Origin of the sequence: Kitasatospora sp. NPDC096077 (assembly GCF_040303245.1) — a bacterium.
Lineage (GTDB): Bacteria > Actinomycetota > Actinomycetes > Streptomycetales > Streptomycetaceae > Kitasatospora.
Window position 1 is genome coordinate 1 of record NZ_JBEOSV010000007.1, and the last position, 114,118, is coordinate 114,118.

At 71.5% G+C, this 114,118-nt stretch carries 98 protein-coding genes, 1 tRNA gene and 6 pseudogenes (1 of these 105 cut by a window edge); 51 read left to right on the top strand and 54 right to left on the bottom strand.

Features of this window, described 5'->3' with window-relative positions:
• Positions 1-88 precede the first annotated feature (88 nt).
• Complete coding sequence (locus tag ABTZ03_RS09245; protein WP_350512264.1) at positions 89-700, bottom strand: class I SAM-dependent methyltransferase; 612 nt, start codon at positions 698-700, stop codon at positions 89-91.
• 84 nt (positions 701-784) lie between these two features.
• A complete protein-coding gene (locus ABTZ03_RS09250) occupies positions 785-1,204 on the bottom strand; it encodes a hypothetical protein (RefSeq protein ID WP_350512265.1) in 420 nt (139 codons plus the stop codon).
• Between the two features lie 303 nt (positions 1,205-1,507).
• Here ABTZ03_RS09250 and ABTZ03_RS09255 point away from each other — a divergent pair, with 303 nt between their 5' ends.
• The 3 genes from ABTZ03_RS09255 (at position 1,508) to ABTZ03_RS09265 (ending at position 2,671) form a co-directional block, all read left to right on the top strand.
• Entirely contained in the window at positions 1,508-1,867 is a 360-nt protein-coding gene (locus ABTZ03_RS09255; RefSeq protein ID WP_350512266.1) for a hypothetical protein, read from the top strand.
• Positions 1,868-1,996: 129 nt separating this feature from the next.
• Positions 1,997-2,257 (top strand): ribosomal protein L7/L12, encoded by a 261-nt coding sequence (locus ABTZ03_RS09260; RefSeq protein ID WP_350512267.1) that lies wholly within the window; start codon positions 1,997-1,999, stop codon positions 2,255-2,257.
• A 3-nt stretch (positions 2,258-2,260) separates the two neighbouring features.
• Positions 2,261-2,671, top strand: coding sequence for an NUDIX hydrolase (locus ABTZ03_RS09265; protein ID WP_350512268.1), 411 nt, complete (start codon positions 2,261-2,263; stop codon positions 2,669-2,671).
• A 64-nt stretch (positions 2,672-2,735) separates the two neighbouring features.
• Here the strand turns inward: ABTZ03_RS09265 and ABTZ03_RS09270 are convergent, their stop codons facing one another.
• Positions 2,736-4,835, bottom strand: coding sequence for an ArnT family glycosyltransferase (locus ABTZ03_RS09270; protein ID WP_350512269.1), 2,100 nt, complete (start codon positions 4,833-4,835; stop codon positions 2,736-2,738).
• Positions 4,836-5,502: 667 nt separating this feature from the next.
• Between ABTZ03_RS09270 and ABTZ03_RS09275 the strand changes: the two genes are divergently transcribed.
• Positions 5,503-7,284, top strand: coding sequence for an ABC transporter transmembrane domain-containing protein (locus ABTZ03_RS09275; protein WP_350512270.1), 1,782 nt, complete (start codon positions 5,503-5,505; stop codon positions 7,282-7,284).
• Positions 7,281-9,038: an ABC transporter ATP-binding protein gene (locus ABTZ03_RS09280; RefSeq protein ID WP_350512271.1), complete on the top strand. Its 1,758-nt coding sequence runs from the start codon at positions 7,281-7,283 to the stop codon at positions 9,036-9,038. The genes ABTZ03_RS09275 and ABTZ03_RS09280 overlap by 4 nt, the downstream gene beginning before the upstream one ends.
• A 120-nt stretch (positions 9,039-9,158) precedes the next feature.
• On the opposite strand, the gene ABTZ03_RS09285 is transcribed toward ABTZ03_RS09280, so the two are convergent.
• The 4 genes from ABTZ03_RS09285 to ABTZ03_RS09300 form a co-directional block, all read right to left on the bottom strand.
• Complete coding sequence (locus ABTZ03_RS09285) at positions 9,159-10,262, bottom strand: ricin-type beta-trefoil lectin domain protein (protein ID WP_350512272.1); 1,104 nt, start codon at positions 10,260-10,262, stop codon at positions 9,159-9,161.
• Between the two features lie 85 nt (positions 10,263-10,347).
• Positions 10,348-16,164 (bottom strand): PA14 domain-containing protein, encoded by a 5,817-nt coding sequence (locus tag ABTZ03_RS09290; protein ID WP_350512273.1) that lies wholly within the window; start codon positions 16,162-16,164, stop codon positions 10,348-10,350.
• Positions 16,165-16,596: 432 nt separating this feature from the next.
• Positions 16,597-17,478, bottom strand: a complete 882-nt coding sequence (locus ABTZ03_RS09295) for a serine hydrolase (protein ID WP_350512467.1) — start codon at positions 17,476-17,478, stop codon at positions 16,597-16,599.
• A gap of 71 nt (positions 17,479-17,549) precedes the next feature.
• Complete coding sequence (locus ABTZ03_RS09300; protein ID WP_350512274.1) at positions 17,550-18,497, bottom strand: LysR family transcriptional regulator; 948 nt, start codon at positions 18,495-18,497, stop codon at positions 17,550-17,552.
• A gap of 141 nt (positions 18,498-18,638) precedes the next feature.
• Here ABTZ03_RS09300 and bla point away from each other — a divergent pair, with 141 nt between their 5' ends.
• The 5 genes from bla to ABTZ03_RS09325 all read left to right on the top strand — a co-directional run bounded on the left by bla (position 18,639) and on the right by ABTZ03_RS09325 (position 25,417).
• The gene (gene bla / locus ABTZ03_RS09305; RefSeq protein ID WP_350512275.1) at positions 18,639-19,616 is read left to right on the top strand and encodes a class A beta-lactamase; all 978 of its coding nucleotides are present in this window, start codon (positions 18,639-18,641) and stop codon (positions 19,614-19,616) included.
• Positions 19,617-19,680: 64 nt separating this feature from the next.
• Positions 19,681-20,724 (top strand): MBL fold metallo-hydrolase, encoded by a 1,044-nt coding sequence (locus tag ABTZ03_RS09310; RefSeq protein ID WP_350512276.1) that lies wholly within the window; start codon positions 19,681-19,683, stop codon positions 20,722-20,724.
• 87 nt (positions 20,725-20,811) lie between these two features.
• Entirely contained in the window at positions 20,812-23,136 is a 2,325-nt protein-coding gene (locus ABTZ03_RS09315) for an ATP-binding protein (protein WP_350512277.1), read from the top strand.
• Positions 23,137-23,573: 437 nt separating this feature from the next.
• On the top strand, positions 23,574-24,212 hold the full coding sequence (locus ABTZ03_RS09320) for a ParA family protein (protein ID WP_350512278.1): 639 nt from the start codon (positions 23,574-23,576) through the stop codon (positions 24,210-24,212).
• Positions 24,212-25,417, top strand: coding sequence for a ParB/RepB/Spo0J family partition protein (locus ABTZ03_RS09325; RefSeq protein ID WP_350512279.1), 1,206 nt, complete (start codon positions 24,212-24,214; stop codon positions 25,415-25,417). Before ABTZ03_RS09320 ends, ABTZ03_RS09325 begins: the two co-directional genes overlap by 1 nt.
• Before the next feature lie 364 nt (positions 25,418-25,781).
• Here ABTZ03_RS09325 and ABTZ03_RS09330 read toward each other — a convergent pair.
• Together ABTZ03_RS09330 and ABTZ03_RS09335 are read right to left on the bottom strand one after the other, a co-directional pair.
• Positions 25,782-25,910: pseudogene (locus ABTZ03_RS09330) on the bottom strand (hypothetical protein); the annotation flags it as partial.
• 87 nt (positions 25,911-25,997) lie between these two features.
• Positions 25,998-29,975 (bottom strand): AAA domain-containing protein, encoded by a 3,978-nt coding sequence (locus tag ABTZ03_RS09335; RefSeq protein WP_350512280.1) that lies wholly within the window; start codon positions 29,973-29,975, stop codon positions 25,998-26,000.
• A 413-nt stretch (positions 29,976-30,388) separates the two neighbouring features.
• On the opposite strand from ABTZ03_RS09335, the gene ABTZ03_RS09340 reads away from it, so the two are divergent.
• Both ABTZ03_RS09340 and ABTZ03_RS09345 read left to right on the top strand, forming a co-directional pair.
• On the top strand, positions 30,389-30,604 hold the full coding sequence (locus ABTZ03_RS09340; protein WP_350512281.1) for a hypothetical protein: 216 nt from the start codon (positions 30,389-30,391) through the stop codon (positions 30,602-30,604).
• 103 nt (positions 30,605-30,707) lie between these two features.
• Positions 30,708-31,982: a response regulator gene (locus ABTZ03_RS09345; protein ID WP_350512282.1), complete on the top strand. Its 1,275-nt coding sequence runs from the start codon at positions 30,708-30,710 to the stop codon at positions 31,980-31,982.
• 15 nt (positions 31,983-31,997) lie between these two features.
• On the opposite strand, the gene ABTZ03_RS09350 is transcribed toward ABTZ03_RS09345, so the two are convergent.
• The 3 genes from ABTZ03_RS09350 to ABTZ03_RS09360 all read right to left on the bottom strand — a co-directional run bounded on the left by ABTZ03_RS09350 (position 31,998) and on the right by ABTZ03_RS09360 (position 35,162).
• Entirely contained in the window at positions 31,998-34,346 is a 2,349-nt protein-coding gene (locus ABTZ03_RS09350) for a hypothetical protein (RefSeq protein ID WP_350512283.1), read from the bottom strand.
• A 3-nt stretch (positions 34,347-34,349) separates the two neighbouring features.
• A tRNA-Ser gene (locus tag ABTZ03_RS09355) sits at positions 34,350-34,421 on the bottom strand.
• 153 nt (positions 34,422-34,574) lie between these two features.
• Positions 34,575-35,162 carry a TetR/AcrR family transcriptional regulator gene (locus ABTZ03_RS09360; RefSeq protein WP_350512284.1) on the bottom strand — a complete coding sequence of 196 codons (588 nt, stop codon included), beginning with the start codon at positions 35,160-35,162 and terminating at the stop codon, positions 34,575-34,577.
• A 121-nt stretch (positions 35,163-35,283) separates the two neighbouring features.
• On the opposite strand from ABTZ03_RS09360, the gene ABTZ03_RS09365 reads away from it, so the two are divergent.
• A complete protein-coding gene (locus ABTZ03_RS09365; protein WP_350512285.1) occupies positions 35,284-35,724 on the top strand; it encodes a nuclear transport factor 2 family protein in 441 nt (146 codons plus the stop codon).
• A gap of 170 nt (positions 35,725-35,894) precedes the next feature.
• On the top strand, positions 35,895-36,764 hold the full coding sequence (locus ABTZ03_RS09370) for a hypothetical protein (protein WP_350512286.1): 870 nt from the start codon (positions 35,895-35,897) through the stop codon (positions 36,762-36,764).
• 18 nt (positions 36,765-36,782) lie between these two features.
• On the opposite strand, the gene ABTZ03_RS09375 is transcribed toward ABTZ03_RS09370, so the two are convergent.
• On the bottom strand, positions 36,783-37,733 hold the full coding sequence (locus ABTZ03_RS09375) for a DUF2218 domain-containing protein (protein WP_350512287.1): 951 nt from the start codon (positions 37,731-37,733) through the stop codon (positions 36,783-36,785).
• Between the two features lie 161 nt (positions 37,734-37,894).
• On the opposite strand from ABTZ03_RS09375, the gene ABTZ03_RS09380 reads away from it, so the two are divergent.
• The 3 genes from ABTZ03_RS09380 (at position 37,895) to ABTZ03_RS09390 (ending at position 40,180) form a co-directional block, all read left to right on the top strand.
• A complete protein-coding gene (locus ABTZ03_RS09380) occupies positions 37,895-38,464 on the top strand; it encodes an ArsR/SmtB family transcription factor (protein WP_350512288.1) in 570 nt (189 codons plus the stop codon).
• 204 nt (positions 38,465-38,668) lie between these two features.
• Positions 38,669-39,607, top strand: coding sequence for a phosphotransferase (locus tag ABTZ03_RS09385; protein WP_350512289.1), 939 nt, complete (start codon positions 38,669-38,671; stop codon positions 39,605-39,607).
• 108 nt (positions 39,608-39,715) lie between these two features.
• Complete coding sequence (locus ABTZ03_RS09390) at positions 39,716-40,180, top strand: hypothetical protein (protein WP_350512290.1); 465 nt, start codon at positions 39,716-39,718, stop codon at positions 40,178-40,180.
• Positions 40,181-40,610: 430 nt separating this feature from the next.
• Here the strand turns inward: ABTZ03_RS09390 and ABTZ03_RS09395 are convergent, their stop codons facing one another.
• The 5 genes from ABTZ03_RS09395 to ABTZ03_RS09415 form a co-directional block, all read right to left on the bottom strand.
• Positions 40,611-41,006, bottom strand: coding sequence for a hypothetical protein (locus ABTZ03_RS09395; protein WP_350512291.1), 396 nt, complete (start codon positions 41,004-41,006; stop codon positions 40,611-40,613).
• Positions 41,007-41,063: 57 nt separating this feature from the next.
• Entirely contained in the window at positions 41,064-42,431 is a 1,368-nt protein-coding gene (locus ABTZ03_RS09400) for a nucleotidyl transferase AbiEii/AbiGii toxin family protein (protein WP_350512292.1), read from the bottom strand.
• The gene (locus ABTZ03_RS09405) at positions 42,428-43,222 is read right to left on the bottom strand and encodes a hypothetical protein (RefSeq protein WP_350512293.1); all 795 of its coding nucleotides are present in this window, start codon (positions 43,220-43,222) and stop codon (positions 42,428-42,430) included. Before ABTZ03_RS09405 ends, ABTZ03_RS09400 begins: the two co-directional genes overlap by 4 nt.
• A gap of 119 nt (positions 43,223-43,341) precedes the next feature.
• Positions 43,342-44,172: a polysaccharide deacetylase family protein gene (locus ABTZ03_RS09410; RefSeq protein ID WP_350512294.1), complete on the bottom strand. Its 831-nt coding sequence runs from the start codon at positions 44,170-44,172 to the stop codon at positions 43,342-43,344.
• Positions 44,173-44,343: 171 nt separating this feature from the next.
• The gene (locus tag ABTZ03_RS09415) at positions 44,344-44,904 is read right to left on the bottom strand and encodes a histidine phosphatase family protein (RefSeq protein WP_350512295.1); all 561 of its coding nucleotides are present in this window, start codon (positions 44,902-44,904) and stop codon (positions 44,344-44,346) included.
• A 253-nt stretch (positions 44,905-45,157) separates the two neighbouring features.
• On the opposite strand from ABTZ03_RS09415, the gene ABTZ03_RS09420 reads away from it, so the two are divergent.
• Positions 45,158-45,652 (top strand): hypothetical protein, encoded by a 495-nt coding sequence (locus ABTZ03_RS09420; protein ID WP_350512296.1) that lies wholly within the window; start codon positions 45,158-45,160, stop codon positions 45,650-45,652.
• A gap of 95 nt (positions 45,653-45,747) precedes the next feature.
• Here the strand turns inward: ABTZ03_RS09420 and ABTZ03_RS09425 are convergent, their stop codons facing one another.
• The 3 genes from ABTZ03_RS09425 to ABTZ03_RS09435 all read right to left on the bottom strand — a co-directional run bounded on the left by ABTZ03_RS09425 (position 45,748) and on the right by ABTZ03_RS09435 (position 47,992).
• The gene (locus ABTZ03_RS09425; protein ID WP_350512297.1) at positions 45,748-46,557 is read right to left on the bottom strand and encodes a class I SAM-dependent methyltransferase; all 810 of its coding nucleotides are present in this window, start codon (positions 46,555-46,557) and stop codon (positions 45,748-45,750) included.
• 109 nt (positions 46,558-46,666) lie between these two features.
• Positions 46,667-47,320 carry a hypothetical protein gene (locus tag ABTZ03_RS09430; RefSeq protein ID WP_350512298.1) on the bottom strand — a complete coding sequence of 218 codons (654 nt, stop codon included), beginning with the start codon at positions 47,318-47,320 and terminating at the stop codon, positions 46,667-46,669.
• 126 nt (positions 47,321-47,446) lie between these two features.
• Entirely contained in the window at positions 47,447-47,992 is a 546-nt protein-coding gene (locus ABTZ03_RS09435; protein WP_350512299.1) for a MarR family winged helix-turn-helix transcriptional regulator, read from the bottom strand.
• A 133-nt stretch (positions 47,993-48,125) separates the two neighbouring features.
• Here ABTZ03_RS09435 and ABTZ03_RS09440 point away from each other — a divergent pair, with 133 nt between their 5' ends.
• Both ABTZ03_RS09440 and ABTZ03_RS09445 read left to right on the top strand, forming a co-directional pair.
• Entirely contained in the window at positions 48,126-48,719 is a 594-nt protein-coding gene (locus ABTZ03_RS09440; protein ID WP_350512300.1) for a hypothetical protein, read from the top strand.
• Between the two features lie 92 nt (positions 48,720-48,811).
• Positions 48,812-50,164, top strand: coding sequence for an FAD-dependent oxidoreductase (locus ABTZ03_RS09445; RefSeq protein WP_350512301.1), 1,353 nt, complete (start codon positions 48,812-48,814; stop codon positions 50,162-50,164).
• A gap of 360 nt (positions 50,165-50,524) precedes the next feature.
• On the opposite strand, the gene ABTZ03_RS09450 is transcribed toward ABTZ03_RS09445, so the two are convergent.
• Both ABTZ03_RS09450 and ABTZ03_RS09455 read right to left on the bottom strand, forming a co-directional pair.
• The gene (locus ABTZ03_RS09450) at positions 50,525-50,836 is read right to left on the bottom strand and encodes a hypothetical protein (RefSeq protein ID WP_350512302.1); all 312 of its coding nucleotides are present in this window, start codon (positions 50,834-50,836) and stop codon (positions 50,525-50,527) included.
• A 116-nt stretch (positions 50,837-50,952) separates the two neighbouring features.
• Positions 50,953-51,741, bottom strand: a complete 789-nt coding sequence (locus ABTZ03_RS09455; RefSeq protein ID WP_350512303.1) for an NAD-dependent epimerase/dehydratase family protein — start codon at positions 51,739-51,741, stop codon at positions 50,953-50,955.
• Between the two features lie 282 nt (positions 51,742-52,023).
• On the opposite strand from ABTZ03_RS09455, the gene ABTZ03_RS09460 reads away from it, so the two are divergent.
• Entirely contained in the window at positions 52,024-52,830 is an 807-nt protein-coding gene (locus tag ABTZ03_RS09460; RefSeq protein ID WP_350512304.1) for an SDR family oxidoreductase, read from the top strand.
• A gap of 36 nt (positions 52,831-52,866) precedes the next feature.
• Positions 52,867-53,757, top strand: a complete 891-nt coding sequence (locus tag ABTZ03_RS09465; RefSeq protein WP_350512468.1) for a helix-turn-helix transcriptional regulator — start codon at positions 52,867-52,869, stop codon at positions 53,755-53,757.
• Positions 53,758-53,846: 89 nt separating this feature from the next.
• Here ABTZ03_RS09465 and ABTZ03_RS09470 read toward each other — a convergent pair whose 3' ends face one another.
• Positions 53,847-55,037 (bottom strand): hypothetical protein, encoded by a 1,191-nt coding sequence (locus ABTZ03_RS09470; RefSeq protein WP_350512305.1) that lies wholly within the window; start codon positions 55,035-55,037, stop codon positions 53,847-53,849.
• A 418-nt stretch (positions 55,038-55,455) separates the two neighbouring features.
• Here ABTZ03_RS09470 and ABTZ03_RS09475 point away from each other — a divergent pair, with 418 nt between their 5' ends.
• From ABTZ03_RS09475 to ABTZ03_RS09485, 3 genes are read left to right on the top strand one after another with little or no spacing between them, the layout of a single operon-like run.
• A complete protein-coding gene (locus ABTZ03_RS09475) occupies positions 55,456-57,426 on the top strand; it encodes an ABC transporter ATP-binding protein (RefSeq protein ID WP_350512306.1) in 1,971 nt (656 codons plus the stop codon).
• Entirely contained in the window at positions 57,423-57,893 is a 471-nt protein-coding gene (locus ABTZ03_RS09480) for an NUDIX hydrolase (RefSeq protein ID WP_350512307.1), read from the top strand. The genes ABTZ03_RS09475 and ABTZ03_RS09480 overlap by 4 nt, the downstream gene beginning before the upstream one ends.
• Positions 57,890-58,780: an aminoglycoside phosphotransferase family protein gene (locus ABTZ03_RS09485; protein ID WP_350512308.1), complete on the top strand. Its 891-nt coding sequence runs from the start codon at positions 57,890-57,892 to the stop codon at positions 58,778-58,780. Before ABTZ03_RS09480 ends, ABTZ03_RS09485 begins: the two co-directional genes overlap by 4 nt.
• A gap of 173 nt (positions 58,781-58,953) precedes the next feature.
• On the opposite strand, the gene serS is transcribed toward ABTZ03_RS09485, so the two are convergent.
• From serS to ABTZ03_RS09510, 5 genes and pseudogenes are all read right to left on the bottom strand, one after another.
• Positions 58,954-60,240, bottom strand: a complete 1,287-nt coding sequence (serS, locus tag ABTZ03_RS09490; protein ID WP_350512309.1) for a serine--tRNA ligase — start codon at positions 60,238-60,240, stop codon at positions 58,954-58,956.
• 544 nt (positions 60,241-60,784) lie between these two features.
• Positions 60,785-61,284, bottom strand: a pseudogene (locus ABTZ03_RS09495) (polysaccharide deacetylase family protein); the annotation flags it as partial.
• 207 nt (positions 61,285-61,491) lie between these two features.
• Positions 61,492-62,349, bottom strand: coding sequence for a S8 family serine peptidase (locus ABTZ03_RS09500; protein ID WP_350512310.1), 858 nt, complete (start codon positions 62,347-62,349; stop codon positions 61,492-61,494).
• 127 nt (positions 62,350-62,476) lie between these two features.
• Positions 62,477-62,710: a hypothetical protein gene (locus ABTZ03_RS09505; protein ID WP_350512311.1), complete on the bottom strand. Its 234-nt coding sequence runs from the start codon at positions 62,708-62,710 to the stop codon at positions 62,477-62,479.
• 141 nt (positions 62,711-62,851) lie between these two features.
• Complete coding sequence (locus ABTZ03_RS09510; protein ID WP_350512312.1) at positions 62,852-63,142, bottom strand: hypothetical protein; 291 nt, start codon at positions 63,140-63,142, stop codon at positions 62,852-62,854.
• A 442-nt stretch (positions 63,143-63,584) separates the two neighbouring features.
• On the opposite strand from ABTZ03_RS09510, the gene ABTZ03_RS09515 reads away from it, so the two are divergent.
• The gene (locus tag ABTZ03_RS09515) at positions 63,585-64,256 is read left to right on the top strand and encodes a hypothetical protein (protein ID WP_350512313.1); all 672 of its coding nucleotides are present in this window, start codon (positions 63,585-63,587) and stop codon (positions 64,254-64,256) included.
• Between the two features lie 196 nt (positions 64,257-64,452).
• On the opposite strand, the gene ABTZ03_RS09520 is transcribed toward ABTZ03_RS09515, so the two are convergent.
• A complete protein-coding gene (locus ABTZ03_RS09520; protein ID WP_350512314.1) occupies positions 64,453-64,635 on the bottom strand; it encodes a hypothetical protein in 183 nt (60 codons plus the stop codon).
• Positions 64,632-64,946, bottom strand: coding sequence for a hypothetical protein (locus ABTZ03_RS09525; protein WP_350512315.1), 315 nt, complete (start codon positions 64,944-64,946; stop codon positions 64,632-64,634). The genes ABTZ03_RS09520 and ABTZ03_RS09525 overlap by 4 nt, the downstream gene beginning before the upstream one ends.
• A 286-nt stretch (positions 64,947-65,232) precedes the next feature.
• Between ABTZ03_RS09525 and ABTZ03_RS09530 the strand changes: the two genes are divergently transcribed.
• Positions 65,233-65,751 (top strand): ATP-binding protein, encoded by a 519-nt coding sequence (locus ABTZ03_RS09530; protein ID WP_350512316.1) that lies wholly within the window; start codon positions 65,233-65,235, stop codon positions 65,749-65,751.
• 70 nt (positions 65,752-65,821) lie between these two features.
• Here ABTZ03_RS09530 and ABTZ03_RS09535 read toward each other — a convergent pair whose 3' ends face one another.
• Positions 65,822-66,454: a hypothetical protein gene (locus ABTZ03_RS09535; RefSeq protein WP_350512317.1), complete on the bottom strand. Its 633-nt coding sequence runs from the start codon at positions 66,452-66,454 to the stop codon at positions 65,822-65,824.
• Positions 66,455-66,787: 333 nt separating this feature from the next.
• Here ABTZ03_RS09535 and ABTZ03_RS09540 point away from each other — a divergent pair, with 333 nt between their 5' ends.
• Together ABTZ03_RS09540 and ABTZ03_RS09545 are read left to right on the top strand one after the other, a co-directional pair.
• Positions 66,788-66,934, top strand: coding sequence for a hypothetical protein (locus ABTZ03_RS09540; RefSeq protein ID WP_350512318.1), 147 nt, complete (start codon positions 66,788-66,790; stop codon positions 66,932-66,934).
• Positions 66,935-67,003: 69 nt separating this feature from the next.
• Entirely contained in the window at positions 67,004-67,171 is a 168-nt protein-coding gene (locus ABTZ03_RS09545) for a hypothetical protein (RefSeq protein WP_350512319.1), read from the top strand.
• 78 nt (positions 67,172-67,249) lie between these two features.
• Here ABTZ03_RS09545 and ABTZ03_RS09550 read toward each other — a convergent pair whose 3' ends face one another.
• Positions 67,250-67,747, bottom strand: a complete 498-nt coding sequence (locus tag ABTZ03_RS09550; protein ID WP_350512320.1) for a hypothetical protein — start codon at positions 67,745-67,747, stop codon at positions 67,250-67,252.
• Positions 67,748-68,132: 385 nt separating this feature from the next.
• On the opposite strand from ABTZ03_RS09550, the gene ABTZ03_RS09555 reads away from it, so the two are divergent.
• The 6 genes and pseudogenes from ABTZ03_RS09555 to ABTZ03_RS09580 all read left to right on the top strand — a co-directional run bounded on the left by ABTZ03_RS09555 (position 68,133) and on the right by ABTZ03_RS09580 (position 71,352).
• Positions 68,133-68,255, top strand: a complete 123-nt coding sequence (locus ABTZ03_RS09555; RefSeq protein ID WP_350512321.1) for a hypothetical protein — start codon at positions 68,133-68,135, stop codon at positions 68,253-68,255.
• Between the two features lie 38 nt (positions 68,256-68,293).
• Positions 68,294-68,575: a hypothetical protein gene (locus ABTZ03_RS09560; RefSeq protein ID WP_350512322.1), complete on the top strand. Its 282-nt coding sequence runs from the start codon at positions 68,294-68,296 to the stop codon at positions 68,573-68,575.
• Positions 68,576-68,737: 162 nt separating this feature from the next.
• Positions 68,738-69,208, top strand: a pseudogene (locus tag ABTZ03_RS09565) (replication initiator); the annotation flags it as partial.
• Positions 69,184-69,913, top strand: a pseudogene (locus ABTZ03_RS09570) (replication initiator). The pseudogenes ABTZ03_RS09565 and ABTZ03_RS09570, both read left to right, overlap by 25 nt.
• Positions 69,906-70,087: pseudogene (locus tag ABTZ03_RS09575) on the top strand (helix-turn-helix domain-containing protein). The pseudogenes ABTZ03_RS09570 and ABTZ03_RS09575 overlap by 8 nt, the downstream one beginning before the upstream one ends.
• A complete protein-coding gene (locus ABTZ03_RS09580; protein WP_350512323.1) occupies positions 70,087-71,352 on the top strand; it encodes a tyrosine-type recombinase/integrase in 1,266 nt (421 codons plus the stop codon). Before ABTZ03_RS09575 ends, ABTZ03_RS09580 begins: the two are co-directional and overlap by 1 nt.
• Positions 71,353-71,496: 144 nt before the next feature.
• On the opposite strand, the gene ABTZ03_RS09585 is transcribed toward ABTZ03_RS09580, so the two are convergent.
• Both ABTZ03_RS09585 and ABTZ03_RS09590 read right to left on the bottom strand, forming a co-directional pair.
• Positions 71,497-72,051 carry a hypothetical protein gene (locus ABTZ03_RS09585; RefSeq protein ID WP_350512324.1) on the bottom strand — a complete coding sequence of 185 codons (555 nt, stop codon included), beginning with the start codon at positions 72,049-72,051 and terminating at the stop codon, positions 71,497-71,499.
• Positions 72,048-79,289: an RHS repeat-associated core domain-containing protein gene (locus ABTZ03_RS09590; RefSeq protein ID WP_350512325.1), complete on the bottom strand. Its 7,242-nt coding sequence runs from the start codon at positions 79,287-79,289 to the stop codon at positions 72,048-72,050. Before ABTZ03_RS09590 ends, ABTZ03_RS09585 begins: the two co-directional genes overlap by 4 nt.
• 376 nt (positions 79,290-79,665) lie before the next feature.
• Here ABTZ03_RS09590 and ABTZ03_RS09595 point away from each other — a divergent pair, with 376 nt between their 5' ends.
• Entirely contained in the window at positions 79,666-83,361 is a 3,696-nt protein-coding gene (locus ABTZ03_RS09595; protein ID WP_350512326.1) for a ricin-type beta-trefoil lectin domain protein, read from the top strand.
• Positions 83,362-83,530: 169 nt separating this feature from the next.
• On the opposite strand, the gene ABTZ03_RS09600 is transcribed toward ABTZ03_RS09595, so the two are convergent.
• Positions 83,531-84,241, bottom strand: a complete 711-nt coding sequence (locus ABTZ03_RS09600) for a hypothetical protein (protein WP_350512327.1) — start codon at positions 84,239-84,241, stop codon at positions 83,531-83,533.
• A gap of 362 nt (positions 84,242-84,603) precedes the next feature.
• Here ABTZ03_RS09600 and ABTZ03_RS09605 point away from each other — a divergent pair, with 362 nt between their 5' ends.
• Positions 84,604-85,410: an SUKH-3 domain-containing protein gene (locus tag ABTZ03_RS09605; RefSeq protein ID WP_350512328.1), complete on the top strand. Its 807-nt coding sequence runs from the start codon at positions 84,604-84,606 to the stop codon at positions 85,408-85,410.
• 18 nt (positions 85,411-85,428) lie between these two features.
• On the opposite strand, the gene ABTZ03_RS09610 is transcribed toward ABTZ03_RS09605, so the two are convergent.
• Positions 85,429-86,484, bottom strand: coding sequence for a S66 peptidase family protein (locus ABTZ03_RS09610; RefSeq protein WP_502894422.1), 1,056 nt, complete (start codon positions 86,482-86,484; stop codon positions 85,429-85,431).
• A 248-nt stretch (positions 86,485-86,732) separates the two neighbouring features.
• Between ABTZ03_RS09610 and ABTZ03_RS09615 the strand changes: the two genes are divergently transcribed.
• Positions 86,733-87,929 carry a serine hydrolase domain-containing protein gene (locus tag ABTZ03_RS09615; protein ID WP_350512329.1) on the top strand — a complete coding sequence of 399 codons (1,197 nt, stop codon included), beginning with the start codon at positions 86,733-86,735 and terminating at the stop codon, positions 87,927-87,929.
• A 41-nt stretch (positions 87,930-87,970) separates the two neighbouring features.
• Here the strand turns inward: ABTZ03_RS09615 and ABTZ03_RS09620 are convergent, their stop codons facing one another.
• Positions 87,971-88,543, bottom strand: coding sequence for a hypothetical protein (locus ABTZ03_RS09620; protein WP_350512330.1), 573 nt, complete (start codon positions 88,541-88,543; stop codon positions 87,971-87,973).
• 57 nt (positions 88,544-88,600) lie between these two features.
• Positions 88,601-89,326 carry an alpha/beta fold hydrolase gene (locus tag ABTZ03_RS09625; protein WP_350512331.1) on the bottom strand — a complete coding sequence of 242 codons (726 nt, stop codon included), beginning with the start codon at positions 89,324-89,326 and terminating at the stop codon, positions 88,601-88,603.
• Positions 89,327-89,514: 188 nt separating this feature from the next.
• Here ABTZ03_RS09625 and ABTZ03_RS09630 point away from each other — a divergent pair, with 188 nt between their 5' ends.
• Entirely contained in the window at positions 89,515-89,913 is a 399-nt protein-coding gene (locus ABTZ03_RS09630) for a winged helix-turn-helix transcriptional regulator (protein WP_350512332.1), read from the top strand.
• 294 nt (positions 89,914-90,207) lie between these two features.
• Here ABTZ03_RS09630 and ABTZ03_RS09635 read toward each other — a convergent pair whose 3' ends face one another.
• Positions 90,208-93,390 (bottom strand): AfsR/SARP family transcriptional regulator, encoded by a 3,183-nt coding sequence (locus ABTZ03_RS09635; RefSeq protein ID WP_350512333.1) that lies wholly within the window; start codon positions 93,388-93,390, stop codon positions 90,208-90,210.
• Between the two features lie 218 nt (positions 93,391-93,608).
• Here ABTZ03_RS09635 and ABTZ03_RS09640 point away from each other — a divergent pair, with 218 nt between their 5' ends.
• A complete protein-coding gene (locus tag ABTZ03_RS09640) occupies positions 93,609-94,352 on the top strand; it encodes a hypothetical protein (RefSeq protein ID WP_350512334.1) in 744 nt (247 codons plus the stop codon).
• Positions 94,353-94,516: 164 nt separating this feature from the next.
• Here ABTZ03_RS09640 and ABTZ03_RS09645 read toward each other — a convergent pair whose 3' ends face one another.
• The 4 genes from ABTZ03_RS09645 to ABTZ03_RS09660 form a co-directional block, all read right to left on the bottom strand.
• Positions 94,517-95,080, bottom strand: a complete 564-nt coding sequence (locus ABTZ03_RS09645) for a tyrosine-type recombinase/integrase (RefSeq protein ID WP_350512335.1) — start codon at positions 95,078-95,080, stop codon at positions 94,517-94,519.
• 268 nt (positions 95,081-95,348) lie between these two features.
• Positions 95,349-97,016 (bottom strand): IS1182 family transposase, encoded by a 1,668-nt coding sequence (locus ABTZ03_RS09650; protein ID WP_350512336.1) that lies wholly within the window; start codon positions 97,014-97,016, stop codon positions 95,349-95,351.
• Positions 97,017-97,137: 121 nt separating this feature from the next.
• A complete protein-coding gene (locus tag ABTZ03_RS09655) occupies positions 97,138-97,341 on the bottom strand; it encodes a DUF397 domain-containing protein (RefSeq protein ID WP_350512337.1) in 204 nt (67 codons plus the stop codon).
• Positions 97,334-98,167 carry a helix-turn-helix domain-containing protein gene (locus tag ABTZ03_RS09660; protein ID WP_350512338.1) on the bottom strand — a complete coding sequence of 278 codons (834 nt, stop codon included), beginning with the start codon at positions 98,165-98,167 and terminating at the stop codon, positions 97,334-97,336. Before ABTZ03_RS09660 ends, ABTZ03_RS09655 begins: the two co-directional genes overlap by 8 nt.
• Before the next feature lie 109 nt (positions 98,168-98,276).
• On the opposite strand from ABTZ03_RS09660, the gene ABTZ03_RS09665 reads away from it, so the two are divergent.
• The 11 genes and pseudogenes from ABTZ03_RS09665 (at position 98,277) to ABTZ03_RS09715 (ending at position 103,730) form a co-directional block, all read left to right on the top strand.
• Entirely contained in the window at positions 98,277-98,537 is a 261-nt protein-coding gene (locus tag ABTZ03_RS09665) for a hypothetical protein (RefSeq protein ID WP_350512339.1), read from the top strand.
• Positions 98,534-98,668, top strand: coding sequence for a hypothetical protein (locus tag ABTZ03_RS09670; RefSeq protein WP_350512340.1), 135 nt, complete (start codon positions 98,534-98,536; stop codon positions 98,666-98,668). Before ABTZ03_RS09665 ends, ABTZ03_RS09670 begins: the two co-directional genes overlap by 4 nt.
• Complete coding sequence (locus ABTZ03_RS09675; RefSeq protein WP_350512341.1) at positions 98,665-98,928, top strand: hypothetical protein; 264 nt, start codon at positions 98,665-98,667, stop codon at positions 98,926-98,928. Before ABTZ03_RS09670 ends, ABTZ03_RS09675 begins: the two co-directional genes overlap by 4 nt.
• Positions 98,928-99,128: a hypothetical protein gene (locus ABTZ03_RS09680; RefSeq protein ID WP_350512342.1), complete on the top strand. Its 201-nt coding sequence runs from the start codon at positions 98,928-98,930 to the stop codon at positions 99,126-99,128. The genes ABTZ03_RS09675 and ABTZ03_RS09680 overlap by 1 nt, the downstream gene beginning before the upstream one ends.
• A 195-nt stretch (positions 99,129-99,323) precedes the next feature.
• A complete protein-coding gene (locus tag ABTZ03_RS09685) occupies positions 99,324-99,812 on the top strand; it encodes an NUDIX domain-containing protein (protein ID WP_350512343.1) in 489 nt (162 codons plus the stop codon).
• Between the two features lie 513 nt (positions 99,813-100,325).
• Positions 100,326-100,548: pseudogene (locus ABTZ03_RS09690) on the top strand (helix-turn-helix domain-containing protein); the annotation flags it as partial.
• Positions 100,549-100,644: 96 nt separating this feature from the next.
• Complete coding sequence (locus tag ABTZ03_RS09695) at positions 100,645-100,803, top strand: hypothetical protein (RefSeq protein WP_350512474.1); 159 nt, start codon at positions 100,645-100,647, stop codon at positions 100,801-100,803.
• 160 nt (positions 100,804-100,963) lie between these two features.
• Positions 100,964-101,227, top strand: coding sequence for a putative ATP-grasp-modified RiPP (gene tgmA / locus ABTZ03_RS09700; RefSeq protein ID WP_350512344.1), 264 nt, complete (start codon positions 100,964-100,966; stop codon positions 101,225-101,227).
• A complete protein-coding gene (gene tgmB, locus ABTZ03_RS09705; RefSeq protein ID WP_350512345.1) occupies positions 101,227-102,198 on the top strand; it encodes an ATP-grasp ribosomal peptide maturase in 972 nt (323 codons plus the stop codon). The genes tgmA and tgmB overlap by 1 nt, the downstream gene beginning before the upstream one ends.
• Positions 102,195-103,361, top strand: coding sequence for an ATP-grasp peptide maturase system methyltransferase (tgmC, locus tag ABTZ03_RS09710; RefSeq protein ID WP_350512346.1), 1,167 nt, complete (start codon positions 102,195-102,197; stop codon positions 103,359-103,361). Before tgmB ends, tgmC begins: the two co-directional genes overlap by 4 nt.
• 72 nt (positions 103,362-103,433) lie before the next feature.
• The gene (locus ABTZ03_RS09715) at positions 103,434-103,730 is read left to right on the top strand and encodes a DUF6087 family protein (RefSeq protein WP_350512347.1); all 297 of its coding nucleotides are present in this window, start codon (positions 103,434-103,436) and stop codon (positions 103,728-103,730) included.
• A gap of 61 nt (positions 103,731-103,791) precedes the next feature.
• Here ABTZ03_RS09715 and ABTZ03_RS09720 read toward each other — a convergent pair whose 3' ends face one another.
• The 10 genes from ABTZ03_RS09720 to ABTZ03_RS09765 form a co-directional block, all read right to left on the bottom strand.
• On the bottom strand, positions 103,792-105,192 hold the full coding sequence (locus ABTZ03_RS09720) for an IS30 family transposase (protein WP_502894427.1): 1,401 nt from the start codon (positions 105,190-105,192) through the stop codon (positions 103,792-103,794).
• Positions 105,193-105,281: 89 nt separating this feature from the next.
• Positions 105,282-105,746 (bottom strand): DUF4279 domain-containing protein, encoded by a 465-nt coding sequence (locus tag ABTZ03_RS09725; RefSeq protein WP_350512348.1) that lies wholly within the window; start codon positions 105,744-105,746, stop codon positions 105,282-105,284.
• A gap of 295 nt (positions 105,747-106,041) precedes the next feature.
• The gene (locus tag ABTZ03_RS09730) at positions 106,042-106,962 is read right to left on the bottom strand and encodes a hypothetical protein (protein ID WP_350512349.1); all 921 of its coding nucleotides are present in this window, start codon (positions 106,960-106,962) and stop codon (positions 106,042-106,044) included.
• Between the two features lie 154 nt (positions 106,963-107,116).
• Complete coding sequence (locus ABTZ03_RS09735; protein ID WP_350512350.1) at positions 107,117-107,815, bottom strand: hypothetical protein; 699 nt, start codon at positions 107,813-107,815, stop codon at positions 107,117-107,119.
• 121 nt (positions 107,816-107,936) lie between these two features.
• Positions 107,937-108,926 (bottom strand): hypothetical protein, encoded by a 990-nt coding sequence (locus tag ABTZ03_RS09740; RefSeq protein ID WP_350512351.1) that lies wholly within the window; start codon positions 108,924-108,926, stop codon positions 107,937-107,939.
• Positions 108,927-109,013: 87 nt separating this feature from the next.
• Complete coding sequence (locus ABTZ03_RS09745) at positions 109,014-110,189, bottom strand: hypothetical protein (protein ID WP_350512352.1); 1,176 nt, start codon at positions 110,187-110,189, stop codon at positions 109,014-109,016.
• Complete coding sequence (locus ABTZ03_RS09750) at positions 110,186-111,298, bottom strand: hypothetical protein (protein ID WP_350512353.1); 1,113 nt, start codon at positions 111,296-111,298, stop codon at positions 110,186-110,188. The genes ABTZ03_RS09745 and ABTZ03_RS09750 overlap by 4 nt, the downstream gene beginning before the upstream one ends.
• 76 nt (positions 111,299-111,374) lie before the next feature.
• Positions 111,375-112,709, bottom strand: coding sequence for a hypothetical protein (locus tag ABTZ03_RS09755; protein WP_350512354.1), 1,335 nt, complete (start codon positions 112,707-112,709; stop codon positions 111,375-111,377).
• Positions 112,710-113,072: 363 nt separating this feature from the next.
• Positions 113,073-113,876: a hypothetical protein gene (locus tag ABTZ03_RS09760; RefSeq protein WP_350512355.1), complete on the bottom strand. Its 804-nt coding sequence runs from the start codon at positions 113,874-113,876 to the stop codon at positions 113,073-113,075.
• A 37-nt stretch (positions 113,877-113,913) separates the two neighbouring features.
• A protein-coding gene (locus ABTZ03_RS09765; RefSeq protein WP_350512356.1) for a trypsin-like peptidase domain-containing protein crosses the window boundary here: on the bottom strand, positions 113,914-114,118 show its final stretch. Its footprint extends 566 nt past the window's final position; only the last 205 of its 771 coding nucleotides appear in the window; its start codon lies off the right edge, out of view — the gene reads right to left on this strand; its stop codon occupies positions 113,914-113,916.

Sequence of the window (114,118 nt, forward strand, 5' to 3'; positions counted from 1 at the left end):
ACGAGGCCGACAGATCCCGTTGAGGACCCGAGGTCAGTCAGGCGGTGGGTCAGACCTGTCCGGGAACCGCTCATGAACATCCTCACTGTCAGGCGGCGATCGGACGCAGCACCGCGTAGTACGCGAACGGCGGACCGTACAGCCGGGCGACCCGCAGCCCGGCTGCCTCCGCCAGGCTGATCAGCGACGACGGCCGGATCTGATGCCGGTCGAAGAACTCGCCGACCACCAGCCGCCCGAACGGCTTCAGCGACCGGCGCAGCTCGGCCAGCGTACGCGCCGGATCCGGGATCTCGCCCAGCGCCGTCACCAGGTAGGCCGCATCGAACGAGCCGTCCGCGAAAGGGAGTTGATGTGCGTCGGCACGGTTCGGCACGATGTTGCCGACGCCCCGCCCCTTGGCCCGGCGGCCCACGTGGTCGAGCATCTCCTGCTGGATGTCCACGATGTCCAGCCGGCCGTTCGGGCCCAACTGCGGTGCGACGTGCAGCGACTGCAGGCCGGTTCCAGGGCCTATCTCCAGGATCCTCTCGCCCTCCCGGGCCTGCAGCACGTGGTCCAGCCGCTTCAGGGTCAGGAACGGCAGCGGCAGGTCGAGCAGCCAGCGCTGGGAGTACGGGTACGGCGCGGAGTCGGTGAACCACCAGGTGGCGACGGCGGCGGCAGCGCCCGCGCCGATCAATGCCCGCGAATTCCTCATAATTCCTCCATGAATATCCGATTCGGCCATCTGAGCAATTTCTGATGGTCAATCAGTTGTGTTGGTGTGCAATCCCTCTTCCGCTCAGCGGCCCGGCCGAGGGAAGGTCCGGGTCGCGAGGACCGCGCAGGCCACCGCCAGCGGCAACTCGGCGAAGACCGCCATCAGCACCGCCGACGTGAGGTCCGAGCCCGGGGCGGCCGTCATGGTGTCGAACCAGGCGTCGGCCAGCAGCACGGCCGAGGTCGCGGCGGAGGTCAGGCAGGCCCGGCAGTCGCCGCGCCTGAGGAGCAGTCCGGTGGAGAACAGGCCGAGCGCCTCGGCGCTGTCCAGACCCGTCCACGTCCAGGCCCAGTGCGAGGCCTGATCGGTGGCCGGCAGCCCGGTGTGCAGGAAGACCAGCCAGGGGATCATCGCCAGCCCGAGCACGGTGAGCACCGTGGCCGCCCGGCGAAGCAGCAGGGGAAACGCCGAAGCGGCCGCGATCATCGGCGGATTCGTCATGCCCTGAACCTAGGAGCGGACCGTGACCCATCGCGTCGGCCGACGGATGTCACCTCTCCCCCAGGCCATCGGCCCGGCGGTGTACCGACGCGTACATCCCCGGGGCGACGCGCGGACCGTAGACGGTGAACAGCACCCGGCAATGCGGGGCGTGTCCGGAAGGCAGCCTCCTTCTTCTTGATTACCGCCACACGATCTTGTCGAGTCCATGTAATTTTTGCTGCCGATGACGCCGAACCTCGGCGGAGGCGGGCTGCACTACGGGTCCCGGCGCCGTCGAGCCTCTATGCCAGGAGGTTGTCCATGAAAAAAATGCTCGCCGCAGTCGCCATGACCGGTGTACTGACTCTGGCCGCGCTGGCCGGCACCGCTACGACCGCCAGCGCGTCCGACAGCTTCCCCGGACCGATCGGCGCGTTCTCCACCAGCACGGACTGCAGCAACTACGTCGCGGCTGCCGGCAAGTGGGGCGCCTGGGACTGTGAGCAGGTCGGCGGCGCCTACCCCGGCTGGTACGCGATCACCGGCCTTTCCAACGGGTACGGCCCGTACACCTCCAGCACGGGCTGTGGCAACTACGTCGCGGCTGCCGGCAGGTTGGGCGTCTGGGACTGTGAGTACGTCGGCGGCGCCTACCCCGGCTGGTACATCTTCATACCGTAATCGTGCGGCGCCACCTGTGGCGTCCCCGAAATCGGTGAGCCCGGACAGCCGGGCACCGGGTGGGTCCGCCGGACGGCGGACCCACCCGGTGCGGAGCTAGGCTCTCAACGGGTCGGCGGATGGAGGGGCATGGACGACGACGGGTATGTCGCACTGGTCTGCGACAGCGTGCAGTACAGCGTCGTGCTGGCCGATCCCGGCGCCCGCACCATGGACGTGCTCAAGGAGATCCGTCGGCTCACCGGGCTCAGTCTGTGGCACGGCAAACTCCTCATCGGGCAGCTTCCCGCGACGATTCTCGAAGACCAACCCGAAGACACGGCTCGGGCAGCTGCCGGCACTCTTCGCGACGCCGGTGCAGTCGCCCAGGCCGTTGAGCAGGACAGCTGAGGGATGCTCCCGGCTTCGGACGGGCCGCCAGGTGTCGCTGCCGCGATCGTGATCCGAGAGGGTCGGGTGCTGATGGTCCGGCGCCGGGTCGGCGAGGGCCGGCTCGTGTGGCAGTTCCCGGCGGGCAAGATCGAGCCCGGCGAATCTCCCGAGGAAGCGGCTGTCCGCGAGACCGCGGAGGAGACGGGGTTGGACGTGGCCGCGATCAAGGTCCTCGGCGAGCGCGTCCACCCGGAGACCGGCCGGTGGATGTCGTACACGGTCTGCGAGATCGTCGGCGGCACCGCTGCCGTCGGTGATCCACGGGAAGTGGACGCACTGGCGTGGGTGGCACTTGCGGAGATCCCCGAGTACGTCCCGTACGGGATCTTCGAGCCGGTGCAGGCCTACCTGGATGTCGCGCTCAGGGACTGAGCGAACAGCTGTGGGCGACCACCGACTGGTGGTCGCCCACAGCGGCAACCGGGCGGGGCGGCGGTCAGGCCGTGTGGGTGCAGTGGTAGAGCTGCCGGCCGGTCGACGGCGGCAGGCCGGGTACGTCGGTGGCGGGGACCGGGGTGCAGGCGGCGCGCACCCAGGAGTGGACCTCGGCGGCACCGGCGGTGCCGGGGGCGCGGTCCGCGTCGAGCAGGACGTAGCGCAACTCGCCCTTGCCGACGAGCTGTTGGACCTCGGGCAGGGTGGGTGAGGGGGCCGAGCCGCTGAAGCCGCCCATCGGGAGCACCTCGTCGCCGGTCGCCAGGATGAACGGTGAGGCGGCGCTCCAGCTGGAGGCGGCGAAGAGGTAGCGGGCGCCGTCCCGGTGGGCCTGGAGGTAGTCGTACAGGGCCCGCGCGGGCGCGGTCAGGTGTTCCGAGGAGGCGCCGAAGCCGCCGCCGAACCCGCCCGTGCCGAACCCGCCGCCGTGCCGGGTGCCCGGCGCGGTCATCGCGGCGGCGGCGCCCGTCGACGACGTGTGCCTCCCGCCCCCGGAGGGGCCGACGGTGCCCATGCCCGAGCCGCCGTACGCCGAGGTCAGCACCGACGACGCCCAGGCGGCCGGCGCGACCAGCATCGCCGCGACCCCGGCCAGCAGCCCGACCGGCGCGAACCCCCGCCCGGTGACGCGCTTGAACGCGACCGCCGCGAGCAGCGCCAGCGCCACCGCGCCCAGGCCGACCACGGTCGGTGCCAGCCACGGCAGGAAGGCCGGGAACTCCCGGGCCAGGTGGGCCGACCAGGCGACCGTCCCGGCGATCGCGACCGGAAGCGCCCACGCCCGGGCGCCACCCTCGCGGAAGCCCCGCCACAGCAGGACCGTGCCCGCCCCGCCCAGGGCCGCGAGCGGAGCGGCGATCACGCCCATGTAGTAGCTGTGGCCGCCGACGCTGCCCGCGCTGAAGACCAGGAAGAACACGCCCAGCCAGGCGCCCCACAGGACGTACCCGGCCCGCAGCACGTCGGTGCGCGGCTCGCGCCGCCGCCAGGCCAGCCCGCAGGCCAGCGCGACGGCGGCGAGCGGGTAGAGCCAGCCGGTCTGCGGGGCGAACTGCGCGCCGAACATCTTCGTCCAGCCCCCGTCCTTCCCACCGCCGCCGCCAGGGCCCTGGGAATCCTGCGCGGCCTGGGCGGGCTCCGTGTTCTGCTGCGCGGACGCACCGCCGACGCCACCGCCGACGCCGCCGCCACCACCGCCCCGGACCGCCTGCACACTGCCCGTCTGCGCCGCGCTCATCCCCAGCGCGGAGAACCGGTTCAGGAAGTTGTAGCCGACCACCATGCTGAACGCCGAGTTGTCCGTCGTGCCGTCCACGTACGGGCGGTCCTGCGCCGGGGTCACCGTGACCGCCAGCATCCACGAGGCCGACACCACCACCGTCACCAGCCCGGCCAGCGCGACGTGCCCGACCCGCCGCCGCAGCCGGGCCGGCGCCGCGAGCAGGTACACCGCCGCGAGCGCGGGCAGCACCGCCCACGCCTCCAGCATCTTGGTCTGGAACGCCAGCCCCACCCACACCCCGGCCAGCAGCAGCGGACGCAGCCGCGCCGTGTGGGCGGCCCGCTGCGCCGCGTCCGCCGCGAGCAGGAGCAGCAGCGTGAAGGCGGCGTCCTCGACCGCGGTGCGGAACAGGCCCGCGGCCACCGGCGTCAGGGTGAGGGCCGCGGCCGCGAGCAGCCCCGCGTCGGCCCCGGCCCACCGCCGCACCACCCGGTACATCACCAGGACGGACAGCACGCCCTCGACCACCTGCGGCAGGGTCAGCGCCCACGGGTGGAAGCCGAAGACGCGCGCCGACAGCGCCTGCGGCCACAGGAATCCGGGCAGCTTGTCCAGCGTGATCGTGCCCGCCGGGTCGAACGACCCGAAGACGAAGGCCTTCCAGCTCTCCGTCATGCTGCGCACGGCGTCGGCGTAGAAGGCGTGGTACTGGCTGTGGTCGATGTTCCACGTGTACAGCACGGCGGCGAGGGTCGCGATCGCGAGCAGCGCGGGCCGTGCGTAGCCCGGCTGTCCGTCGGGTGACGTCCACGGGGCCCGGCGGCGCCGCGGCCGGGTGGACGGGCTCCGCCCGGGCGCGGTGAGGAGATTGATGGCCATGGTGGGCACTCTCGGACGCGTCCATGAGAGACCCGCCGGGAGGCACCCCGGTTTGGCGATGTCTATACCCGGGGCGCACCGGTTCGGCCTACCCCGCCCTCGGCGGAGCGTACGCGGATCGAACAGGTGCGGGCCTCCGGCCGACGACGGCCCGGCAGGGGCCGCGGCAGGGGCCGAGGCAGGACCGACGCAGGGACCGCGGCAGTGCCCTGGGCAAGACCCTGCCGACGATCTGACGGTCCAACAGGGCCGGCTCCGGGCCCGACTCCCCGTCCCGCAACCGGTCCGGCCCGGTGTTGACAAGCCCGCGGGGCTCGAAGAGGATGAGTCCGATCTTGGTGTAGTGCACACGCCACAACCTCGCTCCGCACGACCGGTCGTGCGGAGCGTTCTCGTCTCCGCCGGAGCCGGCCGGCTTTCCGAAGCCGCCCCGGCGCGCAGCGCGTCCGGGTCCGCGTCCGCGTTTGCGTCCGCGTCCGCGTTTGCGTCCGCGTCCCGGACGTCGCGGGCCCTCCGGCCGGGAGTGCTCCCCCGTGGCGCGTCGCCGCCCCGCGGCGGACGGGCACGCGGTGCCCCGCCCGACGGCACGTCCCTGCGGTCCGGGCGCCCGGTCCACGCGGAGCACCGCCGCGTCGGGCCCCAGCACACCTACCCAAGGACAAGCGAGATGACCGACGGACCAGACCTGCCCACGGGTACGCGCCGGATCCCGTACACCGACCCGGGAACGCCCGACCACCGCAGCCCGCTGCGGTTCCTCTGGTGGCTCGTGTCGATGCAGCGCAAACGGGTGCTGCTCGGCGCGACCTGGGGAACCCTGTGGATGTGCGCCCTGATGCTGCCGCCCTACCTGATGTCGCGGACCATCGACGACGGGCTGCGCGGGCGCGACACCGGGTCCCTGGTCGGCTGGGTGGCGGTGGTCCTCGCGGTCGGGGCGGTCATCGCCGTCCTCGGCATCCTGCGGCACCGCACGATGACCTTCATCCGGGTCGACGCCGCCTACCGGACCGTCCAGGTCATCACCCGCCACGTCAACCGGCTGGGCACGACGCTGCCGCGCCAGGTGTCGGCCGGCGAGCTGACCCACCTGCAGGCCGGTGACATCGGCCGGATCGCCCAGACCCTGACCATCACCGGGCCCGGTGTCGGTGCCACCATCGCGTACCTCGCCACGGCCGTCCTGCTGGTGCGGATCTCCGTGCTCCTGGCCGCGGTGATCCTGCTGGGGGTCCCGCTGCTGGCCTTCACCGTCGGCCCGCTGCTGGAGAAGCTGCACGGCGCCGAGGGCCGGTACCGCGAGGAGCAGGGCGCGCTGACCGCCCTCGCCGGCGACATGGTGGCCGGGCTCCCGGTGCTGAACGGCATCGGCGGCAAGCCGATGTTCGCCGCGCGCTACCGGCAGCGCTCCCGGGACCTGGTGCCGCTCGGCTACCGGGTGGCCTCGCTGACCAGCTGGGTGCAGGCGTTGGGCGCCTGCCTGCCCGTCGTCTTCCTCGCCGTGGTGATCTGGCTGAGCGCCCGGATGGCGGCGACCGGCGACATCACGGTCGGCGAACTCGTCGCCGTCTACGGATACGTGGCGGCCCTGCTGGTCCCCGTCACGTTCTTCATCGAGGGCGCCGACGACCTCCCGCGCGGACTCGTCTCCGCCCGCCGGGTCATCGACATCCTGGCGCTGCGGCCCGAGTCGTCCCGCGAGCGCACCCGCACCGAACCGCCCGCCGGAGCGGCGGAACTCCACGACCCGGAGTCGGGCCTGGTGCTGCGGCCCAAGCTGGTCACCGCCCTGGTCTGCGCGCGGCCCGACGAGGCCCGCGCCGTGGTGGACCGGCTGGCCGGCTACACCGACTCCTACGCCACCTGGGGCGGCACGGGCGTGTCCGACTGGGAGCCGACCGCGCTGCGCCGGCACGTCCTGGTCTCCGACAACGAGTCCTACGTGTTCGGCGGCACCCTGGCCTCCGTGGTGGACGTCCGGGGCGGGTGCACGACCGCGCAGATCGAGCGCTCGCTGCACGCCGCGGCGGCCGAGGACATCGTCGACCTGCTGCCCGGCGGCCTGGACGCGCCGCTGGAGGACCGCGGCCGCAACGTCTCCGGCGGGCAGCTCCAGCGGCTGCGGCTGGCCCGGGCCCTGCTCGCCGACCCCGAGGTGCTGCTGCTCGTCGAACCCACCTCGGCCCTCGACGCGCTCACCGAGGCCGCCGTCGCCTCCCGGATCGGCGCGTTCCGCGCCGACCGGACCACCCTGGTGGTCAGCACCTCCCCGCTGGTCCTCGGCCGGGCCGACCAGGTCTGCCACCTCGTGGACGGCAAGGTCCGCGCCGTGGGAACCCACGGCGAACTGCTCGCCGCCGAACCCGCCTACGCGGCCCTGGTCTTCCGCGGTGACGCCGAGACCCGTCCCGACACCACCACGGAGCCCCAGGAAGGACCGGCCCGATGAGCCACGACGACGTCCGCCGACTCCCGATCGCCGACAACGCGACCGTCCGCAGGGCCAGTTGGCGCCTGCTCGCCGACGACGGCCGGGCGATGTTCGGGGTCCTCCTGCTCACCTGCCTCGCCGCACTGGCCGGGGTCGCCGGGCCGTGGCTCCTCGGCCGAATCGTCACCCGGGTCGAGAACGGCGAACTGACGGTCGGTCAGGTCGACGGGCTGGCGGCGACGGTGCTCGGCTTCGCCCTCGCCCAACTGCTGCTGACCCGCTACGCCCGCTACTTCTCGCACCGGTTCGGGGAGCGCGCCCTCGCCCGGCTGCGGGAGGAGGTCGTCGACCGGACGCTTGCACTGCCCGGACGGTACGCGGAGCGGGTGGGCACCGGGGACCTGGTGACCCGGTCCTCCCTCGACGTGGGCACGGTGGCCGCCACCCTGCGCAACGCGGCCCCGGACGTCTTCATCGCCGCTGTCCAAGTGCTGTTCATCTTCGTCGCCGCGTTCCTGCTCGACCCGCTGATCGGGCTGTGCGCCCTGGTCAGCCTGCCGATCGTCTGGGCGGTGAGCCGCTGGTACCTGAGCCGGGCCCGGGAGGCCTACCTCGCCGAGGGCGCCGCCGCCGGCGGGGTCACCGAGGCGCTCAACGCGACCGCCCACGGCGCCCGCACCGTCGAGGCGTTCGGGCTCGGCGCCCACCAGGACCGCGTCGTCGACCGGGCGATCGACTCCGCCTACCGGGCCGGCGTGCGCACCCTGTTCCTGCGCACCGTGCTGTTCCCGGTCACCGAGTTCGCCCACTCGCTGCCCATGGCGCTCATCCTGCTGGTCGGCGGCCTCGGCTACCTCGACGGCGCGGTGGGCCTGGGCACCGTGGTGGCCGGCAGCCTGTACATGTGGCAGCTGGTCGACCCGCTCGACCGCGCCCTCAACTGGGTGGAGCAACTCCAGCGCAGCGGGGCCTCGTTCGCCCGGATCAAGGGCGTCGGCCTGGTCTCCGAGGAACCGCCGGTGCTCGACCGCCGGCCGTCCGACGACCGGATCGAGGTCGGCGGCGTCCGGTACGCCTATCCGGGCTCGCACGACGTGCTCAAGGACATCGACCTGGTCGTCCGGCCGGGCGAACGGCTGGCGATCGTCGGCCCGTCCGGCGCCGGGAAGTCCACCCTCGGCAAGCTGCTGGCCGGCGTCGACGCGCCGGACGCGGGATTCATCCGGGTCGGCGGCGTGCCGGTCGCCGACCTGGCGGCATCGGGCGACCTGCGCGACCGGATCGTCCTCATCACCCAGCAGCACCACGTGTTCGTGGGCACCCTGCGGGACAACCTGACCATGGCCGCCCCGGCGGCCGGCGACGACGAGGTCCTCGCCGCCCTCGCCCTGGTCGAGGCCGACTGGGCGCTCGACCTCCCGGACCGGCTGGACGCCGCCCTCGGCGCCGGCGGCGTCGAACTCGACGCCGCCCAGGCCCAGCAACTCACCCTCGCCCGGGTCCACCTGGCCAACCCCCACACGCTGATCCTCGACGAGGCGACCTCCCTGCTGGACCCGACCACGGCGCGGCAGGCCGAACGGGCCATGGCCGCGGTGCGCTCGGACCGGACGGTCGTCTCCATCGCCCACCGGCTGCAGACCGCCCACGACGCGGACCGCGTCGCCGTCATGGAGTCGGGCCGCATCGTCGAACTGGGCACCCACGACGAACTGGTGGCCGCCGGAGGCTCGTACGCGGCGCTGTGGGAGTCGTGGAACGGGGAGGGCTGACATCCCCCGCCCGCGCGGCCGAAGGCCTGGCCGGGTCCGTCCCGTGATCACCATCACGCCGGAGGACCGGCCGAGTTGACGGCCGGTCCTCCGGAGCTCGCGCGTACGGGGTCGATACCTCTACGTTCCGGCGCAGTTGGTGAACGTGGGCCTGGTCCGCGCGCTGTAGATGCTGGCGCCGCCGTTGGTGTCGTACTTGAGCGGCACGGTGATGGTGTCGTCGGCGGTCCACGGGAAGCCCTGGGCGTCGAACGTGAAGGTGCCGGTGGCCTTGGTGGCCAGCTCGGACAACGTGACCCAGCCGTACTGGCGCGGGGGCACGCTCACCGTCAGCTTGCTGCCCAGCTCCTGCTTGAGGTCCACCGTGGTCGCGCCGTTGATCTCACCGGTGATCTCCGCCTCGACCTTGGCGACACCGAAGTCGCCGGTGAGCTTCAGGCTCCCGCCCAGCTTGAAGCCGATGGTGTTGCTCCACCCCGTGGTGGTGCTCAACGAGAACTCCCACGGGATCGTGGTCGAGGTGTCGTTGAACCAGATCGGGGAGACGCACGCCTCCGGCAGCGTGAACGGCGGAGTCTGGCTGGTCGTGGACCAGGCGCAGGTCGCCGTGTCCTTGTTGCACCGGGCGGCCGCGTAGTCCACGGCGACGTTCCACGCCGTCTGGTAGACCTCGGCGGGCAGCGTCCACTGCTGGTACGGCGTGTTGTCGCAGCGGTAGGTGTAGGCCCAGTTGTCGGTGCCGGGCGGTATCTGGACGGTCAGGCAGGTGTTGTCGCCGACCTGGCGGAGCCTGAACGCCTTCTGGGCCGAGCCGGCGACCGGCTGGAAGTACCACTGCTCGGACGCCCGCCCGTCACAGGGCTGCTGCCGCAGCTGGTAGCGGGCGGTGGTCAGGTCCATGCACTTGCCGGTGGTGTTGTTGACGATGGCGAACCCCGAGCCGAAGCTCATGCCCGTGTTGATCCGCCACGTCGTGGCGGAGCCCGGCGCCGGGCTGACGGAGATGGCCGCGTTGTCGTCGTAACTGCCGTCCAGGACGTCCAGTTGCTTGCCGTTGCTGACGTTGGTGAACGACAGCTGGACCAGTGCCGTCAGGTTCGTCTCCGCCGGGGGCGCGGCGGTGGCCGGGGCGGCGCCGACCCCCAGGGCCGCGCCCAGCAGCGCGGCGACGACGGTCGCCACCCGCCACAACGATCTTCTCTTCCCGGCTCCGGTGCTGGTCATGCGGGTGGTCCCTTCCTGATGGGTGTTCCGGTCTCACGACGGGCGGCCGAGGGTTCGGGCGGCCGAGGGTTCGGACGGCGTTCCGCTACCTCCTGAACCTCCTCATCGCCATCCCCAGTCGGAGGGCTGCCGCGCCGCCGACGATCGCCGCGTTGACGCCGCTCGAATCGACGTCCGGGTGGACGACGGTCTTGAACGCCTCCACCTGTGCCTCGGCCTGGTCCCTGCTGGACTTGGACCCCACGTCGTGCTCCGCCACGGTGTCGACCGCCTTGCGTTCCCCCATGCCGTTGATCCGGCAGGCCACGCACTCCGTGAAGGGGCTGGGGCCGTGTATGGGGCAGGCGACGTTGTGGACGAGCAGGAAGTGGGCGCCGACCCGGACGTGGTAGGTGTGGACGCGGCTGACGCTGAGGTTGTAGACGGTCTGGTCGGCGACCTCGCCGCGGTCGTGGACCGTGGTGACCGGTACGGCCTCGGCGCGCGACGGGTCACGGACGAGGTCGCCGGCCCTGAGGCTCCCGGCCTCCACCCAGCCACGGCCCTGGACCCAGAAGGGGTGGCCGGCGGTGGCGGTGATCGTCGCCCGTTCCGGGCCTCCGACCGCGATGTCGACCAGATGCTTGACGCCGTGGCCGACGATGACTCCCGCGACGGGCTCGCCGGCGGTGGTGTCGGTGGCCGGGTCGGTGGCCGCGACCTCGTCGCCCTCGTGGACCTCGCTGATCGGTTTCGTGCTGCCGTCGGCCATCTCCACCAGGGTGTCCGGGGAGAACGAGTTGCACTTCTCGACGGCCTCGGCGGCCCTGCCCAGCGTCGAGGCCTCCTTGGCGGCGTTCTTGGCCACGGTGGTGGCGAGTTTGCCGCCGGGGATCATGCCGAGCGCGTCCATGGCCGCGGCGGCCTTGTTGCCCTGGGCGAGTTGGCCGGCCGCGGCCAGCCCGGAGGACACCGTCCCGATCGGGCCGGGTACGAAGGCCACCACCTCGGCCGCGGTGGTCGCCACGTGGACCACCGACTTCCAGGAGAACGTCCCGGCCAGGTCCAGTCCGTTGACCGGGTCGGCGTTGACGTAGTCGTAGTCGTTGGCCGATCCGCCCGCCACCGGGTCCGTCTGCAGGAACCGGCCCAGCACCGGCAGGTAGACGCGGGCGCCCATCTCGACGGCCTGTTGGCCGGCCAGGTGCTCCACCGGCCGCTCGTGCTGGCCCAGCCACCCGAAGTCCATGCCGCCGGCCGCGGTGGCCGGGATCGGGACGTCGGTGAACGCGCCGGTCGCGGGATCGATGTTCTGCCCGAACGGGTCGTACAGGTGCAGGGCGCCGGTGCGGGCGGCGGTGCCGTCGGCGGTGAACAGCACGTCGCCGTGGAGGTCGGGGTAGGACCAGTTGGTGGTGGCGGCCCTGTCGTAGTTCTTGGTCAGCAGCACCCCGCCGGGCAGCGCCACGATCCGCTGCAGCAGGCCGCCGTGCTCGTCCAGGACCAGGTCGGCGTCGTCGTGCTTGGAGGTGTAGGAGTAGCGGGTGGTCCCGTTCTTCGACGGGTCGGCGGATCCGGTGACGGTTCGACCGGTCAACCGGTCGGCCGGGTCCCGGGTGTAGGCGATGGTGGTGCCGCTCGCGGTGGTGGTGGAGACGTGGCGTTTGGTGGAGTCGTAGCCCAGGGTGTCGTCGCCGACCTTCACGGCGTCACCGCGGGCGTCGTAGCCGAACGCCAGCGCGAGGCCGCCGTTGGTCGCGGTGAGCCGGTCGGCGCCGTCGTAGCAGTAGGTGGTGGTGACCGCGGCGGCGCCGTCGCGGCTGTCGGTGGACGCGGTGCGGTTGGTGTCGAGTCCGGTGCTGCCGGCCGGCCCGCAGCCGCCGGCCGGGTCGAAGCGGTAGGTGAGTTGGTGGTGCGGGACGGTCGCGGCGACGAGCCGGCCCACCGGGTCGTAGGTGTAGGAGTAGCTCGCGGTGGTCCTGCCGTTCTCGGTCACCGCGTCGTCGGTGATGCGGTTGTCCCGGGAGCGGGTGACGGTGTCGACCACGGTGGACGCCACGGTCTTCCACGCCAGCGCCGTGGGCTTGCCGGAGTCGTTGCGGGTCAACGAGTCGAGGCGGGAGCCGTTGCCGTAGGCGACGGAGGCCAGTTCGGCCGCGGTGGTGTAGGCGGGGGTGGCGACGACGGCGCCGTCGACCTTGACCTGGGTCAGCTGGTTGGCGTCGTTCCAGGCGTAGGACACGGTGCTGGTCACGCCGTTGACCGTGGTGGTGTCGGTGGTCAGCCGGCCGACCTGGTCGTAGGTGGAACGCGACGTCACGCCGTTGGCGTCGGTGTAGCCCACCTCCTGGCCGAGCAGGTCGATCACGGTGGTGACCGACCCGTTGGCGTCGGTGGCCTTCGAGGTGAGCGGGTCACCGCCGACCGCGTAGTCGTAGCCGACCGTGCGCGCCGGCTTGTCCCCGAAGGCCGGGAAGACCTTCTTGGTCACCTGTCCGCGGGCGTCGTAGGCGGTACAGCTCCACGGTTCGTCGTTGACGCGCTGGGCGACCGGTCGGCCGGCCTCGTCGTAGACCGTCTCGCTGGTGAGCGCCGGTCCGCTGCCCGGTTTGGCTCCGGTGGCCGTCCTGGTCATGCCGGCCTGGTCGGCGGCCGGGGCGTTCGGGTCGCACGGGTTGGCGCGGGTCTCGGCGTCGCCGTAGTAGGTGACGCTGTCGCGCCGGCCGGGGTCGGTGATGTCGCCGGCCGGCCGCGCCCCCGCCAGCTTGCGCAGGTATCCGGTGCCCGGCCGTTCGTAGCTGGAGCGGGCGGTGAGGTTGAGCCCGCCGGGGTCAGCCGTGGTGGACACGGTGAGCCCGTACACCGGGTCGATCCCCGCCGCCGGGTCCGAGTAGCTGCTCGCACCATGCTTGGACGGCGCCCGTTCCGTGCCGCCGCCGGAGGTGTCGTCGGTGGTGGTGCCCGTCGCCCAGCCGTAGCGGGGCGCGAGGTTGGCCCCGGGCACCGGGGCCGGGCCGCCGGTGCCGCTGCCGGTGCCGGTGCCGGTACCCGGCGGGGTCCAGGTGAAGGCCAACGCACCGGTCGTGCCGGAGCGGTTGTAGTAGTCGACGCGGACCCGGTGCCAGCTGCCGGCCGTGGCGTTGGTGTACCTGCCGGTGACGGCGGTGGCGGGTTTGTCGCCCCAGCTGTCGACGGTCAGCACGTCGTCGACCCAGAGGCGGACGCCGTCGACGGCGGTGAACCCGAGGCCGTAGTCACCGACGGCCGGGAACTGGACCTCGCCGGTGAACCGGCCCGACCAGCCACCGGTGTTCGCCACCGGCGGGCTCGTTCCCCACGACCGCGACAGCGCCCCGTCGGCGGCGCCGACCCCGGTGGCGAACACCGCCGGGACGCCCGCGAGTTCCGGGTTGTCGTAGTAGGCGGCCGACAGCCCGGTCAGGCCCTCGTCGTAGCTGGTGCGGGTGTGCGGCATCGTCGCCGCGCAGGCGGCCGTCGGGGTCTGGCCGGTGAAGCAGGACGCCGGTGCGGGACCGTACTTGTCGACCGGGCGGTCGGCGTGGTCGTAGACCGTGGTGGAGCGTCGGCCGGCGCTGTCGACGGCTGCGGTGGCCTGGTCCTTGGTGTTCCACTCCGCGGCGATGCTCGCCCCGGTGAAGTCGGTGGTGACCAGGGTGCGGCCGGCGTCGTCGTAGGTGACGGTGCGGGAGCGGGTGGAGTCGTACACCCCGGCCAGGGCCACGGTGGCCTGTTTGCGCTCCAGGTAGTACTGGTAGAAGTGCTCGGCCCGCAGCGCGCTCGTGCGGCCGTCCGGGGCCGGTGCCAGCACCTGCACGGCGCGCAGGGCGGGCGGTTCCTGGGGTTGTTCGGTCACCGAGTCGTAGCCGATCACCGTGCAGGCGGCGGCGATGTCACCGGTGTTGGTGCACCCGTTCTCCGTGGACGGGGCCTGGCGGGCCACCCAGTCGTAGGCGAGGCTGCCGCGGAGGGTGGCCAGCGGCCCGATGCTGTCCAGGGCCTTCTGCTTCTCCTCCTCGTTGTCCCCCGCCTGGTCGTAGCGCTGCCTGGCCGAGGCCCGGCCGACGTAGTCGAAGTCCTGCATGACCGCGCCGGGGTTCTCGATCCGGGCCAGGGTGCCCAGTTGGTACCAGAGCCGGGTCTCGCTGCCGTCCCAGTAGCGGATCCGGCAGAGCATCTGCGGCGGGGCCGGGTCGGAGCCCGGCGGACGGGACACCCCGCCGTAACAGCCGTCGCTGCCGTCGGTGTTGTAGAACAGCCGGTGCGAGCGGCCGGAGACCGGGTCCTTGATCTCCGTCAGCCGCGGCGGCGTCCCGCTGTAGACGTACTGCAGGGCGGCCGGCTTCTTGCCGTCCAGGACGGACTCCACCGCCGCCAGCGTGCCGTCGGGGTTGAACAGCGACACGGTGTCGCCCTCGGTGAGGGTGATCCGGCCGGAGGTGTCGAAGGCGAGCACCCCGTCCTCGCCCACCGGCGGCGTGTAGCCGCCGGTGGAGGCCTTGGCCCAGGTGTGCTTGGCACCGGATCCGTCGGTGAGCACCACCGAGCCGTCCAGCATCTCGGCCCGGCTGTAGCCGCTGGACTGCGCCGACAGCGTCCAACCCGCCGGCAGGGCCTGCGAGTCCGCGGACATCAGCCATTCCGTCGGCACGATCCTCGGGTCCAGGTTGTGGCTGCGCTGGCCGTCGGCGCCGATGCTGCTCTTGGCCCACAGCACCATGCGCGGGCGCTGGTCGGAGTGGTGGTACAGCTCGACGCGGATCGGCATCAGCTGCCCGGCCTTCAGCGCGACCTCCTGGGCGCGGTGCGGGCCGGGCAGCAGGAAGTCGTCGCCGGGCTCGGCGGGGCCGGGGTTGTCGTAGACCAGGGTGTCGCCCAGCCAGATCCGGGCGCCGTCGGTGTGCGCGCCGGCGAACCGGAAGTCCCCGGTGACCGGGGCCTTGAACTGGCCCTCCCAGCGCACCACGAACCAGTTCTTGTCCAGGGCGGGCGGCATCGGGTTGTCACGCCACGGCAGGTTGTCCGGGTTGCCGGTGAACGGGATGCCCCAGTCCAGGTTGACCTGGGACTCGCCGCGCACCATCACCGGGGTCGCATCCGGGGTGCCGGCGTGCCGGGAGTCGTTGAAGTAGGAGGCGCGGACGCCGTGCGGGGCGCCCTCCCGGGAGTTGTAGGCGAGGTTCACCCCCGCCGGTCCGCCGACGGTCTGGAACGCCGGCCCGGGGGCCTCGACGTGCGCGTTGCCGTTGAACAGGTTGACCGTCACCGGGCCCAGGTGGTCGGTCGGGGCGGGCCCCGGGTCGCCGACCCGCTGGTTGACGGTGAAGTGCCCGACCCACTGCGGCGGCGTCGCGGCCGGGTCGCCGGACATCGCGGTGGCCGCCGTCCAGGTGTACCGGCCGCCGTCGTGCAGCACGTGCTTGGGGACGGTCCACTGCGGCTGGTCGAGGCACCCGGAGTCCACCACGCTGCCCGAACGGCCGTCGAACCCGGTGGAGATCTTGAAGCAGTACAGGACGCCGTCACCGGCCGCGGCCACCTGCAGCGCCGGCGTCTCCGTCCCCACCACGGCACCGTCGACCGGGGAGACCAGGGCGGTCTGCGGCGCCGCCGGGGCCGCGGCGCGCGCGGCGGCGTTCGCGGATCCGTGCGCGCCGGGCCGGGGCTGCCCGTCGGCCGCCAGCGGCGCGAAGTCGGCCTTCGGCTGCGGAAGTTCGGCCTGCGGCGGCGGCTCGGCCACGGACCGGACCGACGACACCGACGGGACCGACGGGGCTGACGGGACCGACAGGATCGGCAGGTCCCGCGGCACCGTCCGGGCCGCCGTGGCCGCGGCCGCCTGTTCCGGGGGCAGGCCCGCCGCCTGGACCAGCGAGGCCAACAGCACCGTCGCCACCGCGAACACGACCCACCGCCACCACGCACGCGCGCTCGACCGCGCTCCCGACCGCGCTCCCCCGACACCTCTGGCCAAGGCCCCTCCAACGCCGTCGACGTCCACCGCACCCGCGACATGGCAGGGCGCGGTTCCGCCGTCTCCCCGTCCCGGCCGAAAGGCCCGGGCGACGACCGAATCGTCCACGACCGGTGGGCCCCGGGGAACAGGTGCCGTACGGCTTGGCCGGAATCACCGACCCGCCCGGGCCGCCCGCCGGGCCGCCCGCCGCGCGGTCCGGCCGTCACCGCCACCTCGTTCTGTCAGGGGCATGTCGACAAGCGGATTCCCGGACACCTCCGGGCGGAGCCGCCGAACCGTCCGGCGCCCGCGCCGGAAATGGCCGGAACCGTACGGCCGGGATCGCGGCCGACGGCACGGCGCCGGGCCCGGCAGCCGCGATCAGCCCGTCGCACCCGTCGCACCCGTCCCGCCCGTCGCCGCCCGGGCCCGGAGGGCGTCGACGGCGAGGCGGCCGGCGGTGCCGATGGCGGCGTCGGCGGCGGGCAGGGTGATGGTGGTGGCGGCGGCACGGGTGAAGACGGCCAGGGCGTAGCGGCCGCCGTCGGGGTACTCGACGACGCCGACCTCGTGCCGCAGCGTGGGCAGGGTGCCGGTCTTGCCGTGGACGCGGACGTCGTCGAAGGGGAAGCCGGAGGCCAGCCGGTGCGGCCAGACCTGGAGGCCGAGCAGGCGGCGCAGCGCGGCGCCGTACTCGCCGGGGCAGGCGTCGCCGTGCCAGAGGGCGGCCAGCAGGGTGGTCATGTCGCGGGGGGTGCTGTGGTTGGTGAAGGCGGGGTCCAGGACCCGGAGCCGGGCGACGACGGCGGGGTCGACCGGGGAGTCCGGGCCGGTGTCCTCGGCGAGGGCGGCGATGAGGTCGCGGAGCGTGTGGACGGCGACGGTGCGGCTCAGGCCGAGGTCGGCCATGGTGCGGTTGACGGTGTCGAGGCCGAGCTCGTCCCACAGGACGTCGGCGGCGGTGTTGTCGCTGACGGCCGCGGTGAGGTAGGCGAGGTCGCGCAGGGAGAGCCGGGCGGCGTCGAGCATGGCGGCCAGGCCGGCCCCGCCGGGGGTGCGGCCGGCGGCGGGGACGTCGACCTGCCGGGTCAGGTCGATCCGTCCGGCGGCGGCCTCCCGGAACAGCGTCACCAGCAGGCAGAGCTTGTGGACGCTGGCGGTGCTGACGGCGGTGTCGGCGTCGAGGCCGAGCTCGGCGCCGGAGTCCAGGTCCCGCGCGTGCAGCCGTCCGGTGACGCCCGCGTCGGCGAAGGCGGCGGCGATCCGGGTGCGCGCGGCGCGGTCGGGCGCGGGTCGGCGGGGAGCGGGCCGGCTGTGCGGTGGGCGGTCGCTGGTCAAAGCGGGAACTCCATTGCGGGCCGGGGGTAGAGCGGGCGGTGGGGCGGCTGGGGCAGCAGGCCGCCGGGGCCGGTCAGCGCCTCGTGGGCGGCCTGGGCGAACAGCCGGACGGCGGGCCCGCCCCGACCGGACGGCCAGGCCGTGGAGGTGCGCCAGGCCAGCGGGGTGCCGGTGAGCGGACGCCAGACTGTACCCGGTGGTGGTGCGGTGCGCGGCACCAGGGCGACGGCACTGCCGGTGAGCACCAGCGCGCCCGCGACGTCCGGTCCCGGCGGGTCGACGACGGCCTCGGGGGTGCAGCCGTGCCTGGTCAGCGTGGTGAGCACCTCGTCGTACAGCGCCGGGGCGGTGGCGCGCGGGAAGAGGACCAGGCGCAGGCCGGTCAGTTCGGCCACCGCGAGCTCCGAGCGGTCGGCGTACGGGCTGCGCGCGGCGAGCAGGACGCCGAGCGGCTGGTGCAGGACGGGGCCGAAGGCCAGTCCGTCGGCCGGGCAGGGGTGGCGGACGACGGCGACGTCGACGGTCTGCTGGGCGAGTTCGCGCACCACGGCCGCGACGGGCAGCTCCCGCAGTTCGAGCCGGGTGCCCGGGGAGGCGGCCTCGAAGCCGGTGAGCAGCGCGGCGAGGGTGGCCGGCCCGAGTTCGGGCGGGACGGCCGCGCGCAGCGTGCCGGCCCGTCCGCTGCGCAGGTCGGCGGCGGTGGCGAGCAGGCGGGCGGCGCTGTCCAGGGTCTCCTCGGCCTCGGCCAGCAGCAGCCGGCCCGCCGGGGTGAGGTCGACGCCGCGCGGGCCGCGGTCGAACAGGGTCACGCCGAGTTCGCGTTCGAGGCGCTGGATCCGCTGGGAGAGCGAGGGCTGGGCGATCCGCAGGCGCTCGGCGGCGCGGCCGAAGTGCCGTTCCTCGGCGACGGCGCGGAAGTGGCGGAGGTGCCCCAGCAGGTCCATGGGCAGCCATCATAGGCGTTTCATTATCGCTCCCTTCACGATTCGAGTCTTGGACTGGGGAGCCGACGGCCTGATTGGCTGAGCGCGACGACGACGGCCGTGACCGTGACCGTTACGGCACGAACCACCTGGGAGACCACCATGACGCCCGACCTCCACCGCCCCCGCCACTTCCACCGCCTCCGCACCCGCACCGCGCTGCCCGCCGTGGCCCTGCTCCTGGCCGCATTGGCCGGCGCGTGCGGCTCGGCGGACGGCGCCCCGTCGGCGCGGGCCACCGGCACGACGGCCTCGGCCGCACCCGCGACCGGCTCGGCGAACGCTTCGGCGAACGCTTCGGCGGACGCCTCCTTCGCCGCACTGGAGCAGCAGTTCGGCGCCCGCCTCGGCGTGTACGCGGTGGACACCGGCAGCGGCCGGGAGATCACCCACCGGGCCGACGAGCGGTTCGCGTTCGCGTCCACGATCAAGTCGCTCGCCGTCGGGGACCTGCTGCGCAAGGCCTCCGACGCGGACCTGGACAAGGTCGTCCCCTACCGGCAGGAGGACGTGCTGGAGTGGGCGCCGATCACCAAGCAGCACGTGGCCACCGGCATGAAGCTGCGCGACCTGGCCGCCGCCGCCCTCCAGTACAGCGACAACACCGCGGCCAACCTCGTCATGGCCGAGCTCGGCGGACCGGCGGCCGTCCAGCAGTCCCTGCGCGACCTGGGCGACTCGACCACCAACGTCGACCGCACCGAGCCCACCCTCAACGAGGCGACCCCGGGCGACACCCGTGACACCAGCACCCCGCACACCATGGCCACCGACCTGCGCCGCTACGTCCTCGGCGACGCCCTCCCGCAGGACCGGCGCGGCCTGCTGACGGACTGGCTGGTCGGCAACACGACCGGCGGCCCGTACATCCGCGCGGGAGTGCCCGCCGACTGGAAGATCGGCGACAAGACCGGCAACGCGGCCTACGGCACCCGCAACGACGTCGCCGTGGCGTGGCCGGCGGGCGGGCGCAGCCCGATCGTGATCGTCGTCCTGTCCGACCGCGGCAAGGCGGGCGCCACCTCCGACGACGCCCTGATCGCCCAGGCCACGAAGACCGTCGTCAGCGCCCTCGGCTGACCCGTACCGAGTGCCCCCGGCCTCCCCCGCACCTTCCCGACCGCCCCGAGGAGCTTCGACCGCCATGATCCGCCCCACCCGCCGGGCCGCCACGGACGCCGACTTCACCCGGCGCCGCCTCGCCCAGCTCGCCGTCCTCGGCCTCGCCGCCGGTGCCGCGCCGGCCGCCCTGCCGGGCTCGGCCTCGGCGGCCGCCCCCTCGCCGGCGACACCCGCCGCCTCCCGCACCCACTACGACCGGGCCCGCCGCCTCGCCGGGGACGACCCCGTCCTGCGGGCCCTGGTGACGGCGCTGACCCCGGGCTCCACCCTTCCCCCACTGCCCGCGCCCGCCCCCGTCAAGCTGTTCGACAACCTCGTGCTGCTCAGCGCGGGCTGGGTCTCGGCGATGGCGGTGCTCACCGACGACGGCATCGTGCTGATCGACGCGCTCACCTCACCCGCCGACGCCGAGGACGTCATCGTCCCCGGACTGCGGGCGGTCGGCGCCGACCCGGCGGCGATCCGGCACGTCGTCGTGACCCACGGCCACCCGGACCACTTCGGCGGGGCGCAGACCCTCGCCGAGCGCTACGGCGCCCGCGTGCACCTGTCCGCGGCCGACTGGGACCTCCTCGCCCGCACCCGCCCCGCCCACGCCCCCGTCCGCGACCTCGACATCGCGGACGGCGCCCACCTCACCCTCGGCGGCACCACGATCGAGCTGCACCACACCCCGGGACACACCCCCGGCACCGTCTCCCCGATCATCCCGGTCCGGGCCGGCCACCGACACCACAGCGCGATGCTGTGGGGCGGCCTCAACCCGCCCTCGACGGTGCCGGAACTGCGCACCTTCCTCGCCTCCGTCCAGTCCTTCCGGGCCGTCATGCGCCGGACGAACGTGGAGGTCGAACTCTCCAACCACCCCAACGACCACAGCCTCGAACGAGCCGAGCAACTGCGCCACCAACCGCCCGGCACCGCGAACCCCTTCCTCCTCGGCGGCCCCCGCACCCAGCGGTACATGGCGGTCATGGACGCGATGCTGCGCGGCCGCATCGCCGACGCCGAAGCGGCCGAGGCAACCGAATCGGCCCCCGGGACCCCGACCCCGGGGCTAGGCTGAACGGCCTGGTCCGGCACCGCGGTTGGCGTCGGGCAGCACGGGGGCGGGACTGACCGGGACTGACCGGGGCTGATCGGGGCGGGACGGGTGGCAGGGGAACACGACGAGCTCGGCGCGGCCTCCAGAGGCGTCAGCAACCGGATCGAGGGCTCGACGCTCCACGGCCCCGCCCTGCAAGCCGGCACGATGTACGTCTCCTTCGGCGGCGACTCCTCCGGCGGCGACGCGGCGTCGGCCCCTCCCCCGCTGGCCCCACCACCGGCGCCCGCCCCCGGCTTCGTCGGCCGGGACCGGGAGCTGCGTGACCTGCTCGACGCCCTGACGCCCCGTGCTGAGCAGCCCGACACCGACGATCCGACCACGACCACGTCCACGACCACCGACACGGCCACGGCCACGGCCGCCGTGCTCGTGCTCGGCATGGGCGGAGTCGGCAAGACCACGCTGGCGCTGACCGCCGCGCGCAAGGCGCTGGCGAGCGGTCTGGCCGACGGGGTCCTCTTCCTCGACCTCGCCGGCTACGACGACACCGCGGTGTCGGCCGCCGAAGTCCTCGACGCCCTCCTGCGCGACCTCGGGGTCAGCCCCGACCGGATCCCCGCGGACGAGCAGGCCCGCGCCGCCCTCTACCGGGCGCGGCTCGCCGACCGGGCCCGGCGCGGCGAACGGCTGCTGGTCATCGCCGACAACGCCGCGGACGCCCGCCAGGTCCGTCCGCTGCACCCGCCCGCCGACGGCCCGCACCGGCTGCTGGTGACCTCCCGCGACCACCTCCCGATCGACGCTCGCGTCGTGGACCTCGACGTACTCCCGGACGGACCGGCCGTGGCCCTGCTGGAAGCGGCGCTCGCCGTCGAGCTGCCGCAGGACCGCAGGATCACCGACGATCCGGCCGGCACCGGGCGGGTCGCCGCGCTGTGCGGGTACCTGCCGCTCGCCCTGCGGATCGCCGCCGCCCAGTTCGTCGCGGACCGGAGCCTGCAGCCGGCCCAGCTCGCCGACGAACTGACCGACCTCCGCGAGCGCCTGGACGTGCTGGAGGACGGCCAACGCGCCGTACGGAGCGTCCTGGACAGCTCGTACCGGCGGCTCGCGCCCGCGCACCGGGAGCTGTTCCTGCTCCTGTCGGTGAACCCCGGCCCGGACCTCTCGGCCGAGGCCGCGACGGTGCTGGCCGAGCGGACCGCTCCCCCTCGGGTCCGGCGGGGGCTGGCCACGCTTGCCCGGGCCAGCCTGGTGCGGGCGGATCCGGAGACCGGACGGTGGCGGATGCACGACCTGGTGCGCGCCTACGCCGCCGAGCAGTCCGGCCTCACCGCCGAGCAGCGGGAGGCGGCGCTCGACCGCTTGCTGGACCACTACACCGCCGGGGCGCAGGACGCGAACGTCCAGCTGAGCCCCGAGGCGCCGGGCGACCCGACCCGCTTCCGCGACCGCAGGCGGGCGCTGTCCTGGCTCGACGCCGAACACGCCAATCTCATCGCCGCGGTCCAGTCTGCCCGCTCCGCCCGCCGCAGTCGGGTGGGCGTCGAACTCCCGGCCCATCTGAAGAGATACCTGACGCTCCGTAACCGAACAGAAGAACTGACGACGGTCATGGGCGTGGCCCTCGACGCGGCGCTCTCCTGCGGCGACCGCATCGGCGAGGCCCGGGCGTGGAACGACCTCGGCAACGCGCTGAGCAAGCTGGACCCTGCCGGGGCTGCCGACGCCTACCGCACCTCCATCGCCCGCTACCAGGAGCTGGGGATCCGGCACGGAGCCGCCGTCGCCCGGCACAACCTCACCACGCTTCCGTCCCGGGTCGGCCGGCTGGAGGACGCCGAGCGGTTCGAGGAGACCGCCGCCACCCATCGCTCGCTCCGGACGACCTTCCTCGCGCTCGGCGACCGTCCGGGAGTGGCCTCGTGCGACCTCACCGTGGGCCTGTGCCTGTACCGGCTGGGCCGCCACGAGGAGGCCTTGGAGAGCACCCGCCTCGCCCTGACCGGCTTCCAGGAGTCGGGGGACCGCGCCGGCGAGGCGGACACCTGGGGCAACCTCGGCATCGTTCTCAACGGATCGGGGCGGGCCACCGAGGCAGTGGCGGCATTCCGTACGGCCGTGGACATGTACCGGGACCTCGACGACCGGCACTCGACGGCCACCGCTCACATCAATCTCGCCGCCGGTCTGCTGGCCGTCGGGGAACCCGCCGACGCCGTCGAAGCCGGCAGGCGGGCGGTCGACCTGTTCCGTGCGTTGAACATGACCCACGAGGAGGGTGCGGCGCTCGAACAACTGGCGAGGTGCCTGCGGTCGGCCGGAGGCCCGGACGCCGAACGCCGGTCGGTGTGCGAGGCCGCAGCGGCGGTGTACCGGAGGTTCGGTGACGAGGCCGCGGCCGAACGCGTCCTCGGTCTCCTGCCGTAGGCGGGCGTGGGCCGTATAACGCCTTGACAACTTCTTGACCACGCTCGATGAACAGCGAACGGGCGGCGGGCGGGCGACACGCCGGATATCCATGACCGGCTCACCCGGATTTGCCGGACCGTCGACAACAGCCGCCTTCGCGCGCCCCATTACGTCCGACGTCAATCAACAGCCGCCGCTGCCACGCTTCCTCTCCCCCCTCCCCGGACCGAATGTCATCCCGATGTCATCCCGCGGCTTTCGGGAAAGTCAGCCCATGAGTCCGTCATTGCACGCCGACACACGCGGGTCGTGTCGGACTCCGAGTCGATCATCTGGAATGCTGTTCCAGTCCGCCGCCCACGGTTTCGAGCGGCGGACGTCCGCAGTACCGGGCGAACACCTCCCCGGGAAGCCCACGGAGAGAACGGAACATCATGAAGCCATCTGTGCTTGTCGTGTCCACCGACCCCCAGGGGTCCGCGGTCGTCTGGGCCGAGCGGGTGGGCGACAACCTGCCCTTCGATTTCATGGCGGCGCACGACCACGCCGAGCAGCTGGTCAACCTCAAGAAGACCGGCGCGAAGATCCACGTGATCGCCAACCAGAAGGGCGGCGTCGGCAAGACCACCACCACGGTCAACCTGGCGGCGTGCACGTTCGACGTCCTCGGTTCGAAGGACGAGTACGAGCACATCTTCATCGACACGCCGGGCACCCTGGCCGATGAGGAGATCCTGCGGCGGGCGCTGGAGATCGCGGACGACGTCCTCGTCCCGATGATCACCGAGCCGCTGTGCTTCGACCCCACGGCCCGGACCATCCAGAAGGTCATCGAGCCGATGGACATCCCCTACCGGGTGGTCGTCAACAACTGGGACCCGCGCGACGGTCGTGCCGACCTGGAGGACACCGAGGCGTACATCGCCGCCCGGGGCTGGCCGCGTGCCAAGACCGTGCTGCGCCGGTACAAGATCCACTCCCGGGCGGTGGCCGAGGGAACGGTCGTCACCCAGTACAAGGAGAGCGGCACCGCCTACCGGGCCCGCGAGGACTTCTTCCGACTGTCCCTCGAACTCGGTTACGGGGGTCGCTGATGGCAGGCCGTCGCGTCTCCTTCGCGTCGATGGCCGCCGACGCGGTCGTCGACGCCCCGGGCGTGGAGACCACCAACGACGCCCCGGCGCGTTGGATCCCCACCGCCAGCTGCCTGCCCAACCCGCGCAACCCGCGTGACGAGCTGGGCGACCTCTCCGACCTGGCGAGCATCAAGGACCGCCAGCTGCAGAGCTGCCTCGCCGTCACCCCGGCCGCCTACCTCCGGCTGTGGCCGGAGGACCGGCAGCTCCTGGGCGCGGGCCCGGACGACGTGGTCGTCATCAACGGCAACCGGCGCCGGGCCGCCGCCGCGCTCTACGGGCGCGAGCAGCTGCTGGTCGTCGTCGACGACTCGGTGGCGGAGTCCAAGGCGACCCTGCTGCGGGCCGCGCTCGACGAGAACATGGCGCGCAAGGACTTCGACCCGATCGAGGAGGCCAACGCGGTCCTGCTCATCGTGTCGCAGTACCCCACCGCCAAGGAGGCCGCCGAGGCCGAGGGCTGGTCGCAGAGCTGGATCTCGCACCGCAAGAACCTGCTGAAGCTCCACCCCGAGCTGCAGCGCCAGGTGCGGGCCAAGGCGCGCGGCGAGGAGGGCATCTCCATCAACGTCGCCCGCCGGCTGGGGTCGGTAAAGGGCATCGAGGCGATGTCCCTGGACGGGCAGGCGGCGGAGCTGGAGCAGCTGCTCCAGGCCGACGCCGACGCCGTCGTGGCCCGGCGCGCGGCGAAGCAGGAGGCCAAGGCGGCGGCCAAGGCCCCCGCTCCGGCCCCCGCCGCCACGCCCGCTCCGGCTCCGGCTCCGGCTGCCGCTCCCGCTGCCGCTGCCGCCGCCGTGCAGGCTCCGCGGCCCACCGCGTCCGCCACCACCCGCCCGGCCGCCGACGCGGCGACGCCGGCCCCCGCCGCACCCCGGCCGGAGCCCGCGCCCCGCAGCCCGCAGCCCAAGGCCGAACCGGCACCGGCACCGAGCGCCGACGAATTTTCCGCGGAAAATTCCGAGCCGCTCCCGATGCCGGAACAGCGGGCCGTCACCCCGACGGACGAGCAGCCGCCGACGGCCACCCCCGACGCCGACCTCGGCAAGGTCGACTGGCACGACGTCGAGGAACTGGCGGACGCCATCTGCCGCACCCTCTCGGCCGACGAGGCCTACCGCCTCGCCGACGCGCTGGCCAACCGTCTGCTGACGACCAGCAGCTGACACACCCCCGGTGGCCCTGCCGCACCTGACCGGTGCGGCAGGGCCACCGGCTTCTCCACGCCCGCTCCTCCAGGTCCAGGCGGCGTGTACGCTCCAGCCCTCTGAGCCCATCGGCCACGAACGGGATCTGGCCGAGCGTCTTGCCCCTCAGCTCACGGGCCAGTCGGGGGTAGTCGGCGGTGCGGTCGTCCAGGTGGTCGTAGCGGTCGGGCAGGGCGCCCTCGGGGTGGGGGAAGATCCTGTTCCCGTCCACGTCGACGACGGTGTTCAGCTCCGGGTCGCCGTTGGCGGCGACGAAGTCCTGGGCGTTGCAGGGGCTCTCCGCGCGTCCGTAGAGGCCGCGTTGCATGCCGCCGTCGGCCGTCGGCGGCATGTTCGTCAGCCCCGGGCAGATCGCGCCGGCCGCGCGCAGCCGCTCGATGGTGAACACGTCGCGCCGGGCCACCAGTTCGGCGAACGCCGGCGACCCGGCCGCGGCGGTGAGCCCGCGCACCAGGTAGCTGTCCTTGGCGGCGTCCGGGATGCCGGACCGGTTGCCGGTGGCGGACCTCCAGGAGCCGAGCGAGGCGTCGTCGCCGTCTCACTGCGCGGGCCGCTCCGACGGTTCGGGGCTGTCCCGGGGCCAGATGCTGCGGTCCTCGACGTGGTGGTAGACGGGCAGTTCGGCGGCGAGGACGTCGAAGTGCGGCAGTGGGGCCCACAGGGCGCGGTCGCCGACGACGTAGAGGCGGCGCTTGGCACGGCTGGCCGCGACGTTGAGCAGGTGCGGGGTGCGGGCGGCCCATTCGCGGGCGCCGCGGCGGCCCGCGCCGAGCAGCAGGACGACGACGTCGGCCTCCTTGCCCTGGGCCTTGTGGACGGTCGCGCAGCGCTCCTCCAGGACGTCGAAGGTCCAGCCGGGGAGGGTGCGGCAGGTTTCGCGGGCCTCGCGGACGAGGGCGCGGAACGGCGCGATGATGCGCACGCTCTCGGGGGTGACGCCGTGCCGGTGGAGGCTGCGCAGGACGAACTCGAGGGCACCGCGGTCGCGTTCGCCCCAGGGGTCGTCGCCGTTGCGGGTGGGGTCGGGGGTGTCGAGCCAGCGGCTGGGCAGCAGGCCGTCGCGGTCGACGTCCGGGAAGGGTTGGGGGTGGGTGCCGTGGACCATGAGGCCGTCGTAGGCGATCTCGTTGCTGACGGTGAACATGGGGTCCTCGCAGCGGCGGTGGACGCGCAGGGGTGAGCCGACCCAGACCTCCTCGTCGTCACTGCCGGTGGGGTCGGGCAGGTACGTGCCGTAGCGGTTGAGGCGGTCGGCGACGGCCTGGGCGGAGGTGGCGGAGGGGAGCCACTCCTCGTCGACGCCGTGGGCGAGCAGGAGGCGGCGCTGCAGGGCGGTGGGCATGGTGACGACGGGTTCCAGCTGGAGGGGGTCGCCGACGAGGACGGCGCGGCGGGCACGCCAGAGCGCGCCGACGGCGGCCTGCGGGGTGGCCTGGCCGGCTTCGTCCACGAGGATCCAGCCGATGCTGCCCCGGCCGAGGCGGGCGAACATGCTGCCGATGGAGGAGAAGGTGGTGGAGACGACCGGGACGAGGAGGAAGAGGGTCTGCCAGGCCTGGGCGACCTGTTCGTCGGGGACGGGGCCGCTGGTGCCGGCCATGAGGTCCATCAGGACCTGGAGGGTGCCGCGGATCCGCAGCGCGTTGTTGGCGACGAAGGCGCGGTGCAGGTCGAGGGCGCGCAGGAACAGGTCGCTGCGGGCGGTGCACCAGGCCTCGTCGGACCACGGGGATCCCAACTCCTGCTTGTGGTCGTCGAGTTGGGCCCAGTCGAGGGGCAGGCCGGGGAGGGCGGTGGCGGCCTGACGGAGCTCGCGGTGGGCGGCGTCGAGGCCGGCGGTGGCGGTGGCCAGGTCGCGTCGGGCGGCGACGGCCTCGCGCCGGGCCTGCTGGACGGCCTCGTGGGCGGCGGACTCGGCGGAGCGGGCGGCGTCCTCGTGGGTGTGGGCGCGGGTGAGGGCAGCGCCGGCCCGGGCGAGCTCGGCGGTGGAGTCGGTGTGCCGGTGGGCGGCGAGTTCCTCGGCGTGGGCGCGGCGGGCGATGTGGTCGAAGGCGTCCTCCAGGGCGGTGCGCTGCTGGACGAGCAGGTCGAGGATCTCCGCCTGGGTGCGTTCCTGCTGCTGTTCGGCGGCCTGGCGTTCGGCGGTGCTCTGGAGCAGTCGGCGAAGGCCCGCGCGCAGGCCGGGTTCGGTGGTCGGGGGCGCTTCGTGCCGGGCGGTCAGGGCGTCCACGTACTGGCGGTGGTGGTGGGCGCGTTCGCGGGCGGCCGCCAGGTCGGCGCGGGCGCCCGCGAGGGCTTCGTGGGCCGCCGGTACCCGCCGGGCGGCGACCTGCTGGGCGGCTTCGGCGGTCACGGCGGCGGATCCGGCGGCGACGGCGGCCGTGGTGGCCTCGGTGTGCCGGGCCTCGGCGGCCACGAGGCGTCGCTCGGCCTGGGCGACGGCGGTGTGCAGGGCGTCGACGTGCCGCCGGTCGCGGCCGGACTCGGTGTCGGCCAGGACGACGGCGAGGCGGGCGCGTTCGGTGCGCAGGCGTTCGACTTCGGTCCGGGCGGCCTTGAAGGCGTGGACGGCGTCGTGCCACGAGGGGACGGGCCGGGCGGGGCCGGCGCTGACCTGGACCTCTTCGGGCGGGGCGGTGCGGGCGGCCTGCGGAGCTCGCGGCGGTTGTGCGACCCGGGGCGACTGCGAGCCACGAGGCGGTTTCGGGGCGCGGGGCGGTGTCGGGGCGCGGGGCGGGATCCAGTCGCCCAGGATCTCGTTCATGCCGCGCAGCGGCGGGAGCCCGGCGGCGGTGCGCGCGTCGGCCTCCTTCTCCGGCAGGCTGCCCCACCAGAAGCGCTGGCCGAACTTCGTCCGGTTGGCCTTGTTGCCGAGTACGGCGGCGACCAGGCCCCAGGCGGGCGTGCTGTCGAGGAGGGCGGAGGCGAGGTCGGAGAAGTGGTCGGGGCCGCCGTGCCAGTGCTCGTCGAGCGCGGCAGCGCCGGGCAGTTCGGCGGTGACGTTCTCCACGGCGCCGTTGTTGGAGGAGGTGACCACGATCTCGTAGCCGGTGAGCCGGGGATCGAGGGCGGCGACGTAGCGCTTGTGGCGTCCCTGGCGGTCCCTGCCCTGCCAGGCGCGACCCACGAAGGCGTCCTCGGGCCGCTGGTAGGAGGCCATCACCGCGGCCCGCTCGACCACGAGGGCGGCGACCAGGTCGCGCAGCATGGTGGTCTTGCCGGTGCCGGGCGGGCCGTTGACGGAGAACAGGCCGCCGTCGGTGCCCTCGCGGTCGGCCAGCATCCGGTTGACGGCGAACTGCTGGCTGAGCGCCAGCGGGTACCGTGCCTTGGCGGGCCACCGGCCGGCGGGCACCAGGGCGGGGGCCACGCCGTCGAGGACGGTACGGCGGTCCTCGCGCAGGTCGGTGCGGGCGTGGACGGCGATTCCGCTCCGCGGGGTCAGATAGGCGTCCAGGGCCGGGCCGAGGCCGGCGCCGCCCTCGGTGAGGGAGTCGCGGACCCGGGCGAGGTCGGGCGGCAGCAGGCTGTTGAGGAACGGCTGGGTGGCGGCGGGCTTGGCCCCGGGGGCGCGCGGGACGCGGACGAGGTGGCTGCGGACGCGGATCACGCGGGGGTCGAGGCGGTGCTGGACGCCACAGAGGTCGGCGATCTGGGCGGTCAGCGCGACGAGGTCGGCGAGCGCGACCGGGCGGATGCCGGGGGCTTCGGCGGACGGCGGTGCGCCGCCCGTGGCAGCGGTGGACTCGGCCGGCCCGACCGGATCGGCGGCCTCGGCGGGCGTGTGGCCCTCGGGGGACGCATGGCCCTCGGTGGGCGTGCTGCCGCCCGTGGCGCCGTCCGATGCCGGGCGGCGGGCCGCCACCCAGTCCGCGACCCGCCGTACCAGCGGCTCCGTCGCTCCCTGGACGGCCGCGCCCGCGACCTCGCCGAACAGCGCGCCGACCGCCGCCACCGCGGCGCCGCCCAGGACCTCGGCGAGCACCTGCTGCCAGCCCCGGCCCGCCGCCTCCGCGGGTCCGGGCGCCGGACCCGCGGACCGGAACACGGGCAGGCCGTACGGGCCCGGTGCGGGACGGCTCCCGGCGGTGTACACGATCGGCGCGGCGGCCAGTTGTCCCACCGCCACCTCGAAGGCCTCGCCCAGTTCCTCGAAGCCGTCCAGCCAGCCCGGCGCCGACGGCCCCGGATCGAACAGACGTCCCGTCGCCCAGGCGCACGCCGACACCACCGACGTCCCCTCCACCGGACGCCCGTGCTCGTCCAGGACCAGCGCGAACACCGCGCTCCGCCCCGACAGCTCCAGTTCCTCCTGCGGCACCCCGGGATCCGGCTCGGTGCCCTCGGGCAGCACCGCGATCATCGCCCGGCGCAGTAGCTCCAGGTCGAACACACCGCCGTACACCTCGTGCCGCCACACCATCCCGCGCGGCGCCAGGCGGGCCGCGGTCTCCGGGTGCGCCGCGTCCCACGGCAGCAGCGGCGCGGCCTGGCCCGCGGTCGGCGTGATGTCCACGACCGGCGTGTCGGAGGCACGCGGCCTACCCGCACGGCGCCTGCGGGGAACCTCCGGGATCGTCGGCGGACTGAACAACTCGATGGCCCGCCAGCACTCCAGCAGGTCCCCCACCCGCCCGTCCCGCCCCTGTCCGCCCCGCATCCCACGCCCCCGTGTCGAACCCGCGGCCCGCGGCCGCTGCGTGTACCGATCAGCTGGCCGCCGAATCTACCGGACGGCGGGCGGGCCTCGGTCGACACCCCGTGGGCCCCGGCGTGACGACGGCCGGTGTTGCCGATCGGTGTCTCCGGCCCGGAAACAGGGGCGCAACGGTGGCCGGGCGTCCCATGCTGTGACGCACCGTCGGTTCGGTTCGGCTGGCGGGCAGGTCGTGGCCGGGCGAGGACCGCCACGGATCGAGGAGGTTCACGGTGCAGCGTGCGCTGCTGTCGACCAGGGCGGCTCTCGTGCTGCTGATCGGCGTGCTCACGGGGATCGGTGCGGGTGTCCTGGCTGCCGCGGGGGGCGTGCACCCGGCCCAGTGCGTCCTGTACGGGGTCGGCGCCTTCGGCGTCGGCGTTCCGTTCGTCAACCGGCTCGTCGGCGGCTCCGAACAGGGGGCCGCCGAGAACGAGTCCGCTTCCTGACGGCTGCGCGGCCCGGGCCCTGCGGGCGCCCGGGCCGCCACCGTCCCGTCGCTGCGAGGATGGTGGCCTCGGTGGAGGCCGATGAGACACCGGGGGTGACCGAGTGGGAGGCCTGCAACCGCTGAGCCCCGAACTGAACCGGGAGTGCCGCGCCTTCGCGGAGGCGCTGCGCAGCCTGTTCGCGGGGCTGCGGCCCACGGTGTCGGTGCGCCGGTACAGTTCGCGCCGGCACCTGAGCCCGGGGGCGCTCTCGCGCTACCTGTCCGGACAGCGCATCCCCTCCTGGCAGTTCGTCCAGGACCTGCTCACCGACGTGGGCGCCGACCGCGGCAGCGTCGCCACCCCGGAGACGGTCCGGCTCCTCCGCTCCCTGCACGCGGCCGCGCAGCAGACCAGTGCCTCGGTCGGCCACGCCGTTCAGCAGCTGCAGTTCCAGCTGGCCGAGGCCGACCGGCTCTCGCGGCGCTCCGCGGCGCACAGCGACGTCCTGGGCGACGCCCTGCTCGACCGCAACCACCGCATCGCTGATCTGGAGCTCCGTCTCCACCAGTTGGAGGGCGACTGGGCCAGGGAGCGCGCCCGTGCGGACGAGATCGCCCGGTACGGCGGCGACCGCGAGGAGCTGATCCTCGCCAAGCAGGCCCTCGAACGGGACGTCGCACGGCTGGAGGCCGAGCTGGGGGAGGCACTGCGGCGGCAGCTCGCCGCCGAGGCCCGCTGCGAGTTGCTGGAACGCCAGCTGGTCGTGGCCGAGCAGCAGGCGGGCGAGGACCCGCTGCGGATCGAGGCTCCCCCGGCCGACCCGGCCGACCCGGCCGACCCGGCCGGTTCGGTCGCTTCGGTCGGTTCGGTCGCTTCGGTCGCTCCGGTCGCTCCGGGCGTGACCGGCAGGCCCGCAGTACTCGTCGTCGACGACCAGCCCTCGAACCTGGTCGCCCTCGAAGCCGTCCTCGGGGCCGCCGACTGGGACGTCCTGGCCGTCGCCTCCGGCCCGGAGGCCCTGAAGGCGCTGCTCCGGCACCGCGACATCGCCGTCATCGTCCTGGACGTGCAGATGCCCGGCATGGACGGCTACGAGACCGCGGCCCAGATCAAGAACCGCGCGCAGACCCGTGACATCCCGATCATCTTCGTCACCGCGATCGGGTCCGATCCGGAGAACACGCTGCGCGGCTACGACGCCGGGGCGGTCGACTTCATCGTCAAGCCCTTCGACCCCTGGCTGCTGCGGGCCAAGGTCACCGTGCTGACCGGCATGTACCTCAGCTACCGCGGCACCCCGCGGGCCGTGCCGCCCGGACAGCCCGTTCACACCGGCGCCGGGTGGCTGCTGCCCATCGGCCGGCACCCGCGCCCGGCCCCGGACCGACCGTCCTGACGACGGTCGGCGGGGTCAGCTGCGGGGGTCGCGTGCCAGCCAGTGCGGCCCGGTGCTCCAACCGAGGAGGAGGCGCCCGGTGCCCGCGTCCGGCGGGGTGCCGGCGGCGGCCTGGCGCAGGCCGGTGAGGGCGGGGGCGAGGCGGGACGTGACGTGGCCGGGCTGACGGGCGGCCTCCTCGTCCAGGCGGGCGAGGGTCCGGGTGCGGGTGGCGGGGTCGCACAGGGAGAGCTGGAAGAGCATCTGGCGCCAGGCGTAGGCCGCGTCCTTGACGGCGGTCACCGGGTACGGGTTGCCGTGGATCCGGGCCGTCGTCCGGCAGACGGTGGTGAAGCTGCGCAGGGCGAGGTCGTCCCAGCCGGGCGCGGGGTGGATGCCGGCCCGGGTGACCAGGGTGGCGAGGTTGTGGGTGGTGAGGATCTGGGCCTGCTCGACGACCGTGCCGTTGGCGGCGACGGACCGGCCCCGGCCCACCTCGGCGCGCCGGACGCACAGTTCGGCGAACCCCTTGGACGTACGGGGGCGGCGGATGCGCGCCAGGACCCCGCTCGACTCCGTCTCCGCGAGGTCGAGCACGGCGGCGTAGTCGATGCCGTAGTAGCGCTCGTACAGGGTGCCGCCGAGCAGGTCGGCCGCGATGCGGGCCGCGGCGAGGAACTTCGGGCTGAAGGTGCCCTGGAAGATGTCCGCCGCCAGTTCCTCGACGAACGGGGCGTCGACGCCCGACTGGCGGGCCAGGACGGCGAGTTCGCGGACCAGCGGGTTCGGCAGGAGGGTGCCCGGGAAGGCCTGGACGGCCAGTTCGCCGAGGCGGCGCAGCGCGAGGCGGGCCGGTTCCCGGCCGTCCTCGTCGGCGCGGTGCGCCACCACGGCCCGTACCCAGGGCAGTTCGTCGACCCGGACCTGGCTCGTGAGGTCGGTCAGCAGCAGTGAGCGGCGGTTGCCGAAGGCCCGGTGGTTGGCGGCGACCAGGGTGCGCAGGGCCGGGTCCGGGTGGCTCCGGGCGGTGGTGGCGGCGACCAGTTGGGGGACCAGTTCGGCGAGGGCCTCGGCCGAGGGGACGACGCCGCGTTCGACGAGGGTGGCGATCGGGGCGCTCAGCGCGGCCTCGACGACCCGGCCGATGGTCGCGGGTACGGGGGTGCCGGCGGGCAGGCCGGTCTCCTCGGCCTCCGGCCCGGAGACGGCGGCGGTGAGCGGTCGCACGTCCGGTGTGCCGGTGTCCTGGGGCAGGACGGCGAGCCGGCGCAGGACCAGCTGGGCGAGCGCGTGGTGGGTGGGCCGGGCCGCCTGGACGGCCTGCCGGGTGCGGAGTTCGGTGTGCCGCTGCGAGCCCGGCCGGCCGCGACGGCGCGTCATGGACTCCACCGCGTGGCGCAGCAGGCCGAGGCGGCGGGCGTCCAGGGGCCGGCCGGCGACGACCTCGTCGAGGGCGCCGCGCAGGATGGCGAGGTTCTCCTTCGGCTTGCGGTGCTTGGTGCAGCGGGTGTGGGCGTCGGCGAGTTCGCGGTACCGGCGCAGCAGTGCGGCGCCGCGTTCCAGCCAGTCGGCGTCGGGCTCGCGCTCCAGCACCCGCTGCCCGTCCCCGGCGGTCTCCAGCCAGTGGGCGAGCAGCCGGTCGGCGAACGGCTGCCAGACGGTGAGGGCCTCCTGCTGGGCCTCCACGGCCGGGTTGGGCCGCCGGTGCGCGAGGGAGGTGACCGCGTCGCCGACCGTACGGCGGTGCAGCGCCTCGGCGTCCGGTGCGGGCCGGTCGGCGGGGCGGGGGGTGAAGCGCAGCCGGTCGGCGAAGGGTTCGAGGGTGTCGAGGAGCTCCAGTGCGGCGGCGGTGTCGCCGGCCCGGACCAGCCAGGCGACGGTCAACAGTGCCGCCTCCTCGGGCAGTTCGATGTCGTAGCAGCCGCTGTCGAGCAGCTCGTGCAGTCGGGAGAGGCCGGCTTCGGTGAGGCTGTGGGCGAACAGCGCCCCGCGCGCGGCGGGCACCCCGGCCCGGGCGGCGGCCTCGCGTTCGTACGGCTGGAGCGGGCCCTCGGCACCGGCGGCGCCGGTGGCGTAGCCGCCGCGCAGGACCTCGGGGGTCACCCAGGCGGGCAGTGCGGCCACCGGGGTGCGGGAACCGATGGTCAGGCGGCCGTCGGCCATGCCGGCGAGGGTGGCGCGCCAGCGGTCCGCCCGGGCCTCGGCGCGGCGCCGGGTGCCGGCGTCGGCGTGGGCCGCCGAGGTCAGGAGCGCCCGGGCGAGCTGCCGCTGCGGGTAGCCGGCGGACGCGGCGGTGCCGATGAATGCCACGGTGCCGACGGATGCGGCGGTCGTTGGGGTCGTCCCGGCTCCGGAGGAGTGCTGCTGCCCAGCGTCATCGTCCATAAGCCGACGTGGCAGGTGCTGCCCCTGCGCCCTCCGGGATAGCAGCCCGGTGCTCTGCTGCTGAGCTACACGTCGTCGGACCTGAGAATAGGCGTTCGACCGGGGCCGAACAATGCGATTACGAACGGCGGCACGGCCTCCCGCGCCCGCAGCCTGAACACCGGTGCGACGGGAGCGAGTTGGCCATGACGACCCGGCCGTAGGCGTGGGTGGGAAGCGACCGGTCCGTCATGCGCGGATCCCACCGGGCGGGCGCAGGCCGTCGAAGAGCACCGCGAAGACGCGTTCCCGGGCCGACGCGTCGTCGCCGAGGTGTTCCATCGCCGTGGTCGTGCCGATCAGCAGGGCGATGAGCTCCGGCGGGCCGAGGTCCGGGCGGACCGCCCCGGCGCGCTGCGCCCCGGCCAGCAGTTCCGACAGTCGGGCCCGGATCGCTGTGGTGGCCTCCCGCAGGGTCGCGTGCGCGTCGACTCCGGCGGCGGCGAGTGCCTGGGCGAACTCGGTCTTGCCGGCGGACTGTTCGACCACCAGGCGGAGGCAGTCGAAGAACGCCTCGGCGGGCGCGGTCTCGGCGGGCAGCTGTGCGGCCCGGACGGCGATCGTTTCGAGTTTGCGCACCAGCACAGCTTCGAGCAGTGCCTCCTTGGTCGGGAAGTGCCGGAAGAGCGTGCCGACGCCGACCCCGGCGGCTCGGGCGATCTCCTCGGTCGGCACGCCGATGCCTCGGGTGGCGAACACCTCCGTCGCGGTGTCCAGCAGCCTGGCCCGGTTGCGGGCCGCGTCGGCCCGCAGCGGGCGTTCCGGGGTGCCGCTCATCGACTCCCACCCTTTCCTGTTGGTTCCCGAGCCACCCTGGACAACCGGAGTGGCTAGTCCGTATCGTCGTAAACGGATTCGCTAGTCCGATTCTAGCGACGAATCCCGTTGGGGGTTGATCATGTCCCAAACACTGTCGCCTCGTGAGGTCTTCACGAAGCTGGTCGACGGCATCTGTGCCGGGCGGTTCGCGGAGCTCGCGGACCTCTACGCCGAGGACGCCGTGGTGGAGATCGCGTTCGCGCCGGTCGGACCGCGTCGGCTCGAAGGACGGTCCGTGCTCAGGGAGCGGTTCCAGGAGCTCGGCACGAGCCTGTCGGTGGAGCTGACCCCGAAGAACGTGGTGACCCGGGAGACCGACGACCCGGAGGTGATCGTCAGCGAGTGGGAGTACCAGGTGACTCAGCCGGCGACCGGGCAGACCTACAGCTCCGCCAACATCCAGGTGCTGCGTGTCCGTGACGGCCTGATCGTCAGCAGCCGGGACTTCCACGACCACCTGACCATCGCCCAGGCCGGCGGCAACCTGCCGCAGCTGCTGGAGGCACTCGGGAAGGAGTGACGCGGGCCATCCGGCCAGGCGGATGAGACCGGGCGGGAATCCGCCGACCGCACGGTGCCCGGGCGCCCGGGTCGACCCTGGCGGCCGCCTCCGAACTCGCCCCCGGGAAGGGGAACTTGCGAGATCGACGAGGCGTCCGGACCCGAGCGCCACCCCACTAGGATCATCGGATGACCGATCTCTGGGAGCAGGATCTGACGGCAGCGTTCTCCGTGCTGCTGGGCCGGCCGGCGGACAGCTTCGACCCCGACGCCGAGTACACCCTGTACTACGCCAACAAGGCGCTCGTCGAGCAATGGCTCTGGGAGACGCTCGCCGACGCCGACATCGACGCCAACACCGCTGCCGCCGCCGACATCGCTGCCGCCGACGCGCTGAGGCGGACGTGGGGGCCGGGCGACGACGGCGACCGACCCGCGCTGCTGCGGATCTGCCTCGCCCTCGACTGGAGCCTGGACCTCGCCCGGTCCGTCTTCGCCTTCGACTTCACCGCGGAATCGGCCCTCTCCCTGGCGTTCGGCGCACGACCCGACTCCAACCTGGTCGCCGAGGCGTGCCGCACCGTCACCGGCGAGGAGTTGGCCACCGTCCTCACCGAACACGGCCTGGGGCCCACCGACGTCGTGGCCGGTCTCGACGACGACGCCTTCACGGTCGGCGTCTCCTTCCGCGTCGTCACCGACGGCACCCTCCGGGACGCACTGCTGACCGCGATCCGCGCGAAGCAGGGCCCCGACGGGCTGCGGCCCGGCCCCGACGAGGCAGCGGTCCTGGCGCTTCCGCCGGACCTGTTCCCGAGCGCCGAGCGGGAACTGTCGACCGAGGCGGCGGAGGAACGCGACCGCCTGCTCGCCCCGGTCCGCGACCCCCGGCTCCGTGCGCACCTCTGGTCGCCGTACCTGGACCGGCCGTGGGACCGGCCCGGCATCTCCTCCGGAGGGCCCGGCCTGCCGGGCACCACCGCCGTCGCGGCCTGGGACCTGGCCTACTTCGGCGATGTCCGACTCGCCGTCACGCGGACGCAGGGGGCGCGTCGGTAGCCGGGCACGGTCGGCGGCTCACCGCTTGCGCGCCAGCGTCACCCCGTCGCGGACCGGCAGCATCACCGCGTCCACCCGGTCGTCCGCCGCGATGAAGGCGTTCAGCCGGCGCATCGCCAGGTCGTGCTCCTCCTGGTAGGCCGGGTCCAGGGACCGGCCACCGAGCAGGACGTTGTCGAGGACGACCACCCCGCCCGGGCGCAGCCGGCGCAGGATCTCCTCGTAGTACGCGGGGTAGCTGCGCTTGTCCGCGTCGATGAAGGCGATGTCGATGTGCGGCTCGTCCGGCAGCGCCCGCAGGGTGTCGAGGGCGGGGGCGATCCGCAGGTCGATCCGGTCGGCCACCCCGGCGCGCTCCCAGTGCTCCTGGCCGATGGCGGTCCACTCGGCGTTGGTGTCGCAGGCGAGCAGTCGGCCGCCCTCGGCCAGGCCGCGGGCGATGCAGAGGGAGGAGTACCCGGTGAAGACCCCGACCTCCACGGCGTACTTCGCTCCCAGCATCCGCACCAGCATGGTGAGCAGCGCGCCCTCGTCGGCCGAGACCTGCATGCCGGCGGCCCGGCCGGTGGCCTGCCTGGTCCGCTCGGCGAGGTCGTCGAGCACCTGGTCGGCGGGGGTGCAGTGCCGGAGCAGGTAGCCGTCGATCAGCGGGTGGACCGGCTCCAGCTCGGCGCCGTCGACCGGCGCGCCCCACTCGACGGTGAGCTCCTCCTGGGTGGCGAAGCGCACCAGGTGGCGGGCGACCACGTCCTGGACCCGGTGCAGCGCGTCGGTGTCGGCCGCGGCCGCGATCAGTTCCAGCCGTCCCGGACGGGCGGTCAGGACGCAGTTCGCGCCGCTGTCGAGGGTGACGGTGCCGCGCCCCGGGGAGTCGAGCGTGGTGCTGGTCTTGTGGCCCAGGTGGTCGACGAGCTGCTTGAGGTAGCGCTCGGGGCGGTCGGTGGTGACGTGGGAGGTGGACAGCGGCATGGGTGGTTCCTCTCGCCGGGTGGTGGGGTCGAGCGCACTGTGCGGTCGAGCTCAGGTCGACCGTATCAAGCGTCGATAATTGTCGACGCTTTTGTCGGGGCAGATTCTTCGCACCGGGCTCGGCGTTTGTCAAAGCGTTGAGATTTATGGACACTTTTGGCATGGCAGAAGACGACCGCCCACCGCCACTGGTCATCCAGTCACCGGCCCAGTTCAAGGCCCTCGGCCACCCGCTGCGCCACCGCATGGTCAACATGCTGCGCCAACGCCCCGCCACCCTGCGGCAGTTGGCGGAGGCGCTCGGCATGGCCAAGGGAACCCTCGGCTACCACGTACGAGTGCTACGGGAAGCCGGGTTGATCGAGCTCGCCGAGAGCCGCCAGGTGCGCGGCGGCACCGAGCAGTACTTCGGACTGGTCAGCAAGGGCTTCGCCTTCCAGGAGGGCGAGACGATGGCCGCCGGCTTCCTCTACAACTCGGCCCTCGCCGAGATGCGCCCGGTACCGCCCGGCCGGCCCGAACACACCGAGCTCCGCCACCTCTGGCTCACCCCCGAGCAGGCCGCCCTGGTGGCCGACCGGCTCCGCGAGCACGCCGCCGAACTGCAGACGACCGGGGTCCGGGCAGCACAACTGGGGGCGGGCGAGAGTCCGACCGCGGAGGCCTACGGCCTGCTGGTCAGCCTCTTTCCGGCCGACATCCCGAGGTTGGGACCGGACGACGGCAGGTGAGAGCCGCCCCTGACGGGGGCTCCGCCGCCCGAGCCGCCCACGGTGGTCACCGGGCTCGGCGTCCGCCCGGCGACCACCGCTGCCGTCGGTTGCGGCGCCGTCCGTCGCGCCCGCGGCTACGAGTGACGTCACGAACGAGTCCACGAACGAAGCCACGAACAGAGCCCTCACCCGCCGTTCACCGGCCCGCACTACCCTGCCGGGATGACCGGAAGGGGCGAGCGCCCGGACGAGAAACTGCTGGCCGTCGCGGAGGCGGTGCTGCCGGGGCAGCGCTGGGACGAGGCGCGCGTCGTGCGCGGCTCCTCCTACGGCTCCTCCGACTCCTACGACGAACTGAGGCTGCTCGGCAGGGCCGTGGTCCGGATCGCGCGCAGGCCCTCCGTCGCCGCGGCGCTGCCGCGCCGGACCGAGCTGCTGCGCCGCCTGGGGCGACTGGGCCTGCCGTTCGACGTCCCGGAACCGCTGTCCGAGGCGGTGGTCGTCCACGGACACACCGCCGTCGCCCTGAACTGGACGCACGGCCACTACCTGGCCAAACGCTTCGTACGCCCGGACCTGCGCGTCGATACCGCGCAGCTCACGGCGCTGCTCGCGACCCTGCGCGAGGTCGACTGCGGCCCGCTGGCGGACGTCCTCGGCGCTCCGCACGAAGGCGTGGGCGGCGACGGCTGGGCCGACCTGATGCTCGATGAGGTGATCCCGCGACTGCCCCGGGCCAGGCGTCGCGAGGCCCGTCGGCGCGTCGAGAAGGCCCAGGGCCTGGACGTGCCGCAGCCCTGCCTGGTGCACGGCGCCCTGGACGCCTCCAACCTGCTCTGGGACGGGTCGGGCCGGCTGGTCGCCGTCCTGGACTGGGATGCGGCCCAGCACTTCGACCCCGCCCTGGACGCGGCCTGGCTGCTCTCGCAGACGTGGCATCCCCGCCTCCTCGGCACCGACTGGGAGCTGCGGCGCCGGGCCGAGATCCGGGCACTCACCCTGGGCCTGGAACCGATCGCCCACGCGGTCCTGGACCAGGAGCCCGAGGAGAACGTGGCCGCCCGGGTCCGCTACGCGGTCGAGTGGCTGGAGCGGACCACCGGCTACTGGAGCCGTCAGGCGCTGCGCGCCAAGCCCGTCCGGGCCGTCGACCGGCGGTGACCGGGGCGGCCGGTACCCGGGGCGGCGGTACCCGGGACCGCGGTGACCGGGGCGGCGGTGACCGGGGCGGCAGTGACCAGCGCGGCGGTTCCCTGGCAGGCTGGGAGCATGGCGCCCTTCGACGACCGAGACCTGAGCACCGCGATCCGGAACGCCGACGCACCGGCCTGGTCCGTTCGCGCCGCGGCCGGGCGGCAGCTCGCCGCCTCGACGGGCATCGAGGAGGTCGCGGACGTCCTCCACCGTCTCCTCGTGGATGTCCATGACACCGCGGTCACCCAGGAGACGGCAGAGGCCCTGCTCCAACGCCGGGACACGGCCGGCCTGCGCTGTGTCCTGCTGGCCTGCAGCCGCGCCGCCGAGGGTGACGACGACGACTGCAGCACGATCGACGAACTCGCCGCCGCCCTGGACTGCGATCCCGAGTGGATGACGACCGAGGGCGCGGACCGGCTGGTCCGGCAGTTGCACGAACTGGCCGCGGACACGGACGCCGGCGTCCGCGCGGAGGCCCGGAGGAGCCTGGCGAGGCTGCGGCTGCCCGAGGACCGGGCGGATCACCGCACCTCCTGATCGGCGTGACCACCCGTCCCGGGCTTACTCCGTGCACGCGATCAGCTGTCCCCGGCTTCCTCCGTGCAGGCCAGGGCCCGGTCGACCAGGTCGGCGTCTCCTGGCCCTCCCTGGTGATCAGCGAGTACAGCGGGTACCAGTCGTCCTCGGTCGCCTCCGCGCCCGCGAGCGCGAGCTGACGCAGTGCCTGCGGCACCGCCTCGACCGGCTGCGACGGATGCGCTGTCGCGAGCCCGTCCCACACCACGGCGTCCAGTGCCGCCAGGGACATCCCCACCATCGCCACCCCGTCCAGCTTCGCGTCCTTCACTCGCCACCGGCCGCCATTGACCGCCGCCGTTGACCGCCCATCGTCCACGAGCGCCGCTCCCCTGTCGCATGGAATTCGTCCGGCGGCGGAGCGTGAACGCGGAGGAAGGAGCTGCGGCCGCTACGGGCCGGGCCGCCGGGTGGGCTTCCGGGTCGGTGGCTGGTTCTTGACAGCGCTACAGGCGAGCAGTTCGGTGGCGGTGGCATTGAAGTAGAGGGTGAAGAACCAGGACCGGTCCGGCGCGTCGAGGAGGACGGTGCGGAGCGGTACGTCGCGGTGTCGGGAGAGGATCTCGACCGACTCGTCGAGGCCGACGGTGACCAGGCCGATTCGTCGTGCGTGCTGGAGCCGGCTGAAGGTGATGCCGCGCACCATCCAGTCGGGCACCGCGCGGCCGAACAGCTTCAGCTCGCCGCCGGCCAGCAGGGCTTCGCGGGCCGGGGCGCAGGCGGCGGTCTGGTCTGCGAGCATGGCAACCAGACCGGGCCGGGGCGGGTACTCGTTCTGGAAGGTCATGCCGAGACCGTAGTCACCGGCCGGAGGGCGGTGCCACCGGATTTGGGCGGTGGGTTCTCAGGTGTCGACGCCCTCCGGGCCGTTGCCCTCAAGTTCGTCGGCGAGTTCGTCGGCGAGTTCGTCGGCGTAGCGCGCGGCGGCTTCCGCCAGCTTGCAGGCCGCCCAGGCCATCCGGGCCGGCCGGGTACCGGGCTGGTCGGCGACGGTGCGGCGGGCGCCGTCGAGGTCGCCGTCCAGCAGTTCGCGGGTGATCACGAGGGTGTTGTCCGGGACCATGTGGCGCAGGGACATCCACTGCTGGACCGCGGCCATGCCCTCCTTCGCCAGCACGTCCCGCAGGTCCTCGATCAGCGGGGCCAGCCACTGGGCGCGCAGGGCGTACTCGCCGTGGTCCGCGAAGGTCGGGTGCAGCGCGGCGAGGAGCCGGGCCGGGTACTCCTCGACGGGCTCGGCGAACTGCGGTTGGTCCTTGGCGAATTCGTCCCAGTCGGCCCAGAGCCCGGCGATCTGCTGCTGGAGCACCGGCTGCCAGGCGAAGTACTCCTCGGACTGGACGAAGACCTGGCGCAGCAGGTCGTAGGGGACCTCGGCGGTGCGCGAGAGCAGGAGCGCGTCGTAGAGGTCCTTGCCCTGCGGGTGGTCGTCGGAGACCAGCCAGAGGATCTTCCAGGCGAGCGAGAGTTGCGGCGTCGCGGCGAGCAACGGCCCGGTGACGCCCGGGAGTCGGCATGATTCGGGTGGGACGGGCAGGTGTTCGGTGAAGACGAAGTCGAGCTGGACGGTGCCGCCCGGGACGCCCGGCAGGCCCGGTGCCGACCAGGGCAGGACGAGCCTGCGTCCGGGGACCCTGCCGTACGTCCAGATCTCGTCGGTGACCGCCTGGTCCGCGTGCAGCCGCACCTCGTTGCCGTCGGCGTTGCCGTCGGCGTCGCCCGAGAGGCGTTCGGCGGCTGCGGCGAGCTCCTGCAGCATGCGGTCGGTGCGCTCGTCCTCCAGGGTCCATTCGACCGGGCGGACCACGAAGTCCAGGTCGCCCGGCTCACGCGCCTGCTCGCCGTACCAGGCGCGCAGCAGGACGCTCCCGCGCAGCACCAGGTGCTCGGCCCACGGCGAGCCGGCGACCGCGGACAGCACCGTGTTCAGCGCCTCGCGCCGTGCGGCGAGCCAGCGTTCGGCGAGCCGGGGGTCGGTGAAGGCGGGTTCGCTGGGGCGGAGGGCACGGGCGTACCCGGCGAGGGCGGGGTCGAAGACCGGCTGCTGGGTCACCGTCGCGTCGTCGATCGGCCGGATGCTCCGGGGCAGGTCCCGGTCCTCGCGGACGTCCTCCGGCGGCGGCTGCTTGGGCAGCAGGACGCCCCGCCACGGCCCGAAGCGGAGGTCCTCCCACGCCACGGCCAGCTGGGGCTGGGGCTGGTCCTCGGTCATATCGGCTCCACCTCTCCGCATCCGTACGGCCCGGGGGTGTGCCCGTGCTCGGTGATCCATCCGGCGTCCAGCGTCCCGTCGCTGTCCACCACCACGAACTCGCGCTCCACCGAGGTGATTTCGCGACCGTCCGCGGCGAGGTCCCGCAGCAGTTCCGCCAGCCGGCGGCCCGCGGTGTCCAGGCCGACCAGGCGGCAGCGCTGGGTCACGAACCACTCGCGCCGGCCGTCCGCGCGCACCCGGCGGGGGTTGCGCGACAGGTGCGCACCGTGCCGGACGGCCAGTTCGGTGAGCTCGGCCAGGCGGGCGGGGTCGGCCCCGGGAACGTTGGACGGGGTCGGAGCCGGGGCGGGCAGCAGCAGCTTGACGTGGTGCTCGAAGTACCGGCCGGCCCCGTGCGACACGGCGTCCTCGTCCGAGACCGGTACGCCCTCCGCCCACGGCGTGGCCTCGATCTTGGCCCGCAGGACGGTGAACCCGGCCCGGCCGAGCCGGGCACCGACCCGGGCGGTCACGGCGGCGGCCTCCGCCAGCGTGCCGTCGGCGCGCAGGGTGAGCATCGGCTGCGAGGGCGACGCACCGCGGTCCAGCAGGATGTGGGTGAACTTGAGCCTCGGGCCGTGGTCGTCATCGTGGCCGTGCCCCTGACCGTGACCGGCGGCCCACGCGGCCAGCGCCTCGGCGGCGCCCGGCCCCACGGTCAGGTGCACCTCGAAGGCCCCGCGGACGTCGGGGGGACGGAGCGGGACGGGCCGGTCGTCGCGGCGCTGGTCAGGGCGGATGGCGAGCATGCGGAACATCCTGCCAAGCCCCACTGACAACGGCTCACACCACCCCTGATCCGCTGATCCGCGAGTACCCCCCGACACGCGTCCGTCAGTCGGTACCGCCCGTCACTCGGTACCGCCCGTCAGGGGGTGGTCTGGACCGGGAAGCTGGTGGGGCGGCCCTGGGCCTTCAGCCAGCCGAGCACCTGGCCCAGGGCCTCGACGGTCTGCTGACGGTTGCCGCCGCCGTCGTGGAACAGGATGGTCGGACCGTTGCCGATCTCCTTCTTGACGGTTTCGACGATGGCGGCCGTGCCGGGCTTCTCGAAGTCCTTCGAGTCGATGTTCCAGCCGAGCGGCCGCATGCCGTTCGCGGCGGCGATGCGCCGGCTGTCTGGGGTGAAGGAGCCGCCGGGAGCCCGGTAGTACAGCACCTGGGCGCCGCCCGCGGCGTCCTCGATCATCTTCTTCGCGTCCAGGATCTCCTTCTCCTGGTAGGCGACCGGCTTCTTGTCCATGGTGGTGTCGTGGTCCACGGTGTGGTCGCAGAGCCGGTGGCCGGCCGCCACGACCTGCTTGACCAGGTCGGGGTGGGCCTTGGCCTGCGGCCCGATCATGCAGAACGTCGCCTTCACGCCGTACTGCTTGAGCACGTCCAGCACCTTCGGCGTCCAGACCGGGTCGGGGCCGTCGTCGATGGTGATGTTGACGGCATTGCCGCCGGCCTCGGAGGCGTGGGCTATGGTCTCCGGCACGCCACCCGCCTGCTGCGCACCGCCACCGCCGTTGCCCTGGGTGCCCTCCTGGTCCCCGGCCTTCGCCGTCGGCTCGGCGACAACACCCTGACGGGGAGCGGCGGTCGACGCGGTGATCGTCGGAACCACCCAGGCGCTCGCCGCCACGACGACCACCCCGATGGCGACAGCCACCCGCGAACGGTTGCCCAGCTTCCCCACGCGCGCCTTGAAGTCCATCGCCGACCACTCCCTGCTCTCATCTGCCCGTTCTACAAAGCCGATGACGTCACCCCGCGCGAACGGGGTTCCCCGCTCCGGCGCCCGTAGCAGGACGGTGACAACTCGCTGATCTTGTCCCAGGTCACGTCCCCCGCAGCTGGTGCTGTGACCGAGGACCGGGGACCGGGGTCACCGCGCCGACGGCCTCCAGCCCGCGGGGAGCACGTAGTGCCAGCCCGGGCGCCAGGCAGGTGGGGCTTCGACGAGGTCCTCCATGGAGGCGCCGGTGAGCAGGCAGTCCAGGGCCCACCGGTTGGCCGAGTGGGCGATCACCAGGATCCGGCGGCCGTTCCAGCGCGCGGCCAGGTCGTGGAGGAACAGGTCGGTGGCCACGAGGACCTGGCGGTAGCTCTGACCGCCGGGGAAGGGCTCGTCGACGCGGCGAGCCCGCTGGGCGGCAATGCGCGGGACGGGGGCTCCGTTGAGCTCGCCGTAGTCGCACTCGCGCAGTCCGACGTCCTGGTGGATCGGGGGCGTGCCGTCGGGGAACGCGATCCGGGCCGTCTCCACGGCTCGGTGGAGGTCGGAGGTGTACACCGCGGCGAAGCCTCCGGCACGTCGGCGTTCACCGAGTTCCGCGGCCTGGCGGCGGCCGAGTTCCGAGAGTCGGCCGGGGAGCCAACCGGTGGCGATGCCGGCCTCGTTGTCGGTGGTGGTGGCGTGTGTCTCGTAGACGAGCTCTACTGCCATCGCGGCTCTCCCGGGTTTCGGGGCTGGTCGGGCTGCTCCGGTGAGTTGTCTGCCTCCCTGGCGCAGGTGGCGGTGCGGTTCGCGCGTCCGGGCCGGGTGATTCAGAGCGGCTGGGACCGCCCCGGTGCGGCCGGCGGATTGTCAGTCCCGGCCGACAGGATGCCCGGTGACACAGCAGCCTGAACCTGGGAGCCGGCAGCGCCGCGCCGGGCCGCGCGAACGGCGCATATTTTTCTTGGACGAACCATTGATCGTGACCCGTCAGATCCACCAGAATGCTCGCTCGCACCCGGTCTCGTTGATGGCCGACAACGTCAAGCTCGGTGAGCTCTACCTGGGTTACTTCGGCGACTGCAAGGGCGTCGACGCCGAGATCCACTGGAACTACGGCGCGCCCAGCCCCACCGCGCCGGACGTCGGCGACAACGGCCAGGTCGACGTGTTCCACGTCGAGGGGACGCTGTACGTCGAGGGCGAGAACAAGGACGGGCTGAAGCCGGTCTCCTTCCGTCTCGACCACCCGGACGGCAGCTTCACCACCTCCCCGATCATGGACATCCACACCAACATGGCCGGGCAGGCCTACGCTCCCCCGCTGAAGTTCCTGCCCGACGTCGACCTCACCGTGTACAAGACGGACTACCGCTGGCGCCAGACGACCCTGTGCGGCAACAAGCACATCTGGGGCAACTGGCACACCTTCTCCGACGGCGGCTGGGGCAGCGGCCGCTACGGCGACTGCAACTGACCCTCCCGCACGCGCGGCACCGGCCCGGCGCACACCACGGGTGTGCTGAGCCGGCCCGGTCGCGAGGCGGTACGGCCGACGAGGAGCAGCCCGGTTCAGCTCGGGGGCCGGAGGGCGATGACCGCCTCGGTGCGGACACACTCGTCAAACGATCCGCCGTCGGGGCTGAAGGCGTTCAGGGTCCGGCGGAGGTCATGCTCGAAGGCCTCCCGGCCGGGGCCGAGTGCGGCCGGGCTGGTGAAGCTGTAGGAGAGTTGAAGACCGATGACCTCTTCCACGCCACGGCTGACCGTCCGGTCCCAGTGGACCTCCTCGATCCGGGAGAACGGCGAGCGGCGCAGGACCTCCTGGTGACGCACGTCGGGGTACCCGGCCGGCCCGGAGCCCCGCAGACGTTCGGGGTCCAGATGGCGGCGGCGGACCTGCTCGACCACGGCCAGCCAGGGCGGCGGTTCGAGGTCGTCGTGCTGGGCTCCGCAGGTCGCCAGCACGAGCGCGCCCTCGGGTTCGATCAGGGTGTCCAGGTCGCGCAGCAGCCGTTCCCGGTCCGTCCAGTGGAACGAGGCGCCCATCACCGTCAGCAGGACCGGCCCCACGTCCATCGCGAGCAGCGTGTCCGAGCTTCCGAGCCGCCAGTCGATGCCGCCCACCCCTGCCCGGGCGGCAAGACGGCGCCCCTCGGCGAGCATCGCGGGCTCCGGATCGACGGCGATCACCTCCCGCACGAGCGGCGCCAGCGGCAGCGTGAGAGCTCCGCTGCCCGCCCCCAGGTCCAGCACGCGCTGGGAGCCGTCCAGGGAGAAACGCCGACCGAGCAGGGCGAACAGACGGGGATCGTACGCGGGCCGGAACCTCGCGTAGTACGGCACCGTCGAGGCGAACAGCCCACCGGGCAGCGGCTTCACTCCTCCACTCTCCCACCGCTGTGCCCGCTCGATGTCGCCTGCGCGCGACGCGCGGGTGCGGTGCGGGTGCGGTGCGGTGCGGGCGCGGTGCGGGTGCGGTGCGGTGCGGTCAGCCGAGGTCGAACTGCCAGTACGCGTGCTCGCGGTAGCCGGGTGAGGACGGGGCGACCTCCACCGTGACGGGGCCCATCCCGGTGCCGGGCTTGAAGTGCACCGGTACGGTGCGCTTCTGGTCCCCGCCGAGGGGCGGCATGGGGGCGGTCACCAACTCGGTGCGGTCCAGGACGGTCACGTCGGGCAGCGGGCCCGCGCCGACGCTGGAGCTGGCGCTGGAACTGGAACTCGGGCTGGGGAGGCCGGAGTCGAAGGCCTTCCCCGCGCGGACCACGAGGGGGGCGGAGCCGCCGCTGCTGCCGACGCCGGTGTCCGGGGACGCCCCGCCCGGGCGCAGTTCCTTGCCGGTGCCGTTGTCGTAGGTGACGGTGAGGCGGTAGCTGCCGTCGGGTTGCCGCTGCGGGCGGCTCACGGTGATCGTCAGACCGTCGTCGTAGTGGGCGGTGGCGCCCGGGCGCAGCGGTTCGACCGCGCTGCCGGAGTGGTCCTTGAGGTTCCCGTGCTGGGTCAGGCCGTCCGCGAACCTGGCCAGCACCATGCCGACGACCACGACCGTCGCGGTGAGGAGGGTCACCACGATCCCGGTGATGGTGGCCCAGTGCGTGCCTGCCGAGGTCGGGGGGTGGGCGGGTGCCGGCTGCATATCCATGTGGATCACCGTAGGGAGCGGCGGGCGCGGACTCATGAGTGGCGGTACTCAACGACCGGCTGAGTAGTCCCGCCTGCGGGAGCCCGCAGGTCATAGCGGTAAGCGCAGTCAGGGCGGTAAGGGCAGTCAGGGCTTCACGGCCAGCCGGGAGGCGTGCTCCTGCTGCTGGCGGGTGGCGAACCGGAGGAAGTCGATCATCTGGCCGATGGTCCGGTCGTCCAGGGCGCGCAGGTACTCCGCGCCCTCCTCGGCGATCGGCGCGAAGATCTCGGCGACCATCGCGTAGCCCTTCTCGGTCGGCTGGACGGTGACCCGGCGACGGTCGGCGCTGTCCCGGGTGCGCGCGGCGTAGCCGGAGCGTTCCAACCGGTCGATGGCCGTGGTGACGCCGCCGGTGGTCAGGCCGGCCGCGGCGGCCAGTTCGCCCGGGCTCATCGGCGTGGGGTCGAAGAGCAGTTCCAGGCAGCGCAGGTCGGTGCGGTTGAGCCCGAGCCGATCGGCCACTCGCTGGTCGAGGGTGTCGCCGGCGCGCTGGAACTCCTGCATGACCTGCCCGAACGTCTCGATCAGCCGCTCCTGCGACGCGGCCGCCTGAGCCTGTTCCTGCCCATGTGCCTGCCCCTGCGCCTGCCTCTGCCCGTGTGCCTGTTCGTGCGCCTGCTCCGCTGCCATACCCGGCTTCCTCCCTGAGATCTCTTGACATTCTAGCGATCTGCTTCGTACAGTCATCCCCAGAAGTCGCTAGAGAATCTAGTGACTAGATTACCTGCTCAGTCGAACTTCTAGTCTTCACGAGGAGCCTTCGATGAACAGCCTCACCTCGAACACCGCGCGCCTGGCCTTCGTCCCGCAGGTGCACCACCTCACTCTCGACGTCGCCGCCAGCACCACCGGGAAGCTCTGCACCGCCGACTTCATCGGCCCGGCCTCCCAGGTGGCCGACGACGGCCGCGGCACCATCACCGTCCGCCGCCGCGGCCCGATGCACCCCTTCGACCTGGCCCGGCGCAGCGCCCACGTGACGCTCAGCCCGACCGCCCTCTGGGACATCGAGATCCGGGGCGCGGCCACCCACATCGAGGCCGACCTGACCGGACTCCCGCTGCGCTCGATCACCGTCACCGGAGGCCTGAGCCACGCGAGGTTCGTCCTGCCGCACACCGAGCACCTCGTCCCCGTGCACTTCCGCAGCGCCGTCCGGATGACCACCATCCTGCGCCCGGCCACCACGCGGGCCACCCTGCGCGGCGCCGCCGGCTTCACCAGCCTCTCGCTGGACGGCCGTTGGGTCGGGACGACGGCCCGGGCCGACTGGCGGAGCGCCCGGCCCACCGAGACCACCCCGGGCTGCTACGACATCGCCCTCGACTCCGGCAGCAACCACCTCACCATCGCCTGACACCCCGCCCGAACGCGAACACGACGAACACAAACACGACGAACACGATGAACCCGACGAACACGAACACGAACACGAAGCGGAGCAACGTCATGTCCTCGAACGAACCCCTGCACGTCCTGGTCATCGGTGCCGGCTTCGGCGGCCTGACCCTCGCCCACGGCCTGCGCCGGGCCGGCGTCTCCGTGGCGGTCTACGAGAAGGCGCGCAGCCGCACCGACGGCCTCCACGGCTACCGGGTCGGCATCGACCCCACCGGCAACCACGCCCTGAAGGAGTGCCTGCCGCCGCAGCTGTTCAAGACCTTCCTGGCGACCTGCGCCCGTACCCCCTCACACTTCAACGTGCTGACCGAGCGGAAGCGGATCACCGCCTCCGTCCCGCTGCGCGGCGACGCCGACCCGGTCAACTCCGAGCGCTCGGTCTCCCGGCAGACCCTGCGCCAGGTGCTGCTGACCGGCCTGGACGACGCCGTCCACTTCGACAAGCGCTTCACCCACTACGAGCGGCGGCCGGACGGCAAGGTCGTCGCCCACTTCGCCGACGGCTCCTGCGCCACCGGCGACGTGCTGGTCGCCGCCGACGGCGCGCACTCCGCGGTACGCAGGCAGTACCTGCCGCACGCGGTGCTCAAGCCGGCCGGGATCACCAGCATCGCCGCCAAGCTGCCGCTGAGCCGGGAGGCGCTCGCCCTGCTCCCCGCGCCCTCGCGGACCGGCCTGTCGCTCACCTTCGCCCCCAAGGGCTTCATGTGCATCTGGCACGTCATGGAGTTCGGCTGGGACGAGCGCGGCGGCATCAAGGAGGGTGCCGCCGGCAACGACGCCGAGCTGCTGCGCAGTTGGCCCGGCCTGCTCTTCGACAACACCCGCGACTACATCTCCTGGGGCCTCTGGGCCGCCGACGACAAGTTCCCCGCCGACGTGATGGAGCTGCGCGGCCAGCGCCTGATCGATCTGGCGCTGAAGCTCACCCCCAACTGGCACCCGGACTTCCGCAGGCTCTTCTCCCTCGCCGACCCGACCACGACCTTCCCGATCCGGATCGCCACCTCCGAACCCGTACCGGCCTGGCCCACCACCACCGTCACCCTCCTCGGCGACGCCGCCCACACCATGACGCCGGGCCAGGGCGTCGGCGCCAACACCTCACTGCGCGACGCCGCCCTCCTCACCCGCGCCCTGACGGCCGCCGCCGAGGGCCGCCGCGGCCTGGTCGACGCCATCGCCGGGTACGAGGCGGAGATGATCCCCTACGGCTTCGCCCGCGTGAAGGACTCCCTCGCGCAGAACGGCACCAACGGCGACGACCCGCTGCACAAGCCGGTCCTCGGCCGCGCCGTCCTCGCCGCGAACCGGGCGTACTTCCGGGCCGTCGACCGGATCCCGTCACTGCAGCGCAAGTTCCTGGACGACCTCTACACCTACCGCGGGGCCGAGGACTGACGGTCCGGGGACCGGACACCCGACGGTCCGGGGACCAGGCCACCGGCCCGCGGACCACCCGGCCGACGGTCCGGGGATCAGGCCGCCGACTGAGCCCCGTGTACGAGCGTCACGCGAGCCGGCCGTTGCGGTGCAGCCGGTGCAGCCGGTGCAGGGCCGGCGCCAGGTGGAGGAGACTGCGGCCCGGCCCGGCGGCGGGCGGCCCGAACGTGTCGCCGCCCCCGCCCTCACCGTCGGCAACGAGCTGCGGATCAACACCGGGAAGTCATCTCATTCGGGCGGCTGGTGCCGGATGGATTGGTGGGAGCCGTTTCCGTCGGTGGTGCCGACTGCGCCGACCCGGCCGCGGGGCGGTCACCTTCAGGAGGCCGCATCCTGAGCCGGGCAGTGCCAGTCGGCCGCGTCGATGGCATGGCCCGCCGGATCAGCGAGGTGGAAGCACTCGCCGTTGGCCCACACCGTAACCGAGTCCGGTCGATGCATGACCTGGAAGGGCTCATCCCCACGCTGTGTCCCCGACCAGGAACCGTCCGCCGCCGACGAGTGGGTGATCACGACACAGGTCTGCTGCCGCAGGATCCGGTGGGTGTCCGCCCAGGGCTCCACGGTCAGCTCCAGCGGCGCTTCACCGTCGTTCGTGACCAGCAACCGCGCGGTTCCCCCGGCGAACATCCAGCACCTCTCCTTGCCCTTGCGGGTGATCGGGCGAGCACCCCTCACAGGGCGCCTCGCCTGATCCTCACACACGAGATCTGACGCGGCGGCGCCGTCCCCTTCCTACACCGAACTCAGCGGGTGAAGCGCCCGCCCAGGTACCGGTGTTCCGGGTCGTCGGCGGCCAGTTCGCCCAACTCGGCGATCAGCTCGGCGGCGTACTCCTCGGCGTCGTCCTGCGGCTCGTAGCCGAGCGCCCGGGCCGTCGAAAGGTCCCACCAGGCCCGGGTGTTGGCGGAGATGCCGTACGCCACCACGTGGCCGCCCACCGGACCGGTGAGCGCGGCGTGCACGAGCCGGGCGCAGTCGCCGGGGCTGAGCCAGGTGCCCAACGCCCGGATGCCGCGCGGCGCGGGGGCGAAGGAGCCGATGCGCAGCGAGACGCTCTCGATGCCGTGCCGGTCGGCGTACAGCGAGGCCAGGTTCTCGCCGAAGCACTTGGACAACCCGTAGAGGGTGTCGGGCCGCTGCGGGGTGTCCACCGGCACGATCCCGCCGTCGGCGGGCCGCTCGGTGAAGCCGACCGCGTGGTTGCTGCCGGCGTTGACGATCCTCCGCACCCCCGCCGCCCGGGCGGCCTCGTAGAGCCGGTGGGTGCCGTCGATGTTGGCGGCCAGGAGGTCGGCGAACGGCGCCTCGCCCGGGATCCCGGCCAGATGGACCACCGCGTCGACGCCCTCCATCGCCGCCGCCAGCGCCCCGGCGTCCTGGAGGTCGGCGGTCACCGCCTCGGGATCGCCGGGCACCGGCAGGCGGTCGAAGCAGCGCAGCCGGTACCCGTACCCGGGCAGCAACTCCCGCAGGCTGGTGCCGATCCGGCCGGCGGCACCGGTGAGCAGGACCGATCGGGGCTGGTTCGTCATCACTGTGTCTCCTGGTCTCCCCCGCAGGCCGCGTTCGAACCTGCAATCGAATTCGACGACGTGTGACCATACCTGACGCCGCGCCAGCACGAGCCCGTACCGCGCGTGCGACGGGCCGCGGCCGTGGCCACGGCTGCGGCCACGGCCGCGCAAGGGGGCTCTCGCAGTACCTGGATCACCAGGGTCTCCCGGACGTCCGAAGCGCCTGCCAGCCTGGGTGCGGCTGCCCCGGATACGCGACCGTGTCAGCGCATTCCTCCACGACAGAAGGGACGGAGACCAATGGCCGACCGCCAATTCACCACCCACGCAGGACTTTTCGACCTGAGCGGGAAGCACGCCCTCGTCACCGGCGGCACCAGGGGCATCGGGATGATGATCGCGCGCGGCCTTCTCCAGGCGGGCGCCCGCGTCGTCATCAGCTCGCGGAAAGCCGACGCGTGCGCGGAGGCACAACGTCTGCTGTCCGAATTCGGCGACGTTCGGGCGATCCCCGCCGACCTGTCCAGGCACGACGAGTGCCGGCGCCTCGCCGATCTGGTCGAGGCCGACTCGGGTTCCCTGGACATCCTCGTCAACAACGCGGGGGCGATGTGGCGCGAACCGCTGGCGACGTTCCCGGACGAGGCCTGGGACACGGTGATCGACCTCAACCTCAAGTCGCCGTTCTGGCTGGTGCAGGCGCTGCTCCCCGCGCTCCGCAGGGCGGGCACCGCCGACGATCCCGCGCGGATCATCAACATCGGCAGCATCGCCGCCATCCACGTCGCCCAGGCGCCCAACTACTCGTACGCCAGCAGCAAGGCGGCGCTCCACCAGCTCACCAGGGTGCTCGCCAGGGAGCTGGGCCCGCAGCACGTCACGGTGAACGCGGTGGCACCGGGGGTGTTCCCGTCGCAGATGATGGCGGCCACGTTCGATGCCCTCGGTGACACGATCGCGGCGGCGGCCCCGCTGCGCCGGCTCGGCCGTGACGACGACATGGCGGGTATCGCCGTGTTCCTGGCCGGCCGGGCCGGGTCCTACCTCACGGGCGCCGTCATCCCGGTGGACGGCGGCATCGCGACGACCGCGACGGGTACCCCGTAGGCCGCGGGACGGGCATAGGGTGAGGGGATGGCCACGATGGATCCACGCACCGAGATCCGGGAGTTCCTCAGCTCGCGCCGCGCCCGCATCGCACCCGAGCAGGCGGGCCTGCCCGCCTACGGCGGCAACCGTCGGGTCAAGGGCCTGCGCCGCGAGGAGGTGGCGCTCCTGGCGGGGGTGTCGGTCGACTACTACGTGCGGATGGAGCGCGGCGGCCTCGCCGGTGCCTCCGACGGCGTGCTCGACGCGTTGGCCTCCGCCCTGCAACTCGACGAGGCCGAGCGCGACCACCTGTTCCACCTCGCGCGCCTGTCCAGGGCACCCGCACCCGGCGGCCCGCGCCGGCGCAGGCCCGCCTCGACGGTGCGCTCGACGCTGCAGCAGGTGCTCGACGCGATCTCCGGCGCGCCCGCCTGGATCAGCAGCGGCCGTTACGACGTGCTCGCCATGAACCAACTCGCCCGCGCGCTCTACTCACCGATGCTGGCCGACCCGCGGCGGCCCGCGAACACGGCGCGGTTCGTCTATCTGAGCCCCGAGGCGGCCGGGGACTTCTTCGTCGACTACGACCGGATCGCCCGTGACGTGGCCGCGAAGCTCCGCATGGAAGCCGGCCGCAACCCGCACGACGAGGAACTGATCGCCCTGGTCGGCGAACTGTCGACGCGCAGCGAGCTGTTCCGGCGGCGCTGGGCATCCCAGGACGTACGGCTGCACCGGTCCGGCCGCAAGCGCGTGCGCCATCCGATCGTGGGCCGGCTCGACCTGGACGTCGAGTCCCTGGACATGCCCGCCGAACCCGGCCTGCGCCTCAACGTCTACACCGCACCCACGGGCACACCGACCGCCGACAACCTGGCGCTCCTCGCGTCGTGGGCGGCCACCCAGCAGACGCTGGCGACCGAACTCGAACCGCACAACGGGTAGTCCAACCCCTTCACCACTGAGCGTCGCGACTGCCCGTCGCGACACGCAGTCGCGACGCGCATCGTCGACAGGGCAGGGCAGACCCGTCGTCAAGCGGTCGGCGGACCGGGCGGACGGTCCCCGGGCGCTTCGTCTTGCGTTCCCTCCAACGCCTCCTCCGGCACCGGGGCCGACCGGTACAGCCAACCCGGGTCCCAACGCTGGAGGACGGGCAGGAAACTCGCGTCCGGATCGTCGTGCTCCCGCCAGGACGCCCACGACGCGGGCTCCCGCCCTTCCAGGCGGGCGAGTTGGGCCTCGGCGACGTCCCGCACCTCGAACGGGGAACGGTCACGGGGGCGCCGTCGGTGCACGTCCGCGGAGAAGACGGGGCCGGCCCGCTCCACGCTCGAACGCAGCCAGGCGCGGGCTTCGGCGGGCGCGTCGGTGCGCAGGTGGTGCTGGGCCACCCAGAAGTCGCGCAGGTCCGGCCGGTCGACCCGCAGTTCGGCCAGTTCGCCGAGGTCCGTTTCGAGGCCTTCGAAGACGGCCCGGCAGCCCAGGTAGAGCCGTCGTTCGGGATCGGGCGAGGGGTACAGCTCGCGGGCCGTGACGAGGGCCGAGCGCACCGACTCCCGGTCGGAGGTTCCTTCGGTGCGCAGGAGCGCGAGGTAGGCGGCGCGCTCGCGCGCGTGCGGGCTGCCGAGTTCATCGGCCCGGGCAAAGTGGCGCCCGGCGAGGTCCGGGTGGTCGTCGTCGTCCAGGGCCGCGTACCCGACGTCGCACCACCAGTCCGCCTCGGTGCGTAGCGGACCGATGGCCAGCAGCACGTCCATGGGCGGCCGCACCGGGTGGTAGGTCAGTAGCATCCGGATCACGGGTTCCTCGCGCCGCGTGTCGAGCGGGCCGGGTTTCCTCGCCCGGTAGACGGAGGTCATCCGCTCGGCCAGCGGTCGGCCGGTGGTGGCCAGGGTCTCCTGGAGCCGTTCGTAGGTCTCCTCCCGCAGGCGGTAGGGCCAGCCCTGGTCGAGCCAGCGGACCACGGCCTGGTCGACGAACTCGTCGGTGGCGAGGTCCAGGCCGTCAGTCACCGCGTCGGCGAGCGCGACCAGCGCGACGTCCGGATCGTCCGCCACCGCGAGCAGCCACTGCTCCCGGGCGAGCGGGAGCAGCCGGGCCCGCCTGCGCTCCGGCTGGGCCAGCAGGCCGCGGACGCCCTCCAGACGCAGGTCCGCCCGCCGGTAGAGGTGGTCCGCCTGCCGGAACAGTGCCTTGCACCGGCCCACCCTGATGCGTTCCACGCCCCGCCCCCTCCGGCTCGACCCCTCCTGCTGCGTCATCCTGCAGCGGGTTTCGGCTGGCAGCAACTGAAACGTGATCGGGCGGTGGTCCAGCCGAACGGGTGAAATGGGCGACCGCACCGCCGGACGTGACCTCCGCGCCCACCGGGGTCTCCACGCCCGCCCCGGGCCCGTCCCGAGGACCGTGGCGGGCGCCGTGGGCCGCGCGCCGGAGCTGCTCGAAAAGTCCCCGTTCGACCCGGGCTCGCCCGGAGGCAATCCACTTGAAGCCCGAACTCGAACAGCACCATCATCGGACGCCATCCACCCCCGTCGGATCCATCAACTCCGCCTGCTTCAGGCCTCCTTGAGCCACCTCACCGGCCCCGAAGCGGCACTTCCCCATGCCCGCAACGCCTTCTCCGCCCCTGGAGGATCCATGGCACCGACATCCACGTCGACCGAGGCCCAGTCCCAGTCCCAGTCCGAGAGCGAGACCGACACCGAGGCCGCCGACGAGGAACTCCACTGGCTCGCCGACAAGCGCCGCATCGCCGCCATCGAGGCGATCAGCGTCAACGCGATGGCCCGTCGCCTGCCCGCACTCGTGGTTCGCGCCTTCCGCCTCGGCTGGGGCATCGACCGCGGCTCCATCGCGCTGCTGCTCACCTGCCAGGCCGTCTCCGCCGTCCTCGGCGCGGCCGGCCTGTTCGCCACCACCGGCACCGTCGCCGCGCTGTTCGGCCCCGGCCGGGTCGGCGACAAGCTCGCCCACGCCGCGCCGTCGATCCTCGTGATCGCGGCCGCGGCCGGCGCCCGCTCCCTGCTCGGCATCACCATCCGCTCCATCACCATCCACCTCTCCCCGCGGATCTCCCGCGCGGCCGAGGCCGCCGTGCTGCGCGCCACCGTCGCGGCCGAACTGACCGCCTACGACCACGCCGGCTACAACGACGAACTGGAGGCCGCCGACCGCGGCGCCGACGCCTGCGTGGACATCATCGGCCAGGCCCAGAACCTGATCGCCGCCCTCGCCTCCCTCCTCGGCGCGGCCGGTGTGCTGACCGTGCTCCACCCCGCCCTGCTGCCCCTGCTGGTGCTGGCGGCGCTGCCGCAGGGGGTCGCGTCGGTGCACGCCGCCCGGGTGCAGTTCCTGGCGAACCGGGCGGCCGTCGGCGACCGCCGGATCATGGCCAACCTGCGCTGGTACATCCACGTCAAGCGCAACGCCGACCAGGTCCGCTCCGACACCATGGGCGAGTTCCTGCTCACCAAGTACGACCAGGTCGGCCGCCGGCTGGACGCCAGCTCCCGGCGGGCGGCGCGGCAGAGCGCCCGAGTGTCGGTGATCGGCGCCGCCGCCTCCGGCCTCGGCACGGCGCTGGTCTGGGCGGCGATGCTGTGGCTGGTCAGCACCGGCCGGATGAGCCTGCCGCGCGGCGGCGCGGCCGTGTTCGCCCTCACCGCGGTCAGCACCAGCCTGCACGGCCTCGTCGGCTACGGCGCGGACCTCTTCCGCACCGGCATGTACCTCGACGACTGGTCCACCTTCCTCGACACCGCCGGCGGCCACCGCCCCGAACGCGGCACCGAGACGCCCCAGGCGCCCGCGCGGATCACCGTGGAGAACCTCGGCTACGCCTACCCTGCCTCCGAACGCAAGGCCCTGGACGGGGTGACCCTGCACGTCGAACGCGGCGAGATCCTCGCCCTGGTCGGCGAGAACGGGTCCGGCAAGACCACCCTCTCCAAACTCCTCGCCGGCCTCTACCTGCCCGACACCGGCTCGGTCCGCTGGGACACCCACGACACCCGCGCACTGGACCCGCACGCCCTGTGGCGCCAGGTCGCCGTCGTCCCCCAGGACTACGCCCGCTGGCCGCTCACCTGCCGCGAGAACATCACCCTGGGCCAGCCCACCCCCGAGGGCGACACCGCGGTGCTGCGCGCCGCCGACGCCTCCGGGGCGGCCGACGTCGTCGCCAAACTCCGCCGCGGCCTCTCCACCCTCCTCGCCGTCGAGTGGATGGGCGGCGAGGAACTCTCCGGCGGCCAGTGGCAACGCCTCGCCATCGCCCGCGCCTTCCACCGCGAGGCCGGCCTCCTCGTCCTGGACGAACCGACCGCCGCCCTCGACCCCCGCGCCGAACACCGGATCTTCCAGAACCTCCGGGCCGTCGCCCGCGAACGGGCCGTCGTCCTGGTCACCCACCGCCTCACCAACGTGGCCGTCGCCGACCGGATCGTGGTCCTGGAGGACGGCAAGGTCCTCCAGGAAGGCACCTTCGCCGAACTCGTCGCCGACCAGAACGGCCGCTTCCGGGAACTCTGGGACCTCCAGAACGAACGCACCGGCATCCCCACCCAACGCACCCGACCTCCGCACGACGACCAGGAGACCTCCCGGTGACCACCCACACCCGCGAACCCGGGGCGGAGCCACCGGCCCTGGTCGTCGGCGTCCACCTCGTCCTGACCGACGAAGGCACCGTCCTCCTCGGACGGCGCCGCAACACCCGCTACGCCGCCGGGCTGTGGCACCTCCCGGCCGGGCACATGGAGCACGGCGAGCCGGTCACCCGTGCCATGACGCGCGAGGCCGAGGAGGAACTCGGCATCACCATCGCCGAGCACGACCTCGAACTCGTCCACGCCCTGCACCTGCTCGACGCGGACAACGGCCGCGACCGCCTCCAGCTCTTCTTCCGCACCACCCGCTACGAAGGCCGGCCGCGCAACGCCGAGCCGCACAAGTGCGAGGAACTGCGCCGCTGGCCGCTCGACCGGCTGCCGGCCGACATCGTGCCCTACACCGCCCACGCCCTCGCCGAAGTCACCCGCGGCAGCCGGATCTCCACCCTCGGCTGGCCGACATGACCGCGCCCGCCCTCCCCGACGACACCGACCGCCTGCTGCGCGAAACGGCAGGACCGTACGAACTACTGGGCGTGCACTCGCGGGACCGTACGGGGCGTCCGGCGGTGTGGGAGGTCCACACGGACGACGGGAGCCGACTCTTCGCCAAGCGGCACAAGAACCCGCTCATGCACCGGCGCGAGACCACCGCCTACCGACATCTCGCACCCGCCCTCGGCCCCGACCGGACCCCGGTCCTGCTCGCCGACGACCCCCGAGCACTGCTCATCGTCACCACGGCCCTGCCCGGCACCCCAGCCGTCCGGACCGCCCTCAGCGCGGCCGCCGAACGCGAGGTGTACCGACAGGCAGGCCTGCTCGCGGCCCGCATCCACGCCCACCCGACCACCGACGGCGTGGCTGGCGAACGACTGCCATGGCGCCGGGAGCGCGAGCGGGCGCTCGCCCGCGCCCACAAGGCCCGACTCCCAAAAGAGGACATCGAAGTCCTCGCCGATGCCACCCGCATCGAACCCCCGCACACCGCTCCCACCCTCTGCCACGGCGACTTCGGCCCCAGGAACTGGCTCCTCCACCGTGACGAGGCTGACCGCCTCACCATCGGCGTCATCGACTTCGAACGCACCCAGGTCGAGGAACCGGTGCGCCACGACCTGATGCGGGTCATGCTCCAGCTCACCCCGCACCGGCCCGACCTCCGCACGGCGTTCCTCACCGGCTACGGGCGTGACCTCACCGCCGAGGAGTGGGCAGCCTGCCGGGCCTGGGCCGCGATCGACTGCCCCGCCGCCCTGCGGTGGGCCCTCGACCACCACCACGACGAGGAGATCCTCGGCTACGCCCGCACCGTACTGGCGCAGCTGCGCCATCCCGCACCGACCGCCTGAACAACCTTCCTGGAGGTAGCACCTGGAAAGCCTTCGCCAGGCCGTGGCCGTGCTCGCCCACGACGTTGCTGCAGGGGGCACGCACTGCCCGGGTCACCGCTGACAGCGGTGACCCGGGCAGTGGCCCGCCGTCGGCCCGGACGCGCCGTGTTCCGGCCCTGTCGCCGGTACGACTACCCGAGTTCTGCTGGGGCCAAGGACTTGCAGCCGAGCCAGCGCTGCAGCACCGTCGGCACCGCGACGGTGCCGTCCGCCTGCTGGTGCTGTTCCAGCAGGGCCGGCACCAGGCGGCTGGTGGCCAGCCCGGAGCCGTTCAGGGTGTGCACGTAGGCGGCCTTTCCTGCCGCGGGGCGGTAGCGGATGTTGCCGCGCCGGGCCTGGTAGTCCCGGGCGTTCGACACCGAGCTCACCTCGACGTAGTCGTCGATGCTGGGCAGCCAGACCTCGACGTCGAAAGTCTTGGCCATCGAGGCGCTGGTGTCCTCGGCAGCCAGTCGGGTGATGCGGTGGTGAAGGCCGAGCGCCTCGACCAAGTCGGCTGCCTTGGTCAGGAGTTCCTCGTGGGCGGCATCGGAGTGGTCGGGGTGCGCGAACTGGAACATCTCGACCTTGTTGAACTGGTGGCCTCGAAGGGTTCCCCGGTCGGCGGCGCGGTAGCTGCCGGCCTCGCGCCGATAGCAGGGCGAGTAGGCGACGTACTTGCGCGGCAGTTCGGCCTCCGGGAGGACCTCGTCGCGGTGGAGGTTGACCAGGGCGGTCTCCGAGGTCGGCAACAGGAACCGCTGTGGCCCGGCCGGACCCTGTTCGAGCGCGAAGACGTCCTCGGCGAACTTGGGGAACTGGCCTGCGGTGTAGCCGGCCTGGTAGGTCAGCAGGTGGGGCGGCAGGATCAGCTCGTAGCCGTCCTGGACGTGGGTCTCGATGAAGAAGTTGAGCAGCGCCCATTCGAGGAGCGCGCCGTTGCCGCGGTAGACCCAGTTGCCGGTGCCGCCGAGCTTGACGCCGCGCTCGTAGTCGATCAGCCCGAGTCGGCGGGCCAGATCGACGTGGTTGTGCGGCTCGAAGTCGAAGGCCGGGCGGGTGCCGTGCTCGCGGATGACCTGGTTCTGTTCCTTGCCGCCGGTCGGCACGTCCTCGTCGGGCAGGTTGGGCAGCTGGTCGAGGAACGCCCGGCGCTCGTCGGCCAGGGCCGTGAGCTGCTCTTCGAGTGAGGCAAGGCGGGTACCGAGTTCGGTTGCCTCGATGCGCTTGGCGACGGCGGCCGGGTCAGCCGGGTTGAGCCGCGCGATCTCGCGAGAGATCTGCTTGCGCTCGGCGCGTAGCGTCTCGACCTCGGTCGTGCCGTGCCGGTACTTCTCGTCCAGGGCGAGGAAGGCGGTGAGGTCGATGTGAACGGCGCGCTTCGCCAGCGCGCGCTCGACGCGCCGGGGGTGCTCGCGGATCACGGTGATGTCCAGCATTTCGGGTCCCATCGATCAGTCGGAGTCCGACGTGATCCCTTGGGGGCGTGGGCGAGAAGGGAACTCGCGGTGCCACCACGCCTTCGCCGTCACCCGGAGGTGACGGCCTCGACAGCTCGATAACGGGAGCGAACCGGCGGGGCATTGGGCCGTAAACCGGCCGTTCCTCCCCGCGCTCGGGAGGGGATTCACCCCAGGACGCGAGGCTGCCTTCCCAGCTGCCGGCAGCTCTCTCGGCTCGCGTGCCCTGCGGCTACTTGTCTCCGTCAGCGCGTTGCCTCGGAGGATAGAACGCCGGGGATGCCGCGAGCAACGAAGAATCGCCGTCCAGGTTCGGCCGATCACTTTGTGCGACGGTGCAATGGTGGGTGTGACTCGAGGTCTTGCCAGCAGGCTGTTCACGCTCGGAGGAGCCTCATGGAGCCGGCGTTCTCCTTGAAGCCAAGCGAACGGTACAACCGCTCCCCCTCGACGCTGGCGGTGAGGTTGACCAGTCCGCAGCCCTGGCCCCAGAACCAGGCGAGCAGGCAGACCGTGACGGCACCTGGGCGCCGCCCGCGGCGTCCTCGATCATCTTCTTCGCGTCCAGGATCTCCTTCTCCTGGTACGCCACCGGCTTCTTGTCCATGGTCGTGTCGTGGTCCACGGTGTGGTCGCACAGCCGGTGGCCGGCCGCCACCACCTGCTTCACCAGGTCGGGTGCGTCTTGGCCTGCGGCCCGATCGTGCAGAACGTCGCCTTCACTCCGGACCGCTTCAGCACGTCCAGGACCTTCGGCGTCCACACCGGGTCCGGACCGTCGTCGATGGTGATGTTGACGGCATTGCCGCCGGCCTCGGAGGCGTGGGCTATGCCCTCCGGCACCCCGCCCGCCTGCTGCGCGGCGGCGGCGCTGCCGCTACCGCTGCTCTGGGAGCCGTCCTGGGCACCGCTGTCCTGGCCCTGCGCGACGCCCTGGTCAGCCGCTATGGAGGTCGACGCGGTGACCGTCGGAACCGCCCAGGCGCTCGCCGCCACGACGACGACCCCGATGGCGACAGCCACCCGCGAACGGTTGCCCAGCTTTCCCACGCGCGCCTTGAAGTCCATCAACGACCACTCCCGACGATCTCGTACGCCCGTTCTCCGAAGCCGATGACGTCGACCTGACCGGGCGGGTTCTCCCGTCCGGTGCCCGTAGCAGGAGGGTGACAAGTCGCTGATCTTGTCTCGGGGGCGCGTCCCCGCAGATCGGCGAGGGCGGGCGGAACCTCACTGCACGGGGGCGGATGCAGGCGCAGGCGATGCCGTGGCCGAAGTCAGTGCGAGGTCGGGAGCAAGGACGCCGGCACCGTATCGCTCGCTGTCGTCGTTCGGCGGCCGCGCCGTGTCGCGCAGTTGGGCGACCACGCGCCGGGCGTCCCAGTCGGGGTGCGCGGAACGCAGCAGCGCGGCGGCGGCGGAGGTGTACGCGGTGGCGGCGCTGGTGCCCCCGTCTCCGGTGCAGACCGCGAAGGCGGTGGTGGAGTCGGTGCACCCCCGGCTCCAGAGCGGTATGTCGGCGCCCGGCGCTGAGATGCCGAGTCCGGGGCCCCAGGTGGATGACGGCGACAGTCGGCCGTCGGGGCCGATGGCGCTGACGGCCAGGACTCCGGGGTAGGCGGCCGGGTAGCTGATGGGGGCGCTGTGGGTGCCGGAGTTCCCGGCGGCCGCGACGACGACGACGTCCTTGCTGAGGGCGTACCGCACTGCCTCCTGCCACGGGTCGAGTGGAGCGGGAAGGCCGAACGAGAGGTTGAGGACCTTCGCTCCGTGGTCGGCGGCGTATCGGATCGCTTCGGCGTCGCCCTGGGCCGTGACCTTGGGGCTCGGGGTGACGGCCTTGAGGGGCAGGAGCGTCGCGCCGGGTGCGAGGCCCGGCAGGCCTCGGGCGCCGTTGATCAGTGCGGCCATCATGGTGCCGTGCGACAGCAACTGGTCGTCGTCGGTCTCGGGGGTCCCGGAACTGGTGAAGTCCACGGCCGGCAGGCGCGGTCCGGTCAACGCGGCGTCGGCCTGGACCCCGCTGTCGACCAGGGCGACGATGACTCCCGCCCCTGTGGAGTTCTTCCAGGCGGCGGTGGCGTTCATGGTCCGCAGCGGCCAGGGAAGCTGGGCGGTGTCCGGTGACGCAGGGGTGGACGCCGGGCAGAGCGCGGCCACAAGGGCTGTCAGCGCGAGGATGCGGGCCGTCCCTCGTGTCACGTTCGAATGCCTTCTAGGAGTAGTACTTGTGCATGTCGTCGGAGACCAACCCGGTTCCGTGGTGCATCGACGCGCTGGAATAGGTACTGCGGATCTGAGCCGCCTGCCTCGTGCGCTGCTGCTCGATCGACAAGCCGACCGCGTCATCGGTTTGGGAGCGGCGAAGCCTGTCCCGGCGGGCAAGGTAGGCAATCGTGGCGATGATTGCGACCGCCAGCCCGGCCAATAGCGTGATTACGGTTCCCACAGCTTCCCCCTTTTAATTGATGATCCTAGTCCGACAGGGACGACCGAGAGGACGGAGTGTCTCCGAGCGGAATCGCCGTCTGCCTGCGGGACCCCGGGGCGGGGCGGGCGCAGAGGCCGGTCCCCGCTCCCGGATTGAAGATCAGCCTCGGCCGCGCAGGCCGCCGGCGAACGTCACCGCGCAGGTACGGACCTTGTGGGCGAAGTAGTCATCGCCCCGGTAGCCCTTGTTCCACCAGGACATGACCCCTTCGCAGGCCTCCCGGGTGGGCTGGAAGTAGGTGGTGCAACCGGCGGGACCGTCATAGTCGCAATGGCCCTCGGTGACCGTCTGCGCCGCACTGGCGCTCGTCGCACCTCCGAGCACAGCGGCTGCCGAGACAGCCATGGCAGCCACCACTCGACGTACACTCATCTTCATCTCCCCCTTCATGAAACTCCCTTGACCGGGAACATTCAAAGTTTTACACGAATCATTGCCTGTCGCTCGAAATCTGAGCGAATATTGAGCTTCTGGGATCTCCCCTTCAGAAAGCCTGCTGGCAGGCTGGGAGCACCGCGCGGAAGCAGGCGGCCCGAATCTTGTCAGCCAGTCGCTCTGTGTGGATGTCGGCAGAGAAACAGACAGAAACATGAGTCAGCCGATGAGTCGTAAGGCCGATCCTGCGAATACTGAGCAGGTCTCCGATCGAACCGGCGGCATGGATGCCGTGCCCGCGGTTGTCGTTCAGGCGTGGGTACCCCGGCCGCCGACGCTGATCGCACCGCCGAACACGGCGACCGTGCTCCGGGCGATGTCCGCAGCCGCAGTCACGGACTGTCAGTCCCGGTCGGCAGGATGCCCGGTGACACAGCGACCCGGACTGAGGAGCACCGTGACCACCGGCACCGAGCCGACCGCCCGACCCGTCTTCCAAACCCTCTGGTGCGCCACCGACCTCGGCACGCACCGCCCGTGCGCCAGCACCTACGAGTGGTACGACCCCGACACGTTGCCGCCGCTGGATCCGGCCCGTTTCGACGGCGGGTTCGGGTGGCTCGGCGGCACCGGCCCGGCGGTGCCGGAGCTCGCCGAGCGCCTCTCCGGCGTCGCAACCGAGCTGGCGGGCACCGGGGTGGTGCTGCCCGCCGACTTCACCGCTTTCCACAGCGGCGCCAACAGCCACCGCGCCCTGGACAGGGTGTCGGCCACGTCCTGCTGGACGGATGTCTCCTCGCCGATACCCAGCCCGATGGAGCCCGGCGCCTTCCTGGTCCGCTTCCTGCGCGACCAGCAGGACTGCGTGCTCTGGTACCTCTACCTCCGGCCCACCGGCGAGGCCTTCGTGGTGGCCACCCCACTCGATCTCGAGGACGCGCCCGCGTGGGAGGAACCGGACGTGCCCGTCGACTGGTTCGGGGTCATCGCCCAGTGCGCTTCCTCGTTCGAAGAGTTCGCATACCGCTTCTGGGTGGAGAACCGCCTCTGGTGCGCACTGCACGGGTACGGCGACGAGAGCATGGACGACGAACTCGCCGGATACCTCGCGCACTACGAACGGAACTGACCGGCCGGCCGGAGCGCCGGGGATCGTCACGGCCTGATCAGCGCGGCACGCCGGTGGGTTCCACGTGGTGCCGTCCGCGCAGCCTCACCGGGGTCGACCGCGTCGAGCCCAATCGGGGAATCCAGGTCTGCACGAGGGCCGGATACGCTCACGGTCACGTCAACTCGGTCACGTCCGCGAGTGCGGTGCGGTGCGGTCAGCCGAGGTCGAACTGCCAGTACGCGTGCTCGCGGTAGCCGGGCGACGACGGGGCGACCTCCACCGTGCCAGGCCCTGTCCCACCGCCGGGCTTGACCCGCACCGGCACGGTGCGCTTCTGGTCATCGCCGAGGGACGGCATGAGCGCGGTCACGGACTCGCCGCGGTCCGGGAAGGTCATGCCGGCAGGGAGCCGGGTCCGGGGGTGGCGTAGTCGCCCGCCTTCCCCGCGCGGACCACGATGGGGGCGGTTCCAGGGCTGGTGCCGACGCCGGTGTCCGGGGACATCCCGCCCGGGCGCAGCAGTTCGAGCGCGCTTCCGGCGTGGTCCTTGAGGTACCCGTGCTGGGTCAGGCCGTCCTCGAACTTGGCCAGTGCCATGCCTGCGACGACGAGCGCCGCGGTGAGGACGGTTACCACGATCCCGATGACGGTGGCCCAGGGCATGCCTGCCAAGGTCTGGGGGTGGGCAGGAGCCGGGTGCGTCTCCATGCAAGCCACCGTAGGGAGCGGCGGGTACGAACTCACGAGTGGACGTACTCAATGGCCGCCTGAGTAGCGCTGCTCCCCGGAGCAGGCATGGCGGCGGGTTCAGCACAGCCACCCGGCTTGTGTTTCACCTTCCTGCCGTCGCCGCGACGGGACATGCCCCGCAGCACGGTGGGCCACCACCCGTTACGCGTCCGGTGCGGTCGCCGCGCTGGAGCTTTTCGAGGAGCCGGCCGAGGCGGGCGGGGTCCGGGACGAACTGCTCGGCCTCAAGACGGAGTTAAAGGCGTTGCGGGCGGAGCTGGCGCGGGCGCAGTCGCTCAAGCACGTGGCGGAGGAGCGCTGTGTGCGGCTGGAGGCCCGCCTGCTCGCCGCGGAGGCGACCCTCAGCGCGGGGCGCGCGGCCGGCTGGCTCAAGGCGCCGCAGGTGGAGCCGGAGTCCGTGCGGATGGCCCTGAGTCGGGAGTTCGGGCAACGACTGGACCGGTCGCTGGACCTGGCGACGATCGCGGCGGAGCTGTGCGCTCTGCTGGTCCTCCGGGTGGCCGACTTCGTCTCGGTGGACCTGGTCGCCGGTCTGACGGAGGTGGCACGGGACCGGGTGCAGCTCCAACTGGTCCGGTCGGACAAGCTGCTGGTCGAGGTCAGCGACGACGACCACAACCTGCCGTCGATGCGGCCGGCCGACGAACTGGACGAGAGCGGCCGCGGCCTCATGCTGGTCTCCGTACTCGCCGAGCGCTGGGGCACCGCCCGCAAGGCCGTGGGCAAGGTCGTCTTCTTCGAGCTGCCGCTACCACGGGGGTAGCCGGTATCACGAGAGCGGGCCCCGGCGGGGCAACCGGCGGCCCGCTCTTCCCCGGAACCGACTCTGCGTGTCAGACGACGATCTCGACCGCCTCCATGCGCAGCCCCTGGCCGGTCGTCCCGGCGACGGCGACCTGCTTGGCGGCCGCACACTGGAAGCCCAGCCAACCGTGGTTCTGCACATAGGCATCGGCGCAGATCCCGTTGGTCGCGATGCTGACGGCCAGGGCCTCCATCTGCAGCGACTGTCCGGTCGTCCCGACAAGGATGTCCGTGCCGTCCTCGCCGCACCGCCAGCCCTGCCAACCGATGTTCTGCACATTGGCGTCGGCGCAGATGCCGCCGGTGTTGGTGGCGATGATGTCGATCGCCTGGATGGCCAGGCTCTGCCCCTCGGTGCCGTTGGGCTTCCCGTCACAAACCGGCTTCTGCCAGCCGATGTTCGCCACGTGCGTCGCGTAACAGATATGCCGGAGCGGCGCGTTGGGACTGTCGACCTGCGCCTGCCGTAGCGCCGTGACCAGCGCGCCGTGTACGGCAGGGTCCGCGGCGGGCGGGGCACTCTCCGGACCCGCGGCGGGGGCCGCGGCCGCTGGCAGGCCGCCCGGCGCGTTGGCCCGGGCCGGACCGGCGCCGGTCGCGAAGCTGGTCAGCAACAGTGCGGCAAGGAGCGCCGTGGTGGGGGTGCGGCGGCTTCGGTTCATCGCCGTAGGTCCTTCCTGCGCATCGCGGGCCCACCCTCGACGGGCCCGCCTTGGGGTGTGGACCTCGGAACCTAACCCCCGTTCGACGACGGACCATGCGCGCTCCGCCGCACCCCGGGGAACTTGGGCTGTTCGATACCGGGATGTACGCCGGATGCCATGCCCGCAACCGGTGACGGCGGCGTCGCCTACGCCACTTGCCGAATGTGCGACGTCGCGGAGTGCGCCCCCGAATCCGACAATGCACGGATGTGCTCAAGGACCTCACGGTGCCATCGTGTCGACCAGCTGCCAGCCGTACGGTCCGGGAGCGGGTCGGACAAGGGGGACCGGATGGGTACACGGACGACGGCAGCGCTCGCACTGACCGGGAGCATCCTGGCCGTGACGGCGATGGCGCCTTCAGCGGTGGCAGCGCCCGCACAGTGGAAGGAGGCGAACTACCAACTCCGCTTCATCGATACGCTCCACGACACCTGACACGTCTGCGTCGGCGGCTACAACCAGCGGGAACAGTACGTCGGGCACTGCTGGAACACCCCGACGAGGGTGACCGACTTCTCCGGCTGGTACTGGCACGGGTGCATCCACGTCATCGGCTACAACGCCAACTGGAAGCAGAAGCGGTGGGACCTGCACGTCGGCTGGGTCAACGACTGGTCCCGCAACGGACAGTTCGTCTCCTTCTCCAACGACGACAGCAGTTTCTGCTCCTGACCGAGCAGCCCTGCACACCCACCGGCATCCCTGGGACGCCACCCACACCCCGCCCAACTGCCGCACCTGACAGCGAAGTCACACTCCCACGGCGGAGGATGACGCTGCACCGGAGACGTCCCGAGGCCCCACCACCCCGGCGCCAAGGTGCCCCGCCTTGCCCAACCCTTCCCGGAAGACCGGGAGTACGTCGTACTCCGTGCCACGTCCCGGCATCTCAAGCTTCTTCAGCTGCCCCCCGACGATGTGGGACACCAACGGCACCGGCAGACCATCCGGCCAGAGCCCGGTGCGCTTGCCCTCGGTGAGCACCCGCCGAAAAGCCCCGGTGGAGCCCCGCAGATTGCGACCGTTCGCCTTCAACTCCTCCGCGCCGCACTCGCCTTCACCCTCGACGACCTGCAACAGAATCTGCTGAGCACGGGGCGGAAGCCGGTCATAGTACGAGCAGACCCGCTCCACCGTCCAACGGTCATCGGGCACCGCAGTCACGACGGCAGCCGGCATGGCAGCGAGGGCAAGCAGCTTCTCAAGCACCTCGGGGGTCGGATTCTCCACGGTGATCGTGATCTTCATAGCCGACACCCTTGCAGCCCAGCGGCCCCGAACACAAATAACTCCACTAGACATGCAACAGACATTGGACACGCCTCAGGCTCCGATTCTGCACCGCTCTACGCACACACAGACACACCTGCCCACCCTGATGAAGAGCAGCACCACCGAGCCAGTGGTCGACGAACTGATGGAGAACAACCCAGGCACTCGTTCGCACTCAACGATGTCGCCCCGAACCCGACCCTGGCGGAGAATCCGGCCGACGACTTCACTCCGCCCGGCCGGCGCGCACCAGCCAGACCCACACCGAACAGTCACGTTGCCTCGCCCGCTGATGCGCGATCGACACGTACCTCGGCGAGAGGATCTCACCGCGTTCAGCGAAGAACTGCCACTGCTCCCGGTGGTGATCGACGAGGTCGCCAACTACACCCGACACTCCGATCGCAAGGCCCGCGAACGGTTCGAGGCCCAGTTGCTGGCCATCGCCAGCCAGGGGCCAAGTTCGGCAACCGCCTGTGGCTGATCACCCAAAAGCCCTCCGCCGACGCCCTCTCCACCGCGATGCGCACCAACCTGTCCGCGCGCATCTGCCACCGGGTCGACACCGCCGAGGACTTCCTCCACCTGTTCCCGGACCGCCGGGAGCTTGAAGTCAGCGCCGCCGACCGCGAAATGCTCCAGAGTGTCTCCATCGCCTCGATCGGCGACATGCGCACTCCCGTGCGGATTCGCTCGGTCTACCTGCCCACCGAAGCGTGCTGGCAGATCAGCGACGCCATCTGCCGCGCAGCCCACCAGGTTCGCGAACTGCCGGATCACAGCAACTACGTGAAGGCCGCCTGATGTCCGCCCAGCTGCGCCTCCGCGCCAGATCCCGGCGGGCCTCCGCTGCCCGCAGACCCTCACCCGACAGGGGCGTGACCTTCCCCTTCCGCCCCTTCCAGGGCCCACCCCTCCCATGACTTCCGGCGCGCTCGCGCCGTACCCCAGAAGGGTCATACCCTCATGACGTTCGACGCCACCGGCTCCCAGCAAACTCCCGTGGTCGCGGCCAAGGACCTCGCCACGCTCGGTCCCTTCAACCAGCTCCCTGGCCTGGTCCGCCAACTCACCACCCTCAGAGCGTGCTCCGGCCCCGTCCGCCTCGATGGCCACCGGAGCGAGGTCGACACCGCGACCGGTCTGATCCTGCGACACCTCGACTCCGGCAAGATGCCCGCCGGGTGCCTGCTCGTGCGTTGCGGAAACCGCCCCGCCACCCGATGCGCTTCCTGCGCCGAAGTCTACCGCCAGGACACCTTCCAGCTCATCACCGCTGGCCTGCGCGGCGGCAAGACCGTCCCCGACACCATCGCCCGCCACCCCAGGGTCTTCGCCACCCTCACCGCCCGGTCCTTCGGACCGGTCCACAACCGCCCCACCGGCCCGTCCGGCTCCACGCGCCGCTGCCGCTGCGGCCGCTCCCATGCCGAGGACGTACCAGCGACGCGGCCTCATACACTTCCACGCCGTCATCCGCCTCGACGGGCCCAACGGCAACACCGACCTCCCGCCCGCCTGAGCCACGGTCGACCTGCTCACCGACGCCATCCGCGCCGCCGTCGCTCGCACGCACGCACGTCGCAGGACCCGAACTCGGCAGCAGCGAGGCGGCGTTCGCGTTCGGCAGCCAGCTCGACATACGGCCCATCCGGACCACCGATTTCGACCACGGTGGCCAGATCGCCGAGCGGGCCGTCGCCGCCTACATCGCCAAGTACGCCACCAAAGGAGCCGAAGGAACCGCCGGAACCCTCGACGGCCGCCTACGCCTGATCGGCGAACTCGCCCAGTGGGACCTCCCCGTCCACGCCGAGAAGATGATCCGCACCGCCTGGGAACTCGGTGCACGCCCCGAACTCGCCCATCTCAGGCTCAGGTCCTGCACACATGCTCGGCTTCCGAGGACACTTCTCCACCAAGATCCGCACCTACTCCACTACCCTCGCCGAACTCCGGCAGGCACGCGCCGACTGGCAGCACGCACAGGCCACGCCCCCGGCAACCGGACCCGACGACGCGTCGACGCTCGTCCTCTCGCACTGGGCGTTCTCCGGCATCGGCCTCACCCCCAAACTCGCGCGGCTGGCCTCAGCCGTGGCACCGCCGGCCCAGCGGGCGGGGGTGGCCTCTCATGCGTGACGACGAACTCCTCACCGTCCCCGAAGTCATGGCCGACTCAAGGTCAGCCGCTCTACCGTCTACGACCTCATCCGCACCCGGCGCCTCGCATCGATCAGCGTCGGCCGCGCGCGCCGCATCCCCACCCTGGCTCTCGCCGACTACATCCACGCTCACCTGGAAGAAGCAGCCTGATGATCACACCCCGAAGCTCCCGCAAGTACCGCGCCAACGGCGAAGGCACCATCTACCAGCGCCGCGACGGCCGCTGGGAAGCCGCCGGCTACGTCCTCGCCACCGACAGCAGCCGCAAGCGCGTCCGCGTCTACGGCACCACCCGCAAGGAAGCCGCCGACAAGCTCACAGACCGCATCGCCGCCAGCAACCAGGGCCGACCCGTCGCCGCTGCCAACAGCAACGTGGCCACGTACCTCGGGTACTGGCTCGATAGCGTCGCCGTCCACCGCCTCCGCGAGAACACCCACACCCGCTTCCGCACCTGCATCCGCCTCTACGTCATGCCCAGCCTCGGCCGGAAGAAGATCGCCCATCTCACCGCCAAGGACATCCGCACCTGGCTCGACCAGCTCCGCACCACCTGCCAGTGCTGCGCTCGCGGGCTGGACAACCGGCAGCGTTGCTGTGCGATCGACCGGTGCTGCGGCAAACGGCTGTCCCCGCTCACCGTCACCTACGTGCACTCCGTCCTCAAGTCCGCCCTGGAGCACGCCGTCCGTGAAGACGAGCTGCCGCGTAACGTCGCCCGCAACATCAAGACCGGCACAGCGCGGCCTCGTCGCTTCGAACCGCTCACCGTCGCCGAGGCTCGCCGGTTCCTGGCATCAGCCGAGGGTCACCGGCTGCAGGCACTCTTCGAACTCGCGCTACGCACCGGCCTGCGCAAGGGCGAACTCCTCGGCCTGCGCTGGGAAGACCTCGACCTCGACACCGGCACGGCCAGCATCCGCCGCACCCTCCAACGCACCCGCACCGGCGGCCTCACCTCCCTCCCGACCAAGACGATCAGCTCCGAACGGCGCATCGCCGTCCCCACCGAATGCGTCCACTCGCTCAAGCGTCACCGCGAGCGACAGGACCGCGAGCGCATTGCGGCCCGACATGCCTGGAAGGGCAGCGGGTACGTCTTCTCCACGCCAGACGGCTCGGCCATCGACCCGTCGAACCTAACCCGGCTCTTCACCGCGCTATGCCGGACTGCCAGGCTTCGCCGCATCCGGTTCCACGACCTCAGGCACACCGCCGCGACCCTCCTCCTCGAACAGGGCGTCGAGCTCGTCGTGATCAAGGAGCTACCCGGACACGCACACATCGGCATCACCGCCACCGTCTACGCCCACGTCCGCCTCCGGCTCCAGCGCCACGCCATCGATACCCTCGGCAACGCCCTCCGGGCCACCGAGGCCCCTGACGAACCGCCAAGTGCAGAACCCGTCCACTGACGTTGCCGTCAGAGTTGCCGTCAAAGGCACCTGAAAGGCCCTCCGAGATAAGTCTCGGAGGGCCTTTCATATTCCACGTTTAGGGCGCCAGATCGGGCATCGGCTGGGGCCTTAGACCGCCACATGCGCGAACTGACGATAGCCTCATGACCAACTCAACAACGAGGCTACCCGGCCGAAATACAAGGCGCGCTCCTGATACTCCTCGCGATAATGCGCGAGGCAGGCCAGATAGGCAGGCCTCACCTCAGATCCGGAAGAAATCGAAGAAATGTCACGAGCTTGACTTTCCATCTCCCGCTTACAAAACTCGCCCGGGCCCAAACCGCGAGATGAAACAATATCATCCAGATTTCCCCACGCCTGGGTCGCCATGAACATAAGCCGCCGCGCTCGAGCCGCGGGCTGCTCCTGCTCGAAGTCAATCGACATTAGAGCCAGATCGACAGAAAGGCTCCGATAGTAGTTCGGACTTTCGACATCGTCGCGGTAGGGAAACCTTGCTGAATAGCGCGTTAGCGAGACCACCTGTGGGGCGATGTCGGCACACTCACCCCAGGCCCGCACAAGGGCCCCAAGGTCCCCAGCGCACGGAAAATCGCCAAGCGCCGCCACGGCAAGCAGGCGCGCCGAGCAGAGCAGCCCGAACGCACCGGCACGGTCGAGTGTGTCCAGCGCCTCGTAATTCGGGAAGTTCACCAGCCCTCCCCTGGACGCAGCACAAGTCGCCAGTCCGTATAGCCCATCCTCGACGAGGGCCGAGATCCGATGGCACTTGGAACCATGCTGAACGGCGGGGCCGCGGTTCGTCCGTAGCAGGCATTGCACATGTTCGTCGATGACCCCATTTCCAGTAGCTCGTACCCGCGTTCTTTCATCGCCGACATCAATGTACCCTCTGCATGCCCGACACCATGGATGTAGCTCTCTCCTTGACGCCCGGGCGACGTGCCACCGTAACGCGGATCCCATTCCATGGGCAGTCCGGACTGCTCGGTCGCCACCCACGTTTCAGGACCAGCGTTCGGATCTCCAATCTTCCGGACCTGGGCGACAGCCACCGTTGATTTCGGGTCAGCCCGAAGTCCGTAGAGTTCAACGGCGCGGTCGAGCGTTTCACCGCAATTATGAACGAGAACCGGTGTCGTGCCGGCCAGCACATAGTACGTGTGGGTGTGGTCGATGGTGAGGTTGTAGGCAGAGATTGGGTCGACCTGGTAGTTGCGGACCGACGTGACCCTGACAGCATCGCCTGCGGCAGTCAGGAGTTGGTCCCCCAGGCGAAGGTCGACCGCGTCAACCCACCGTTTAGCGGTGACATCCCAGTATGGGTGGTGCTGGGTCGAGGTTACGGTTACGGCCGATGCGGTGGCACTACTGGTCTCCCCATCGGCTGAGATGGTCAGTTGTAGGTCAGTGAAGTCCTTGTCGTTGGGGGTGATGATGGTCTGCGTGACGCGTTCCGCAGCGGTCTTGCCACTCCCAGGGTTGGTTGCGGTGACTTGGTCGCCGATGGTTAGCTGCTCGATCGGCTTGGCAGTTCCGTCCGCGAGCAGGACCTTGGTGCCGGCTGGGAAGCTGTTGCACGAGCGCCAACCGGTTGGCGCCTCCGGATTAGCGGCGTAAACGTCGCCTACTGCGGCGGGAAGGTATCCCCCTGAAGCCCATTCAGCGCTCATTGGGTCGCCCCCGTTGCGCATCGCCCAGTCTATGTAGGTGTCCATTGGGCCGGGCTTGCCCTTATTCTCGCGGTCGCCCCAGTGGATGATTTTGTGGGCGACGTCTATCGGCCCGATAGCGATCGCGCCAAGCCCGAAAAGGAAGTCCTTATTGTTGCCCTCGTGACCTTCCTTTGAGTTCTTGTTGCATCGGCCGCCGCTGCACCTGACCGCGTACTGCTCACGAACTGTTTTATGGGTTCGCCAGTAGGTGTATGCCGAGTATGCCTCAAAGTCTTCCGTCTTTTTGTTCTCTTTTACGATCTGGTCGTAGTCACGTCCCGTGCCTGTCGGCGTGATGCCGCCGGTGCATGCGTACATGCCGTTGCCGCACTCTTCGAAGTGCTGGCCTGACGGGTCGGCGAGGTTGACGGGGTTGTTGTTGCTGTAGGCGTAGGCGTTCCACTGCTGTGGGGACGCGAGGTCGATGATCGGGTCGGGGTTGAGGAATCGGCCGGTGGTGGGTTGGTATTCGCGGGCGCCGAGGTTGGTGAGGCCGGTGGCGTCGTCCTTGGTTCCTCCGACGAAGCCGTGGTCGCCGGCCCAGGTGGTGGGCTGGGTGCCGCGGGGGTTGCCGAAGGGGTCGGAGGGACGCCGGGTCTCGGTGAGGGTGGTGCCGTCGATGGCGAAGGTGCCGGTGCCGTGGTGGTCGGCGATCTGGTAGGTGGAGTTGCCGCCCTGGCGGACCAGGGTGATGCCGCCGGGGATCTGGTAGGAGCGGATGCCGGTGACGGTGGGGGGGTTGGCCGTCGTGTCGTAGACGAGTTCGTCGCCGCCGAGGTTGATGGTGGTCTTGCCGGGGTCGCGGCGGATGAGCTGGTTGCCGCCTGCGTCGTAGAGGTAGGTGGTGGGTCCGGCGGTGCCGGTCTTGCTGTAGGAGGCGAGCTTGTTCTCGCTGTTCCAGCCGAGGGTGGCGGTGCCGGAAGTGTCGGTGACGGCAGTGGTGTTGCCCACGGCGTCGTACTGGGCGCTGCTGCCGGTGGCGCCGGTCGGCCCCGTGCTGGTGGAGCCGGTCAGGGCATGCGGTCCGCCGGTTCCGCCGCCGGTGTTGGCAGCGGTAGTCGGGGTGTTGACCGTCCCAGCGGCCGGGAAGGTCTGGTTGGTGGTGGTGTCCTTGGTGGTGTCACCGGAAGGGTCGTGCTGGACGAGCTGGGTGCGGTTGCCGGTGAGGTCGTAGCCGTAGCTCTGCCAGTATGCGGCAGGTCCCCCGACGGTGGTCCTCAGCGGAGCCTGGGCGCCGCTGGTGGGCGATGAGTTGGCGCAGGCGCCGATTCCGCCGACCGTGGGCTGGGCGGCCTGGGTGAGCGTGCCGGTGTCCGTCCAGGCGGTGGTGAGCCGACTGAGGTAGTCATAGCCGAAGCACTGGAGGTCAGTGGACGACGGGGTGTTGTCCGGGATGTTCCGGATCGCCGTGAGCTGGCCGGCCGGGTTGTAGGTGTAGGTGAGCTGCTGGACGGCGCCGGTGGCTGCGGTCTGCTTGTCGACGAACTGCTGTAGGGGGCGGCCAGTGGATTCGTCGTAGGTGTTGGTGACCACTATCTGGGTGCCCCAGGGGTTCACCGTGGAGCGGATGTTGCGTCCGTAGGCGTCCCAGTCCGAGGACAGGTCGTAGGTGACGCTGCCGCCGAAGGTACTCAGCGGTCCGTTGGAGTCATAGTGGTACTGGACGGTCTCGCCGGCGATGTCACCCACGGTGGAGCGACTGTCTTTGGTCACGGCGCCGGTCGTGGGGTCGTACTTCGCCTGGTAGGTGTAGGTGAACGGGGTGGCGCCCTGGCCGATCTCGGTGCCGGGGATCGTGATGGTGGTCTTGGTCGGGTGGTAGGCGGTGTCGTAGGCCAGCACGGAGCTGGTGTAGGTGATGCCGGAGGCTCCGTTGACGTAGCGGGTCGAGGTGGCGGGCTTGCCTGTGACGACGCTGTCGTAGGTGAAGCCGGTCAGCTGGTTGGCCGGCGCGACCGTACCGGAGTAGGTGCCCGTCACGCGGCCGAGCAGGTCGTAGGTGTAGGCGATGGTCTGCCCGCGCGCGTCCGTGGCGGTGGCGAGACGGCCTGCGGTGTCGTAGGTCTTGGTGCTGGTCCCGGTGTCCGGGTCAGTGCCTGTGATCTCTCGGCCGCGCTGGTCGTAGCCGTGGGTCCAGGTGTTGCCTGCGGCGTCCTTCTGTGTGGCCAGGTGGCCGTCCGGGTTGTAGGTGTAGGAGGTGATGTCGGCGTCGGTCGGGTTGCCGGTGGCGGTGGTGGTCTTGTACTGCCAGAGTTGGGTCGTGTGACCGCGTGCGTCGGTGATCGTCGAGGCCGGGGTGGCGCCCGCGGGCGGTGTGACGTCGGTCCGGTCGACGCCGGGGTAGGCGGTGGTCGTCGTGGTCTGGGTGACCCCGTAGGCGACGAACTGCTGGGTCACCGGGCGCCCGAGGCCGTCGTAGACGTTGTAGGTCTGGCCCGGGACCTTCTTGGTGTCGGTGTCGAACGACGTGGTGCTTGGCGCGCTGTCCTTGTTGTACCAGGGGCTGTTGGCCCGGGTGACGCGGCCCTGAGAGTCATACACCGTGTCGGTGATCAGCCGGCCGTTGTAGGCGGAGAGTGCCGGGGTCGCCTGCGACTGGACGGTCCGTCCCTCACCGTCCATGATGTCGATCTTGACGGCGTAGGTGTCGTTCGCCTGCTGATTGGGGTTCGCCTGTAGGTCGGAGGTGGTAACGGTCGGAGGCATGGCGGCGCCGTTGACCACGCCAGGGAGTGTGTAGGTGAAGGTCTTGTTGGCGCCGGCCTTGGTGTCCCGGCCTGGCAGCCACAGACCGGTCGCGCGGCCGAGCTGGTCGTAGGCCTCGGTGGTCGTGCGGCCGTTGGTGTCGGTCGCCGTCAGCGGTAGTGCGCGGGCAGTGTCGTACGTGGTGGTGGTGGTCCGGCCGTTGGCCGCGTCGCTCGCACCGGCGGGGGCCGGGCTGGTGACGGTGACGCTGTTGGGCAGTTCACCCGCGTTGGCCGCCGTGTAGGCGGTGGTGACGGTCGCGCCGTTCGGGTGCGCGCTGTCGGTCGCGTTGGGGTCAGTCGCGGCGGTGATGCGCCCGTAGCCGTCGAACGTCGCGTTCGCCGCACTGAACTGCGGTGTCCCGGACGAGTCGAAGTGGTCGAGAGTCAGTGCGCTGGTCGCATCGTGCGCTGCGCCGAGCTGTCCGAAGGCCTGGCCGTCGTACAGGGTCCGGGTCCAGGAGACGGTGTTGGACGCCGTGGCGGTCGCGGTGCACGCGTTGGCACCGGAGATCGCAACGGACTCAGAGGCCACCTCCTGGACCTGCGGGTCCGGTCCGGCGGCGTAGCCGGTGCGGGTGCAGATGTCCGGCAGGCCGTCTGCGCTGTTGAGGGAGGTGCTGACGCGGTTGCCGTGCGAGGGGTCGGTTGTCGTGGTGGTGGTGCCGGCCTGCCAGGTCCCGTCGGCCTTGAGCGACTTCGTCGTGCTGGCCGTTGTCGTGGTCGTGTACTGGGCGAGGAGGGCGGGCATTCCACCGCCCTGGTTGTGGGTTGCGGTGGTGACCGGGCCGCCGCTGAGGGACTTCACCGTGTAGCCGGTGATGGTTCCGGTGGCGTCGGCGCTGGTGTAGGTGTCGGTTTCACGGGTCTGGCCGGAGAGCCAGTCGGAGTCGGTGGCCCCGCCGCCCATCGGGCCGGCGGCCTGGACGCTTCGGCTGGTGCCGTTCGCGAGGACGTCGCCGTCCATGCCCTGGTAGAAGGTGGTCGACTTCTTCGACTTCGGCCCGTCGTTGCCGCTGCCGGACACCTCGGTGACGGAGGCGTAGCCGCGGAACTGGTCCCAGGTGCGGTTCTTGTCCTGGGTCGACGGCGAGTTGGTGCGGTGCCAGGCGGCGTTTCCGTAGGTGTAGTCGGTCTCCATCGGAACCGAATGAGGAGTGCCCGGGTCCACGGTCACGCTGGCGACCGGGTAGCGCAGGAACCAGTCGTCCACGGGCGCCGCGCCAGCGACCGAGCCGGGCGGGTTCCACTTGACGTTGTAGCAGGAGAGGGTGTCACTGTCGGCGGAGGCCGGCATGACGTTGTTCTGCCGTGAGCAGCCCGCGGGGGCGTAGTTGACGCCGATGGTGCTGCCGGTCTCGGTGGTGATCACCTGGATGCGGGGCCGGTTGTAGGCCGGCGGTGCGGGGACCAGGTTGGTGCCGTCCACGCGGTTGGGCAGCAGCTGGGAGGTGAAGGACACCGGGGGCAGGGTGATCGAGTTGCCGGTGGCCTGGGGGTCCTGGCCGGTGCGCTGGATGGAGGCTAGCCAGGGGACCTGGGTGTTCTCGGTGGCGTTCTGCACGTTGATGAACGTGTGGTTGAGCGCGTAGGAGTCCACGGTCTGGTAGCTGCCGTTTACCTTCACCTGGGTGGCCAGAGAGGCCAGCCACTTGGTGGTCCAGTACGTCGGACCATAGACGGTGCAGGGGTTGATGGCGTCGCACTGCTGGTCCAGCGGGACGTCGGGCCAGTTCGCCGCGTTGGCCGCGGTGCGCTGGGACGGGTCGCAGGCCGCGGTGGAGGTGACGCATCGCTCGGAGCTGTTGAAGACGATCTTCGCGGCGGGCTGGTAGGTGCCGTTGTTGTTCAGCTGGTCCGAGAGGAGCTGGCCGTAGCCGATCGTGGCGGGCACGCCGGCGCGGGTGTAGGCGGCGGGGGTGCCGTTGCCGTTGTTCTGGGCGCCGCCGCGGGAGTAGTAGTTCGTCTCGGGCGCATAGGTGTAGGTGGTGAGGTTGCCGTGCGGGTCCACGACGAAGTCGAGGTTCCAGCGCCAGGCGCTCTGGCACCACGAGCCCTGGCCCTTGGCCGGGTCGTAGCACGGGTCGCCGCTGTTGGGCGAGTAGACCGGGACGGTCCACGCCGAGCCGCTGTCCGCGCCGAGCGTGGTGGGGTTGCCGTTCGCGTCCGGAACGTGGTTCAGGCCGAAGTAGGACACCGTGCCACCGGTATCGGTGACCTTGATGTAGGAGCCGTTCCAGGTGCCGTTGGTGGCACCGGTCAGGAACTGGATCTTGGTGCCGTCATCGTCCTTGAGGCGCCAGGTGCAGGCCGACTGCTCCATCGCCGCCGGGGCGTTGGACTGGCAGGAGGCGTCGTCGGGCACCAGCTGGCCGGAGTGGCCTCCCAGTGACATGGTCAGGTTCGCACCGCCCCAGCACTGGTCACCGGAGTTGGTGATTCCGTCCAGCGAGCAGGGCTTGTAGGACCGCTCGATGAAGCCGGCGCCGAGGTCCCAGCCGTCGCCGATCCAGGAGGCCTGGGCGTTCGTCGACGAGGTCAGGCCGTCCACCGACGCCGAGTCGTAGGACAGTGACACCTTCGGAGCCGAGCCGGCCAGCGCCGGTGGCACCTGCACGGGATATCCGTAGGTGAACGCGCCGGACGATCCGCCCGCGGTCCAGCCCTGCGAGACGCCGAGCGGGGTCGCCGCGTAGGTTCCGGCCCCACTCGACGCCCCGGACACCACACCGACCGTCGTGGAGGTGGTGGTGGAGCCCGCATAAACCGCGCGGGCCGTGCCGGAGGCCTCGGTGGCGGTCTTGGTGGCCGGAGTGATCGAAGACTTCGCAATGCCTGTTCCGGTCAGCGGGACGTCGGCGACGAGCTTCTTCGTCGACGCGTCGTAGTGCGACTCCAACGGCGTCTGCTTCCGGCAGTCGGCGGACTGCGGCGTCGTCGTCGCACACTCCGGCAGGACCACCAGGTGGGCCCGGGCAGCCCAATTCGCGCCGAACGCGGCGTCCAGGTTGGATGCGTCGACGCCCAGGCGAACCGGTGCGTCATCACCTGAGCCGGGGCGGGTGAGGGTCACCGCCACGCCGGGAATCCCGGCAGCCGCCGAAGCCTTGCTGTCGGCCACATCGACCTGGATCGTCTGCCCCGCGGCCGAGGAACCGGCCAGCGGTGCGATCGTGACCGGGAGACCTGAGGCCTTGGCCTCGGAACCGGCCTGCGGCTTCTCGCCCTCGCCCAGCGGGTGTGCATCGGGTGCGGATCCGAGCGTCACCGTCGTGTGACCGACCGGAACCGCTTTCGAGTCCTTCGGTGGGGTCCATGTCGGCGGCACCGGGTGCTCCGGCTTCGGGACCGGAACCGGCGCGGCGTTCTGCCCGGCGACCGAAGGCGTCTTCGGCAGCGCGGTGTTCGGCGGAGACCACTTACGTGAGTAGTCCGGCCCATCGGCTGCCGCGGCGAGCGGCAGGGGCGCCAACAGCGAACCGATGACGGCGGCCGTTGTGACGGCCGCGAGCCGTCCGCGCAGTCTCCCCCTCCTGCCCTTTACCCTCTCGGAGCCTGATCGTTGTATAAATGACACGCTTTCACGTCCCCCAAGTATTAAAGCCCCCTGCGAATGCGGGAGGCGCATCCTGCATTCGAACCGCCGAATGCTAGCGAGACTTGACATTGGATAGTCAAGACTTATCCCCTCGTGAGGCTTCTCACGGAGGTCCACGAATCGACCATTTCGACCCAAGCCGGGACTTCGTCATCGAATTTGAGTTGGCCAGTGTCAGTACGTCCCCCTACCGTGCCTCTGGCCTGTGTCCATGCAGGTCATCCGTGTTCTTTGGGGGGAGTTTCCCGTTTTGAACAGAAAGCGCCGCTACAACGGCGTGCCGCTCAGGGCATTGACTGCGGCGGCCGTTCTCGCACTCACCACTGGCCTCTCTAACCTCTCTGGCCTCACCGCTCACGCCGCCGACGCACCGTCAGTACCTTCACAAGCCACGATCGACGCCACCACCGCGCAGAAGTCGCAGGAACGTCCGCCCGCGAACGCAGTCGAGCAGGCCATCGCCCAGGCCAAGGCCACACAAAAGAACGTTCCGGTCGACTCGCTCACCACCGAGTACAGCGAGACCGTCGCCACCCCTGATGGCCACCTCGCGCTCACCAGCCACCTGGAGCAGCAACGGGTGCGCCGAGGCAGCGCCTGGCAGGGGCTGGACGCCACCCTCGTGGCCAACCCGGACGGCACCTTCTCGCCGAAGTCCGCGGCCGGGCAGGTGGCCCTGTCCAAGGGCGGGGACGGCCCGCTGGCGACCATGACCAGTTCGGACGGGAAGAAGCTCGCACTGTCCGCCCCGTTCGCGCTGCCCACGCCCACCGTCAGCGGGGACAGCGCGGTCTACCCGTCCGTCGCACCCGACATCGACCTCAAGGTCACCGCCACCAAGCTCGGCGGCCTGACCACCGTCCTGGTCGTCAAGACCCAAGCCGCGGCGGCCAACCCGGCCCTGAAGAACCTGCACTTCGGGACCACCCTCGACGGCGTCACCGTCAAGAGTGACGAGCACGGCAACGTCACCGTCGTCGGCACCGACGGCAAGCCCCGCTGGGTCTCCCGCACCCCGCAGATGTGGGACAGCAGCACGCCTCCCGCCGCACCCGCCCCGAGCGTCCCCGCGCCCGTGACGAAGACCGCCTTGACCTTCCGAGCAGCCACGGCAGACACGCCCGCTCCCGCACCGACCGATGCGGGCCAGGCCCCGACCGCCGGCTCCGACACCGGCCCCGGAACGGCCTCCAAGGTCTCCACCATGCCGGTCAAGGCCGACAACAACGGCATCGACCTCACCCCCGACCAGGACCTCCTGGCCCACGGCACCGCCCCCTACTACATCGACCCCGACTACCTGCCCTGGACCCTGACCGGCAACTCCTGGACCTGGGTCCAGTCCACCCACGACGGATCCAACAACTGGATGCACCAGGGCCCCGGGAACGCCGACCACCCGGGCGTCGGCAAGTGCGGCTACTACCCCCACGGCGGCAGCTGCTCACCCGCCGACATCGAGCGCAGCTTCTACCAGTTCGACATCAGCGCGCTCGGCGGTACGGTCATCCACTCCGCGACGATGACCATGCAGGAGTACTACTCCGCCGACCACTCCTGCACCAACAAGTACCCGCTCAACCTCTACGTCACCAACGGGCCGATCGCCTACGGCACCACCTGGTCCAACCAGCCCGGGCAGCAGGGCGGTCAGCTCGGCGACACGGCCCTGGTCGGCGGCACCGGACAGCCGGACTGCCCCGGCAGCGTGCCGTTCAATTTCGACATCACCGGCGCGATGAAGCAGTACGTCAACTACGGGCAGCTGACCTTCGGCCTCTACGGCGACGAGAGCAACCAGAACGCCTTCAAGCGGTTCACCTACCAGCCCGCGCTGTCCGTGATGTACGACCGGGTGCCCAACGTGCCCACCAACCCCGGAGTATGGCCGGCCCCCACGACGGTCAGCCCCGCGGCGACGAACCAGTCCTGCGGTGACGGCAACGCCAACGACTGGGCCTGGCTCGGCGCCGGCTCCGCCCAGAACAACGCCGTCTGGCTCAACGCCACCGTCACCAGCCCCACCCAGGCCCAGGTCAAGACCTGGGACCACATCTGGGACTACAACTCCTCCAACGGCGCCAGCGGCGACACGCCCTACGTCAACAGCGGCGGCACCACCAGCTTCCAGCTCCCCGCCGGCCTGATCCAGGACGGCCACGCCTACGGCTACAACATGCAGGCAAAAGACGGCCTGGACGACACCCCTTGGTCCGCCTCCACACCGAACTGCTACTTCAAGGTCGACCTCACCCCGCCCACCGTCACCTTCCCCACCACCGTCACCGACACCGGCAAGCAGTTCCCGCCCAGCGGCAACGGCCAGACCCCCCAGCTCTACGCCGGCCAGAGCGGCGGCATCCCCTTCACCGCCACCGACCCCAACCCCAGCGGCGGCTACACCTCCGGCGTGGCCTGCCTGCGCTGGAGCTTCGACCCCCAACTCGTCGACTCCACCTGGCAGTGCGGCAGCGCCATGCCCAGCGGCCAGATCCAGGTGACCGCCGGACGCTGGGGCACCAACGTCCTCTACGTCCAGGCCGAGGACAACGCCGGCAACCTCTCCCCGGTCGCGCAGTACTCCTTCTACGCCCCGTGGAACCCCAACAGCCCCGCCCCGACCTTCGGTGACGTCACCGGTGACGCCCTGCCCGACATCGTCACCGCCGACCCCAACGGCGACCTGCGCGCCTACAGCACTCCCGCCACCGGCGGAAAGGCCCCGCTCGCCGCCCCGAAAGTCAACTCCCCCGGCCACGACTCCTGGGCCAACTACCGCACCACCCACCGCGGAAGCCTGCGCGGCGGCAACAACGTCGACGACCTCATCGTCCACAAAGACGGCGACAGCACTCTCAACTTCTACAAGAACCCGGGCACCACAGCCATTGGTGTCTTCGACAGCAAGATCCCACTGGCCAAGCCCGCCTGTGACCCGAAAGTGACCGACTGCACCGGCTACAACGCCGCCAACTGGTCGACTACCCTGCAGATCGCCGCCAGTGGCGACCCCAGCACCAGCAAACTCGACACCGGCAAGAAGTTCATGAACCGCACCGGCCTGTTCACCGTCGAGACCAGCCCGGACAGTAACGGCGCCCTCTGGTTCTACCCCACCTACCAGGACGCCACCTTCGGGTCGCCCATCAAACTCGCGGCCACCGGCTGGAAGGACTGCGACCTCATCTCCCCCGGCGACTGGGCGAACCAGGGCCACCCCGGCCTGTGGGCACGCAATCGAGCCAACGGGGACCTGCGCGGCTACACCTTCACCACCATCACCGCCACCGTCACCGACGACTTCGGCAACACCACCAGCTACCCCACCATCACCGGCATCGCCACCGACACCAAGATCGGCTACGGCATCACCAGCGCCAACTGGCCCGTCGTCGGCTCCGACGGCGACCTCACCGGCATCGGCTCGCCCACCCTCTGGGCCCTGACGCCCAATGGCGTCATCCAGACCTTCACCGGCCACGCCACCACCACCGACCCCTACTACACCTGGACCAACGGCTGGACCAACGCCCTGAGCGTCTACGCCGAGAACAGCCCCGTCGCCTACACCGCCCAAGCGGGCAAGTGCATGGACATAGCCAACGCCAGCAACGCGAACGGCACCGCCGTCCAGCTGTACGACTGCAACGGCAGCGACGCCCAGAAGTGGACCTTCGAGCCGGACGGCAGCCTCCGGGCCCTCGGCCACTGCCTCGACGCCACCGGCCGCGGCACCGCCAACGGCACCCAGCTGCAGATCTGGGACTGCGGAAACGGCGCGCCGCAGCAGACCTTCGTCCCCCGGCCCGACGGCAGCCTCTACAACCCCGCCTCCGGCCGCTGCATCGACCTCCCCGGAGGCACGGTGACCAACAGCGCCCGACTCCAACTCTATGACTGCAACAGCAGCCCGGCCCAGAAGTGGAATGCCCTGGTGCGCAGCTGAACTCCCCGGCGTTGAGCTGACCGAAGAGGTGCCCCTGCCCGAACGTCGGGCAGGGGCACCTCCCGCATAGTGGGCTGGGCTTCGGCGTAGTCGGATGGCGTCCGGTTTGTGATCGTCGGAGGGCCGGAGAGTGCAGCTCGGAGCGCCGAACGCGGGGTGGAGAGTCCGGTCAGCCCGAGAGCGGTTGGGCGGCTGAGACAGCGACCCGGTCGCCGAAGCGGCCGCGCAGGTCTGCCTGGGCGCTGGACAGATTTCCGCTGACGCCGACCTCCACCACGCCGCGAGCGAAGCTCACCTCCGAACCGTCGCCCACCATGACGATGCTGTAGTCGCTCGTGTGCCCTATCAGTGCCGTGACCCGGTTGCGGATGGCGGCCAGCTCGCTGATCGAGCGCGGCGCATCGCGCAGGTCTATGCGCACGCTCAGGCCCAGGTGAGCGAGGGCCGCGTCGAAGCCGCCACCACTCGGCTTCCGGTAGACGATGACGCAACCGTCCGGAACATCCACCACCAAGCCCGCGAAGGCGTCCTGGTAAGAGCGGCTGAGGCGTGAGATCGCGTCCGCGGCCGTGTCCAGCTGCTGCTGGTCCGGTCGGCCCGAGCTCGGCGGAGGGCTTACGGTGACACTCAGCGAAGGGCTCACGGCGACGGCAGACGCGGCGGTACTTGTCGGCGCAGGAGCGGACGGCGTGACATTGGTCTGTCCGGCACAGGCTACGCAAGCCAGCAGAGCGGTCAAGGCCAGGGTGACAGCGGTCAGGTGTATCGGCGTTCGGGTACCGGGCATCGATCCAGCCTCACTACATCGGCGACGGCTGATGATCGTACGCGGGCACGAAGCGACGTGAGCAAAGAAGGTGTGCACGGCTTCCAAGATCATGGAGTTCTCTGTGCCCCGTGACCCGAGTGGAATCCCGTGCCTGCCGACGCATCATCCCCGATTCCGACTGCCCTTGACCAGCTCTACGAGCAGCCCGAGGCGGCTGCTGGGGAGGTGCCAGGCCTGCCGGAGCCGTTGGCCCAGGTGCCAAACCCCCGTGATCCGCGTGAAGTGCGGCACGCGCCGGCCGTGGTCGTCGCCCTGACGGCGTGTGCAGTGCTGGCCGGGGCGACCTCGCTGCTGGCGGTCGGCGAGTGATCGCGGACGCCCCGCCGCAGGTACTGGCGCGGCTCGGAGTGCGTCCCGGTCCGGTGCTGCCCCAGGCGGCTGGTGCGGGCCGAGGCCTTGCGAGGATGGGGCGCATGGTCAGCGTTGAGGAGTGGATACGGGTTCGACGGGAACTGCGGTTGGGGCAGCGGCTGTCCGGGACGGTCGCCGCGGTGCCGACGCCCGGTGTGGTCGGGCTGTTCGTGGATCTCGGTCTTCCGGTCGGCGGGTTCGTCGATGTGCTGCTGCTTCCGGCGGACGGGAGCCGGTGGCCGGTGGTGGGGACGGTGACGGAGTTCGAGGTCTGGTGGGCGGACCAGCGGCCGCAGGTGCGGCTCAAGCCGGTGGAACGCCGGTTCCTGCGGGAGGACTTCGACGAGTGGCGGGAGCGGTGGCGGCCGGGGTGGCCGGAGGATGTGCCGGTGGATCAGGCCTGGGTGGAGGCGGAGGCCGCGCCGCTGCGGGAGGCCGGGATGGTCGAGGAGGCCCTGCGTGCGGCCGGATGGCGGCCAGGGCGGCGGGTACCGGTCGAGCGGTGGCGCGGGATGCTGGAGGCGTCGGGGCCGATTCGCATGCACGAGGCGGCCGAGGAGTTCCTCTCGGAGTTCGGCGGCCTGGACGTACGGGTCAGCGGGCCCGGCATCGATGTCGCGAGGACCCGCTTCCACTTCGATCCCGAGCTGGCGGTGGGCGAGGAGGACCGCTTCGCGGAGTGGAGCGCGGACCTCGGGCGGGACCTCTTCCCGATCGGTGAGCTGGACGGAGGCCGGTTCTTCCTCGGCATCGACGGGGACGGCGAGATCTGTCTCGTGGAGACCTGGGTGGCGACGTTCGGGCCGGTCCGGGAGGCCCTGGAGAAGCTCGTCCTGGGGATCGCTCCGCGGCGGATCTCCCTCGCCTGAGGTCGTCGGCCGGAGCACTCAGCCGGCGCCGTGACCGTGCCCTACCGCCGGTTCGAGCAGGGACAGCGTCCGTCGCCGGGCGTCGAGGTGGGCGCGGAGGCCGACCGGCATCGGGAGGTTCGGGCCGGCGTGGCCGAAGTCGACGTTGCCCAGGACGGGGATGTCGCGGTCGCCGAGGACGTCGAGGACGATCTCGGGCAGGGTCGGGGAGGCGCCGGGCTCCAGGCCGCTGATGTCGCGCGGGACGCCGACGACCATGCCGGCGATGCGGTCGAGGATGCCGCTGTGGCGTAGGACGTGCAGGTAGCTCCACACGTAGGAGGCCAGGCCACCCATCTCCTCCCAGAACAGGATCGCGCCGTCGAAGTGTTCGAGGGGGAGGGCGAAGGGGGTCGCCTGGTTCAGGACGATGCGGTTGATCACGCCGCCGATCAGTCGGCCTTCGGCGCGGCCGGGGCGCCAGCACTCCCAGGTCGGGCTGGTGGGCAGGGCGCCGAGCGGCTCGGTGTCGGTGAGCAGCCTGGCGTAGAGCTGTTCGAGTTCCGCCCGGCGCGCCGGGGGTGCGGACTGCCAGTGGCCGCCGAAGCCGGGGACGGCCGCGTCGGCGTGGAATCCGACCAGGCCGGTGCGGGCGTGGAGGACCAGGTGCAGCAGGGAGATGTCGCTGTAGCCGAGGATCGGCTTGGGGTCGGCCGTGATCGCCTCGAAGTCGATCAGGTCGAGGTAGCCGAGGGCCGTCTGGCCGCCGTCGCTGGCGACGATGGCGCGCACCTCGGGGTCGCGGAGGAGGCCGTTGAGCTCCGTGGCGATCTCGGCCGGCGTGGCCGCGCTCCACCAGTGGTGGCGTCCTGCCCGGAGCAGCGGGGCGCGGCGTACCCGGAAGCCCATGCGCTGGAGGACGACGACGGTCTGCTCGATGTTGGGCTCGTACGCGGGCGGGAGTGGACCGGAGAGCGAGGCGATGACGACGAGGTCTCCGGGGCGCAGGGCGCGTGGTCGCAAGAGTCCTGGCAGTCGAGGGAGTTGGGGCAGTCGGGGCAGTTCAGGCGGTTGGGGCGGCGGGGAACCGGTCATGGCGTCAGTGTTGCTGGCCGCCGGCGGTGGAGCACCCGATTTTCGCCCGCCGCCTGCCGACCAGCCGCCGACGGCTGGTCGGCGCACCGCTCAGAGGCGGCCGTGCTCCGGTACGAGCGTCTCGCCGGTGTCGCACAGCACCAGGTGGATCCGCCTGACCGGCTCGAACGCTTCGTCCGGAGCTCAAAGGTCCCCCGTCATACCGCCCCTCTCACCGTCGTTGCCGGTCAGCGTAGTTGAATGGTCGCGTGACACCACGAGTCGATCCCGGCGAGGCCGGGTTCCACGCCGGGCGGCTGGCCCGGGTCGACGCCTTCGTCGAGGCGGAGGTCGCCGCACGGCGGCTGCCCGGGGCGGTGCTGGGCATCGTCCGAGGAGGTGCGCTGGTGCGGCTCGACGCGTTCGGGATGCGGGATCCGCAGGCCGGGGCGCCGATGACGACCGACACCCTGTTCTGGCTGGCGTCGATGACCAAGCCCGTCACCGCCGCCGGGGCTCTGCTGCTGGTGGAGAGCGGGGAGTTGGTCCTCGAAGAGGCCGTCGGCGACTACCTGCCGGGGTTCCGGGACCGGCGGGTCGCCGACCCGGAGTCGCTCCGGGAGCGCCCGGCGGCACGCCAGCCCACCGTGCTGGACCTCATGCGCCACACCGCCGGCATCCCCGAGGGCCTCCTCGGCCGGACCGCACTGCACGCACGGTACGCCGAGGCGGTCGGGGACGGCATGACCGGGCTCGACGGCCCGGAGTTCGTCGCGCGCCTCGCCGCGCTCCCACTGCTCGCCGACCCCGGCACCCTGTGGCACTACGGCTTCGGGTTCGACCTGCTCGGGCAGATCGTGGAGTCCGTCACCTCGGACACCCTGGGGGCCTTCCTGGCCCGACGGCTGTTCGCCCCGCTCGGCATGACCGACACCCGGTTCGTCGGCGGCTCCGGCGCGGACCCGGACCGGCTCGCCGTGCCCCTGACCCACGATCCGCTGACGGGTGAGTCACAACAGCTGCCCGACCTCGCCCGCGCCCGCTTCGACTCCGGCGGCGCCGGGCTGGTCGGCACCGCCGGCGACTACCTGGCCTTCCTCCGGATGCTGCTGGCCAAGGGCGCGGGCCCCACCGGCGACGCGGACCGGGTGCTGGGGCGCAAGACCGTCGAGCTGATGCTCGCCGACACGCTGGAGCCGGGGACGGACACCCGGTTGCTCGAACGTCCGGGCTGGAACCCCGGCCACGGCTTCGGCCTGGGCGTGGCCGTCCGCCGCGCCGCGGGCGGCGGGGCGACGACCCCCGGGTCCGCGGGCGAGGTCACCTGGCCGGGCTCCTCCGGCGCGTTCTGGTGGGCCGACCCGGCGGAGGACCTGGGCGTGGTGTTCCTGACGCACACGCCCTCGCGGCTGCAACTGCGCTACTGGCAGCAGATGAAGTCGCTGGTCCTCCAGGCTCTGCGGTAGCGGTACCGGCCCGGTCGCGGTCGCGGTCGCCGAGGATCCGCCTACAGCGTCACGTTCGTGACGAAGAGGACGACGGCGAGGACGGCGGTGCCGGCCATGCCGATCCACAGGGGCGTGATCCGGTCCCGGAACCGCTTCTCCGGCCGGACGCGCCGGCTCGGCTCGGTGCAGTGCCTCCACCGGTCGATGACCTGCCGAACCTCTGCGTCGAAGTCGTCCGACGGCTCGAACCCGCTGGCGACCAGGGCCGACAGCCAGTGGCGCCGACCGTCGGTGGTGTGGATCCGCGCCACGCGCGTGGTCCGGCCGCGGCCCGAGATCTCCGCCACGTCGATCCAGGAGATCTGCCGCCAGGAGTAGGTACGCCCCCGCCCAAGCCCCCAGTTGACGGTGATCCCCTCGGCGTCGACCCGCACCCAGTACCGCATACCGACGAGGCGGCCCGCCGCGAACAGCAGCACCGTCCCCCCGACGAGCAGGACCATGGGACCGGGGCCCCAGTGGAACTTGAGGCGGCCGACGAGGAATTCGGCGGTGACGAGCATGAGCAGGACTGCGATGTCGCCGGCGTCGGGGCTGAGTCTGTCTTTCCCCCGGAAGATCAGTTCGTTCACACCCGCACCCTACGCCTCGCTCCCCATGCGGGCACGCCACATGAACGACGGCCCTGGCTAGGAGAGTTCGAGAAGCAGTTCGCTGAGTTCGCCGGGCATGGTGATCATGCAGTCGTGGCCGGTCGGCAGCTCCCGGATCTGAGCGGCGGTGCCGTTGGGCTGGGTCGGAGGGACGGGGCGACGGGTGACGCCCGCCGGCCTGGCGCCGACGTTGTGGATGTGCGTGCGCGGGATCGCGTCAGCGGCCGGGTTGCCCAGTCGCACCGGCTGCTGCAGGCAGCGCACCGGCTGGTCCGAGAGCATCCCGCGCAGCCAGGCGACGTCGGCCGGGTCGGTGACGCCGAACAGGCCGAAGGGCGCGGGCTGTTCGGGCATCGGCGGCACGCGCCAGCTGCTCCCGGACTTCTCGGCGAGCTCGATGAGTTGCCGTGTCACGGGCTGGACGTCGACTGCGGACTCGCCGTCCTCCGGGACCATCGCGTCGAGGTAGACCAGGTGCGCGATGCGTTCCGGAATCCGGTGGGCCACGGAGGAGATCACCAGCCCGGCGTAGCTGTGGCCGACGAGTACGACGTCGCCGAGGTCCTCCCCGGTGATCAGTCCGACCACGTCGTCGACGTGCGTGTCGAGACCCACCTCCGGACCGAGCAGGTGTGCCTTGTCGCCGAAGCCGGTCAGGGACGGCGCGAACACCCGGTGCCCGGCGGCCTCCAGCAGCGGCACCACCCGCTCCCAGCACCGTCCGTTGTGCCAGGCACCGTGTACCAGCAGAAATGTGGACATCGATCTTCCTTCACAGGATCAGAGGAGCTGAGGGCAGAGGAGCACGGCTACGCGCATACCGCCGGTTCGCGGCCTGGCGGTTACCTTTGGTGACTCGGTACTGTTTGAGTACTAGGACCAGGCTGGTGCACACGACGCGCCGCAGGCAATAAGGCACTTTTCGGTGACCCGGTTCTCTGGAGGTAACCATGGACGCGACTCAGAGCGATCCGCAGTCGGCGGCGCGGTCCAGCGATGGGTGCCGGACCCGGGTGGTGCTCGACATCGTCGGGGACAAGTGGTCGCTGCTGGTCGTGCGCAATCTCAGCGACGGACCGCGCCGTTTCACCGAGCTCAAAAGGGCCGTCGACGGAATCAGCCAGCGCATGCTCACCGTGACGCTGCGCAGCCTGGAGCGCGACGGAATCCTCACCCGCACCGTCCACGAGGTGATGCCGCCGCACGTCAGCTATGAGCTCACCGAGATGGGCATCACCCTGCGCGCGGCCACCGCGCCCCTGCTCACATGGAGCGTCGCGCACCTCGCCCGGATCGACGATGCCCGCGCCGCCTACGACGCCCGCACGGATCCATCGGTGACCCCGTAGCGGGACGGCAAGCCGAGTGCCGCCCGCCGATCTCGCGGTGAGGCCCCGTCCGAGGTGCAACCGCGTCGCGGGGCGGCGGGGAGGCGCCTCCGGTCGGGTCCGTCCCCTGCGCGGACCCGGCCGGAGGTGTGCCCCGTGGGGGGCGGCCTTGGGGGGTGGTGGTCAGGCGGTGTGGGGTTCCGGAGGGACGGCGCGGGGGCTGTCCGCGCCGTCCGAACCGACCCTAGGGAGGGGTGGCTTACCGATGGCTTACCGATCGGCGACAGGGCGGTAAGCAGTCAGGCGGTACAGCGGTCAGTCCTCGTGGGCCTGGGGGTCGCCCCCGCCGTTGGTGGGGCGGCCGTTGGTGGGGCGGCCGCCGACGCCGTCGCCGGCTCCGCCGCCGGTGTCCGGGCCCAGGTCGCGGGCCTCGGCGAGGACGCGGGCGGCCGAGTCGGGCAGTCCGGCGGCCCGGTAGGCGCGGGCGAGGGTGCGCAGGGCGGCGGCGAGGAAGGAGCGCCAGCCGCGGGCGCGCCAGACCAGGACCGACTCCTCCAGGTGGGCGACGGCCGAGGTGTGGTCCCCGGCGGCGAGGTCGATCTCGCCGAGGATGCCGAGGGCCTGGGCGAGGTGGTGGCCCATGTCGAGGCGCCGGGCGATGGCCAGGGCGGCTTCGGCGGTCGGGCGGGCGCGGGGGTCGCCGGTGGCCGCGTGGAGGGTGGCGAGGTAGAGCAGGGAGAAGGCCTCGACGTAGGAGTCCTGGAGGGAGCGGGCCATGGCGAGGGACCGGGTGAGCAGTTCGTACGCCTGCTCCGGGTGACCGGCCCGGCCGTGGGCGGCGCCGAGGAACTGGATCGCGGTGGCCTCGAAGCGGGTGTTGCCGATCATCCGGGCCAGCCGCAGGGTTTCGGTGAGGTGCTCGATGGTGCGGTCGAGGTCGGCCTCGCCGTGGGCGACGGCGATGATCTGGTGGGCGCGGGCCCGGCCGCCCGGGTGGTCGGTGGAGGTGGCGAGGTCCAGGGCCTGGTGGGCGGTCTCCAGGGCCTCCCGGTCGCGGCCCTGGGCGACCAGGCTCCAGGCGACCAGGACGAGGGCGTCGGCGCAGCCGCGTGGTTCCCCGACCTGCTGGAACAGGCGCAGCAGGTGCTGGGCGCGGTCCTCCAGGGCGACCATCGTCTGGCCGCCGCCGTCGGTCGGGGTGGTCCAGGTGGTGACCTCGATGAGGCCGCGGGTGAGGACGGCCGTGCCGCGGACGTCGCCGGCCGTCCGGCAGGCCTGGAGGACGGTGAGGTGGGTGGTGCGCCAGTCGTCGTAGAGGCCGCGGACGTCGCAGTACTTCTCCTGGCAGGCGGCGAGGTCCCAGGCGGCGGGCAGCATGCGCAGGGCGGCGGCCTGCCGGGCGACGGCGTTCAGGGCGGGCTGCTCGGTGTCGAACCAGGCCATCGGGTCGTCCAGGAGCGCGGCGGTGAGCGCGGGTGGCAGTGGGTGGCGGGGCGCCGCGCCGTGGAGGGGCGCGTAGCACGGGCCGGGGATCTGGTCGGCGGCCTGCTCGGCCAGGGCGAGCCAGGCGCCGAGGGCGCGTTCCAGGGCGGCGGCGGAAGCGGTCTGTTCGGCGGCTTCGGCGCGCTCGGCGGCTTCGGCGCGACGCTCGGCTGCTTCGGCGCGCTCGGCGGCATCGGTTTGTTCGGCCGCCTCGGCGTGTTCGCGGGCGTACAGGCGGACGAGGTCGTGGAAGCGGTAGCGCGGGTGGGGTCCCGTTCCGGTCTCCTGGAGGAGTTGGGCGTCGACCAGTTCCTCCAGGTGCCGTTCGGCCTCCGGGACGGGGACGTCGGCCAGGGCCGCGGCGGCCCAGGACGCGAAGTCGGGGGCGTCCAGCAGGCCGAGCAGCCGGAAGGTGCGGCGGACGGGTGCGGGCAGCCGGGCGTGGCCGACGGCGAAGCCGGCCCGTACGGCGAGGTCCCCGGTGGCCAGTTCGTCGAGGCGCCGCCGTTCGTCGCGCAGCAGGTCCACGAGCCGGGCCAGGGACCAGCGGGGCCGTGCGGCCAGGCGGGCCCCGGCGATGCGGACGGCCAGCGGGATGCCGCCGCACAGTTCGGTGATCTGGGCGGCGGCGACCGGTTCGGCGGCGACGCGGTGGTCGCCGAGGATGCGGCTCAGCAGGATCCGGGCGTGGGCGGCGTCGAGTTCGCCGAGGTCGACGAGGCGGGCACCGGGCAGGGAGGTCAGTGCGGCGCGGCTGGTGAGGAGGACGGCCGGGTGCTGCCGGTCGGGGTGGGTCGGGGTGCCGGGGAGCAGCGGCCCGACCTGGTGCGCGCCGGCGGCGTTGTCGAGGACGACGAGGACGCGGCGGTCGGCGAGCAGGGTGCGGTAGAGCGCGGAGCGTTCGTCGAGGGACTCGGGGATCTCCCTGGGGTCGGTGCCGAGGGCACGCAGGAAGGCGGCGAGGACGTGGGCGGGGTCGGCGGGTGCGGCGTCGGCGCCGCGCAGGTCCGCGTAGAGCCGGCCGTCGGGGTAGTCGGCGGCGGCACGGTGGGCGGCGTGGACGGCCAGGGCGGTCTTGCCGATGCCGCCCATGCCGGCGATCACCGGGAGCCCGCCGTGCGCCAAGGTGTCCAGGACGAGCCGCACTTGGTCGTCGCGGCCGGTGAAGTCCGGGAGGTCGCGCGGGAGTTGGGAGGGTACGCGGGGTCGCTCGGCGGCGGCGGTGACCGTGTCAGCGACGGTGGTGGCGCGGGCGCCCTCGCGGTCGTGGGCGAGCAGGGCGAGGAAGACCTGCTGCACCTGCTCGCCGGGCTCGATGCCGAGTTCCTCGGAGAGCCGTCGGCGCAGGCGCTGGAAGCGGCGCAGCGCCTCGGCCGCCCGGCCGTCGGCGGCGAGCAGTTCGAGCAGGGCGGCGTGGACGGGTTCGTCGAAGGGGTGTTCCTCGGCGAGCGCCGTGAGGGCGGGGAGGGCGTCCCGGGGTACGGCGGCGGCTCGCACGGTCCCGGCCAGGACGGTTCCTGCCAGGGCGAGCGCCGCAGTCCGGACCTCGGCCTCCACGGCGGTCACCAGAGGATCCTCCCGGTTCACCCGCTCCAGCCCGGCCAGGACCGGCCCGCGCCGCAACGCGAGCGCGGCGACCAGGTCGTCCGCGACCACGTCGTCGGCCGCCAAGTCGTCGGCGGCGAGGAGGGCACGGAAGCGCCCGAGGTCCACGGCGTCCGGCCCGGTCGCCAGCCGGTAGCCCTGCGCGTCGGACTCCAGCACCAGGTCCTCGTCCTCGAACTGCCCGAGCCAGGTGCGCAGTCGGGACATCCCGGTGTGCACCGCGCCCCGGCCGATCCGGTCCGCCTGCCCGGCCCAGACCAGGTCCAGCAGCCGCCCGACGGGAAGCCGCTCCCCCTCCGCGAGCAGCAGCGCTCCCAGCAGGCCGCGCAGGACGGTCGCCCTCGGCAGTGACTGCGGTACGGAGTCCGCGGCGACCGTCAGGGGTCCCAGCAGGCCGAACGTCACCCTCATTCGCTTCCGTCTCCCAATCAGTCCCCCGATCGGTCTCCAGGCCCACGATCATCACACCCGTGCGCGCACTGACTCAATCTCCCGGCCCGCACACCGCCTTGTCCAGCCGCCGACCGCCCGAGCGCTTCGGGCAGCCGCCGATCGCGCGGCCCACGCCCCGAGCAGCAGCCACGTAAAATCCACCTGACGCCTGCGCCCGGTTCGGCCATGCTTGGCCGGTGGACACGGAACCGGACCTGCTCAGCCTCACCATCCTCTGCCCGCCACCCGCTGACGGCTGGCTGGAGGTCCGCCCGGTCGTCAGCGGCCGCGACCTCCTGGCCGACCTGGCCCTGCGCAGCTCGGCGTCGGGCGGTCCCCGGTTGGTGGGATCCGGGCCCCGGCGCCTCCTCGGCCGGGGCGGCGGACCGCTGTACGCCACCGCGACGCCCCACGAGGTCCGGCTCGCCGCGACCATGTGCGACGAACGGTGCTGCGGCGCCCTGTACGTGACGGTCGCCCGGGACGGAGAGCACATCGTCTGGTCGAACTGGCGCAACCCGGCCCAACCGGGCTTCGCCCTACCGGAGTTCCGGTTCGCCGCCGACCAGTACGAGGCCGAGGTCCGGCGCGCCGAGGGGGATCGCGACTGGGAGTGGCCGGCCGCGGTGGTGGCGATGCTGCTCGAAGCCGAACTGAGGGGACGGGAGGACTGGCTGGCCCAGTGGGAGTGCGAGCTGGAAGCCGTCTGCGCCTTCCGTGACGAACCCGACCAGATCGACGTCCTCCTGCGGCATCCCCCGGGCCGACAGGAGACGGACCTGCCCCAGGCCCAGTTCGTGCTGACCCTCCCGATCTCCGCCGACTCCCCGTCGGCCCAGGCCGAGCACCTGGCGGCGCAGCTCACCGCGGGCGACCCCCGGGCCACCGCCGAACTCTGCGGCGGCTACCGGCCGGAGGAGCTGGGCTACCCGTGGCCTTGAGGCGGGGCGATCCGGAACCTACCGGCCGCACGGGAAACGCCGAGGACGGCTGCCGGGGTGGCTGAACGTCGGGCATAGTCTCCTCAGGGGCACTGAACTGGGCAAACGCAACAATCCGCCTTCGGATCGCCACCTGATCGCCACACCCCGACCAGCCTCCACCATCACGGCGCCTTGTCATCGTCATCGTCCACCGTATCGGGGATCACGATGCCAGCGGTCTCCTCATAGAAGACAGCTTCGAGAGCCTTACGGTCCCGCGCCGCAGCTCCCGGGACCTGGTGGTGGTAGGTGCCCTTGAGTTCGTCAGCCGATGCGTGACCCATGTACAACTGCACCGTAGCCTCCGGAACGCCTTGGTCAAGTGCGTGGGAGGCGAACGTGTAGCGGAGGTCGTGGAATCGGAAGGTTGCGGGCAAGCCCGCCACGGCAAGGGCCCTCTTGAAGGTCCTGTAGAAATGGTTTCGGCGGATGAGGTTTCCCCGCGAAGACCGGAACAGCACCTCAGCACCGTTTTCCCGCCTCAGCACCGAGTGGTTGTCGAGGTGATCGAGCAGTGCCCGGTGCACAAAGCCGGGGAGCGGCACCTGCCGACCATGCGACGACTCGGTCTTGTTGTAGTCGACCAGCTCCGCCCGTAATCGCACCTTGATGACCTGCCGTAGGACAGTCAGGACGCCGGCCTCAAAGTCGATCGCGGGCCCCGTCCCGGAGAACTGGTTGGTCATGGCCGAGGAAGCGTGCACCGAGACGGCGCGGGCCTGGTGGCGCCGGAAGATTGAGTCATCGGGCAAGTGAGCCCGATGGACATGCCGCAGCGACAGCGCCCCCGGACTCCGGTCCGGGGGCGCTTCGCGTCCCTGGTCGCTCGATGGCGAGACGGGGTCTGGCAGGACGAGCTACGTACGCCGGTGTCCGTGGGACACAAGCCGACCACTTCCGAGGAACCCATCAGATAGGACGACGAAGGCCCCCGCCCGGATGGGACGCTGTTGGTTAATTCCGCCCCGCTGGACGAGATCCAGCGGGGCGGAGTGCTGCGAAGGGTGAGGTCCGGGTGCGCGCGAGGGGTCTGCCGGTGAGGTGGGCGTCGAGGCGGGCGAGATTGATGGCGGCGCCGGTGAGGTGGTGCTGGAGGCGGGTCTTGGCGAGCCCGCGGTAACGGGACCTGCGCAGGCCGAATGCCTGGACGCCTTGGGAGATGGTGCCCTCGACTCCGGCGCGGTGGCCATAGCGCTGGCGCCAGTGGTCGGTGTCCTGCTCGGTGCGGGCCTGCTGGAGGATGTCGTGCTCCGCCGGTGGCCGCAGGGTCAGGTTGCGGCCGGTCGTGGCATTGGTGCAGGAGGCCCGCAGATCACAGGGCCCGCAGTGCCGTTGGGCGAAGCGGACGCGGGTGACGGGGGTGCCACGGTGGCTCTGGGCGTCTCGCCACTGGACGCTGGTGTGGCCGCCGGGGCAGACGGCCTGGCGCTGGCCCCGGTCGATGGTGAAACGGGTGCTGTCGAAGACGTCGCCGGCGGCCTGTCGCCGGTTGGTGTTCTTCCCGACCGGCCCCACGAGGGTGACGCGGTGATCGCGGTGGGCGTGGTGGATCTGCTCGGCGTCGACGTATCCGGCGTCCACCAGGTGTTCGTCCGGCAGGAGCCCTCGTTCGGCCAGAGCGGTGTGGATGTCCTCCAGGACCGCGCCGTCCGTAACGGGCGCCGCAGTGGTGTGGATGTGGGTGATCAGGTGCGGGGCGTCGGGCTCGCAGGTCTCGCTGAGGTGGACCTTGTAACCCGACCAGCCCAGATCCCGCTTCGCTCCGGTCCTGGCCTCGGGCTCGTGCGGGGTGCATAAGCGGATCGCGCCGGGAGGGAGGTTCTTCGGCTCACGCCAGCGCACGACGCCGTCGACGTGGTGGAACTGCTGCACCCATGTTCTGCGCAGGAACTCCACCTCGGGCAGTGCCCGTAGCCCGGGAGGCGCCGATGCCGACCGGAGGGCTTCCAACAGCACCATGCCATCGGCTCCGCACTGGTCGCCGTGCGCGACACGGGCGGCCCACCGGGACGGGAAACGGGTGTCTTCCGGCCGCGCCGAGTAACGGTCGAACCACTCCGGAGCCGCCACGGCGACCAGCCGGTCACCGGCCGCTTCGGCGACCCGGTTCAAAGCGGTCCGCAGGGTCTCGGCCACGAACTCCAGCCGGTTCAGGTCCCTGGTCGCGGCCAGCACGTGAGTGGCGTCCGTGCGCTGGCGCCTGCCGGCCTTGACCAGCCCGACGTCCCCGGCCGCCCGCAGCACGGCATCGAAGACCACCCGGCCGGCATCGCTGCCGGCCAACCGGGCCCTGAACTCGCTCAGCACGGAGAAGTCGAACCCGATGTCGGTCAGCTCCAGCGCGAGGGCGTACTTCCAGTCCAGACGCGAGCGGACCGCGTGCGCGGCCTGCCGGTCGGTCAGCCCCTCCGCGAACTGCAACACCGACACCAGCGCCAGCCGGGCCGGCGACACCACCGGCCGTCCCCGCACCGGGAACAACTCCTCGAAATCGGTATCCGCGAAGACTGGCCCGAGCGCGTCACGCACCCGCATTGCCAGACAGCCCTTCGGGAACACCGCACGCGCCACCCGCACGGTCTCCTCCGGGATCTCCACCAGATCCACCTCATGCAACGCCACGAACCCACCCCGAAACACGACGACGGCCTGCACAACCCCAACGGGGTCATACAGGCCGTCGTTACGCAGGCCCCGGATTTACCAACAGCGTCCCGGATGGGCGGGGGCCTCCTCGGCGTCATCAGACCTCGCCGAACTCGCCGACCTTCACCGCAGCGACGAAGGCCGCGAAGGTGGACGCCGGGAAGACCAGCGCGGGGCCCTCGGGGTCCTTGGAGTCACGGACGGGAACGACACCACGAAGGCTGTCTGAGACCTCGACGCAGTTCCCTCCCTGGGTGCTGTAACTGCTCTTGTGCCAAGTGGCATTACGTAGATCATCCATGTTCGAAGCCTCTCCGTACTTCTCGAAGGAAATCGATGGTGGCTGCTCGCCGCAGCGCCTCGGCCTGGAGATGATCGTACTCACTGCCCCACTCTGCCAGCGTCTGCGGATCACGTTCGAGGTAGCCGCGTCGCTGCGTCTCGCTGTATCCCAGAGTGACCCCGGTCCCCGTGGTCAGCAACGTGATTGGGAACCCAAAGGGCCGATGTTGCCCGGCTGTGATCGGGCATACCTGGATCAAGCACCTAGGGCGCAAGGCAAGCACTTCGAGGTGCCTAAGTTGCGCCACCATGACGTCACGGCCCCCGATCGGCCGACGGAGTGCTGCTTCGTCTATGACCGCTTGAAGATGCGGCGCCGATTCTCGATCAAGGATTCGCTGTCTGCGTAGCACCTTCTCGGTTCGGTCGTCCGCCTGTTGCTGAGTCGCGAACCCCCGCAGCACAGGGGCTTCTTGGAAGGTCCGGCTGTACTCAGGGGTCTGGAGCAGGCTCGGAACAATGTTGATCTCGAACAGTCTCAGGGAGACAGCCTTTGCCTCGTACCGCAGGTACTCGTCAAAGCCCTCAAACAGGGCGCGCTGTCCGCCCTTCCCCCACTCCTTGAGGAAGCGGTGGCCGGACCCAAACACCCGGTCAAGCTTGGTTACGAACGGTTGACTTGGTTTCTTCCGGTTGTTTTCAAGAGCCGAGATGTACGCCGACGTGCAGCCCACCTCCGCCGCTAGGTGTTGCTGGGTCCAACTCAGCTGCTCGCGCGACGTGCGAAGAAACGTTCCGAACGTGACAGCAGGATCGCCTTGGGGGTCGATCTCATGTTCGCTCATCCCGATTCATCCTACCAATCTAACCGATATGGACTGGTTGAGAACTCGACCAGCCTATAGGACAGTTGGCGCCCCCGGGTAGTCGTACCACTACGGATCGGAGACCCCCATGTCCGAGAGAGAGCCCTTCAAGCCCCAACGCAACGAAGTTGTCCTGGACTACGGCAACCCGGTCGACGGGAAGCCGCTTGAAGGGGTGTACGTCGGACCGGGCTGGTCCGGTGGCACCGTCGAACTCCGGCCGGTCGGATTCAACGACGACCTGTGGCAGACGCCGGAGGGCGAGATCGGGCCGTGTACTCCCAGGCAGGTCGCGCCGGGGACCGGTGGCAACCCCCACCGCCGGCCGCTGGACGGCGAACCGGTATGACTGCCAGTCAGGTTCTATTGGCCGGCCTGCACCTGGCCTCCCTACTCGGCGGCGTGATCGCGCTTGCGGAACGGGTGGCCGGGATTCCGGTCCGGCTGAGCGGACAGGCCGAGATGAAGGTCCTGTTGTGATCGGCATTCAGACGGCGCTGGGTCAGCTGGACGGCACGGTCGGTACCGAGATGCCCGCCGAGCACCAGTACAGGTTGGGTCGGTGCCTTCCGTGCGACGACGGCAAGTGGACCGTGGTCGCTCCTGGAGTCTTCTACGCCTGGGGTGGCGGGATGGCCAGCATTCCGGCCTGCAAGAGGCACCACGAGGCCTTCGTCCGGTATTCCCGCCAGCAGTCCATGCGGGCGGACTTGGGGCCGCGCGGGAAGGACTGGTCGTGATGGGCGAACGGGCATCGAACGACCTGGACGCCGAGTTCCAGATGATGGTGGCTGCCAGCGGCGGACCCGACGGATTCATTCGGAGTGGTCGCCGGGAGTTGCGGGCCGAGCTGGACCGCCGTGGACGGCTGCCCCGTCGCTGCCGGAACGAATGGGACGGCAACCTCGCCTCCGGGCTGTGGTTGGACCGTCCTGACTGATGCTCCCGTCCGTGGCTGGGTGACCACGGGCGGGCGCCTGGCAGGCCGGCGGCCCTGCCAGCTTGCTCCGGGGCCTAGATGAAGGTCTTGTCGAGCAACCCGCCGCCTTCCGTCAGCGACCCCCTCTGACGGAAGGCGGCTCGGACTTCGACATCTCTGTTGAACGAAAGGCGAGTTGAGATGAGTAGAGAGCTGATGCGTAAACCTCCGGGCCGACGCTCGGGGCAGCAGGCGTTCGTCGTACGAAAGAACCCCGACGGTTCGGGGGACCTCGAAGTTCTTCTGGTCGATCCCGTCTACAAGGACGGTATGACCCTCCCGGGCGGGAGCGCCGAGCGGGACGAGTTGCCGCACCTCGCGGCCCGGCGGCACCTGGAGACGGAGACCGGGCTCGTCCTGCCGCTGCGGGTGATCCTTGCGGTCGACTACGTCTCCGCCGCCGAGTTCCCCGAGGGGCTCAACCTGATCTGGGCCGGCGGGCTGATCGGGCCGGAACAGGTACAGGTCGTCCTCGCCCACACGCCGCCGGGGGAGATTCGCGGCCTGCACTGGGTCCCCCGCTACCGACTGGGCGTGGAGCTGGAGCCCGACCAGAGCCGCCGCGTCCACGACGCGTGGGACGCGTGGGAGAGCGGGGCCGGCCGACCGATGCTCCTGAGGGGCGTGCCGGTCCCGCTCGACTGATCCAGACCCCCGGTAGGGAGTTCCTGACGCTCCCGGCCAGACCCCCGCCCCGGTGACGACGCGCGACCCGCGTACGGCCGGGGCGGGTCTCAGGTTCCTGGTGGGCGAACCGCTCGGCTCGGTCTCGTGCCGCCAGGGTGCACAGCCGGAGATGGCCCGGCGTGCGCAGGCCGCCTCACCTCGCAAGTCTGGGTGAGGCGGCCAACATCCCAACTGATCAGGAGAGGCGCATGGGTGAGAACGCTCCCGAGAAGTGTTGGTGCGGGTGTGGGGCTCTCGCGGGACAGTGCACCCGCTGGTTCAAGTAGTCGCACGAATGAATGAAGTCGACTTGATTCATTCAGAGTTGAGGATCTCGGTGGAAGCAGTGGTTGAGGACGCGACGTGAACGCCTTCGGTGACGGCGAGGGCCAGGTCCCCGAGGGGGCAGACGAGCTGGCCGGCCTCTGCGAGCAGCTCCACGAGAGGTCGAAGGACGGGTATGCGGCCGGCGTCGGCGAACTGTTGGAGGACCTGGCGGCCTCGTCCGCGGAAACGCCCGCTCCCGTTGTGAAGAAGGGCAGCCGGGTGACCGGTGCCGCGCGTGAGAAGCTCGCGGCCGACCTCAAGAAGAAGTACGACTCCGAGGTAAGCATTCGTGCTATCGCGAAGGAAATCGGTCGTTCGTACGGCTTCGTGCAGGAGCTGCTGAGCGAGTCCGGGGGCGGTCCTTCGGGGCCGCGGTGGCAAGCCCCGACCTCCGAGGGTCGTCCGCGTCGAGGTCATCCCCGCACACGGCTATCTGCTGGAGATCGACGATTGCGACCTCAACCCGTGGGCGACCGAGGACGACATGACCCGTCACCTGGAAGAGGTCGTCACCGACCTGGCCCGTAACGCCCTTGGCATTGCTCCGAGGGTGCCGCTGACCATCCACATCACGACCCCGGCGGACGGCAACTTCGCCGAGGAGACCGTCATCCACCACACCCACGGCGAACCGCCTGGATGAGACACCCGTCCGGCGAGGAATCGACTGCCCTTCGAACGTCAGTCCCTTGCCGGAAGTGCTCTCCTAAATCTCCTTCCAGGACAGATAGTTGTTTCTTCTGGAAGGCCAGCAACACCGCAAGGTTCATCACACGCATCACAACCCGAAGTAGGGAGTCCTTGTGAACGTCACCGAACCCCAGCCCGCCACCACCGCCCGTCCGTGGGGCGCCGGGCGGCTCGCGCCGTACCCGACCACCACCCGACTCCCGTACGCGTCGGTCGCCATCGACGACCGGACGCAGCTCGGTGTCTTCCGTGACAGGTCCGGCCTGGTGGTCGAGATGGGCAAGCACGGCACCAGCAGCGGCACCGAGACCAACACCACCACGAACTCGGACTCGCGGAACGACCAGGGTCACGACCAGGACAGCACCCAGGACTGATGTCGACGACCGAGGAGAGGCCGGTTCTCGTGGTCACCGAAGCGGAGGACGTTACCGCTGACATGGTGATCACAGAGCTGAACCGGCGTGATGTGCCGGTGGTCAGGTTCAACCCCGCCGATATCGGTGTGGGGCTGACGGTCTCGGCTCGGTTCGGTACCTGCCCGGCCCCTGTGGCCGGGCAGGTACGTACCCCGTCGAGGACCGCCGACCTGGCCCACGTTCGGGCGGTGTACTGGCGCCGCCCCGTCTGGCCCACCTTCCAGAACTCCGGCCTGGGCGACGACGACGCCCGCTTCGCCGCCGCTCAGGTTCGCTATGGCCTGGGGGGCACCTTGTACTCCCTGGACGGCCCCCTGTGGGTGAACCGCCCTGCGAACGAAGCGGCGGCCGACTACAAGCCTGCCCAGCTTGCGCTTGCACAACGGCTCGGCCTGTCCGTGCCGGCCACGATCGTGACCAACGACCTGGACGAGGCCCGGAAGTTCATCACCGCCCACGGCCAGGTGATTTTCAAGACACTCCGGTGGACGTTGTACGAGCGCGACGGCGTGCAGCTCACCGGGTGGGTGGAGCCGGTTTCCGCGGACGAGCTTGACGACAGCGTGCGGGTGACGCCGCACCTCTTCCAGGCCCGGATCGACAAGATCGCCGACGTGCGAGTGCTTGTAGTCGGCCGCCGCTCCTTCGCTGTACGGATCGACTGTGACCTTCTGGATTGGCGCAGGGACTACTCCGCCCTCTCCTACACAGTCGTGGACCTGCCCGACGATCTGAACAAGGCGCTCCATGGCTTCTTGGACCACTTCGGGCTGGCCTCCGGGTCGTTCGACCTCGCCCTCGACCGAGCCGGCGACTACTGGTGGCTGGAGCTGAATCCGAACGGCCAATGGGGCTGGTTGGAGCAGGAAACTGGTCTGGAGATGTCCGCCGCATTTGCCGATCTGCTGACACGAGGAGAGACCGCATGACCGACACTGCGAACCATCGACGTGCCCTCGCCAACCGGCTTGAGAAGGCTGGCGTCCTCAAGACTCCGAAATGGCGCGCGGCCGTCGAGGCCGTTCCGCGTGAGGAGTTCCTGAACCCCGGGGTCTTCCTCCCTGAGGACGGCGGCCGGTGGCGGCCTGCTACCGCGTCGGGAACCGCGCCTGCCGCATGGGCGGAGATCGCATACAGCGACGAGTCGCTGACCACCCAGCTCGACGGGCACCTGACCGCCGACCAGGCCCGTGGCCTCGTGACGGGCTCACCCACGTCGTCGTCCACCACGCCCGTGACCGTGCTTGACATGATCGAGCGCCTGGACGTGGAGGACGGGCACCAGGTGCTTGAGATCGGTACCGGTACCGGGTACTCCTCCGCCCTGATGTGTCACCGTCTGGGAGAGGACAACGTGACGACGGTCGAGGTGGATCCAGACGTTGCGGCCCGCGCCGATGCGGCACTGGAAGCGGTTGGCTTCTCGACCTGGACCATCACCGGAGACGGCCTGCTCGGGCATCCTCGCCGCTCTCCGTATCACCGCGTGATCGCCACCTGCGCCGTCAGCCGCATCCCCTATACCTGGATTCGCCAGACCAACCCGGGCGGGATCGTCCTGGCCACGGTCGGCTCCTGGGGCTACGGGACTGGCCTGGCCAAGGTCGTCGTCAACGACGACGGTACCGCCGAAGGCCGGATCATCGACCGCTCCTCGTTCATGCAGGCCCGGTCCCAGGCCGTTGCGCCGATCGGCGGGGACCTGTCCGCCCGCACCGCCTTCCCCGAGAGTACTCGGCCCGCCACGGTGCCGCCGACGATCCTCAGTGAGTGGGTGCCGGCCTTCATCGCCCAGCTCGCCGCACCGGATGCTCAGCTCGTCCGGGCCACGGCGGCCGACGGCGCACAACTCCTGTACCTCTTCGACCCCGGCCGCGAATCCTTCGCGGAGTTCATCGCCGAAGGCGAGGCCTGGACTGTCCGCCAGGGTGGCCCCGTCGCCCTGTGGGACGTCGTCGAGCGGGCCCTTCTGGCATGGGAGGACGAGGGAGGACCGGAGATCACCGCCGTACAACTCCACATCGACAAGGGCACCCACACCTACTGGATCGGCGACAACCCGGCGCTTCGCTGGCAACACAGGCTGATCTGATCGCCAACAGCCGCCGCAGACGGGAACGAGGCCGTCCGACCCAAGTACCCTGAGAGGGACGAGGAGGGCAGTGTGGGCAGTGAGGAACCGTTGGACCGGTGGGCGGAACGCCGAAACCGCCGCATACGTCCGGTAGGCCAGCTAAAGGCCGTCATCATCGGCCACGAGGACCGGCCCTCTCACCTTCACCCGAACCTCCCCCGGCTGCTTCTCCGCTGGGACGGCTACCAGTGGCTCCCCGAGGAGTACGCGGAGAACTTCGCGGCTGCTCAACGACTTCTGCACGGAATCCCTGGTAACGGGGTGATCCAGGCGGCACCACCACCGCCACAGAAGAAGTCGGTCGGGCGGCACCGAAAGCCGGCCTGAAATGCGAAAAGGCCCCTCCCCGGAACTTAGGTTCAAGGGGTCGTCGCAACACCGCTTGGCTTCAGACGGTGAGTAGATCACGTAGACGCTCGGCTGGGGTATCCCAGCCGAGCGTCTTGCGTGGGCGGCTGTTGAGCTCCTGCGCGACGTGTTCGAGGTCTTCGGGACCGTGCAGGCTCAGGTCGGTGCTCTTCGGGAAGTACTGCCGCAGCAGCCCGTTGGTGTTCTCGTTCGAGCCGCGTTGCCAGGGAGAGGCCGGGTCGCAGAAGTAGACGGGCATGTCGGTGGCCATGCTGAACTGCCGGTGGCACGCCATCTCGGGGCCCTGGTCCCAGGTGAGCGAGCCGCGCAGGTGGGCGGGCAGGGTCTGGACGGTGCGGACGAGCCCGTCACGGACGGTCTCGGCGTCGTGGGTCTCGCCCGGCAGGTGGACCAGCATGGTGTAGCGGGTGCTGCGTTCGACCAGGGTGGCGATCGCGGAGCGTCCGCCCGCGCCGACGATCAGGTCGCCTTCCCAGTGGCCCGGCACGGCCCGGTCCTCGACGTCGGCGGGACGGTCGCTGATCATCACCATCGGGTCGATGAACCGGGACGTGCGCCGTTCGGGGTCCCGGCGCGGTTTGCGGCGCGCGCGACCGGTGCGGACGGCCGCCTGGACCTCCCGCTTCAGGCCGCCGCGGGCCTGGAAGTACAACGCCTGGTAGATCGTTTCCACGCTCACCCGCATGCTCTGGTCGTCCGGATGGGTCTTGGCCAGAGCGTGGCAGATCTGTTCCGGGGACCACCGCCGGCGCAGGCCGTCCTGGACGAAGTCGCGCAGCGGACCTTCGGCCAACAGCTTGGGCCGGCGCGCGGCGGAGGCTCTGTGAGCCGCGTAGGGGTGGTACTCGGCGGTGCCCGAGTTGTTCCGCAGCTCGCGCGAGATGGTGCTGGCCGGGCGCCCCAGGGCCCGTCCAATGGCCCGCATCGACTGGCCGGCGGCACGGAGGTCGCGTATCTGCTCACGCTCGGCGAGCGAGAGGAGTCTGGGGTGCAGCTTCTTCTCAAGGGACTTGAGGCTCACCGGCCTCGCCGATGCAGCGATGATCACACCGGACATCGTGACGGTTCCCGTCGTGTAGTTCACACGCCGGCCGTCGGGGTAGATCCACGAGTTGCTGGACTTCCGAATACCCCAGTCCCAGTCCTGGGCTGTGCGAGGGTGTGCCCCGACCCGCTCGGCGGCCTCCGGCCTGGAGGCGCCCTGGGCCCGCAGCTTCAGGTACTCCTCGCGCCCGGGGTGACCCAGGTGCCCGTAGCTGGCACCGGCTTTGCGAGCCAGCGTGAACGCCGTGTTCAGGTTCAGCCCCAGCTCACGTGCTACGGGGGAGACGCTTCCCACAGCATCAAGCCGTTCGAAGAACAGCCTCTTCAACTCCGGATCGAGCCTCTTACCGCCCACGGTCCTCGCAACTCCCATGATCATGAGTGTTGCGAGGACCACTAGAACCTAAGCAGGTCAGAGGGCCTTCCCTCAGCTAGGCGACGGAAGAGTCGACCTATACGTCGGGTTCAGTCCTCTCCGCCTCCCGCCATGTCGTACTCGTCGACATCCACCTCCGCGCCCGTGGCCAGGAGGAAGTCCAGCACGTCGCGGTCCAGGTGCCAGCCGAACAGGTTGATCTCGTCGGACGCCGGTTCGGGCTCCTCCTCGGGGTCGTCGTTGAAATAGCGGACGACCTGTAGGACCGGGGTCCAGGAAGTCTCGTCGGCGTCGAGTCCGCCGGTCAGCCGGGCGATGGCCGCCGTGTGCGGCCTGAGCCGCTCGATGACGCACGCGATCTGCTCGTCGACCCGCAGCCCGCGCTCGTTGCAGACGATCTTCCAACGGTGGCAGCGCGGACGGACGACCGGTGACGTGGACCGGCTCCCCCGCACGGCCGTCTCGTCCGGCTCGATACCGAGGAGTGCGGTGATCTCGTCGGCCGCGGTGCATTCGCTGGCGAGCGCGAAGTAGACGTACTGGTTAAGGGCCACCCGCGGTGGTTAGCGGCGGGCGGCCCGGTCGGGCCTCTGCTTTTTCGCTCGCGGTCACGCCGGAACTCCCGAACCACCCCCGCCGAGTTGGGGCGGGCAGCAGAACCCCGTACCGGCACCGACACAGCCTGGTGCCAGGCTGCCGGGCAGGCAGCCTGGGCGAGCGACAATCCGGGCTACGAGGCCGACGTCACGCCGGCCCCGCCGCTGAAGAAGATTCAGGTGGCGTACGGGCCGGCCTGCCGATAGTCGGGTGCCGGTTCTACAGCAGCGGAACTTGCAGACCACCGACCGCCTACCCTGCGGCTGCTCCGGCCGGCTCCCCCGCCTGCAGCGCCGATCTGGCGGCGAGTACGGCCGCCCGGACCCGCGCGGCTCCGGCCGCGGCCACGGCTGCTCCATCGCCGGCCTGGGCCGTTCTCCCGACGAGGCCGGCACACGCGGCGCAGATGCCCGGCTGTGGCACGGGGTCGTGGCACTTGGCGCACTCGGTGTAGCGGGGCTCGGAAGGCTGTTGCGGGGCACGAACCGGCGGCATCTTGCGCTGCAGGCGGCTGCGGAGCACACCGACCGGGGAGCGCAGGGGCACCGGCAGGCCGGGCAACAACGCCTGGGCCAGCTCCTGGACGGTGCTGCCGCGCTCCAGCCATTGGGCGACGAGTGGCGCCAACGCGATGGCCTCGGCCTCGCCCAGCCGCAGGCGGGGCTCGGGGCGGATCGCCCGGAACAGGGTGGCGACCGCCTCGCGGACCTGTTCGTCGGAGACCGCCGTGAACTGCTCGTCCGCCTCGTCCGCGAGATCGGCCTCGTCGGGCTGCTCGGCGGGGAGGGAGGTTCCTTTGTGCTGGTCCTTTGGAAGGGTGTCAGCACCACCGGCGGTCGCTTCACCGGGGACCGGACGGGTGGCACCCGGAGGCGCCGGGAGCTGCGGGGTGTCGTAGACGTGGGTCTCGGTGATGATCGTGCCGTCCGGCATGCGGATCTTCTCGACCCGGTAGTACCCGGCCGCGATCAGTTCCTTCAGGGCCTTGCGGATCGCCCCACGCCCCTGCGGGCTGGTGTCGGCCATGTGCCGGCCGTCCTCGCGCCAGCCGTCGGGGCGGGAGAGGAGATCGGCGAGCAGACCGCGGGCGGTGTAGGACAACCGTCGGTACTGCAGGACGGCATTGGGCAGCACGGTGAAGTTGCGCACGTGGGCGCTACGATGGACACGCATCGGGAGTGATGGCTCCTGTTGCCGGACCCCGGAGCGTTGGCGCGCTGCCGGGGTCATCTATTTTTGGTTGGTTCACGGAACGTACCACAACGGACAGACAGGCAAGTCCGGTTCATTTCAGCAGCACTGACTGTCCGACAGATTCGCCGGCCCGTCAGGAGAAGGACGTGTGCAGGTACCGGACGACCGGCACCGTGGCCAGCCAGGCCGTGACGGTCAGGCCCAGGGTCACCGGGAACGGCCACTGCATCAGGACGAAGAAGTAGACGCCCATGAAGACCGCCAGGGCCATCCCCATGGCCAGGATCGGCGAGCTATCCCAGAACCCCGAGTTGCGGCCGGGCAGTCCGAAGGCGGTCACCACCGTGCCCGCGGCGATCAGCAGCGTGGCTTCCACCATGCGGAGGGCGAGGGGCCAGGACAGGACCAGGTTGGTCGCCTCGTGCCCGCCGTGGGCGATCAGGATCACCTCGCCCTTCCAGATCTTCAGGTCCACGGCGGTGCCGGCCTCCACGTGCTCGTAGAGGGGCTCGTCGACCTCGTACTTCTTGGCGGGGCCCGTCCCCCGCGCGATGTTCAGGTAGTAACTGGCGCCGAAGTCGGTGGAGTTGGCCTCCCACTTCCTGGTGACCTTGCCGCTCGCCGGCAGCAGGCAGTCGGCGTCCGGGCCGGGCGTCGGGGTGTCGCAGAGGGGGGCGGTGCGGTAGGCGCCGCGCTCCTCGAAGGCGTTGACGAACAGGAGGAAGCCGAGGGCGACCAACGGCAGGCCCGCGAGGACGATCAGGGTGCGCGCGGCACGGGTCTCCCGCCACCGCCGCTTCGGCGTACCCGAAGTACCCGCCCGGTCGTCCATCGGATCCCCACCCGCCCCGCCCCGTCCGTGTGCGGCCCACCCCGGCGATCCCCCGGCCGCACGCCGGATGATGCCAGGGATGCCCGGCGGGCGCGAGGGAGTTCACCGAAGGCCCCGGTGCTCATTCCTTGGGCGGCCGGTCGTGGGCGGGTTTCCTGCGCAGCCGCTTCCGCTTCTTGCCGTCCTCCTCGATCTCCTGGACGTCCCAGGGGCCGGAGACGACCGACGGGGCCTCGCCGGAGATCACGGACGCGAGCGGGCTGCCGTCCTCGGCGTAGACGGTCGCGACGTCCGTCAGCTGCCAGAAGAGGTTGAGCTCGGGGTACGCGCTGAGGTTGTGATAGGTGCTGGACGAGAAGGACGTGCTCTGGGTGGACACGGTGAGTTGCTGGGTGGTGGTGGAGGACTCGCTCAGGGAGGCGGAGACGGAGGCGCTGAACGGGCCCCAGCCGACGCTGGCGCTCACACCGACGGAGGCGTTGGTGGTGTCGGACTCCGAACTGCTGTCCTGCATGCCCTGGGTGACGCTGTAGCTGACGGTCCGGCTCTCGCCGGGCGCCAGGCTGTAGGACTCCCCCGTGCAGTGCCAGAACTGTTCGCGGGTGACGGCGACGCCCAGCTCCACCTGGTCGTCCGTCGACGGGCTCACCGGGCTGCGGGTCGTGGCGCCGTGCTGGACGAGGCCGGTGGCGACCAGGATGCCGGGGCCGTCCTGGGGGATGAGGATGTCGGGGGTGGGCGCGGGAATCGGCCCGATGTTGTTGGGGTCCAGCAGGTCGTACCCGGAGAAGGTCATGGTGCTCTTGCCCGCCGGGTTCTGCAGGACGGCGGCGAAGGCGCCGGAGTAGTGGGACTTGGCCAGCCAGTAGCTGTCGGCCCAGCAGTCGCCGCCGATCACGACGGTGCCGCCGTCGGGCTCCAGCAGGAGCCCGGGCCGGCCCGCGGTCCACTTGCCGTCGGCGGGGCCGCACAGGTCGCCGGCCTGGTCGAGGTAGAAGAGGTCGAGGGGGATCGAGAGGTCGTTGAGGACGACGATCTCGGCCCTGGACTTCCTGGGGGGCGAGGCGAGGGTCCCGTCGATGGCCGCCTGGTAGGTGTCTGTCATTCGCATGGTGGGCTCCGGTCGCCGGCCGCGCGTCCACGGGCGGGGCGGGGTCGGTCAGTCGGTCGGTCAGTCCGGTCGGTCCGGTCAGTCCGGTCAGTAGTCGGGCTCGTCGGTGAGGTAGTAGAGGCGCGGGCCGCGCTCGGTGTGCACGAGGGCCAGCGGCCCCTGGGTCGCCACCTTGGCGGCGACCGGGAGGCGCAGGTCGGCGGTCAGGTCCCACCACTGCCAGCCCGCGTCCGGCCCCAGCCACAGGCACAGGTGGTTGCCGTCGTCCACGTAGCACACCCAGGGGCGGCCGTCGCGGCCCAGCGCGGTCGCCACCGAGCTGTTCGCGGCCACGACCGGACGGGCGCCGTTCCGGGTCGTGCGGATGTCCTTGTTGGACCACCCGTTGATCCAGTCCGCCCAGAACGGTTCGGACGCCCGGTTCCACAGGGCGACGCCGGTCATGGCGTCGGCGCCCGCCGCGGCCGCCAGCGCGCTGCCGTCCCCGGGCTGCCGGATGCCCAGGGAGCCGAGGTCCTGCCATTTCCAGCCGCCCACGTCCCCGAAGCCCCGCGCCTCGACGAGGTTGCCCGGCCGGTCCGCGTAGAAGACGCGCCGGCTGTCCTTGCCCCAGCCGACGGCGGAGAGCCCGCTGAGCGGGGACGCGGCGGGCAGGCCGGTGATGTAGGCGGTGAGGTCGGTGTACCGCACGCCCGACCCCAGCTCCTCCACCTCGATGAGGTGGTCGGCGCCGTCGAAGTAGTAGACGAAAGCGGCCCGCCCGTTCTGGAGCGCGGTCAGCGGACTGCGCGGCGAGACCCTGGGGAGCCTGGGGTCGGCGCCCCAGGTCCAGTCGCCCCGGAACGTCAGGACGACGAGCTGACCGGTGTCGTCCGCGTAGCAGAGGGACATCGTCCCGGCGCGCATCCCGGCGGAGGCCAGCGGGCTGTTCCACGCGGCAGCGGTCGTGCCCTGGTCACGGGTGAAGTTGCGGTAGCCCCAGCCGTTCCCGTCGGTCGTCAGTTCGCCGACGGCGCCGTCGGTGTTCGCGTAGTAGACCCGCCGACTGTCCTGCCCCCAGGCCACGGCGGCCAACCCGCACGTCAGGGAGGGGAAGGGGGCCGGTCTGAGGAGGCCGGGGCCCACCTTCGTCCCGGCGGCGATGTTGAGGTTGGTCCAGTGGAACGAGCCGTCCGGCTCCCGGGCCACCTCGATGACCGCCGTGTAGTCTCCGCCCGGGGTCACGCCCAGGGGGCGGGCACCCGCGGTCGTCCTGGTCGTCATGATCGCCTCCGACTGACGACGGCGTGCTGCGGGGGCTGCGGGAGCTTCGGGGGCTTCGGCCGGGGCGGCACGGGTACCGGATCCACGGTCACCGGGCCAACCCCCACCGGGCCAACCCCCACCGGGCCAACCCCCACCGGGCCAACCCCCGCCGGACGCACCCCCGCCGGACGCACGGAGACGAGTTCGGGCACGTCCACCTCATCCGCCCGCAGGGCGGACGTGCCCGGCTTCCCGGCGTCCAGTTCGTCGACGTTGACGGGCCCCCAGACGACCGTCGGGCCCTTGGCGGAGACGACCGACGACAGCGGCGTCCCCGTGTCGTCGAACACCGTGACGATGTCCGTGAGCTGCCAGAACAGGCACATCCGCCCGTGGGCGGTGTCGTTGTCGTACTCGTTCGAGGTGAAGCACGTCGTCTGGGTGGACACGGTGACCTGCTGCGTCGTGGTCGAGGACTTGCTCAGGGAGGCGTTGACGGAGGCGCTGAACGGGCCCCAGCCGGCACTGGCGCTCGCGCTGACCGAGGCCGACACCGTCTTGGAGTCCGAGGAACTCTGCTGGATCCCTTGCGTCTGCGTGTAGTTGACGGTCTTCCGCTCGCCCGCAGCGAGGCTGTACGACTCCGGCAGACGCTGCCAGAACTGCTCGCGGGTCACCACGTTGCCGTTCGGCAGCTCTCCCGCCCCGACCAGGATCCGCGGCCCGTTCGGCGGGACGACGACGGTACTGGTGGGCACGGGGGTCGTGCCGATGTCGTCCGGGTCCAGGAGGTCACGGCCGGTGAGGGTCACGGCGGTGTCGTCCGCCTCGACCCCCCAGGCCGCCGCGAAGGCACCCGAGTACCCGGCCTTGGCGACGAAGTAGGAGGACCGGTCGGTGTTCGTCCAGGTGCCGGTGGCTCCGGGGTCCAGGATCTGGCCCGGGTAGCCGGGGGCCAGTCTGCGGAGGCGCCGGTTGCTGCCGTACAGCAGGCCGTCGCGGCCGACCCAGTACACCAGCAGGTGCACCGGGGTGGCGTTGGTGACCGTCAGCTTCGTCCGGCGCCCGCTGTCCGTGGACGCGAGCGTTCCGCTGATGGCGAGCCGGTAGGTCTCGGTCATGCGCATGGGTGGCTCCCTTCGCGCGGTGGGTCGTGGCGCGGGCCCCGCCGGGGCGGCCGGGCGGCCTGGCACGGCGCGCCGGCTACTCCTCGCTCGTGTAGTAGAGGCGTGGGCCGTCGGTGCGGATGGCGGCGAACGGGCTGGGCACACCGGTGGCGACGTCGGGGAGGTCCAGCTCGGCGCCCAGGTTGCGGGAGGTCCAGGTGCCTCCGGCACCCCGCAGTTCGATCAGGTTCCGGTCGCCCACTGACGGGTCCCCCACTGACAGGACGTCACTCGGGGCGTCCGGGACGCCTGCGGCGCCTGTTTCGGCGGCGCCCAGGTAGTACACCCGGCTCGCCGAGCGATCGGCCTCGGCCACGGCCGCCAGGGGGCTGCCGGCGGCCGCCGCGGGGGCTCCCGCACCGTCGTCGGCCTCCGCACCGGCATGGTCGACCTCCCACCCGCGGCCGTTGAACCCCACCTCGACGGCCATCCGGTCGGCGTCCAGGTAGTGGAGCCGCGGATGGCCGTCGGAGGTCAGCAGGACCGCAGGCCGGCTGCCGGCCGCCGCGGCCGGCGCTCCGTAGGCGGACAGGTCGCACACCTGCCAGCGCGCGCCGCCCTCGGGGTTCTTCTTCGCGCCCTCGACGACCGTGTGCTCCAACTGGACGGGGCGGTTGCGCTCGTCGAGGAAGTACACCAGGCGCGCGTCGGTCCCGTACCCGGTGGCGGTCAGGCCGGTGAGCGGGGAGGGGGTCGGGCACCCCTCGACGCCGGAGGTCGGCTCGCTGACCGACCAGCCCTCGGCCCCCAGCCAGGACGCCTCGACGAGGCGGCCCCGCACGTCCAGGTAGTAGGCGTACTCACCCCACTCGGTGACGACGGCGGCCAGCGGGCTGATCGGGGAGGCGCGCGGGGCGTCGACGCACACGGCGTACGTCCACTCCGCGCCCGTCCCCTCGCCGTTGCGTTCCGCGTCCGGCTCCGCGCCGCGTTCCGCCAGCCGGACGAGGCGACGTCCGCCGTCGAAGTAGCAGACTCGCAGGCCGCCGAGCTGTCCGACCACTGCCAGGGCGCTGCCCACGTCGGCGGCGGGGGCGCCGGTCTCGGTGCTCAGGACGCGGTACCCGGCCCAACGGCCGTCCGGCGACGACGCCTCGTGGACCGCTTCGACCACACCCCGGTCCGGATCCTGGTAGTAGACCCGCCGGTCGTCCGAGGCCGGTCCCGCGGCCGATCCCACGGCCGATCCCACGGCCGTCAGGCCGCTGCCCGCGATCGGCAGCGGGCTGACCCGGTGCCAGACCGACTTCGCCGCTCCGTCACCGGCCTCCGGTGGACCGGGCGCCCGCTCCGCCGAGAAGTTGATGTCCGAGTACACCCACTTCCCGTCCTCCCGGGCCACTTCGATGATGCTGTAGACCTTCTCGGCCATCCTGGTTGCGCCCCCGTCCCTTCCGTCCGCCGGACGTGACCACGACAACGTCCCGGCCGATACCGACAGTTACCCCTCCGGTCCCGGCTCCGCCGGTCGGCTCAGGACCGGTGGCGCCACCGCTCTCCTCCTTCCACCGTGCGCCCGTGCGGCAGCCGTCGCATCCGGGACGGGGAACCGAACCCGACGGGGAACCGAACCCTAGGGCGTGTCTGACAATTCGCGTCGGATCAGCGCGCGGCGTCGGGGTGCGTGCATCGCAAGGCGGAGGAGGGAGTCCATGCGGAGCATCGGCGACCGACGACAACGCGGCGAGGCGCGTGCCCCGGCGTCGCGCGCCCGGCGGGAATTGTCAGACACGCCCTAGGAGGCCCGCCACAGCTTCAGCCTGGCGAGCCAGCGCAGGACTTCCTCGTACGCGACGCTGACAGCCCCGTCTGCGAGTGCCTGCGGTGAGGCCGGAATCCTGGAGGCCATGGAGAAGACCTTGCCGCTCTCGAGCTTCGTTCCGTAGCAGTGGACGCCGACGATGTTCCGATCGTCCACGGCGACGATCGCGGCGCCGGAATCCCCCTCACGCGTGGGCACATTGCCCTCGACCTCGATCAGGGTCAGCGGCTGCACGCTGAAGAACTGCTGGTTGACGAGGTTCGTGTCGTCCAGTGACCTCGGCAGCCAGAACGACAGGTCCACCACCCGTCCGCTCCGGACGAACCCCGTCTGCGATCCGAGCCACTGCACCTGCTCGCCCTCGCGCGGTTCCCGGACGGCGAGCGGAAGGTCCGCATCGTTGAGTCCCGGAATCCGGTACGACGTCGCCGTGGGATCGCCGGACACGTCGATGTAGGCGAAGTCGAAGCGGGAGGTGATGCGTTCCTCCGGCGAGTCCGCCCCCGAACCGATGAAGGCCGCCACGTCCCGATAGGTCCGGCGGACCGACCGTCCGGCGACGGACCCGATCCGCTGCACCTCGCCCACGGTGCCGGCGGCGCCGGGCTGGAAGACGGCCGCGTTGAGGTTGTCCACGATGTGACCGGCCGTGATGACGACGTCCCTGACGGGGGCGCCCCACCTCACCTTGGCACCCAGGGTTCCGGCGAGCGGCATGTCGCCGGCTTGGATCTGGTAGCCGCCTGGGCACGGCTTCCGGTAGCTGTTCAACGGCATGAGCGCCGGACCTCCGGCAGGATCGGCTCTTCAGGCACTAGGAATTGCGCCACTCCTTGAACTTCTCCACCCACAGGACGACTTGCTTCGAGCTGGCGGAGAAGGTCCCACCGGCCAGGTCCTGGGGGGTGGGCGGGATCCAGGACGCCCAGGTGAAGGGCCGGCCGCTCTTGTTGCTCGCGCCCCAACAGTGGATGCCGATGAGCTGTCCGTCCTCGGCCACGACGGCGGCACCCGAGTCA

Coding starts and splice junctions, on each gene's coding strand:
- ABTZ03_RS09440 (WP_350512300.1), top strand. CDS start 48,126: ATGAACAGCCTCACCTCGAACACCGCGCGCCTGGCCTTCGTCCCGCAG.
- ABTZ03_RS09250 (WP_350512265.1), bottom strand. CDS start 1,204: ATGACGAATCCGCCGATGATCGCGGCCGCTTCGGCGTTTCCCCTGCTG.
- ABTZ03_RS09520 (WP_350512314.1), bottom strand. CDS start 64,635: ATGACCTTCCCGGACCGCGGCGAGTCCGTGACCGCGCTCATGCCGTCC.
- ABTZ03_RS09685 (WP_350512343.1), top strand. CDS start 99,324: ATGCGTAAACCTCCGGGCCGACGCTCGGGGCAGCAGGCGTTCGTCGTA.
- ABTZ03_RS09270 (WP_350512269.1), bottom strand. CDS start 4,835: ATGGCCATCAATCTCCTCACCGCGCCCGGGCGGAGCCCGTCCACCCGG.
- ABTZ03_RS09430 (WP_350512298.1), bottom strand. CDS start 47,320: ATGGATATGCAGCCGGCACCCGCCCACCCCCCGACCTCGGCAGGCACG.
- ABTZ03_RS09600 (WP_350512327.1), bottom strand. CDS start 84,241: ATGATCTTGGAAGCCGTGCACACCTTCTTTGCTCACGTCGCTTCGTGC.
- ABTZ03_RS09460 (WP_350512304.1), top strand. CDS start 52,024: ATGGCCGACCGCCAATTCACCACCCACGCAGGACTTTTCGACCTGAGC.
- ABTZ03_RS09370 (WP_350512286.1), top strand. CDS start 35,895: ATGACCGATCTCTGGGAGCAGGATCTGACGGCAGCGTTCTCCGTGCTG.
- ABTZ03_RS09465 (WP_350512468.1), top strand. CDS start 52,867: ATGGATCCACGCACCGAGATCCGGGAGTTCCTCAGCTCGCGCCGCGCC.
- ABTZ03_RS09380 (WP_350512288.1), top strand. CDS start 37,895: ATGGCAGAAGACGACCGCCCACCGCCACTGGTCATCCAGTCACCGGCC.
- ABTZ03_RS09500 (WP_350512310.1), bottom strand. CDS start 62,349: ATGAACGCCACCGCCGCCTGGAAGAACTCCACAGGGGCGGGAGTCATC.
- ABTZ03_RS09540 (WP_350512318.1), top strand. CDS start 66,788: ATGGGTACACGGACGACGGCAGCGCTCGCACTGACCGGGAGCATCCTG.
- ABTZ03_RS09410 (WP_350512294.1), bottom strand. CDS start 44,172: ATGGACTTCAAGGCGCGCGTGGGGAAGCTGGGCAACCGTTCGCGGGTG.
- ABTZ03_RS09550 (WP_350512320.1), bottom strand. CDS start 67,747: ATGAAGATCACGATCACCGTGGAGAATCCGACCCCCGAGGTGCTTGAG.
- tgmC (WP_350512346.1), top strand. CDS start 102,195: ATGACCGACACTGCGAACCATCGACGTGCCCTCGCCAACCGGCTTGAG.
- ABTZ03_RS09610 (WP_502894422.1), bottom strand. CDS start 86,484: ATGACCGGTTCCCCGCCGCCCCAACCGCCTGAACTGCCCCGACTGCCC.
- ABTZ03_RS09665 (WP_350512339.1), top strand. CDS start 98,277: ATGTCCGAGAGAGAGCCCTTCAAGCCCCAACGCAACGAAGTTGTCCTG.
- ABTZ03_RS09660 (WP_350512338.1), bottom strand. CDS start 98,167: ATGAGCGAACATGAGATCGACCCCCAAGGCGATCCTGCTGTCACGTTC.
- ABTZ03_RS09365 (WP_350512285.1), top strand. CDS start 35,284: ATGTCCCAAACACTGTCGCCTCGTGAGGTCTTCACGAAGCTGGTCGAC.
- ABTZ03_RS09255 (WP_350512266.1), top strand. CDS start 1,508: ATGAAAAAAATGCTCGCCGCAGTCGCCATGACCGGTGTACTGACTCTG.
- ABTZ03_RS09605 (WP_350512328.1), top strand. CDS start 84,604: ATGGTCAGCGTTGAGGAGTGGATACGGGTTCGACGGGAACTGCGGTTG.
- ABTZ03_RS09740 (WP_350512351.1), bottom strand. CDS start 108,926: ATGCGAATGACAGACACCTACCAGGCGGCCATCGACGGGACCCTCGCC.
- ABTZ03_RS09325 (WP_350512279.1), top strand. CDS start 24,212: ATGGCAGGCCGTCGCGTCTCCTTCGCGTCGATGGCCGCCGACGCGGTC.
- ABTZ03_RS09750 (WP_350512353.1), bottom strand. CDS start 111,298: ATGCGCATGACCGAGACCTACCGGCTCGCCATCAGCGGAACGCTCGCG.
- ABTZ03_RS09455 (WP_350512303.1), bottom strand. CDS start 51,741: ATGACGAACCAGCCCCGATCGGTCCTGCTCACCGGTGCCGCCGGCCGG.
- bla (WP_350512275.1), top strand. CDS start 18,639: ATGACGCCCGACCTCCACCGCCCCCGCCACTTCCACCGCCTCCGCACC.
- ABTZ03_RS09760 (WP_350512355.1), bottom strand. CDS start 113,876: ATGCCGTTGAACAGCTACCGGAAGCCGTGCCCAGGCGGCTACCAGATC.
- ABTZ03_RS09285 (WP_350512272.1), bottom strand. CDS start 10,262: ATGACCAGCACCGGAGCCGGGAAGAGAAGATCGTTGTGGCGGGTGGCG.
- ABTZ03_RS09375 (WP_350512287.1), bottom strand. CDS start 37,733: ATGCCGCTGTCCACCTCCCACGTCACCACCGACCGCCCCGAGCGCTAC.
- serS (WP_350512309.1), bottom strand. CDS start 60,240: ATGCTGGACATCACCGTGATCCGCGAGCACCCCCGGCGCGTCGAGCGC.
- tgmB (WP_350512345.1), top strand. CDS start 101,227: ATGTCGACGACCGAGGAGAGGCCGGTTCTCGTGGTCACCGAAGCGGAG.
- ABTZ03_RS09560 (WP_350512322.1), top strand. CDS start 68,294: ATGCGCACCAACCTGTCCGCGCGCATCTGCCACCGGGTCGACACCGCC.
- ABTZ03_RS09655 (WP_350512337.1), bottom strand. CDS start 97,341: ATGGATGATCTACGTAATGCCACTTGGCACAAGAGCAGTTACAGCACC.
- ABTZ03_RS09395 (WP_350512291.1), bottom strand. CDS start 41,006: ATGACCTTCCAGAACGAGTACCCGCCCCGGCCCGGTCTGGTTGCCATG.
- ABTZ03_RS09510 (WP_350512312.1), bottom strand. CDS start 63,142: ATGAAGGGGGAGATGAAGATGAGTGTACGTCGAGTGGTGGCTGCCATG.
- ABTZ03_RS09400 (WP_350512292.1), bottom strand. CDS start 42,431: ATGACCGAGGACCAGCCCCAGCCCCAGCTGGCCGTGGCGTGGGAGGAC.
- ABTZ03_RS09445 (WP_350512301.1), top strand. CDS start 48,812: ATGTCCTCGAACGAACCCCTGCACGTCCTGGTCATCGGTGCCGGCTTC.
- ABTZ03_RS09485 (WP_350512308.1), top strand. CDS start 57,890: ATGACCGCGCCCGCCCTCCCCGACGACACCGACCGCCTGCTGCGCGAA.
- ABTZ03_RS09535 (WP_350512317.1), bottom strand. CDS start 66,454: ATGAACCGAAGCCGCCGCACCCCCACCACGGCGCTCCTTGCCGCACTG.
- ABTZ03_RS09680 (WP_350512342.1), top strand. CDS start 98,928: ATGGGCGAACGGGCATCGAACGACCTGGACGCCGAGTTCCAGATGATG.
- ABTZ03_RS09280 (WP_350512271.1), top strand. CDS start 7,281: ATGAGCCACGACGACGTCCGCCGACTCCCGATCGCCGACAACGCGACC.
- ABTZ03_RS09415 (WP_350512295.1), bottom strand. CDS start 44,904: ATGGCAGTAGAGCTCGTCTACGAGACACACGCCACCACCACCGACAAC.
- ABTZ03_RS09450 (WP_350512302.1), bottom strand. CDS start 50,836: ATGTTCGCCGGGGGAACCGCGCGGTTGCTGGTCACGAACGACGGTGAA.
- ABTZ03_RS09385 (WP_350512289.1), top strand. CDS start 38,669: ATGACCGGAAGGGGCGAGCGCCCGGACGAGAAACTGCTGGCCGTCGCG.
- ABTZ03_RS09630 (WP_350512332.1), top strand. CDS start 89,515: ATGGACGCGACTCAGAGCGATCCGCAGTCGGCGGCGCGGTCCAGCGAT.
- ABTZ03_RS09350 (WP_350512283.1), bottom strand. CDS start 34,346: ATGGACGATGACGCTGGGCAGCAGCACTCCTCCGGAGCCGGGACGACC.
- ABTZ03_RS09265 (WP_350512268.1), top strand. CDS start 2,261: ATGCTCCCGGCTTCGGACGGGCCGCCAGGTGTCGCTGCCGCGATCGTG.
- ABTZ03_RS09635 (WP_350512333.1), bottom strand. CDS start 93,390: ATGAGGGTGACGTTCGGCCTGCTGGGACCCCTGACGGTCGCCGCGGAC.
- ABTZ03_RS09580 (WP_350512323.1), top strand. CDS start 70,087: ATGATCACACCCCGAAGCTCCCGCAAGTACCGCGCCAACGGCGAAGGC.
- ABTZ03_RS09755 (WP_350512354.1), bottom strand. CDS start 112,709: ATGGCCGAGAAGGTCTACAGCATCATCGAAGTGGCCCGGGAGGACGGG.
- ABTZ03_RS09625 (WP_350512331.1), bottom strand. CDS start 89,326: ATGTCCACATTTCTGCTGGTACACGGTGCCTGGCACAACGGACGGTGC.
- ABTZ03_RS09735 (WP_350512350.1), bottom strand. CDS start 107,815: ATGGACGACCGGGCGGGTACTTCGGGTACGCCGAAGCGGCGGTGGCGG.
- ABTZ03_RS09475 (WP_350512306.1), top strand. CDS start 55,456: ATGGCACCGACATCCACGTCGACCGAGGCCCAGTCCCAGTCCCAGTCC.
- ABTZ03_RS09300 (WP_350512274.1), bottom strand. CDS start 18,497: ATGGACCTGCTGGGGCACCTCCGCCACTTCCGCGCCGTCGCCGAGGAA.
- ABTZ03_RS09405 (WP_350512293.1), bottom strand. CDS start 43,222: ATGCTCGCCATCCGCCCTGACCAGCGCCGCGACGACCGGCCCGTCCCG.
- ABTZ03_RS09435 (WP_350512299.1), bottom strand. CDS start 47,992: ATGGCAGCGGAGCAGGCGCACGAACAGGCACACGGGCAGAGGCAGGCG.
- ABTZ03_RS09645 (WP_350512335.1), bottom strand. CDS start 95,080: ATGACCAACCAGTTCTCCGGGACGGGGCCCGCGATCGACTTTGAGGCC.
- ABTZ03_RS09670 (WP_350512340.1), top strand. CDS start 98,534: ATGACTGCCAGTCAGGTTCTATTGGCCGGCCTGCACCTGGCCTCCCTA.
- ABTZ03_RS09730 (WP_350512349.1), bottom strand. CDS start 106,962: ATGCGTGTCCATCGTAGCGCCCACGTGCGCAACTTCACCGTGCTGCCC.
- ABTZ03_RS09360 (WP_350512284.1), bottom strand. CDS start 35,162: ATGAGCGGCACCCCGGAACGCCCGCTGCGGGCCGACGCGGCCCGCAAC.
- ABTZ03_RS09695 (WP_350512474.1), top strand. CDS start 100,645: ATGACCCGTCACCTGGAAGAGGTCGTCACCGACCTGGCCCGTAACGCC.
- ABTZ03_RS09310 (WP_350512276.1), top strand. CDS start 19,681: ATGATCCGCCCCACCCGCCGGGCCGCCACGGACGCCGACTTCACCCGG.
- ABTZ03_RS09390 (WP_350512290.1), top strand. CDS start 39,716: ATGGCGCCCTTCGACGACCGAGACCTGAGCACCGCGATCCGGAACGCC.
- ABTZ03_RS09525 (WP_350512315.1), bottom strand. CDS start 64,946: ATGGAGACGCACCCGGCTCCTGCCCACCCCCAGACCTTGGCAGGCATG.
- ABTZ03_RS09745 (WP_350512352.1), bottom strand. CDS start 110,189: ATGACGACCAGGACGACCGCGGGTGCCCGCCCCCTGGGCGTGACCCCG.
- ABTZ03_RS09275 (WP_350512270.1), top strand. CDS start 5,503: ATGACCGACGGACCAGACCTGCCCACGGGTACGCGCCGGATCCCGTAC.
- ABTZ03_RS09245 (WP_350512264.1), bottom strand. CDS start 700: ATGAGGAATTCGCGGGCATTGATCGGCGCGGGCGCTGCCGCCGCCGTC.
- ABTZ03_RS09260 (WP_350512267.1), top strand. CDS start 1,997: ATGGACGACGACGGGTATGTCGCACTGGTCTGCGACAGCGTGCAGTAC.